The following is a 115,343-nucleotide window of genomic DNA, read 5'->3' on the forward strand; positions in this document are numbered from 1 at the left end:
CCGGGCGCGAGGTCCCGACCTCGACCAGCAACGAATACAACGAGACCGCCGGCAGCAGGGGCGGCAGGCCCACGGCGGCCGCGTCCACCCGACCGGGAAAGCGGACGCCCGGCGGATCCAGGTCACCGAAGTACCGCAGCTCGACGGGAGGGTCGGTCGCCAGGGAACGCAGCACGCCGGGAAGCCGGTTGCCGCCACCGAGGACGACGGCCCCGACCGGTCCCGGTGCCGCGCGCAGACGCCGGACGAGACTGTGGAAGGTCGCGACGTTCTCGACGAGCAGGGTGACGGGGCCGTCGCCGACCCGCTCGGGGCCCAACGGGCTGGACACCGGTGAGGCGCGCAGCAGGTCCTCGGTGAGGATCCCCTCGCTGAACAGGCGGGTCGTCCGGGCCTGGTCCAGGTACTTCTCGTCCCCGGTCAGCTCCAGCGACCGTTCGGCGAAGGGCACCACCGGCCGCTCCTCGACCGGGACCGGTGCAGCTCCTGACCGTCGCGCGGGGCAGCACGATCTCCCCGGCCGAGGCCAACTCCTGCAGAGCCTCGAGGAGACGTCGGCGGGCGTCCGGTGCGACCTCGAGGCTCGCGTCCGCAGCCACCGCGACCAGGCGCAAGGCTTCGACCTCCACGGTTCGCGCGGGCGTCCGGGCCACCGCTTCCGCGAGGACGGCCGCGAGCCGGGACCGGATCACAGCAGGGTGAGCACCGGGTCGTCCCGGTGGATCCGGGTGCTGTCGATCGCGCCCGACGGGTCCTCGTCGGCGAGGGTCCGCTCCGCGACCCGGACGTACTCCCGGCCCCGGTTCGCCGCGTTGCGCAGCCGGATGATGTTGGGGAAGCGGCCGACCGCCTTCATGTCGCCGACGCCGGTCAGGAAGATCAGTTGGACGCCGTTGGCGTTCGCGACCTTCCGCTGCAGGTCCAGGAACACGACGTAGTTGGCCTTGCCGAGCGGGTTGTCCAGCGGCAGCGCCCCGAGGCCGGGGACGTCCCGGCCCCGGCTCGTGGCCCGCAGCTTGGCGACCATGCAGAACAGCAGCAGCGAGATGGTGACCTTCTCGCCGCCGGACCACTTGCGCATCCGCTCGACCGACACCCGTTCCAGGGCGAGTGCCGTGGACGGCTTGAGCACCCGGGCGCGCCAGTTCCCGTCCCCGACGACGGCGTTCGTCGCTTGCCAGAGCAGCTCCAGGCCGCGCGGGACCTCCGCCCCGCGCGCGGTGAGCACATCCACCAGGCGGGCGCAGCGGTCCCGGACCACCGCGTCGGCCGTCTCCACCGCCGACCGTGGCCCGACGTCCAGGAACCGGTGTCCGGCCCACGGGCCGAGGTTCTCCGGGAGCTCGGAGAGCGTCTGCGCACGGGCGAGGGACTTCAACGCCTGCCGGACCATCCCCGTCATCGCGGTGACGACGACGGACTTGTGGTCCTCCAGCTCGTCCAGCCTGCCCTGCAGGTTGACGGCGTACTTGTCCAGGTCCTCGGCCAGCGCACCCACGCCGTCGCCGAGTTCGGCGGCGACGTCCGCCACCCGGAACCGATCGCGCACAGCGGATTTGACCTCGGCGAACCGGTCGGCCGAGGCCCATACCGTGATCTCCTTCGCGGCCTTGTCGACGGCCGCGCGGCCCTTCCGGACCGCCGCCGCGGTGGCCTCCAGCGTGCCCCGGATCGCGGTGACCTCGGCGCCGGCCTCCTCGACCGTGATCCGCCCCTCGGGAACACCCTCGACGCCCAGCAGCTCTCCCAGGTGCACGAGCTCGCGCCCGCGCTCGCGCGCCTCGGCTCGCAGGCCGCCGACACGTTCGCGCTCCAGCCGGGCCCGCTCGGTCGCCTCGCGGGCGGCGGCATGCTCCGCCTCCGCCCGCGCGGCCGCCTCCACCGCACTCGCGATCGTGGTCGGCGCCGGCTCCGGGACGTCCGTCGGTTCCGGGAAGCCCACGGCCTCGGCCCGGGCGGACTCCACCCGGGTACGCGCGGCACCCACCGCCTCGTCCGCGGCCTCCGCCGCGGCCTCCGCGCGGGCCGACGCCGCCCCGCGGGACTCCGCGTCGCCGCCCTCGGGACCGTCGGCGAGTGCCGTCGCGGCCCCCCGCACGTCTGCGGGCAGGGCGCTGACCTGCTCGGTCGGCCCCGCGAGCCCGCGTCGGGCCTCGTCCAGAGCGGCGGCGAGCGCGGAGTCCGACACCTCTCGCCGGTACGCCGCCAGGGCGCTCTCCCACGCCCGCTGTGCCTCCGCGGGCGCGACCGGCTCCACCGCCTCCAACGCCGACGCGGGCACGTTCAGCGTGGAGCGAACCTCCTGCTGGGCCATGGTTGCGCGGCGCACGGCGTTGAGCTGTTCCTCGGCCTCCCGGACGACGCGGCGGGCCGACTCCTCCGCTGCCTCCTCGCGGGTGATCTCCGCGCGCACGGCCTCGATCTCCGGGGGGAGCGCCGCGGCGCGGGCGCGGCTGTCCTCCGCCGCCACGAGCCGGGTGGCGAGGTCGCCGATCACGGCGCCGGCGACGTCCGCGGCCCGCCGGGCGACCTCCGCGATCTCCCGCAGCCCTTCGATCGTCTGCTCCCGCTCGGAGAGCTCATGGAGGTCCACGGCGACGCGCTCGAGATCGGAGTCCACGCGGGCCAGGTCCTCCCGGGCCGCGGCGACCGCTCCCTCGAGCTCCTCGAGAGTCCCGGGCGGGCAGTCGCGGCGCAGCGTCCGGACGCGGCGGCGGAGATCGTCGTCCCGGTCGCGGACCGCGGTCAGCTCCCGGTCCGCGTCCACCCGGTCGGCCCGGGCCCGTTCCCGGGCCGCCGTCTCGGCGCCACCGGCCGCGGGGTCGGTGAGCGCGGCCGCGGGCGGGACCAGCTCGAACTCCTCCCCGATCAGCTCGGTCCGCTCACCCCGGACCACTGCGTCGAGGTCCGTCGTCGTGGCCAGCACCAGTGCGGTCGTCGGACGGAGCCCCGCCTCGACGAGCGCCGCCCGGGCCGCGGGGAGGTCCTCGGCCGCGTGCACGAGCAGACCCGACGCCAGCGCGGGCGCCGCGCGCAGGACGGCGGCGTGGGAGCGCTGCGGCACCGCGTCCGCCAGGTACTGCCAGCCCGTGGCGACCGCGATCCCGGCCTTCTCGACGACGGCGCGGGCCCGCCCCAGGTCCAGGGTGGGCGGGAGGAGCCCGGTCGCGGCGAGCGCCTCCAGTGCCCGCTCGTCCTCGGCCCCTTCGACCGCCAGCTCGGTCCGGCGCCGCTCGGTCCGCGCGATCGCCGTGGTGAGCAGTTCCTCGAGGTCGCCCGCCTCGGCGACCGGATCGACCGCGTCCCCACCGCTCAGCGCCTGCAGCCGGTCCTCGCCGGCCAGCTCGGCGACCCGTTCCCGCAGGTCCGCGGCTCGCTGCTCGGCCGAGCGCAGGCGCTCGAGAACGGTGCGCCGCTCGGTCGCCAGGCCCTCCTCGGTGGCCCGCAGTTCCTCACGACGCTCGCGTGCCGCGGCCCGTTCCTCGGCGATCCGTGCCAGGTCCGCCGCCGCCCCGGCGGCGGCCGCGCGGTGCCGCTCCAGGGCTGCGGGGACCTCCTCCGCGGGCTCCACGTGTCCCGCTGTACGTGCCGCCGCGACCGCCCGGTCCAGGTCGGCGAGCCGCTCCCGCACGTTCTCCTGCTCGGCGGTCAGCCGGCCCTCGAACGTCCGAGCCACCCCCGCGCGATCCCGCGCGGCCTCGGCCTCCGTCTGTCCGGTGCTGCGTCGTTCCTGCAGCACAGCGGTCCGATCGGCCTGCTCGGCGAGCGCCTCGTCGAGCGCCCGGGCGTACCGCGCTGCGGCCTCGTCCGCGGCGCGGCGCAGCGGCTCGGCGCCCAGCTCCGCGGCGCCCTGCTGTTCCTCGAGGGACCGGACGCGGGCCTGCGCCTCGCGCCACCGGAGCAGCGGCTCCACCGCCCGCCACGCGGACCGCACGCTCCGAGCGCCCCGCCGGGCCTCCTGCGCAGCCGCCAGCTCCGCCCGGGCCTCGGCGAGCCGGAACCGCGCAGCGAGCCCGTGCAGGGCCGCGACCCGTGCCTCCGCCGTGGCCGCGGCCGAGTGCAGCGCGGTGACCTCGGCGGACAGCTCCTCCTGCCGGTCCGCGTGGGCTGCTTCGTCGCGTCGGGCCCCGGCCGCCGCGGCCGCGATCCGCCCGGCCAGCACGACCGCTCGCTCCTGCGCCGACTCCGCCGCCCCGGTGGCCTCGGCGAGCGCGCCCTGGCAGTCGGCCAGGGTCCGCAGCAACGGCACGGCCTCGATGGCGAACGTCCGGTCGGCGAGCAGCTGGGGCCGCTCGGCGAGCCCGGAGCGGACCTTCTCGAGGATCTGCGAGACCTGCGCGGACACGTCCGGATCGACGATCAGCTCCAGGAGGTACCGCACGAACTGGTCCGCGTTGCGGAACTGGAACTGGCCCTCGATGCCACCCTCGGTGGCGTTCATCTGCAGCAGCGCGGTGAAGATCGCCGGATCCAGCCCGTGGTCGTCCAGCGCCTGGGCCCACCGGTCCTGCCGCTCGGTGACGACGAGTCCGGCGCCGGGCACGGCGTCCCACTCCCGCAGCGCCGCGACGTACTCCTTCTGTGTGAGCCGCTGCCCGATCGGCAGGGCGTCGAACCCGGCTCGCCCGTCCGGGGACTCGCCGCAGAGGTACCAACGGGCGCCCAGCCGGTCGTGGTCCCGGTTCGGGTCCGCGGGCTGCGCCCGGTCCGCCCACTCGTAGACGGCACCGGTGACCAGCCGCCTTCCCGGCCCGGACCACTCGATGACGACGTGCCCGGTGTCGTCGCCCAGCACGTAGTCCTCGAGATGCTTGCCCGTGGCCTGGGTGGCGAGGAAGTCCCGGCGCGCGGGGCGGATCAGGGCGCAGATCAGCGACAGGACGGTGGACTTGCCGCCGCCGTTGCGCAGCCAGAGGATCGAGTCCAGCGGCAGGTCCTTCGCGTCCCGGAAGTCCAGCGTGACGTCCAGGAACCGGGCGGCCGTGGGCCCCATCCGGTCGATCCGGACGCGGCTGATCTTCCACATCACCGGCGCGCTCACTGCGCTCTCCCGCCGCGCGGACTCGGCGCCTCGCCCGGGCGCCGCGGGGTCGATGATCCGCTCACACGCTCGCTCATGACGCCACCCGCAGCGCGCGCAGCGCGTCCAGCGCCGCCCCGCCCGCCGAGTCCGCGACGAGCAGCCGGAACCGATCGGTGAGGTGGTAGACGTCCGGCCCCAGCGAGGTGGCCTCGCGGGCGGCGCCCTGGTCCACCAGCCAGCCGAGGGCGTCCTCGATCACCTTGAGGGTGCAACCGCGACCGCGGCGCCCGGTCTGTGTGGTGATCAGCTGGGGCATGTCGTTGTAGACCTCGGCCGCAGCCCGGGCCCGCTCCTCCGGGGTGCCCTCGTCACCCTCCTGGGCCGTGAGGGTGTCGATGGCCGAGCGCAGGAACTCGTCCACCTTCACCAGGTCCACCAGTTTGGTGTCCGGATCATCGAAGTCCACGTCCTGCGGGTAGGCGTAGGCGGCGACACCGATCAGGACCAGCCCGAACACCAGGCGCTCGGCCTGGTCCATGGTGCGGAAGTCGGTGAGCCTGGTGGCGAACGGGCCACCGGGCTCGGGGGCGAGCACGATTCCGGAGCGTGGGGTGCCCAGCGCCTCCAGACCGAGGCCCTCGGCCATCGTGTCCACGACGTCCCGGAACCGCAGCTCGGTGCGGTACCGGTCCAGCAGGGCGCGGTAGTCACTGCCCTCCACGGGCCGCGCCTTGCGCTGCAGGCCGAACGCCAGCAGCTCCGCGGCGGCGCGCACCTCGGTGAGGTCCGCGGCGACGGCCTCACTCACCGGCGGTCTCCAGTTCGTCCACGATCGACGCTTCCTCGTCGACAGCCGGGTGCAGGGGCCGTACCCGCAGGTCCCGCCCCCGGGCCAGCCGATGGTTCAGTTCGACGCCCTCGTCCAGCGCCTCCAGACCCCCGGCCAGCTCGACCGAGCCGTCCGGGTCCTCCTCGTCCGCCGCGGGGTCCGGGGCGAACGCCCACAGCGCCGTGAGCAGCACCAGCTCGGCGACCTCGTCGTCCTCGCTCGCGTCGAGCAGCTCGGACAGGGCCACCCCCTCCTCGGTCACCCGGGCCGCGGACAGCACCCCTCGCGCCCCCTCGACGACGGCGGCCGGGTACCGCTGCACGTCCTCCGCCTCGTCCTCCGCCGGGGCCGCCTCCTCGTCCGCCGGCTCGACGGTCTCCCGCTGCCGCGGCGGCGCCCAGAGCTGGTCCAGCAGGTCGTCGAAGCGGACGAGCCGGGGCACGCTCACCCCGAGCGCGCGGTCGGCGATGGCCGTGCCGACCGCGACGGCCTGCTCGCGCGGCAGGTCCAGGACGGGGAGCAGCACGTCCTCCCCGAGCGCCAGCATGCGCAGCCGACGGCGGCGCGCCAACCGTTGCCGGACCTGCGCGGCCAGGAACACCTCGCGGGCGCCGACCAGCCGGCGCTCGAGGTCCAGGTGCACCTGCCGGACGCGGTGCAGCAGGTCGACGATCCGGCCCGAGGTGGCCCGGACGTCTGCGGACGTCTCGGTGTCCAGCCCGCCCTGCACGTGCTCGAGGAAGCGGTCGTCCTCCGCGATCCGCTCCTCGACGTGCCTCCTCGCCGTGGCGAGCCGATCGGGGACGTCGACCAGCCAGTCGTGCGAGCCGACGTCCCGGCGGGTCGCGTCCAGCAGCTCGGACAGGGTGGCGGCGATGCCGACCGAGGTGCGCTCGGCCTGCGCGGCCGTGCGGGCCGCCGCGTCGAACCGGCGGTCGTCGAGCTGGCGCTGCAGGACGTGGGCCAGTGCGCGGTCCGCGTCCTCCAGGTCGACGTCGAGCCCGTGGAGGAAGAGCGTGATGGCCTGGTCGGACGCCACCAGCACCGGCCCGTACTCCGCGTCGCGCAACGAGAGCAGCCGGAAGCTGTAGGGCTCGCGCGCCACCCGCTCCCCGGACAGATCGGCGAACCAGTAGGTGAACCGCCGGTGCTCGTGCGCCTCGTTGAGCAGGCCCTTCAGCACCACCTGCGCGACGTCTCGCGCCTGGTGCGCGCGGTCCGGCCGCATCCGGGCGGCCAGCGCGGTCAGGTCGTCGGCGACCTCCTCGAGGGTGGCCTCGCGCGCGAATCCCATCGACCCGACGACGAGGTCGACGGCGGCCAGGGCGAGCTGACGGAGGTCGAACAGCTCGTCGTCGATCCCGGCGTGCGCCGCGTTGCGCACCAGCCGCGAGATCGGGTCCGTGAGCGCGAGCGCACGCCACCGCGCCCGGGCGGTCGCATCCGCCGCGGGCGACACCACGGGAGCGGCGGCCGTCATGGTCAAGACCATAGAAGGGCCTACCGACAGAAAACTCTCAGGCCCCTCTCACCTGCGATCGGGACACTCGCCGGTGGAACCGGAAAGGAGACCGCCGTGATCGCCTCCCTCCTCGGGCTGCTGCTGGTGCTGTTCCAGCTGGTCCTGCTCGCGCGGGTGGTCGTCGACTGGATCGGGGTCCTCTCCCCCGGCAGCGGCGGCTCCGCCCTCTACCAGGCCCGCCGCGTGACGCACGGGATCACCGAGCCCGTGATCGCGCCGGTCCGCCGGGTGGTGAGGCCGGTCAACCTGGGCGGCATCAGCCTGGACCTGGCCTTCATCATCGTCTTCGTCGGCGTGCTGATCCTGCGCACCGCGATCGTCCCGCTGATCCCGTTCTGATCGGGCGGGACGCCCCGCATACCCCACCCCGACCCGGGTAGTCGCGGGCATGACCGACCAGAACCCCGAGCACAGCAGGGCCGAGGACGAGCCCGCCCTGCCCGACGACCCCGTGGACCAGGACGCCGAGCCGACGATGACGGCGCCGGCGGAGGATCGCCCCGACGCGGGCACGCAGAATCCCCGCGGCGACAGCCCGGACGTGGCCGACGCCGACGGCGAGGGCTGAGCCAGAACTCAGCCGGTCTGCGGCGAGTCCTCCCCCGGCAGCAGCACCCGGGCCAGCCGGCGGATGCGCTCAGGGGTGACCCGGCCCTGCACGGAGTCCCGCACGACCCGGAAGCGGGCCGCGCGGACCTGGCGCGCGGTCACCTCGGTGACCACGGGTTCGTCAGCCTGGTCGCTCATCGTCGTCCTCCGTGTCGAGCACGAACTCCTCGCGGGCCGCACCGGTGGGTTCCGGCGGCGCGAAGGCCCGGTCGAGCTCGTCCAGGATAGCGTCGACCCGCTTCGCGTACCGCCGGTTGAAGGCGTACCAGTGCCCCGCGATCCGCCGCTCCTCCAGCATGTGCCGGGCGGCCTCCGGGGCGACCTTCCCCTCGACGACCCAGTCGTAGACCTGGCTGCACCAGCCGAGCAGGGCGGTGTCCTCCTCCCGGCGCCGCTTGCCCTCGCCGACCAGCAGGTTGGCCACGGCGCCGAGCAGCGCGCCGAGGAGCCCGCCCAGGAAGCTCGCCCACGTCGCACCCATCGACGCGGACCGTAGCGGGCCCCACCGACGAAACCGGCGAACCCGGCGGCGCGCCGCCGCCGCCGGCGCGACCCGGCCGAGGCGCGCCCGGCGTGCTTCGCCGCGGCCCCAGCCGGCGCGAAACCCGGGAGGCCCGGCCTACCCGTGCCGTTTCAACTCGTGGAAGAACCCGTCGACGACCTGCAGCTCCCCCGCCTCCACGACCCGGTCGTACACGTACTTCCCGACGGCCAGGTCCAGCACCCCCAGCCCGAACGGCGAGAAGATCACCGTGCCCTCGGCCGGCACCGACGCACGCCCGGAGAGGACGTCGTCGAGCGTCCCGGCCAGGAAGTCCCGGTTCCCGAGCCGCTGCTCGACCAGGTGCGGCGACGTGTCCGCCTTGAGGCAGTGCTCGACGTCGTCGACGAAGTTGGTCGCCTCGAGCAGGATCTCGGGCGCGAGGTCGCGCAGCGACACGTGCAGGACCAGCGGGCCGTGGTCGAACCAGGAGACCTCGGTGACGTGCGGCGTGCCGGCGATCGTCGCGAAGACCACCAGGTCGCTGCTCCGGATGAGCTCCTCGGGGGTGTCGTACAGGGTGATCCGGCCCGGGGTGCCCGAGCGCTCCAGGTGCCCGCGGAAGCCTGCCGCGCTGTCCGCGGACAGGTCGAACACGCCGATCTCCTCGAACTCCCAGCCGGTGCCGGCGAGGAAGGTCTGGATGTAGCGCGCGATCAGGCCCGTGCCGAAGAACCCGACGCGGGTCGGCCGCTTGCGGCCCTCGCTCAGCCGGTCCGCCGCCAGCGCCGCCGACGACGCCGTCCGGGTCGCGCTGATGATCGAGCTCTCCATGCAGGCGAACGGGTAGCCGGTGTCGTGGTCGTTGAGGATCAGCACGGCGGAGGCGCGCGGGATCCCGGCCTGGACGTTGCCCGGGAAGCTGGAGATCCACTTCAGCCCGTCGACCGGCGTCTGCCCGCCGAGGGAGGCCGGCAGCGCGATGATCCGCGAGGTCGGCCGGTCCGGGAACCGCAGGAAGTACGACGGCGGGTTGACCGTGTCCCCCGACCCGTGCAGCCGGTAGGTGGCCTCGACCAGGTCGGTGATCTCCCGCTCCCGTCCTGCCAGCGCCCCCTGGACCTGCGATCCGGAGACGACGGCGAACGGCGGCACGGTGAGCCCGGTGCCGGCGGGTGCTGTGGTGGGCTCGGCGGCGGGGTCGACGGCGGTCACTGCGCACCCCCGGTGGGGGCGCAGTCGGCGAGCTTCACCGAGTCGGCCAGCCCGACGAGCACCTGCCGGTCGCCCTGGTAGGCCTCGCGGCTGTGCGCGCACCGGACGTTGTCGACGAGCAGCAGGTCACCGGCCTGCCACGGCTCGCGCAGCGTGTGGGCGGTGTAGACGTCGTTGATCAGCGCGATCACCTCGGGGCCGATGGGCTCGCCGTTGCCGAACCGCGTGGTGAACGGCAGGCCGTCCGGTCCGTACGTGTCCACCAGGAACTCGCGGACGTCCGGGTCGAGCGTGAACTCGTTGAGGAAGGCGATCTGGTTGAACCAGCAGCGCGCCCCGCTCACGGGGTGCCGCACGACGGCGAGCCGGCGCTGCCGGGTCTTGAGGCCGCCGTCGGCGGTCCACTCGAACTCGATCGCGTTGGCGCGGCAGTAGGCCTCGACGGCGGCGCGGTCGTCCGTGCCGAAGGCGTCGGGCCACGAGGCGCCGATCTCGTCGTTGTAGGTCCGGGTGAGCATCCAGCCCTCGCGCTCGAAGCGGGCGACGAGGTCGGCGGGCAGCGCCTCCAGCACCGCGGCGGCGTCGGACACCGTGGTGGCGCCGCCGGCGGCCGGCGGGTTGAGGCAGGCGAACAGCATCAGGCCGGGGAACTCGAGCGTGTAGCTGAGCTCGTGGTGCATGCACATCTGCTGGTTGGCGGGCCACGAGGTCGACGAGTGCACACCGTCGCCGAAGTGCTGCCGCGGGGCGAACGCCTCGCGCTCGCCGAGCAGCGTGGTGGTGAGCCCGCGGAACACGGCCGAGGTGGCCGCCCAGTCCTGCAGGCCGAGGCCCCGGACGAACAGGTGCCCGTACTGCGTCACCAGGTTGCGGACGGCGTCGCGGTTCGCGGTGGCCCAGGCGGCGGGCCCCTGGGGCGCGGTGGTGGTCAGGACGACGGGCCCGCCAGGACGTTGCGTGAGGTCCAGTGCGGGTGCGGGCTGGGTCATGACGGTTCCTTCCGAGGGTGTGGTCGTCCGTTCAGGAAGAGGCGGCGCGGGCCGCGTCGAGTACGACGGCGGCCGCCTCGTCGGGTCGGCTCCGGAGGAAGTGGTGCCCACCCCCGTCGAGCTCTCGGGTCCGGATCTCCCCGGCCAGGAGCTCCCAGTCCCGGCGGCGGGTCTCGTCGGCCGTGCTCGGGTCGTCCGCGGCCCGGACGACGACGACCGGCGCGGTGACCTTGATCCCGGAGGTGGCGGCGTCGGCCAGGTACCGGTGCGCCTCGATGCAGTCGTGGCGGTACGCCGCCGCGACCCGCTGGGCGCCCTCCGCGTCGAGCTGGTCGAGCTCCGGGTACAGGCCGGTGTCGCGCAGCCGGTCGACCAGCGCGGCGTCCGACCGCCCGGACAGCTCGACGATCCCGTTCCGGCGGGTCGTCGGGTCGCCGAGCTGCTGCGACGAGAGCACGACCAGCTCGACGTGCACCCCCCGCTCGTCCAGCGCCCGCGCGGTGGCGACGGCGTACGCGGTGCCCGAGGAGTGCCCCCACAGCAGCACGCGGGTGAGCTTCCGGGCCGTGATCTCGGCGGTGACGCGCTCGACGATCTCGGCCAGCGGTACGAACTTCTCCGCGGCGGAGGGGTCGTGGCCGGGCGGCTCGACGCCGAACACGGTCATCCCGGTGAGGCGGCCCGCCACCGGCCGGAAGTTGACGGCGTTGCCGCCGGCCGGCGGGAAGCAGACCAGCGCCCGGCCCGGGTCGGCGCCGGTGGCGAGGGGCTGCAGCAGCTCCGCCGCCGCCGCGGGCGCGGCGGGGTCGGCGGCCGCCGCGGGCGCGTCGAGCAGCGTGGCCAGGTCGGAGAGCACCGGGTTGCGGGTGATGTCCTTGAGCGACACCGCCCGGTCCAGCGCCACCGCGAGCTTCACCGCGGACAACGACGAGCCGCCCCGGTCGAAGAAGTGGTCGTGCCGGCTGATCTCCGCCTCCGGCACCCCGAGGATCTGCGCGAACGCGGCGGCCAGCCGCTGCTCGGCGGGGGTCGCGGGAGCCTCGTGGTCCGCGGCGGCCGCGGGTTCCTGCCCCAGCTCGGCGGCGAGCGCCGTCAGCACCTTCGTGTCGATCTTGCCGTTCGCGGTGAGCGGCAACGGCTCCCGGCGGTGGAACGCCGCGGGGACCATGTACACCGGCAGCGTGCGGGCCAGGCCGCCCCGCAGGAGGTCGACGGGCAGGTCCTGAGCGGCGGCGTAGAAGGCGACCAGCTGCGCACCGGCGCCGGGACGCTCGGCCACGACGACGGCGCCGCTACGAACCCCGGGGATGCCCGACAGCGCGTTCTCGATCTCGCCGATCTCGATGCGGAACCCGCGGATCTTGACCTGGCTGTCCCGGCGGCCGAGGAACTCGAGCTTGCCCTCGGGCGTCCAGCGGCCGTAGTCGCCGCCGCGGTAGAGCCGCTCCCCCGGCACGTGCGGGTCGGTCAGGTAGACCGCGCGGGTGCGCTCCGGGTCGTTGACGTACCCGCGGCCCACGCAGACGCCGGCGAAGCAGATCAGGCCGGGGGCGCCGAGCGGGACCGGCTCGAGGTTCTCGTCGGTGACGTAGACGCGCACGTTGCGCACCGCCGGGCCGAGCACGACCTTGGCGGGCGCGGACCGCATGACCTCGTGGTTGGTGTCGTCCGAGGTCTCGGTCAGGCCGTAGGCGTTGACCAGCGCGACGCCCTGCAGCTGCCCGAAGAACCGCTGCGCGAGCTCGGTCTTGAGCGCCTCACCGGTCGCCGAGACGCACCGCAGGTCGGGCAGCTCCCGACCGGTGCGCTCCAGGTAGGACAGCACGACCTCGAGGTAGGACGGGACGAGCTGCACCACCGCGACCTGCTCTTCGACGATCGTGTCGACGAACCGTTCGACGTCGAGGATCGAGTCCTGCGGCACGACGACCGTCCGGCCGCCGACCAGGAGCGCCGAGACCAGCTGCCAGAGCGAGATGTCGAAGCACTGCGGAGCGGTCTGCGCGACGACCGCACCCTCGGCGATCTCCAGGTCCTCGATCTTGGCGAGCAGGTGGTTGAGCATCCCGGCGTGCTCGCACATCGCGCCCTTGGGCTCGCCGGTGGAACCGGAGGTGAAGTAGACGTACGCAGCCTGGTCCGGGCCGACGGCCACGCCGAGGTCGCTCCCGTCGGCCTCCTCCGCCAGCGCGCCGGCGAGGGTGAGCACGCGGACCTCGGGCATCGCGTCGAGGGCCCGGTCGAGGGTCTCGGTGCTGCCCGGCTCGGTGACGACGAGCGCCGCCTCCGCCCTCGTCAGGGTCTTCAGGATCCGCTCGGCCGGGAAGTGCGGCTCGATCGGCAGGTACACCCCGCCCGCCTTGAACACCGCGAGCACGGCGGCCATCCAGTCGAGGTTCCGCTCCGTCACCACGCCGACGACGCCCTCGCGCTCCAGGCCCTGGTCCTGCAGCGCGCGGGCGAGGCGGTTGGCGCGGTCGTTCAGCTCGGCGTAGGTCCAGCGCACGTCGCCCTGGACCGCGGCGATCGCGTCGGGGTGCCGGCGGACGCGCTCCTCGACCAGCTCGTGGAAGCGGCGGTCGGGCAGCGGGCGGATCGGCCCGGCCAGGCCCTCGAGCTGGTAGGCGCGTTCCTCGTCGGACAGCAGGGTCGACGCCGTGTGGTCGGTGCCGGGGGCGTCGGTGAGCTGCGCGAGCGCCGCGAGGTGGTAGCCCGCGATCCGGGATCCCGCGGCGGCGTCGAGTACGTCCGTGCGGTGCCGCAGCTGCAGCAGGCCGTCCCGGACGCCGACGGTGAGGACGACCTCCCCGGCCGGCTCCGGCGCGGGCCCGGCCGGGTCGACCTCGGTCTCGAACACCGGGCCGGCCACGCCGAGCTCGGCGCGCAGCGCCTCGACCGGGAAGTCCTGGTGGGTCCGCAGCTCGGCGGCGGCCAGCTGGGCCGAGTCGAGCAGGGCGCGCCACGAACCGGGTTCCACGGGCAGCCGCAACGGCAGCGGGCCGGCCGGGGTCACCAGCCCGACGACGGTCTCGGGCTCGCCGGACACCGCGGCCAGCACCTTGGCGTGCGCGGCGACCAGCACGGCCTCGGACAGGGCCTCGGACAGGGGTCCCGGCAGCGGCACCTCGACCGTGGCGACGCCGGGGGCCGGCTCGAGGGTCCAGCGCGGCACCGTCGTGCGTCCGCCGGCGGTCAGCACCGTGGTCCACCAGACGCGGGCCGGACTGCCGGGGGCGCAGGTCGGGGCGGCGGTCGGCGAGGTCATCAGGGTCTCCGGAGTGAGGGTGGCCGGGGTGAACTGCGGGATCGGCGCGGACGGGCCGGGCGGTGTGGGCAGGCCGGTCGGCGTGGGCGGTGAGGGCGGGGTCGTCATCGGACTGGCTCCTCGCGGGCCGTGAGCAGGGCGGCGGTCCAGTCGGACGCGCCCGGGTCGGTCGGGGACGGAAGGGTCGGCGCAGTCGGCGCAGTCGGTGCAGTCGGTGCAGTCGGTGCGGACGACAAGGGCGGCACGGGCGGGGCGGCCATCTCCCGGGCCGGGTTTCCGCCCCACCGCTCGCCTGCCGGGACCTCCTCGCCCTTCATCACGAAGGCGTCGGGGGCGATCTCCACGCCGTCGCCGACGGTGACGCCGTAGTGCACGAACGAGGCGACACCGAGGGTCACACCCGCCCCGAGCGTGATGCGGTCGGACTTGAAGGCGCCGTCCTCCTGCGAGTGGCACTGCATGGTCGTGCCGAAGTTGAGCGTGCAGTCGTCGCCGATGGCGGTCAGGGTCCGCTCGGTGAGGCTGACTCCGTCGTCGAACACCCGGCGGCCGAGCCGGACCCCGAGCGTGCGCGTGACCAGGTTCTTGAACGGCGTGCCGCCGAGCTGCCGCTCCATCGGCGGGATCACGAGCTTCCAGAAGCGCTCGTGCCGCCAGAAGCGGATGTCGTAGATCGAGCAGGACTTCGGGCGGATCCGGCGGAAGCCGATGATCGCCCGCTCCCAGAACACGAACCAGAGGACGGTGAACACCAGGCTCGCGACCATCTCCAGGCCGAAGGCGACGGCACCGAACTGCTGGAAGTGGTCCAGCGCCACCAGGCCGAGCAGCAGCAGCCCGAGGACGTATCCCCAGCGCACCATCAGGGCGAGCCCCATGGTGATCAGGTTGTGGACGTTCTTGCGGCGCAGCCGGCTGCGGCGCTCCCGCGCGTCGATCTCCAGGACACGGTCGCGCTGGACCGTGCGCGGGATCTCGAAGGCGGGCGAGCCGAGCAGCCCTACGCCCTGGCGGACGGGCCCGTCGATCGGCACCGCGACCTTGGTGGCCAGCAGGCAGTCGTCGCCGGTGCGGCCGCCGATCGGGAGGGCGACCTGGTTGCCCACGAAGTTGTCGGCGCCGATGACGATCCGCTCGGTGCGGAACGACGAGTTGGAGAAGTCCGCGTTGTTCACCGAGAGCCCGTCGGCGACGACCGTGCCGCGACCGACGGACGTCAGGTAGGGCGTCTCGTGCGCGACGGCCGAGCCGAAGTTCGACCCGGTCTGCACGACCTTGCCGAGGTCGTAGCCCAGCAGGTAGAGATAGCCCACGATGAACGAGCTGTCCCCGAACAGGTAGGTGAGGGTCTTCACGTTCGTCAGCCGGGTCACGGTGCGGTGCAACGAGTACCGCCAGCCGTGGATCGGGTGGACGCGGCCCGGCGGCACGAACAGCGCCACCAGCCGGGGCAGGGTGATGACGACCAGCATCCCGAGGACCAGGCCGCCGAACACGATGAGCGCCGAGTCGGCCACTGCCTCCAGGTAGAAGGCCGAGTCGGTGTAGCCGACCGTCGCGGGGTCCAGCAGCTTCTTGAACTGCGGAACCGCGTTGACCACGAGGAACAGACCGCCGAAGCCGAACGGCAGGTAGATGGCGAACAGCTTGACCAGCTGGCTCGTCACGTAGCTGACCTTGCGCAGCGCGCGGATCCGCACGGCCGGGACGGCGCGGAAGTCGGTACCGGCCTCGGTCGGGACCGCGGGCGAGCCGTGCCAGCTCTGGCCGGCCGGGATGCTCTGTCCGCGGTGGAGCGAGGAGGCGTGGCCCAGCTGGGCGCCGTCCCCCATGGCCGTGTCGATGTCCAGCACGGTCTTCTCGCTGACGACGACGTCCCGGCCGAGCGTGACCCGACCGGTCTGGATCGTCCCGGCGTGCGCGCGGTAGCCGAAGAGGATCGCGTCCTTGCGGATGACGGTGCCCGAGCCGATCGTGATCAGGTCGCTGCACACCGGCAGGTTGCGGGTCAGGATCACGACGTTCTTCCCGACCTTGGCCCCGAGGGCGCGCAGGTAGAGCGTGTAGAGCGGCGAGCCGACCATCAGCAGGGCGATCGGGTTGGCTCGCACGAGCGTCCGCACCAGCCAGAACCGGAAGTAGCGCAGGCTCCAGACCGGGAACTCCGTCTCCTTCCAGCGTCCGATCAGCAGCCACTTCGCCACGACGGGCAGCAGACACAGCACCAGGAACGCGGCCGCGCCGGCCTCGACCGAGCGCTGGTAGGTCTGCAGCAGCGTGGTGCTCGCGGAGATCCAGTTGTAGGCCCGGTCCATGACCACGCCGGCGATGCTCGCGTACGCCAGGAAGGTCAGCAGCTGCAGGAACCCGGTGAGGTAGTAGCCGAAGGTGCTCATGCGCACCGGCGTGACGGCCGCGGGTGCAGGCTGCTCCGGAGCGCCGGCCGGCCCGTCCGGCGCGGCCGCGGCGGCCATCCCGGCGATCGTCGGGTTGGCGTAGACGTCGCGGATCGAGATCGACGGCAGGTCCTCCCGCTTGCGCAGCCGGGCGCAGAAGCGGGTCATCACCATCGAGTCGGCGCCGAGGTCGTCGAACACATTGCGGTCGGTCGGCACCTGCTCGACGCCCAGGACCTCGGCCAGCACCTGCGCGAGCCCCTGGACGACGTCGTCACCGGCCGCCCCCACCGGGACGACCGGGGCGGCGACGGGCATCGACGGGGCGAACGCGGTGGCGAGCCCGGCGATCGTCGGGTGGGCGTAGACGTCCTTGATCGAGATCGACGGCAGGTCCGCCCGCTTGCGCAGCCGGGCGCAGAAGCGGGTCATCACCATCGAGTCCGCGCCGAGGTCCTCGAACACGTGGCGGTCGGTCGGGACGTGCTCCACGGCCAGCACCTCGGCCAGCACACCCGCCAGCGCCGACGCGAGACCGGCGGTGGAGCCCGCGGCGGCCGGGGCGGCTGGAGCCGCAGGAGCCGGGGCAGCCGGAGCCACAGGAACCGGAGCCACAGGAGCAGGAGCCGGGCGCGCCGGAGCGGTCGGCGGTGTCAGCGTGCTCGGGGTGACCGGCATCGGAGCCGGCCGGGTCGGAGCCGCGGTCGTGATCCGAGGGAAGGGCGTGGGTGTCAGCGGTGCGGAGCGCGGGAACGGCGTCGGCCGGTCCGGCGACCGCGGCGACCGGGTCGGCGCCGGTGCGATCCGGGACACCGACGACACGGGCGGCACCGGCGGTACGGGCGCCGCCGATGCGGTGGGCGGCACGGGCGACACAGCCGACGCGGGCGGCGCCGATGCACTGGGATGCGCGGGCGGCGCCGGGCGCGGGGCGGGCGAGGGCGCGGAGGCCGGCCGTGGGTACGGCGTGGGCCGGGCCGGCGCGGACGTCCGCGGGTACGGCGTCGGGCGGCGGGCCTCCGGCGCCTTCGGCGGGACCGGGCCGGCCGCAGGGGCGGCAGGAGCCGCCGGCGGCGCGGCCGTCGAGCCGATGATCTGGTCGAACGTCAGCACGTCCGGCTGCGGCTCGGGCCGTGGAGCCGGAGTCCCGGCCGGAGCGGCCGGAGCGGCCGTCGACCCCATGATCTGGTCGAACGTCAGGACGTCCGGCTGCGGCTCGGACTCGGCGGCCGGCGCCGGCGTGGGCGTCGGGGTCGGGGTCGGGGTCGGGACCGCGGAAGGGAACGCAGGCAGGGCCGCTTCCGGCGAGGCGGAGGTGGACCCCATGATCTGCTCGAACGTGAGGATCCCCGGCGCGGCGGGTGGGGCCGACGCGATCGGCGCCTTCGGCGTCGGTGACTCGACCGGCGTCGGAGGCTCGTCCGGCGTCGAGAGGTCGGCCGGCCAGGCGGGCGTAACGGTGGGCGCGACCGACGGGGCCGGCTCAACCGACGGGGCGGGCTCGGCCACCGTGGCGGGCTCGGCCGGCGTGGCGGGCTCGGCCGGCGTGGCGGGCTCGGCCGGCGTGGCGGGCTCGGCCGCCGCCGCGGGCTCGGTGGGCTCGGCCGGCTCGGCAGCCGTCGCGGGCTCGACGGCAGGGACCGCGTCCACCGGCGTCACCGGCGGCCGCAGCTGCTCCAACTGCTCCTGCAGCCGCGCGTTCTCCGCACGCAGCCGGGTCATCTCCCCGTCGCCCTGCGGCAGGGCCGCCCGGTCCACCCGCCCGTCGGCGGTGAGCGGCAGCGAGTCGAGCCGCTCCAGGCGGGCCGGTACGTGGGCGGACGCCAGCCGCTCACGCAGCCACGACCCGATCGCGCGCTCGGTGACCGCCGGGCTGTCGGCGCGCTGCGTGTAGAAGCCCACCAGCTCGGTGACACCGGGTGCCGGCTGGTGCGGCGCCACCGCCGCCGAGGCCACTCCCGGCACCGCCAGCATCACCGACTCGATCGCGGTGAGGTCGACGCGCTCGCCGTTGACCAGCACCTGCAGCGTCGTCCGGCCGCGGTACTCGATCTCGCCGGCGTCGTCGACCCGGCCGAGGTCGCCGGTCCGGTAGATCCGGCCGGACGGGTTGCCGGGGATGCCGAGGAAGTCGTCGACGAAGGCGTCGCCCGAGGGGTCGGGGAAGCCGCAGGCGAGGCCGAGCCCGGCCAGGCCGATCTCGCCGGTCTCGCCGTGCGGCAACGCCCGCTGCGGGACGTCGAGATCGAGGACGACGGTGGCGAAGGTCGGCAGCGGCACACCGATCGTCATCGGCTTGTCCGGGTGCGCCACCGTCCAGGTCGCCGCGACGGTCGCACCGGGCGGCACGTACGCGACCAGGAACCGGCGGTCCGGCCGGTGCCAGCGCGCGACGAGGCTCTGCGGGCAGGCCTCCCCCGAGACCAGCAGGAAGCGCAGCTGGGGCAGGTCCGCCTCCAGCGTCGCCAGCACGGCCGGGGTGGTGCACAGCGCGGTGACCCGACGCTCGGCCAGGACGGCGTGCAGGACGTCGCCGGTGAGGCGCGGGCCATCAGGCGCGGGCACCAGCGTGGCGCCTGCCGCCCAGGCCATCCAGACCTCCTCGATGCCGCCCCCGGAGAACAGGGCCCGGCCCTGGTAGAGGCGGTGCCCCCGGACACCGAAGGTCTCGGACGAGACCCGCACGGCGTTGCACATGCTGCGGTGGTCGATCTCCACGCGCTCGGACCAGCCGGCGTGACCGGGCACGTGCACGACGTACGCGGGCCGGTCGACGAGCTCGCCGCGCTCGGCCGGCTGCAGCCGTCGCGCGCTCATCTCCGCGATCAGGGCGGCGGCGTCGTCGACGGCCAGCACCTCGGTGCCGGCCGGCAGCGACCCGACGACGGCCACGCGTCCGCGCAGGTCCGCGCGGGTGAGCACGAGCCGGGCCTCGGCGTCGGCCACGAGGTAGCCGAGCCGGTCGGCCGGGGCGTCCGGGTCGAGCGGCACGCAGGTGGCACCGATCTTGAGCACCGCGAGCAGAGCGACGTAGGTCTCGACCCGGACGTCGAACAGCAGGGCGATGCGGTCGCCGGGTCGGGCGCCGCGCAGGCGCAGGTACCGGGCGAGCCTGTTGGCACGGGCGTCGAGCTCGTCGTAGGTCAGCGAGACGCCGGGGCCGTCGACGGCGAGCTGCCCGGCGCGGCCGTACTCGCGGATCCAGTCGCACCGTTCCTCGAACACCGAGTCCAGGCGCTCGTGACGGCGGACCCGCCAGCCCTGCGCCTCGTGCCGGTCGACCAGGACCAGCTCCGAGAGCATGGCCGGCGGGCCCGCAGGGGCCTCCGCCGGGGAGTGCCCCGGGGTGGGCGGCAACAGTGCCATCGTCTCAGGCCACCAGGCTCTCGTTCGCCGGCTCGGCGGCGAGCACCTCGTCGCCGAAGTTGTCCCGGACCCAGTCGGCCCGGTACAGGGTCTCCAGATAGCGTTCGCCCAGATCGGGGGCGAGCGTTACCGACGTGAGGTGCCCGGCCGAGTTCTGGTCCAGCCAGGCCTTCGCGCCGCTGACCACCGTGCCGGTAGATCCGCCGAAGAGAAAGCCCTTTCTCGCGATCCGGTGACACATGGCGATCGCGTCGGGCTCCTCGACGAACACGACGTCGTCGATGTAGGACCGGTCGAAGATGTCCGGCACGACGCTCGTGCCGAGGCCGGGGATCATCCGGCGCCCGGCCGGCTGGCCGAAGGTCACCGAGCCGACGGCGTCGACGGCCACGATGTGCACGTCCGGCCGGTACTGGCGGAACCAGCGGGCGCAGCCCATCAGCGTGCCGGTGGTGCCCGCGCCGACGAACAGGACGTCGAGCTGCGGGAACTCCTCGGCGATGGCCGGCGCGGTGGTGCGGAAGTGCGCCTTCCAGCTGTTCGGGTTGCTGTACTGGTTGAGGCAGTGGGCGTTCGGGTCGGCCGCGAGCACGGCCCGCACGTAGGCCTGGCGCGCGCCGAGGAAGCCCTCGGGGCCGGCCTCGCGGATCACGCGGACGTCGGTGCCCATGGCCTCCATCAGCGCGATGGTGGCGGCGTTGCAGCGGATGTCGGTGACGCAGATGAAGCGGTAGCCCTTGTTGGCGGCGATGATGCTCAGCGCGACGCCGAGGTTGCCGGACGACGACTCGACGAGCGTCGAGCCGGGCCCGATCTCCCCCGCCAGCTCGGCGGCCTCGACCATGGAGGCCGCGGCCTTGAGCTTCACGGAGCCGGCGAAGTTGAAGCCCTCGCACTTCAGGTACAGCTCGTGTCCGACGATGGCGCCGAGGTCGACGAAGAGGCGCTCCTCGGTGAACTCCTGCGGACCGGTCACGATCGGCATTGCTGTCTCCCCCCATCGAGCAGCTCGGCGCTGCGTTCCCCCGGTTCGTCGGCCGCGGTCGGTGCGGTTCGACGGGAACGACAATGCTCTGGGGAGAGCAGTCGGACATTGGGGCAGATACCCGAGGTCCCGGAGCGGTCCCCCTGACCCGACCGGGGGTTGACCCCCGGTCCTCCGGGGGCGGGCTCCCTCGTCGCCCGCGCCGCGGTCCGGAGACCCTTCTCGGCACGCCCGCCGCAGCGGGAAGCCGCAGTGCCCGCACCGGGCGCGCCGCTCCAGGGAGGTCACCGTGTCCGAGGGCGACGTCGCAGGGACGACGAGGCCGCCGAGCCGCCTGCAGCTCGGCCTGGCCACCGGGGTGCCGTTCGGCCTCTTCTGGGGTGTGCTCGTGGCCCTGCAGGGCGGCCCGGGCGAGACCGCCGGGCCCGCCGGCTATGGGATCCTGGCGGTGGCCTCGATCCTGGCCGGCGTCCTGTTCGGGCTGGTCATGGCCCTGGTCCTGGGGCACCTGCAGGACCGGGCGGCGCGCCGCACCGGGGTCGCGGGCGTGCTCGCCCGGCGGGACGTGCGCGCGGCGGTGTCCGCGGCGGAGGTGCTCGCCCGTGCCGGGGAGGCCGCGGCCCTGCTGCCCGGCGGGCGCCTGACGGCCGTCGACGCCGACCGAGCCCTGCTGCGCACCGGCGTGACCTGGCGCAGCTGGGGCGAACGGGTCGAGATCGAGGTGCGGCCGCAGGGCCCCGCCGCCCTGGTCGCGCTGCGCAGCCGCCCGTTGGTCCCGTTCACCCTCGTCGACCAGGGCCGCAACGCCGAGAACGTCGCGGTCCTCGCCGACTGGGTGGCGGGCCTGCCCTGATCCGCCACCGGGAGGCCACCCGTTTCACCCCGGAGGGCCTCCGGGTGCGGCGCCGGGGACCCGCCACCGAATGCTTGTTCGTCCGCCCGCGGGGCGACGCGCTCAGGCAGGCGGGATGATCCCCTCGGAGACCATCCGGACGACCTCGCCCGGCAGGGAGCCGGACCCGGGCCGCCCGGGCCGGTACCACTCGATGATCGAGTTGACGGTGCCGGAGAGCAGGCGGGCGGCGAGCGAGGGCTCCACCCCGGCCCGGACCTCGCCGTCGGCCACGGCCTCCGCGACCAGGGAGGCGATCGAGGCGTCGAACGCGCGGCGCCGGGCCAGGGCCCAGCGCTCGGTCTCGGTGTTGCCGCGCACCCGCAGCAGCAGCGTGACGTAGGGCAGCTCGGAGCTGAGCACCTCGACCTGGCGGAAGATGATGTGCCGCAGGCGTTCCAGGGCCGTACCCTGCTGCGCGGCGCGCTCCTCGAGGATCCCGAACAGGCCGTCGAGCGCCCGGCTCAGCGCGGCCCGCAGCAGCTCCTCCTTGCCGCTCACGTGGTGGTAGAAGGAGGACTTCGTGATGCCCGCGGCGCGCGAGAGGTCCTCCATCGAGGTCGCGTCGTAGCCGCGGGCGTTGAACTCCTGCACGGCCACCGCGAGCAGCGACGACGCGTCGTACACCGGCCGGCGCGCACCGGCGGCCCCCCGCGCGCGGCGGGTTCGCGGCGACGGGCCCGACGGGAGGGGCGGCTCGGACGGCGCGGCGGTCATCGGCCCTCGAAGGCGGGCCTGCGCTTCTCCAGGAACGCCTCCACGGCCTCGCGGTGGTCCCGGGTCACGCCGAGCCGCGCCTGCCCCTCGCCCTCGTTGGCCAGCACGGTGTCGAGCGAGGACACCGCACCGATCGCCACCGCCTTCTTGATCTCGGCGTAGGCGAGGGTGGGTCCGGCCGCGAGCCGGCGTGCCAGGTCGAGCCCTGCGCCGAGCACCTCCTCGGCCGGGACGACCGTCCTGACCAGGCCCGACGCGAGCGCCTGCTGGGCGTCGAACGACTCGCCGAGCAGCAGCAGCTCGGTCGCCCGGGCGGCGCCCAGTGAGTGCACCAGGCTCGCGGAGAGCCCGGAGTCCGCGGTGAGGCCGATCGCGGAGAAGGCGGTCGCGAAGGTGGCGGTGTCGGCGGCGACGCGCAGATCGCAGGCGAGCGCGAAGCCGAGCCCCGCGCCGACCGCGCCGCCGTTGAGCGCGCACACGACCGGCTTCGGCATTGTCGCGATCGCCCGAACGATCGGGTTGTAGTGCTTCTCGACCGTGTCGAAGGAGGTCGCCGCGTTGCCGCGCAGGGACTCGACGTGCTCGCCGAGGTCCTGCCCCACGCAGAACGACTTGCCGGTCCCGGTCAGCAGCACCGCGCGGACCGACGCGTCGGACCCCACCCGCTGCAGCGCCTCGAGGAGCGCCTCCTTGACCTCGACGGTCAGCGCGTTCCGCTTCGCCGGCCGGTTCAGCGTGACGATCGCGACGGCCGGGTCCTTCTCGTCCGCGGTGACGAGGACCGCCGAGCCGTCGGTGTCGGCCGCACCACTGTTCGTCTGCACGCGCTCATGCTAGCGCCCCGGGGAACCGAACGGTCGGTCGACGCGGAACCGCGAGGCGTTCGCGCAAGGGCGCTGCGACCTGCGGGGCGCAGCCGGTGCGCCCGTCAGGGACCCAGGAGGGACCGCGTCTCCGCGCCGGTCGCGGGGCGGGTGCCGAGCCGGTCCACGAGCACGAGCAGCTCCTCCACCAGCTCGGTGTTCGACGGCCGGCGCGGCCCGGCGTGGTCCTCCAGGCCCACCCGGACGTGCCCGCCCCGGCGGATCGCGAGCTCCGCCAGGCCGGACCCCACGACGTCGCCGCCGAGGACCGCGACCGACCAGGCCAGCCCGGTGGGCGCCAGCAGCTCCAGGTAGGCCTCGAGGGCGGTCGGCGTCGGCGGGAGGCCGAACTGCAGGTCGCCGCCGAAGTACAGCTTCACGATCCCGCCCGCCGGCAGCCGCCCGGCCCGCTGCAGCGTGGCCACGGTCCGCAGGAAGCCCGGCTCGAAGATCGAGAAGCTGGGGAGCGCGCCCAGCTCCCGGGTCCGCGCGCACATGTACTCGGTGTCCGCGATCGAGTTCTGGTAGGGCTCGGCGGCCGCGGGGCCCGGACAGCAGCCCGCGGCCGTCAGGCCCACGTTGACCGAGCCCGGGTCGATGAGCGTCATCCCGCCGAGCCCGGCCAGCTCGGCGACGTGGGCCCACCGCCTCTCGACCGGGATGCCCCGCGCGCCCGCGGCCATCGTCGGGTAGAGCAACAGGTCCGGGTACCGCTCCCGCACCGGCCCCCAGGCCGCGCGGTACGGGCCGGCCGCGTGCACGCCGTCGGCGGTGAACATCGGCTCGTCGTTGTGGTTGTGCACGATCGCGGCGCCGAGCCGCGCGCAGGCCAGGGCGTCGGCGGTGATCTCGGCCGGGGTGCGCGGCACGCGCGGGTTGACGCTGCGCGGCGTGGCCCCGTTCACGGCGACCTCGACGATCACGGGTGGGCGGTCCATGGTCCGTACCCTCGCCGCCCGCACGCGCCCGGACAACCGGTGTGATTCCCTACCGCGCGGTAACCCCTGCCTCCGGCAGGGGTGCACACTCGAACCCAGCAGCAGCCCTCCAGCGAAGGAGACACCCGTGCCCGAGGCAGTGATCGTCGCGGCGGCCCGCTCCCCCATCGGCCGCGCCCGCAAGGGCTCCCTGAAGGACATGCGCCCGGACGACCTGGCCGTCCAGATGGTCCGCGCCGCGCTGGACCAGGTGCCGGCGCTCGACCCGACCGAGATCGACGACCTGATGCTCGGCTGCGGTCTGCCCGGCGGCGAGCAGGGCAACAACCTGGGCCGGATCGTCTCCGTGCTGCTCGGCCTGGACACCGTGCCCGGCACCACGATCACCCGGTACTGCTCCTCGTCGGTGCAGACCACCCGGATGGCCCTCCACGCGATCAAGGCCGGCGAGGGGGACGTGTTCGTCTCCGCCGGCGTCGAGGCCGTCTCCCGGTTCGAGAAGGGCAGCTCGGACTCCTGGCCGGGCACCCACAACCCGGCCTTCGCCGACGCCGAGGCCCGCACCGTCGCCACCGCCGAGTCCGGCACCGACACCTGGACCGACCCCCGGCTCGACGGGAACCTGCCCGACGTCTACATCGCCATGGGCCAGACCGCCGAGAACCTCGCCCGCGCCAAGGGCGTGACCCGCGAGGACATGGACCGCTTCGGCGTCCGCTCGCAGAACCTCGCCGAGGAGTCGATCAGGAACGGCTTCTTCGCGAACGAGATCGCCCCCGTCACCCTGCCCGACGGCACGGTCGTCGACACCGACGACGGCCCGCGCGCCGGGGTGACCTACGAGGCGGTCTCGCAGCTCAAGCCGGTGTTCCGGCCCGACGGGGTCGTCACCGCGGGCAACTGCTGCCCGCTCAACGACGGCGCCGCCGCCCTGATCGTCATGTCCGACACGAAGGCCCGGGACCTCGGGATCACCCCGCTGGCCCGGATCGTCTCGACCGGTGTCACCGGGCTCTCCCCCGAGATCATGGGGCTGGGCCCGGTCGAGGCGTCGAAGCAGGCCCTGGCCCGCGCCGGCATGACCATCGACGACGTCGATCTCGTCGAGATCAACGAGGCCTTCGCCGCCCAGGTCATCCCCTCGGCCCGCGACCTCGGCATCGACCCCTTCGGCGACAAGCTCAACGTCCACGGCGGCGCCATCGCCGTCGGCCACCCGTTCGGCATGACCGGCGCCCGCATCACCGCCACGCTGCTCAACGGCCTGCGCGCCGAGGACAAGAGCATCGGCCTGGAGACGATGTGCGTCGGCGGCGGGCAGGGCATGGCCGTCGTCTACGAGCGGCTCAGCTGACCGGGAGCTGAACAGTCGTTAAGCTGCCCGGCATGGGCAGCATGGACGGCAGGGTCGCCGTCGTCAGCGGCGGTGCAACGGGCCTGGGCGCGGCGGTCAGCCGCCGCCTGGCCGGGCGCGGCGCCCGGGTCGCGATCACCTACTCCCGCAGCGCGGACGAGGCCGAGGCCACCGCCGAGTCCTGTCGCGCGCTCGGCGTCGACGCCGTCGCGCTGTGCGGCGACGTCGGCGACGATGCGGCCTGCCGCCGGGTCGCGGCCGAGGTCGCCCAGCGGTGGGGGCGGATCGACGTCCTGGTCAACAACGCGGGCCGCACCCGGATCGTCCCGCACGCGGACCTCGACGGGCTCACGGCCGAGGACTTCGAGGCGATCTACCGCACCAACGTGATCGGCGCCTACCAGATGACCCGGGCGGTCGTCCCGCACATGCGGGAGCGCGGGTACGGGGCCGTGGTCAACGTGTCGTCGACCAGCAGCCTCGACGGCGAGGGCTCGTCGATCGCGTACGCGGCGTCGAAGGGCGCCCTCAACACGCTCACCGTGTCGCTGTCCCGGGCGCTCGCGCCCGAGATCCGCGTCAACGCCGTGGTGCCCGGCTTCATCGGCACCCGCTGGTTCTCCGGGCCGCTCGGCGACGAGGCCTACCAGCAGCTGGTCGGACGGGTGCAGCAGACCACGCCGCTGCGCCGTGCGGGGACACCCGAGGACATCGCCGTCGCCGTGGTGTTCCTGTGCGACGAGGGCGCGGAGCACATCACCGGCACCACGCTGGTCTCCGACGCCGGGGCGAGCCTGAAGCCCCGCGGCTAGACGGGCCAGAAGTAGGCACTACCGGGCCGGTCGTCGGGGAAGAGCGGGGCGTAGTGCTCCGGCAGCTTCCCGAGCAGGACCTCCCGATGGCTGCGGTGCAGCCGGTCGTCGCCGAGCCAGGCCGGCAGCAGGCCCGCCGCCGCGAGCTCGGCCTGGCTGCGGGGCGGCGGCAGCCCCGCGGCCTCGAGGTCGGCGCGCACCGACCCCGCCACCGTGTCGGCCCTGCCCTTGGCGGTCCACTCGGCGCAGATCGCGAGCGCGTACGCCGCCACGCCCTCCGGGTGCCCCCGCCACATCCGCACCGCCGGATGGTGCTGCCAGCCGTACCCCTCGCGCACCTGTGCGCGCAGGATCTGCAACGCCTCGACGCGCTGCTTGCCCAGCCGCCGGTCGTCGAGCGCCCGGGCGCTGGCGGCGAAGTCGGGGAACGGGAGGAAGGTCTGCACCATCGGCGGGGGCGTACCCGCCCGGAACGCTCACCCCACCTCGCGGGCCCGCAGCACCGTCCGGAGGATCTTGCCGGAGGCCGACTTGGGGATCGCGTCGACGAACTCGACCCGCCGGACCTTCTTGTGCGGCGCGATCCGCTCGGCCACGAAGCTCGTCACGTCGTCCGCGGAGAGCCCGGACGCGACGACGAACGCCTTCGGGATCTCCTCGCCCTCGACGTCGCGGACCCCGACGACCGCCGCGTCCTCGATCGCGGGATGGGTCAGGCAGCGCCTCCAGCTCGGCGGACGGCACCTGGTAGCCCTTGTACTTGATCAGCTCCTTGACCCGGTCGACGATCGTGAACACGCCGTGGAGGGTCGCGGTCGCGACGTCGCCGGTGTGCAGCCATCCCTCGGCGTCGAGCGTCGCGGCGTCCACGGAGGTCCGGACCGGCGCCGGGGCCGGGCCGGGCGGCAGCCGGTCCAGCCCGGCAGCGGACTGCGGATGATCATCAGACCGGCAGCCGGTCGCGGCCGGTCTCGCGCAGCGTCAGCACGGTGATCACGCCGACCACGGACACGCCGATGACCCAGAAGGCCGGCGACATCGGGTTGCCGGTGCTCTGCACCAGCTGGGCGGCGACGTAGGGCGCCGTCCCGCCGGCGATGATCGTGCCGATGTTGAAGCCCAGTGCCACGCCGGTGTAGCGGATCCGGCGCGGGAACAGCTCGGTGAACTGCGGGAACGCCGGGACCTGGGCCAGCCCGTTGAGCGCCATGTAGACGACGTAGACGACCGTGACCACCACGATGCTGGAGGTCGAGCCGAGCAGCGCGAACGCCGGCCAGGCCAGGATCAGGTACAGCACGTAGGAGGAGAGCAGGACCGGCCGGCGACCGAACCGGTCGGTGAGCATGCCCGCGAGCGGGTAGGTGGCACAGGCCAGGGCGATGCCGATGGCCGACGCCCAGTACACGGCCTGCTTGTCGAAGCCCTGCGTCTGGATCAGGTAGGTGGAGAAGTAGGTCAGGCCGACGTAGCCGGTGCCGTTCATGGCGACCGCGATGCCGATCACCCGCAGCACGGAGCCCGGCTTCTCCTTGACGACCTGCAGCAGCGGGCTGCGCTCGACCTCGCGCTTCTCGGCCATGGCCTCGAACTCGGCGGTGTCCTCGAGCCGCACCCGGACCCACAGGCAGAGCGCGGCGAGCGGCAGCGAGAGCAGGAACGGCACGCGCCAGCCCCATGAGGACATCTGCTCGGGCGTGGTGAGCGCCGTCATCAGCCCGACGACGGCCGCGGCGACCGAGAACCCGAGCGTCGAGCCGACCGGGGTGAGCGAGCCGAAGAGGCCGCGGCGCTTCGGCGGGGCGGACTCGGCCACGTAGGTGGCCGCACCGCCGATCTCGCCGCCGGCGGAGAAGCCCTGCGCCAACCGGACGATCACCAGCAGCACGGGCGCGATCACGCCCGCCCCCGGGTAGGTGGGCAGGATCCCGAGGATCCCGGAGAAGAGCCCCATCGTCACGACGGTCACGACGAGGGCGTGCCGGCGGCCGCGGCGGTCGCCGAGCCGGCCGAAGTACCAGCCGCCGAGCGGGCGCATCACGTACGCCGAGCCGAACACGGCGAGCGTGAGCAGCACCGACACCGCGGGCCGGTCGCTGGGGAAGAACAGCGGGCCGAGGGTGACGGCGAGGAAGGCGTAGACGCTGAAGTCGTAGTACTCGATCAGCGTTCCCACACCGCCGGCCAGGGCGGCCCTGCGGGCGGTCGTCGTGGTGGTGGCCGGAGGCGCGGCCGAGGTCGTCTCGGTCATGGTGGTTCCGTTCGTCCTTGAGCGGGCTGAGCGGGCTGAGCGGGGGTCAGACGCGGGAGTGCTCGGCGAGCAGCAGCTTGAGCGAGCCGCCCGCCTCGATCACCCGGACCACACGGTCGCTGGGTGGAGTTCCGTGCAGCGGGGAGCCGTCGGCGAGGGTGACGGCGGCCGTGCGCCAGTCCACGGACACGGCGTCGCCGGTGGTCACGGCGGTGCTGATGCCGGGGACGGCGAGCAGCGGCATGCCGTTGTAGGTCTCGCCGCGCCAGAAGCCGGGCGAGAAGGACTCGGCGAGCACCGCGGCGATGCCGAGGTCGCGAAGCGCGACCATGGGCGGGTAGTGCGGGTGGCCGTAGCCGAAGTTCCGGCCGCCGACGATGACGTCGCCGGGCCGGACCCGGTCGGCGAAGGTCGGGTCGTAGGCCTGCATCACCTTGCCGCGCAGGAACTCCGCGTCGTAGGACTTGATGTTCTCGACGCCGATGACCAGGTCGATGTCGAAGTCGTCGCCGAAGACCCAGGCGACACGGCCGGAGATCAGGTCCGGCGGCGGCGGGTAGTCGCGGGCGGCGCTCACGAGCGGGACACCTCCTCGGCGGCCGTGATGGTGCCCGCCACCGCGCTCGCGGCGACGGTGAAGGCCGAGCCCATGTAGATGTTGGCCTCGGTGCTGCCCATCCGGCCGGAGATGTTCAGCACCCCGGTGGAGATGCAGTTCTCGTCGGGCTGCAGCGGCTTCTGGTAGCCGAAGCAGAAGTCGCAGCTGGACCGGGCGATCTGCGCCCCGGCCCGGCGCAGCACGTCGAGCAGGCCCTCGTCCTCGGCCTGGCGGTGCACGGCGTCGGAGGTGGGGACGACGTTGAGCTCGACGCCCGGGGCGACCGTGCGCCCGTCGAGCACCAGCGCCGCGGCCCGGATGTCCTCGATCCGGCCGGACGCGCAGGACCCGATGAACGCCTTCGTCACCGGGGTGCCGTTCAGGTCCGCGGCGGCCCGGGTGTTGGCGCTGCGCGCGGAGCCCGGCAGCACGACCTGCGGCGTGATGGTCGACAGGTCGTAGTGGTGGACGGCGGCGTACTCGGCGTCGGCGTCCGGGAGCAGCGGCGTGAACTCCTTCCGCGCGACCTTCCGCGCGTAGGCCAGGGCCGTGTCGTCCGGCTCGAAGACGGCGGAGACGGCGCCGGTGAACATCGCCATGCCGCACAGGCCCTGGCGCCGGTCGATGCTCATCGCCCGGGCGCCCGGCCCGGCGTACTCCATGACCTGGTGGGCGCAGCCGTCGGCGCCGTGGTCGGCGATGATCCGGTGGATCAGGTCGCGGCTGTCGACCCCGGGGGCGAACTCCCCGTCCAGCTCGAACCGGGTGGTGGCGGGGACGTCGAGGAAGATCTGGCCGCTCACCCAGGCCTCGAGGAGGTCCCGGCGTACGCCCCAGCCCAGCGCGCCGAACGCCCCGGCGCCGGAGATGTGGCCGTCGAAGTGGATGAGGAAGGTGCCCGGCAGGGCGTAGCCCAGCTCGGCCATGACCTGGTGGCCGATGCCGCGGGCCTCGTGGAGCTCGATGCCGTAGAACTCGCACCAGTCCCGGGTGACCTGGTGGACCTCCTGCTCCTTCTCGTTCCCCTTGGTGAGCATGTGGTCGATGAAGATCACGTAGCGCTCGGGGTCGCTGAGCGTGCGGATCCCGAAGTCGTCGTGCATCTGCCGGAACATGACGTCCGTGTAGCCCGGGAAGTCGTACGCGATCATGTGGTCGGGCCGGGCGGGGAGGTTGTCCCCGGCCTTCACGGTGTCCTCGCCCGCGGCGCGGGCGAGGATCTTCTCGGTGATCGTGGAGCCCATCAGGCCGCCCCGCCGGTCGACGCGGGCAGGTACGCGTGCTGCTGCCGCTCGATCTCGGCCATCCCGATCAGGCCGACGAAGTCGTGGTGCGGCAGGCCGTCCTCGCTGACCACCGCCGGGGGCTCGCCCGCCGCGAGGCGGGTCAGGCAGCGCTGCGCGGCGCCCGTGACGGCCATGAGGATCTGCGTCGGCAGCAGCGCCAGCCGGACGCCGATCTGCTCCATGACCTCGGTGGTGAACTCCCGCTCGGTCCACGCCGATGCCGTCAGGGTCGCCATCAGCGGCACCCCGACGAGCTCGTGGCACTTCGCCCACTCCTCCACGGTGGAGAAGGTCTTGGTCACCGGCATGATCATGTCGGCCCCGGCAGCCACGTAGGCCTCGGCACGGCGCAGGGCCTCGTCACCCTTGGCGTCCGTGCGGGCGATGACGATCATCTCGCCCGCGTTCTCCTTGACCGCCTTCACCTTCCCGACGGCCTCCGCCAGATCGGTCAGGTCCACCTCGGCGCCGGGGATCAGCGGGCACCGCTTGGGCGAGCGCTGGTCCTCCATGAACACCGCCGCGACGCCGGCGTCCGCGAACCGCCGCGCGGTGCGGGCGGCGTTGACGGCGTTGCCGTATCCGGTGTCGATGTCCGCGATCACCGGCAGGCCGCTGGCCTCCCGGATCGTGCGGACGGCCTGCAGGTTCTCCGACATGGTGTACAGCTCGGCGTCCGGGTAGCCGAGCGCGGCCGAGATCGCGAAGCCCGACGCGCACAGGGCGTCGAAGCCGGCCTGTTCGGCCAGGCGTGCGGTCAGCCCGTCCCAGACGCCCGGGGCGTACACCAGCCGGCCCTCGTCCGATCCCATGATCATCTCGCGCAGTCCCACTGCTCACCTCTCTGTGTATCGTTATGCGATACGCGTTCCGAAACTGTGCGCGAAGGAGGTGGGACGTGTCAAGACACCCGCATCGAACGTCGGTCACTAACCTGGGCGGTCGAGGGACGGGGGTGGCGGTGGCGAGACCGGTGGACGAGGCCGCGGGCGCGCGGGAGACCGTCGGCTCGGTGCTGCGGGCCTGCCAGCTGTTGGGCCACTTCGGCACCGACCGCCCGGTGATCACCCTCGCCGAGCTCACCGCGTTGTCCGGGCTCAACAAGCCGACGGTGCACCGGCTGATGACGACGTTCGTCGAGGCCGGCTGGGTGCACCGGGACCACGCCGGTGCCTACCGGGTCCGTATGCCGCTCTTCGCGATCGGGGCCGCGGCGCTCGCCGAGTTCGACCTGCGCGCCGAGGCGCGCCCCGTGCTCGAGGAGCTGGCGGCACGGTTCGGCGACACCGCGTTCCTCATGGTCCCGGCCGACGCCGGTGCGGTCTGCATCGACCGCGTCGAGGGCGGGAAACCGCTGGTCGTGGCGGGGATCGGGATCGGGTCGGTGCTCCCGTACAACGCGGCGGCCGCCCCGGTGGCGATCGCGGCGTTCGACCCGGAGATCCGCGCGCGGGTGCTGGCGGAGCCGCTGCCGGCCTTCACCGACCACACGCACATCGACCCGGCGGAGTTCGCCGCGTACCTCGACCAGGTGCGCGCCGAGGGGGTGGCGGTGAGCCGCGACGACTACCTCGGCGGCGTCTCCGCCGTCGCCGCCCCGATCCTCGGGCGGGCCGGAACCCTGGTGGCCACGCTCAGCCTGGGCGGGCGCAGCGAGGACTTCGCGGGAGCGGAGGGCGAGGCCCGCTCCGCCGCGGTCCGCGACGCCGCCGCCCGCCTCGGCGTCACGGTCGCCGCGGCGCAGATGTAGGGCCCGCACACACCTCCGGCCCGCCGCACAGGATCTACGGCATCTGTGCGAGGCGCCGGAGCCCGGTGCGAGGGCCGGGTGGGCGAGGACCGGCGAGTGCGGTCAGCTCCCGTCGGCGACGAGCGTGATGATGCGGACCAGGGAGGGGGCGATGGGCGTGGAGCCGAAGCCGAAGCGCACCGGCGGGCGGACCGGCCGCAGCGGACCCTGGTCCGCCCCCTCCCACCGGACGACGGCGGCGGTGAGGCGGTGCAGGTCGAGGGCGCCGTAGTACTCGGTGCGGCCGCCGCCCGCACTGCCGACGGTGCGCACGCCGGGCAGGACGCGGCGGGCGACGGCGTCGATCGTCGCGATCCAGCGGGGCGCGGTCGCGAGCCCGCGGGGCACCGCGCGGAGCAGCAGTCCGAGCGGTGCCCGCCCACCCACGCGGAACGCGCACTCCAGCGGTCCGGCGCGGACCTGCCGGCGGTCACCGCGGATCTCGTGGTCGACCGGGCCGATCCGCGCCTCGTCGAACGTGTACGTGGCGGACACGAAGTCGGCCACGGCGGAGGACGGCGCGAGCAGCAGCCGGTGCCCGTCCGGCCGCTCGACCATGACGTCGGTGAAGGAGCCCAGCGGGGAGCGCGGCCAGTGCCCCACCACGACGCGCAGCCCGGACCCCGTGCCCAGGCCGGCGATCCAGCCGTCGAACCGACAGATCACCCCACCTGCATACCCACGGCCGCACACGGGATGCTGGACGGGTGCTGGAGCTCGACCACCTCATCGCCTTTCTCCCCGGTCCCCCGGACCCGCCGGACGGGCTGCTGCTCGACGCCGGCACGCGGCACGTCGGGCAGGGCACCCGCAACCGGCGGATCGTCTTCCCGCGGCACTACGTGGAGCTGCTCTGGATCGACGAGCCGGAGGCCGAGCGGGCGTCCGGGCCGGGGTTCGCGGCACGGTGCGCCCGCACCGCGTACCCGTTCGGGATCGTGCTGCGCGGCACGGTGCCCGGCCACTCCCCCGCACCCGAGCGGGGCGAGCGGCATCGTCGCGACCCGGATGACGGGGGCGGTCCCGCCGGGACCGGTCCTCCCGGGCCTCTCGCTCACCCCGGACGGCGCGCCGTCGCTGCGGCTGCTGCTCGACTCGGGTTCGCCGCTGGTCCTGACCTGATCCCCGGTCAGTAGCTGCGGGGCAGCCCCAGGACCTGTGTGCCGATGTGGGCCAGGACCAGCTCCTCGGCCACCGGGATGTTGCGGGCGATGCGGGAGTCGCGGAACAGCCGCTCCACCGGGTACTCCTTCGAGTACGCCATGCCGCCGAAGGTCTGGAAGGCCTGGTTGGCCGCCTCCCAGCCGACCTGCGCCCCGGTGAGTTTGGCGATGCTGGTCTCGGCGTGGCAGGGCAGGCCGTGGTCGAACAGCCACGCCGCCTTGTAGGTCATCAGCCTGCCGAGCTCGGCCTTCGCCTTGATCTGCGCGAGCGGGAACTGGATGCCCTGGTTGGCACCGATCGGACGGCCGAACACCTGCCGCTCCTTCGCGTACCGCACGGCGACGTCGAGCGCGGCGTCGGCCGTGCCCACGCCCCCGGCGGCGGCCAGGATGCGCTCGGGGTTGAGGACGTCCCACAGCACGGAGAATCCGCCGTCGACCTCCCCGAGGACGTTCTCGGCCGGCACCCGCACGTCGTCGAGGAAGACCTGGCTCGAGGTGACGACGTTGCTGCCCAGCTTGGGGATCGGGGTGTACCGCAGCGTCCCGGCGGCGACCGCCTCCTTGACGTCGACCAGGAACAGCGTGAACCCGCTGGTCCGCGGCTTCGCCTCCGCGGCGGGCACGGTGCGGGTGATCGCGATCATCCAGTCGGCGTTCTCCAGCCCGGAGATCCAGATCTTCTGGCCGTTGATCACGAAATCGCCGCCGTCGCGGACGGCGTGGGTTCGGATGCGCAGGGCGTCGCTGCCCGCGTCCGGCTCGGTGAGGGCCATGCAGAACTGGGTGTCACCCGAGGCGAGGCCGGGCAGCAGGCGCTTCTTCTGCTCCTCGTTCCCGTGCCGGGCGAGCGTGGTCGCACCGAAGCCGGGGGTGAGGACGTAGAGGAAGATCCCGCCCGTGCCGCCCGACGCGGCCAGGGTCTCGCACGCCACGGCCAGCTCGAGCATGCCCTGCCCGCCGCCGCCGTACTCCTCCGGCACCGTCAGCCCGATCCAGCCGCCGTCGGCCAGGTCCTTCCACACCTCCCAGGGGAAGCGGTGCTCCTCCTCCATCCGCGACCAGTAGGCGTGGTCGTAGCGGGCGCCGATCGCGCGCACGCCCTCCTGCACGGCGAGGGCGGTCTCGGGGAGGGTGAAGTCCACGGCGGTCCTTCCGGTCGGCGACGGTGCGGGGTGATTCCACCATCGCCGCCGCCGGCGGGGCACCCGATCCCCCGCTCACCCCCGGACGCACCCCCACTCGGCGCAATGGGGCACGGCCGGTTCGCCCGGAGTGGCCGACGTCGCCCGGCCGGGTTAGAACTGTGCTCCGCTCGTCACGCACCGGAGGACATGTGCACATCTGGCCCGGCTCGCCCTACCCGCTGGGTTCGACCTTCGACGGCGGGGGCACCAACTTCGCGATCTTCTCCGAGGTCGCCGACCGCATCGAGCTGTGCCTCGTGCACGACGACGGCACCGAGGACCGCGTGGTCCTGCCCGAGCGCAACGGCCTGATCTGGCACGGCTACCTGCCGCGGGTCGGGCCGGGGCAGCGCTACGGCTACCGCGTGCACGGTCCGTACGACCCGGGCGCCGGGCTGCGTTGCAACCCGTCGAAGCTGCTGCTCGACCCGTACGCCAAGGCGATCGACGGCGAGTACCGCTGGAACGAGGCCCTGTTCTCCTACCACTTCGGCGACCCGGACTCCTACAACGACCTGGACTCCGGCCCGTACGCGATGACGTCGGTCGTGATCAGCCCCTTCTTCGACTGGCAGGGCGACCGGCCGCTGCGCATCCCGTACAACGAGACCGTCGTCTACGAGGCGCACGTGCGCGGCATGACCATGCGCCACCCCGACATCCCCAAGGACGTGCGCGGCACCTACGCGGGGCTGTCGCACCCGGTGATGATCGACCACTTCCGCCAGCTCGGGGTCACCGCCGTCGAGCTCATGCCGGTGCACCAGTTCGTGAACGACTCCACGCTCGACGACAAGGGCCTGCGCAACTACTGGGGCTACAACACGATCGGCTTCTTCGCCCCGCACAACGGCTACGCCTGCTTCGGGACCCGCGGCGAGCAGGTCGCCGAGTTCAAGGCGATGGTCCGCGCGCTGCACCGGGCGGGCATCGAGGTGATCCTCGACGTCGTCTACAACCACACCGCCGAGGGCAACCACCTGGGCCCGACGCTCTCCTTCCGCGGCATCGACAACCACGCCTACTACCGGCTCGTCGACGGCGACCCGATGTACTACTTCGACACCACGGGCACCGGGAACAGCCTCAACGTCCGCCACCACGAGTCGCTGCGGCTGCTCATGGACTCGCTGCGGTACTGGGTCACCGAGATGCACGTCGACGGCTTCCGGTTCGACCTCGCCTCCTCGCTGGCCCGGGAGTTCCACGCCGTCGACCGGCTGTCCGCCTTCTTCGACCTGGTCAACCAGGACCCGGTCGTGAGCCAGGTGAAGCTGATCGCCGAGCCGTGGGACGTCGGTGACGGCGGCTACCAGGTCGGCGGCTTCCCGCCGCTGTGGACGGAGTGGAACGGCCGCTACCGCGACACGGTGCGCGACTTCTGGCGCGGCGAGCCGGCCAGCCTCGGGGAGTTCGCGGCCCGGTTCACCGGCTCGTCGGACCTGTACGAGGCGGACAACCGGCGGCCCATCGCGTCGATCAACTTCGTGACCGCGCACGACGGCTTCACCCTCGAGGACCTCGTCTCCTACAACGAGAAGCACAACGAGGCCAACGGCGAGGACAACCGGGACGGGGAGAGCCACAACCGCTCGTGGAACCACGGCGCCGAGGGCCCGACCGAGGACGTGCAGGTCCACGCGCTGCGGGAGCGGCAGAAGCGCAACATCCTCACCACGCTGCTGCTCTCCCAGGGCGTGCCGATGATCGCGCACGGCGACGAGCTGGGTCGCACCCAGCAGGGCAACAACAACGTCTACTGCCAGGACAACGAGCTGTCCTGGGTCGACTGGGACCGCTCCCGCGAGCACGAGGTGCTCACCGAGTTCGTCGCGCGGCTGACCGCGCTGCGGGCGAAGCACCCGATCTTCCGCCGGCAGCGGTTCTTCCAGGGCCGGGCCATCCAGGGCTCGGACATGGCCGACATCGCCTGGCTGCGGCCCGACGGCGCGTACATGACGGACGAGGACTGGCAGCGCGCGCAGACCAAGTCGGTCGCGATCTACCTCAACGGACAGGGCATCCCGGACCGCGACCACCTGGGCGTGCAGATCGAGGACGACTCGTTCCTGCTCCTGATCAACGCCCACCACCAGCAGGTCCAGTTCACGCTGCCCGGCGAGGAGTACGGCCGGATCTGGGAGACGGTCGTCGACACCTCGGACCCCCTGCTGGCGAACACCCGGCGGCGTAACCAGAAGGCCGCGGCGCGGGTCCGGCTGCAGGCCCGTTCGATGCTCGTCCTGAGGTGCGCCGTCCCGCCGTCCTGACCTGACATGTCGAGCTTGACATGTCGAACCTGACCGGAGCAGACTCGGGGCCTCCGACGGGGGTGGTGGGCGATGACCGAGCAGGGCGGGACCGGGATCCGCATCGGCGACGACGAGCGGGAGCGGGGGGCGACCCGGCTCGCCGCGGAGGTGGGGGCCGGGCGGCTCGACCTCGTCGAGTACGAGGAGCGGGTCGGGCGGGTCTACGCGGCTCGGACCCGCGCGGAGCTCGATGCGGTCTTCGCGGACCTGCCTGCGTCGCGCGAGGCGGGCCGGACGACGGCCCGGGCCCGGCGCGTCCCGCCGGTGCCGCCGCGCGTCCCACGAGGCCTCCCGATGGCCGCCGCCTGGGTGCCGTGGATCGCGGTCACCGCGATCTGCCTGGTCGTGTGGATGGCGACCTCGCTCGGCGCCGGGCACCCGTTGCCCTTCTGGCCGATCTGGGTCGCGGGCCCGTGGGGCGTGATGCTGCTCCTCGGCACCGTCTCCGGGCGCCGGGCCTGCGGACGGCGCCCTGTCCCGTAGGACCTCCGGGCGCGGCGCCGCAGGGGGGTGGGTGCCGCGCCCGGAACCGGCTCCGTGTCGGCTCGGTACCGGATCGGGACCGGCGCAGGACCGACTCGGTCCTGCTCGAGACCTGCTCAGTGGGTGGCGGCCTCGAGGATCGACCGCAGGTGGCCGATCTCGGCCTCGTTCCGCGGCGGGTAGAGCAGCACGTAGCCCTCGGGCAGGCCCAGCATCACGCCGGCGAGCGGGTGGAACTCGCCCCACCGGCGGGCGACGACCACCCGGGCGTCGAGCGGCGACAGCGCGACGTGCATCGACCCGTCGGCGGGGTGGACGTGGCCGACCTCGGTCCCGCCGACCCGCCACAGCGCCGGATGGTGCTTCTCCCATCCGCTCGTGCGCATCTCCAGTCCCTCGCGCCCGGCGAACTCCTCGACGACGTCCTGCAGGGCCGCGACCTGCGCCTGGTCCGCGTGCTGGGTCAGGACCCGGTGCGGCACGGGGTGCGGCCCGACCTCCGGCCGCTCCCCCGCGCGCGACGGCAGGGTCAGCAGCGCGCGGTCGACGTCGCCGCTGCCCGCCTCGCGCCACGCGTACGGGTCGCGGGCGCGCAGCCGCATGCCACTGACCGCCAGCCAGCCGACCGGGTTCGCCGGCACCCCGCCCGGCCCCAGGGCCTTCCACCGCCGGTAGTCGCGCGCGGCCCAGCCGATCCCGGCGGCGGCCGCACCGACCACGGCCCCCGCGACACCGGTCCGCCTCGTCGTGCTCACCCCGTCCAGGGTGCCAGAGGTCGCTACCGGTGCTCGCTCCGCAAGCTCCGCTCAGAAACGATGTTCGCTCCGCACGCTCCGCTCAGAACCGATGTTCGCTCCGCGAGCTCCGCTCAGAAGATCGTGTAGCCGCCGTCCACCCGGACCTCGTCCCCGGTGTGGAAGGTCAGCGACGGGTCGGCCAGGTAGGCGCCGACCTCCTCGAACTCCGCGGGGTCGGCCCAGCGCCGCACGGGGGTGCGCTGCGTGGTCGCGGTACGGAAGCGGTCGTCGGCGTAGCCGCCCGAGCTCAGCCCCGTCACGGTCCACCCCGGGATCAGCGCGTTCACCCGCACCCGGTGCCGGGCCAGCTCGACGGCCAGCGTCCGGCTCAGGCCGAGCAGTCCCGTCTTGCTCGCCGCGTAGGCGGACTGTCCCACGCCGCCGAAGGCCGCGATCATCGAGCTCACGACGACGATCGAGCCGCCGGTGCCCTGGTCCACGAACCGGCGGGCGGCCTCCCGGCAGGTCAGGAACGCGCCGTCGAGGTTGACGCTCATGATCCGCCGCCAGTCCTCGAGCGAGCTCTCGACGACCGTGTGCCGACCCGAGGTCCCCGAGTTCGCGACCATGCACCCCAGCGGGCCGAGCTCGGCGACCGTACGGTCCATGGCCTCGGCGACCTGGGCCTCGTCGGCGACGTCGCAGGTCAGGGCCAGCGCACGCACGCCGAGCTTCTCCAGCCCCTCGACCGCCTCGGCACTCTTCGCCTCGTTCCGCGCCCAGATCGCGATGTTCGCCCCGGCCTTCGCCATGCCGGTCGCCATCCCCAGCCCGATGCCGCCGTTGCCACCGGTGACCACCGCGTTGAGGCCCGTCAGGTCCGCCACGTCCGCTCCCGTCCGTCGTCGCACGCCGTCCTGATCGATCGTTCAGGACGGTTCCGATCGTGCCATCCGCACCGGGCCCGAGGGAACGGCCAGCGGGAACCGCACCGAGGGACCGGACAAGCGGGGGGAACGGCGTGGGCGGGTCGCCCCGGTCCCGCGCTCGGGGACGCGCGGGGCCCGGGGCGGAACCGGACCACCGCCCGGACCGGCGGCGCGCGAGATCGCCGAGCCCGCGCCGCAGGAGGGCCGGCTCGAGCGGGCGATCGCGGTGCAGGTCCGGCGGCTCCGGCAGGCCGCCGGGCTGACGCTGGCCGACAGGGCGGTGCGGACCGGCATCTCGAAGCCGATGCTGTCCAAGATCGAGAACGCTCGGACCTCGTGCAGCCTGACCACCCTCGCCCGCCTCGCCGACGCCCTCGACGTGCCGGTCACCTCGCTGTTCCGCGGCGCCGACACCCCGCGCGAGGCGGTCTTCACCCCGGCCGGGTCCGGCGCCCGGATCGTCGCACGGGGCACCCGCGTCGGACACGACTACACCCTGCTCGGCGCCCTGCGCGGACCGCACAAGCGCATGGAGGCCCACCTCGTCACGCTCACCGAGCGCAGCGAGGAGTTCCCGCTGTTCCAGCACCCCGGCACCGAACTGCTCTACGTGCTCGAAGGCGAGATGGTCTACGGCCACGGCGAGTCCAGCTACCCGCTGCGCCCCGGCGACGCACCGCAGCTCGGGGGCGAGGGCGTGCACGGCCCGCGCGAGCTGGTCGCCCTGCCGATCCGGTTCCTCTCCGTCGTCGCCTACGGGGAGCTGCACGAGGGCTGACCGGTGCGTCGAAGTGAGACGGGCCCGGCCCGTCTCCCGTCCTACCGTCGCCGGATGACGGTCGGCGCGCGCTCCACCGGTCCCGGCGACGAACCGATGGTGGCGCGCTGGGGGTCGCCGCACCCGGCGGCGCCGCTGGTCGTGGTGCTGCACGGCAACGGCACCAGCGAGCACTCCATGATCGAGATCTCGCCGTGGCTGCCGCACGGCCCGGTCGCCTACGTGGCCGTCCGGGCACCGCTGGCCGTCGAGCGGGGGTTCGCGTGGTACGCCGAGACCGACGGGCGGCCCGATCCCGCGGGGCTGGCCGAGGTCGGGGACTGGCTGCTGCGCTGGCTGGGCACCGAGGGCCACCCCGACCGGTCCGTGCTGCTGCTGGCCTTCCGCAGCGGCGTCGCCCTCGCCGGGTCTCTCGTGCTGCGTGCGCCCGAGCGGTTCTCGGGCGCGATCCTGCTGCACGGCGCCCTGCCCCTCGGCGTCCCGCTCCTCGACGCGCCACCCCAAAACCCGTCCCTCGACACCGCCCCCCCTCGGCACCCCCCTCCACGCGGTCGCGGCAGAGCCCGCCCGCGGGGCCCTGCGCGGCCTGCCCGTGTTCCTCGCCCACGCCGACTCGGACCCGCGCACCCCCGCACCGCTGCTCGACGCGACGTGGGACTGGCTGCGGCGCCGGTCGGGCGCGCCGGTCCGGGTGGCGCGCACCCCCGACGCCGGCACGCTGGCGGGCTCGGTCGTCGCGGCGGCCGGGAGCTGGCTCGGCGACCGGCTCGACTTCCTGCGCGCCCACGGCGAGAACCCCCTCCCTGACGGCGACGAGCCCGTCTGGCCCGGCCTGGGCCGGCTCCCGGAGCGGACCGGCGAGCCGCCCGACACCACGATCGACCTGCCCCAGCTGCCCGTCGGGCCGCCCGGCACGCGTCAGGACGCGCTGTGGGAGCGGATCCGCGGGCTCGGCCGGGAGGCACCGGCCGCGATCGGCCCGGAGGGCACCCGCTCGCTGCTCCTGGACGCCCCCGCCGACCCCGCGACCCTCGTCCACCCGGCCGGGAACGAGCTGGCTCACCTGCACCCGGACGGCAGCCTGCACCTCGCCCTGCCCGACGCGCTGCTCTACGACGCCCTCGGCAAGGGCTGGGCGGTCGCCCACCCGCTCGCCGGCGTCCGGCTCGCCGCCGGGCTGGTGCTGGTCCCTGCGCCGCGTGACGACGCCGAGGTGGAGGTCGCCGCCGCCCTGGTCGCCGCGGCCCACCGTGCCGCGACCGGCGGGTGACCCGCCCCGCGCCTAGGCTGACCGCCATGCCGGAGCCGGACGAGGAGACCATCGCCTTCGCCCACCGCCTGTTCGACCTGGCTCGCAACGGGGACACGGCGACGCTCGCGGCCTACGTGGACGCCGGGGTGCCGCCGGACCTGACCAACGACAAGGGCGACACCCTGCTCATCCTCGCCGCCTACCACGACCACCCGGACACGGTGACGGCGTTGCTCGCGCGCGGTGCCGACCCGGACCGGGCCAACGACCACGGGCAGACGGCGTTGTCCGCCGCGACGTTCCGGCAGTCGGCCGAGTCCGTGCGGGCCCTGCTGGCGGCGGGTGGCGACCCGGACCTGGGCGGCCAGTCGGCGCTGGCGACCGCCGAGTTCTTCGGGCTGCCGGAGATGCAGGAGATCCTCCGCGCGCACCGACCGGCCTGACCCGGCGCCGGCGCCGAAGGCCGCTCGGGCTCACCTCACCCGCGCGGCGCACCAGGTCAGGCGCCGGCCTCCAGGCCCGCGAGGGCCGCGGCCACCGTCGGGAAGGAGCGGAACCGCGCGAGCGCCTGCCGGTCCAGCGTGCCCAGCCGGGCGGCGAGCGCACCCGCGCCGACGACGTCGAGGGTGAGCCCGGACCGGCCGGCGGCGTGCTCGGCGTGGGTGAGCGCGGGGAGCGCCCCGGGTCCGATCGAGTCGACCTCGGTGACGTCGATCAGGACGTGCCGCGTGTCGGCGTGCCCGTGGCGGGCGAGCTGGAGCCGCGCGTCGACCAGCCTGAGCAGCCGCGCTCCGGTCAGGCGGTCGAGGTGACCGCGGAGACGGATGGTGTACACGCCCGGCCCGGGGACGTCGATGGCCATGGGAGCGGGATGGGCGAGCGTCATCGGCCGCCTCCTCTCGTCGAGGGACGGGCGGCCTGCTTCACCCGTGGAGGGACCGTACCGCGTGGTGATCGGTTGCGCGGGTCGAACGGCGCACGAATCCCGATCACCCGTGCGCGTCGGCAACCGCTGGCGCCCCCTGCGCCTGCGCAGCTCCAGGACCGCGTTCACCCGCTCCTCGTGGTGACGGCCTCGGCGGCGTACCGGCGCCCCGCGATCGCCCCCAGCAGGTCGCGAGTGTAGTCCTCACGGGAATCCGTGAAGAGCTCCTCGGTGGGCCGCAGCTCCAGCAGCCGGCCCTCGCGCATCACACCGACGCGGTGGGCGATGCGCCGCACCACGGCGAGGTCGTGCGAGATGAACAGGTAGGCCAGCCCCTGGTCGGTCTGCAGCTCCTCGAGCAGCGCGAGGACCTGTGCCTGGACCGAGACGTCCAGCGCGGAGACCGGCTCGTCGCACACCACCAGGTCCGGCGACAGCGCCAGCGCCCGGGCGATCGCGATCCGCTGCCGTTGCCCGCCGGAGAGCTCCGCCGGCCGGCGCGCGAGCACCGACGCCGGCAGGGCGACACGCTCCACCAGCCCCGCCGCGCGGGTCCGCCGCTCCGCCGGGTCGCCCACGCCGAACGCCCGCAGCGGCTCGGTGACGACCTCCTCGACCGAGAACCGCGGGTCGAGCGAGGCGTACGGGTTCTGGTAGACGAGCTGGGCGCGCCGGCGCAGCTCCCGCCAGCCGCGGCCCTTCACCCGGGTGATGTCGGTGCCGTCGAAGCGGATCTCCCCGGCGGTCGGGTCGGCCAGCCGCAGCACCAGCCGCGCGGTCGTCGACTTGCCGGAACCGGACTCCCCCACCAGCGCGAGCGTCTCGCCACGGGCGATGTCGAAGGAGACGTCGTCGACCGCGCGCAGCACCCCGCGGCGGCCCCGCACCCGGGGCAGCGGGAAGTCCTTGGTCAGGCCGGTGACCTGCACGATCGGACGACCGCGCGGCGCCGGCGGGATCCGCGGCGCGGGCGGTGCCGAGAGCCCGGGCGCGGCGGCCACCAGGGTGCGGGTGTAGGGGTCGGCCGGGTCGGCGAGGATCCGGTCGACCGGCCCCTCCTCCACGATCCGCCCGCCGGACAGGACGACGACCCGGTCGGCCCGGTCCGCCGCCACCCCGAGGTCGTGCGTGATCAGCAGCATCGCCGTGCCGGTCTCGGCGCGCAGCGCGTCGAGGTGGTCGAGGATCCGCCGCTGCACCGTGGCGTCGAGGGCACTCGTCGGCTCGTCCGCGATGATCAGCCCCGGCCGCGCGGCGATCGCGATCGCGATCAGCACCCGCTGTCGCATACCGCCGGAGAGCTCGTGCGGGTACTGCCCCGCGCGGACCTCCGGATCGGGGAGCCCGGCCTTGGCCAGCAGCTCCACGGCGCGCAGCCGGGCGGTCCGCTTGTCGGCGAGCCCGTGCACCCGCAGCACCTCACCGACCTGCACTCCGATGCGCTGCACCGGGTTGAGCGAGACCGTGGGGTCCTGGGGAACCAGGCCGATGCGGCGGCCGCGCACGGAGCGGAAGGCCTTCTCGGAGAGCCCCGTGAGCTCGTCCCCGCCCAGCCGGACGCGGCCGCCCTCGATCGCCCCGTTGCCGGGCAGCAGCCCGATCACCGCCTGGGCCAGCGTGGACTTGCCGGAGCCGGACCCACCGACGACGGCGACGACCTCACCCTCCCCCACCGTCAGCGAGGCCCCGCGGACGGCGTGGACGTGCCCGCCCGCGATCCGGTACCCGACGTCGAGGTCGGTGACCTCCAGGATCGTGCCGCTCGTACCACTCACCGGGCCCGGCTCCATTCCCCGTCGAGCGCCCGGGAGATCCGGTTCACCGACAGCACGGTCGCGGCGATCGTGAGGCCCGGCATGGCGCAGAGCCACCACGAGGTCGCCAGGTAGTTGCGGCCCTCGGCGATCAGCGAGCCCCATTCGGGGGCCGGCGGCGGAGCGCCGTAACCGAGGAAGGACAGCGAGGACACGGCCAGGACGGCGAGGCCGAACTCCAGCACCGCGAGCACGAGGACCGGGCCGGCGGCGTTGGGCAGCACGTGCCGCCACAGCGTCACGTACCAGCGGGTGCCGACGGAGCGGGCCGCCTCGACGTAGGTCGACCGGCGGATCCGCATCGTCTCGGCGCGCATGACGCGGGCGAAGTTCGCCACGCTCGCCACACCGACGGCGATCGCCACCTTGATCGTGCCGTAGCCCAGCGCCGTGATCAGGGCCAGGGACAGCAGGATCGCGGGGATCGACAGCAGCACGTCGACCACCCGCATCAGCGCCTCGTCGACCCAGCGGCCGACGAACCCGGCGAGCAGGCCCAGCAGCCCGCCGACGACGAGCGCCACCGCCACGGCGACCACGGTGGCCTGCAGGGACAGCGACGCCCCGTGCACCACCCGGGTGTAGACGTCGCGGCCCAGGTAGTCCGTGCCGAACCAGTGCGCGCCGCTCGGCGCCCGCAGCTTGTCGGCGACCACGCCGACGTTCGGGTCCCCGGGGGCCAGCACGGCCGGCGCGAACGCCGCCACCAGCACGAGCAGCACCACGAGGGAGGCGACGACGAGGCCGGGCCGGTGCGCGAGGAAGCGCAGCAGCCGCTGCCGGCGCTCCCGCCCGGTCGGCGGGGTGGGCAGCGCGACGGAGGAACCGGGCGCGGTGCCGGACGAGTCGGGAGTCCCCTCCCGGATCAGCAGTTCTGTCACGATGTCGCGGGCACCCCCTCGGCGATCCTCGGGTCGAGGACCGGGTAGATCAGGTCGACCACCAGGTTCACGCCGACGAACACCAGCGCGGCGAAGAGCACGATGCCCTGCACCAGCGGGATGTCCTGCACGCCGACGGCCTGCACGGTGAGCCGGCCGAGGCCGGGCCGGGTGAACACCGTCTCGACGACCACGGTGCCGGCCAGCAGGTTCCCGGCGACGTAGCCGAGGACCGTCAGCGCCGGGATGGCCGCGTTCTGCAGCGCGTGCCGCAGATGGATCGCCGCCCGCCCGACGCCCTTGGCGCGGGCGGTCTGGACGTACGGCTCGTCGAGCACGGTGGTGAGGCTCTTGGCCAGCACCTGCGCGATCAGCGCCCCCATCGGCAGCCCGAGGGTGATCGACGGCAGCACCAGCGCCGAGAAGCCGGACGCCCCCACCGACGGCAGCCAGTGCAGGCCGAACGCGAAGATCTGCACCAGCATCAGGCCCACCCAGAACACCGGCAGCGACACCGCGAGCGACGGCAGCGCCATCAGCAGCTGCCGCAGCCAGCGCAGCGAGGTGTACGTGGCGGCGAGCGCGAGGCCGCCGCCGAGCACGATCGCGACCAGCAGCCCGCCGAGCGCGATCTGCACGGTCGGCGGGAGTGCCTCCAGGATGGCCGCCCGGACGTCCTGCCCGTTCTGGATGGACGTCCCGAGGTCACCCGACAGCGCCTCGCCCAGCCGGTGCGCGTACTGGACGACGAGCGGCTGGTCGAGGCCGTACCGCACCTTGAGGGCCTCGATCGCCGCCGGGGTGAGCGGTTCCCCGTCCAGTCCGCCGCCGGCCATGGTGGTGATCGGGTCCCCGGGCAGCAGGTAGAGCACGACGAACGTCACGGTGTACGCGGCCCAGAGGACCGCGACGGCGGTGGCGACCCGGCGGGCGAGGTAGCGGATCACGGCCGGATCACCTCGCGTCGGTCTTCCACGCGTCGTGCAGCTGGATGCGCGAGGAGGCGTCGAAGGCGACACCGTGGACCCCGGCGCCCACGCCGAGCACCGTGGTCAGCTCGACGATCGGCACGAAGACGCCCTCCGAGAGCACCGTCTGCTGCGCCTGCTCGACGATCGCGGTGCGCTTGGCCGGGTCCGGCTCGGCGGCCTGGGCGGTCAGCTGCGCCTGCAGCGGGCTGTCCGGGAGCCGGAACAGGTTCGCCCCGCCGGTGGAGAACTGGCCGCGCAGGATGTCCGGGTCGGCCCGGGTGACGTTGTACCAGAGCGCCGTGAAGTCACCGGAGGCCTGCAGCTGCGCGGCCTGGGCGATCGGCACCTCCTGGACCTGCAGGTCGATCCCCACGGCCTTGGCCTGCTGCTGCAGGAGCTCGAGGGCGGGCTTGTTGGTGGCCGCCACCGGCGAGTAGGTCACCGGGACCGTCAGCCGCTGCCCGTTCTTGACGCGGATCCCGTCCGGCCCGGCCGTCCAGCCGGCCGCGTCCAGGGTGGCCGCGGACTTCGCCGGGTCGAAGGTGAGCCCCTGGTCCGCGTACGACGGCGTGGTGGAGGCCAGCACGCTGGTGGCGGCCTTCGTCTGCGACGGGAAGACACCGCCCACGATCTCGTCGCGGTTCACCGCGGTGAGCAACGCCTGGCGCACCGCCGGGTCGGAGACGATCGGCTTGCTCTGGTTGAACGCGATGCCGAAGACGACGCCGGGGTTGGACCGGGCCAGCAGCTGCGCGCCCGCGCCGGACAGCGGGGCCTCGTCCTGCTGCCCGATGCTGCCGATGGCGTCCACCTCACCGGACTGCAGCGAGCCCGTGCGCACCCCGGACTCGGGCACGATCCGGAACTCGACGGTGTCCAGGTACGCCTCGCCCTGGTGCGCGAACAGCGACGAGCCCCAGGCGTACCCGGGCCGTTTGGCGAGCGTGATCGAGGCGTTCTTCACGTAGTTCTGCAGCGTGAACGGGCCGGAGCCGATCACCCCGGCGCAGCGGTCGTCGTCCGACTTCGCGACCGAGGCCGGCGACAGGATGCCCAGGCTGTGGGTCGAGGTCGCCTGCAGGAACTGCGCGTTCGGCTGCTGGAAGGAGACGGTGAACTGCGTCGGCGAGGCGACGGTGGTACCGGCGTAGCCCGCGAGGTACCCCTTCGGCAGGGTGCCGCGGGCGCCGAGCTGCGGGATCCGGTCGAAGTTCGCCTTGACCGCGTTCGCGTCCAGCGGTGTGCCGTCGGAGAACGTGACGCCCTCGCGCAGGGTGAAGGTGTAGCTCTTCGCGTCCGGCGAGGTCTGCCACGACGTGGCGAGCCAGGGCTGGAGCTCCCCGGTCTGCGGGTCCTGGTCGGTCAGCGAGTCGACGAGCTGGCGCACCGAGTAGATCGTGTCGTTGCTGCCGACCTGCTGCGGGTCGACGCACCCCGCGTCACTGCCCACGGCGAAGCGCAGGGTGCCGCCGGGCTGCGGCGGGCCCGCGTCGCCGCCGGCGGTGCTGCCCGCGGAGCCGCCGCAGGCGGCCAGCGCGACGGCGGAGGCGGTGAGCAGGGCCGCGAGGAGCGACCTGCCTGGTCTGACGGTCATCGGGGTCCTTGAGGTGGATGAGGGTGCCGAACGAACCGGCGGGGTGCCGGTCCTCGGGTGCGTGGGAGCGGAGGGTCAGGAAGCGGTGCGGGTGCCCGCGGTGTGCGGTTCGCCGAGGCCCGCGGGCGGGCACAGGCCGAGGTTCTCGCGCAGGGTGGGACCGGTGTAGCGGTCGCGCAGGACACCGCGGTCGCGTAGGTGCGGGACCACCTTCTCGACGACCTCGTCGAGACCCGCGGGGCTGACGTAGGAGCCGAGGATGAAGCCGTCGACCGCGTCCTCCTGCACGTACCGGTCGATCTCGGCGGCGACCTGTGCCGGCGTGCCGACGAACACGGCCCGGTCGAACACGTGCGTGACGACCTCGCGCAGCGACCAGCCGCGCTCCCGGCCGAGCGCCCGCCAGGCCTCGGCCGTGGCGTGGGCGTCCTGGGTCAGCGGGGCGCGCCCGCGGATCCACTTCGGCGCCTCCGGCGTGGGCTCGAGGTCGGGCACCGGCCCGTCCGGGTCGACCTGGGAGAGGTCGCGGTTCCACACCATCTCGGCCAGCACGATCGCGGTGAAGGGGTCGACCTGCCGGCTGCGGACGTCCCGGTGCCGGTCGCGGGCCTCGGCCTCGGTGTCGCCCAGGATCACCGACGCCGACGGCAGGATCTTGACCTGGCCGGGATGCCGGCCGAACTTCGCGACCCGCGCCCTGACGTCGGTGTAGAAGGCCTGCGCCTCCTCGAACTTCGAGTAGCGGGAGAAGATCGCGTCGGACCGGGAGGCGGCGAAGTCCCGCCCGGCCGGCGACTCCCCCGCCTGCAGCACCACCGGGTGGCCCTGCGGGCTGCGCGGAGTGCCGAACGCCCGGCGATGTCGAACTGGGCACCGCGGAAGGCGAAGTCGCCGACGTGCCCGTCGCGGAGGAACCGCCCGCTCGCCGGGTCGGCGACCACGGCGTCGGATCCCCAGGAGTCCCCCAGCGCCCGGACGGCGTCGAGGGTCTCGCCGGCCCGCTCGTAGCGCTGGGAGTGCTGCAGGAACCCGCCGCGGCGGAAGTTCTCGCCGGTGTCGGCGTCGGAGATGGTAACGACGTTCCACGCGGCCCGCCCGCCGGACAGGACGTCCAGCGTCGCGAACGTGCGGGCGAGCTCGTAGGGCTCGTTGAAGGTGGCGTTGATCGTGCTGGCGAGCCCGATGTGCTCGGTCACCGCGGCCAGCGAGGCGAGGACCGTGAAGGTGTCCGGCCGCCCGACGACGTCCTGGTCGAAGACCTGCCCGCCCCGGGTGCGCAGCCGCAGCCCCTCGGCGAGGAACAACAGGTCGAACGTGCCGCGCTCGGCCGTGCGGGCCCAGTGCTCGAAGGACGCGAAGTCGATGTGGCTGCCCGACGCGGGCTCGCTCCACACGGTGTCGTGGTTGACCCCCGGGCAGTAGGCCCCGAGGATCACCTGCTTCTTCGCCGCGCGCCGTGCCGATGGTTCGCTCGCTGTGTCCACCCACCCCGCCGGCTCCGCAAGCTCCGCCGGCTGCCGTCCCCCGAGCTCGCTCACGCCGCCACCCCCGCGTACCGGCCGGCCGGACGTTCGAGACCGAAGCGTTCGCGTAGGGTCCCCGGCTCGTAGGCGGTGCGGAACAGGCCGCGCCGCTGCAGCTCCGGGACCAGCCCGTCGACGATCGCGTCGAGGTCGGTGGGCAGCACCGCGGGCCGCAGCCGGAACCCGTCGACCCCTTCCGCCTGCCAGGACTCCAACAGGTCGGCCAGCGCGGTCGGGGTGCCGGCCAGGACCGCGGCGTCCGAGCGCAGGCCGCGGGGTGCCAGCCGGCGCCGTCGAGCGCGACGGCCAGGTGGATGGGGGCCATGGGGCAGACCTCTCCTGCGGGAGAAGGGACGGGGTTCGGGTCCTCGTCAGCCCCGACAGCCCGCGCCGGCCGTGCGCAGGAGATCCACGTGGCGCCGCCGCACCCCGAGAAACATGACTCCTCCATCGCTCCCGGCTTGAGCACCCGCACCCGTCGACGGGGGGTTGCTGCGGCGTCGTCGAGCCAGGTCTCTCGGCCGCTCTGGATGGTGTGACCCCGCGGGGCCGGTCCTCACTCTACGGATCAGGAGGGCGTCCTCGTCAATCCTCCGGGTGACGAGTGTGATCGAGGCCGCGCCCGATTGTCCGGACAGGACGAAATCGCTGTCCAGCAGGGAGAACGAGACGCCGCAACGGGGCTCGAACGTCCGGACGATCGACCTGTCGTCCCGGCTCAGACGGTCGCGATGCCGGTCACGGCGACCTCGCGCAGGGTCATTTCGCCTCCTCCGACTCGGCACCCGCCGGCCAGCCCGGCAGGTCCGCCTCCTTCTGCACACCGGTCGCGTTGAGGAACCCGGCCGCCATCCGGTAGAAGCCGACCAGCACGACCAGCTCCACGAGCTGGGTCTCGGTGAAGCGACCGGCCAGCTCGGCCCAGGTCGCGTCGGACAGGTCGGTGTGGTCGAGCACCTCGTCGGCGGCCCGCAGCAGCGCGGCGTCCGCCGCCGACCACGGCGCGCCGGGCTCGGCGACCCGGGCGATCTCGGCGTCGGTGAGCCCGGCCCGGCGTCCGATCAGGACGTGCTGGGCCCACTCGTACTCGCAGCCGCTGCGCCAGGCCACCCGGAGCACGACGAGCTCGCGCTCGCGCGCGGGCAGCTCGCCGCGGGTCAGGAAGAACCCGCCGAGCACGTTGAACCGCTTCATCATCCGCGGGTGCCTGGCCATCGTCCGGAAGATCACCAGCGGCACGCCCCGGTCGTCGCCGAGGGTCTTGGCCAGCATGTCGGCGACGTCCGGCGCGGGATCCTCGACGGGGGCGACGCGCGGGTCGGCGGCGTGGGGGAACGGCATCAGCCGACCACCTTCGCCTCGCGCAGCGCCGCGATGGCCGCGTCGTCGAGCCCGAGCCGGGTGCGCAGCACGTCGTCGGTGTGCTCGCCGAGCCCGGGCAACGTCGCGGGCACCTGCCCGACGAGCGAGCTCGCCACCTTGATCGGGTTGCCGACCGTGCGGATGGTGCCCAGCTCCCGGTTCGCGGTCTCCTGGCGCATCTGCCGGGCGGCGACCTGCGGGTCGTCGAGCAGGTCGTCCGTCGTGTTGACCGGCGCGGAGGGGACCCGGTGCCCCTGCAGGGCCGCCACCGCCTCGGCCCTGGTCCGGGCCCGGGTCCACTCCTCCACCGCCGGGCGGACGAGCCGCTCGTGCGCCTTCGACCGCTGGTGCCCGGTGGTGAGCTCGGGGTGGTCGGCGAGGTCGGGCCGGTCGATGCAGTCGCAGAGCGCCGCCCACTCGCGGCCGTTGAGCACGGCGATGATCACGTAGCCGTCGCTCGTCTCGAACGGGCCCCACGGGGACTGCAGGGCGTACTGCCCGCGCCCCATCGTCTCGCCGACGTGCTCCTGGTAGGCGAGCGGCAGGTCGTTCATCAGCAGCGACGCGTCGAACATGCCGATGTCGACGCGGGTGCCCTCGCCGGTGCGGTCGCGGTCCCGCAGCGCGACGAGCGTGCCGGCGAAGGCGCAGGTGCCGGAGAAGATGTCCGACATCGCGAAGCCCATCCAGGCCGGCGGGCGGTCCTTCTCCCCCGCCAGATGGGTCAGGCCGGCCATCGCCTCGGCGATGATCGCGTAGGCCGGGAGGTCGCGGTACGGGCTGGGCAGGACGTCGTCGTGCCCGAAGCCGCTGATCGAGGTGTAGACCAGCCGCGGGTTCAGCGCGTGCAGCCGCTCCCAGCCGAAGCCCAGGCGCTCGAGCACGCCGGGCCGGAAGTTCTCGACGAGCACGTCCGCCTGCTCGACGAGGTCGGCGAGGATCTGCGCACCGCGCTCGGACTTCAGGTCCAGTTCGATGCTCTTCTTGCCGCGGGAGAACCGCAGGATGTTGAGGTTGGTCGAGCCACCGGGGCCGTGCAGCTCGTAGCCCGCCTTGCGGTAGGTCTCGCCGCCCACCGGCTCGATCTTGATCACGTCGGCGCCGAAGTCGGCCAGCATCATGCTGGTCACCGCCCCGCTCACGATCTGCGTCAGGTCGACGACGGTCACGCCGTCCAGTGCGCGAGGCGCCACCTGGTCTCCCGTCCGCCCTCACGCTCATGCAGTGAGAGCTACTCTTGCTGGTTGGCACAACCGTAGGAACGCCGCCGGAGCGCGTCAAGCCCGCGGGGCCAGTAGGCTCACGCCGTCAGGAGGGAGTCCCGGTGCGGTCGATGCAACGCGTGGTCGCGATCCTCGAGGGCGTCGCCACCGCCCGCGGACCGGCCACCGCGGCCCGGGTCGGCACCGGGACCGGGCTGTCGCTGTCCACGGTCTCGCGGATCATGCGCGAGCTGGCCGAGGAGCAGATGCTCGACCGCCTCGACGACGGCTCCTACGTCCTGGGCTCGCGGGTGTTCCGGCTGGTCCGGGACGCGCGGGCGGGGGGCGACCCGATGGCCACCATCCATCGCGTGCTCGCCGAGCTGCGTGACCGCACCGGCGAGACGGCGTCGCTCAACGTGCGGCGGGACGACACCCGCGTCTGCATCGCGTCCGTGGACAGCCGCCACGAGCTACGGCGGGTCGTGCCCGTCGGGGACGCGATGGCGATGGTCGGCACGGCCACCGGCGACGTGCTGATGGCCGAGCTGGGGGCCGCGGAGCAGACCGCGCTGATCGAGCGGGCCCGCGACGCGGCCGGCTCCCGGGTGGAGCTGCTGGCGCGGCTGCGCGAGACCGCGGAACGCGGCTGGGCGGTCCAGGCGGACGGGCTGATCTCCGGCGTCACCGGCGTCGCGGTCCCGGTGCGCGCCGGAGGGGCGGTCGTCGCGGCCGTCACGCTGTCCGGCCCGACCACCCGGATGTCGCCGGAGGTCGTGGAGAAGTGCCTGCCGGACCTCGAGGACGCGGCCCGCCGGATCGCGCCCTGGGTGCGCGAGCCGGGCTGATCCGACGACCGGGCCGCGGCACCGGGCCGATCCGGCTACCGGGCTGATCCTGCCACCGGGCCGATCCGGCTACCGGGCTGATCCTGCTACCGGGCTGATCCGACTACCGGGCTGGTCCGGCTACCGGGCCGCGAGTTCCCGCGCGGCGGCCAGGGCCTGCCCGGCCCCCTCCGCGGTCCGAGCGGCGGCCTCCTCGAGGGACCGGGCATTGTGCTCGCGGGACAGGGCCTCCACGGCGATCGGCACGTCGATCCCGAGTCCCGCCAGCCCGGCGAGCCACCCCGGCAGGTCGATCGCCCCCTCGCCCGGGACCAACCGGAACTCGAGCGCGTCCTCCGCCGGGTCCGGCCGCGGCTCCGCCAGCATGTCGTTGAGCTGCAGCGACACCACAAGGTCGGCCACCGCGGCGATGTCCGGGAGGGACACCCCGGCACGGTGGACGTGGTAGGCGTCGAGCACGATCCCGGCGTTCGCCGCGCCGGACGCCCGGACGAGCGCGGCCGCCTGCGCCGGGGTGGACACCGGGGAGTTCGCGCGGGCCTCGAACCCCACGGTCAGCCCGTGCTCCGCGGCCCGTGCGCACAGTCCGGCGAACCGCTCGGCGAGCAGGTCCGCCGGCACCGCGGTGGCCCCGGCGTCGACCGCCGCGTCGACCACTTGGATCGTGGTGACCTGCCGGGAGCCGAACGCCGCGGCCAGCGCGAAGACCGCCTCCTCGTCGCCGCGGCCGCCCGAGTCCCAGCCCCGCAGCGGCTCGAGCTCGGGGACCGCGAGGCCGGCCACCGCCGCGCGCACCTCCGGAATCCCCTGCGCCGCTTCGGCCGGGGCGAGCGCGAGCCCGGTGAAGCCCGCGGCCGCGGCGGCCTCCGCCCGCGCGGCGAGCGCGTGACGGGGCGGCCGGCTCAGGTGCGCCCCGGTGAGCGTGTAGTAGCTCGCGACGAGGTCGGTGCGGTCGAGGAGCCCCACCTCAGCCCTCCCGCCGGGCGGGGACCAGGCACATGCCGTGCGACCCGCCGAACGCCGGGCCGATGTTGTTGTCCAGCGTCGCGGTGACCTCGTAGGTGTCGAGGTCGATCACGCTCACCGACCCGGTCTTGAGGTTTGCCGTGAACGCGGTACGGCCGTCAGCGGAGAAGCGGGTGGTGAAGGGCAGCTCGTCGACCTCGACCGAGGCCAGCACCTCGAGCCGCTCCGGCTCGACGACGTGCACCCGGCCGCGGACCGGGCCGCCTGGCGCGGCCCCCGGCTCCGGGAAGCGGAACTCAGTGACCAGGACCCGTCCGTCGGGCGCGACCCGCAGGGCGGACAGGTACTCGTCGAACTCCAACCTGCCGACCACCTCGTCCGACGCGACGTCGATCTTCACCAGACCCGGGGCCGGCGTGCCGGGCGGCGGCACCGCCTTGTTCAGCTGCCCCTGCGCGACGTTGATGACCAGGCTCATCATCGGCGTCGCGGCGAACACGTACCGGCCGTCCGGCGAGCAGTCGATCTCCTCCGCGCCGGCCGGGGCGGGGATCGTGCCGATCTGCCGGCGCGCCCGCAGGTCGACGACCGAGAGCACCGGCGCCTCCTTGTGGGCCACGTAGGCCTTGGCGCCGCCCGGCGTCAGGCACATCCAGTGCGCGTTGGGCGCCTCGAGCGGGACGTTCCCGACGACCTGCCGGGTGGCCGCGTCGATCACCACGATCCCGTTGCGACCGTCGCCCGCCTCGACGCCGGTGTAGATCAGGTCGGCCGCCGGGTCGTACTCCACGTCGTGCGGCGCCTCGTACGGGCTGACGTCGATGACGTCCACGACCTTGCGGGCATCGGCGTCGATCACGCTGATCTCGTGGGCCTTCGGCTTGCCCTCGCCGTACGCCCCCGCACGGTAGGTGTGCGCGAGGTAGGCGAGCCGGCGCCCCTCGTCCCACGCCATCTCGTGCGGCTGGGCGATCAGGTCCGGCACGGTGTCGAGCTTCTCCAGCGTGGTCGCGTCGAAGAAGTCAAGCTTCTGCCCGAACTGGCTGGCCACGAGCAGGACGTCGCCGGCGGTCATCGCACCGCCCCGGTCGGGAGGTGGGCGGTCGGCGGGCACACGAACATGGCGGTCGTCCTCGATCCGTCGGGGCGGCGGTGCGCGCCCGATCATTCACCCGTGGCCCGCCGGACGTCCAGACCTGGACCACCTTCAGATCTCACGTGATGGTTGTTACGCTCATACAGCGGTCCATGATCGAGGACGAACACCCAGGCCGGTACCGAGGACGGCCTCGAGGAGGAACAGGCGTGCCCGGAAGCCAGCCCAAGCAGATCCGCTTCAACGCCCTGGAACAGGGCAACCCGAGCTTCCAGTCCTTCGGGCTGTGGGCGCATCCGCGGGACAAGGCCGTGGACTACACCTCGATCCGCTACTGGGCGGAGTACGCGCAGCTGCTCGAGCGCGGCCTGTTCGACAACCTCTTCATCGCCGACGTCTACGGCATGCCGGACGTCTACGAGGGCAGCAAGGACGGCGCCCTGCGCAACGGCTGCCAGTCCCCCAGCGTCGACCCGGCGGTCCTGCTGCCCGCGATGGCCGCGGTGACCGAGAACCTCTGCTTCACCATGACCGGCAGCTGTACCTACGAGCAGCCGTACCAGTTCGCCCGCCGCATCTCGACCCTGGACCACCTGCTCGAGGGCAGGCTCGGCTGGAACATCGTCACCAGCTACCTGGCCAGCGGCGCCCGCGCGATGGGCCTGGACGGGTTGATCGCGCACGACCGGCGCTACGACATGGCGGACGAGTTCTGCGAGGCCGTCTACCGGCTGTGGGAGCAGAGCTGGGCGGACGGGTCGCTGGTCAAGGACAAGGCGACCCGGGTCTACGCGGACCCGTCGAAGGTCGAGGAGATCGTCTTCGAGGGCGAGTTCCACCGCTTCCGTGCCGTGCACGCCGTGGAGCCCTCCCCGCAGCGCACACCCGTGCTGTTCCAGGCGGGCGGTTCCGAGCGCGGCCGCCGGTTCGCCGGCACCCACGCCGAGGGCATCTACCTCAACGGCACCACCACCGACATCGTCCGGGACAAGATCGCGACGATGACCAAGGAGCTGGAGGCCGTCGGCCGCTCCCGGGAGTCGGCGAAGTTCTTCGCCGGGGTGTCGATCTTCGTCGACGAGACCGAGGAGCTCGCCCGGGCTCGTTATGCCGACTACTTGCGGTACACGAGCTTCGAGGGCCTGATCGCCACGATGTCCGGAATCATGGGCATCGACCTGTCGAACTACCCCGTCGACGAGCCGATCGAGTACGAGGAGAACGACGCCAACCGCTCCGCCCTGGAGATGTTCACCCGGGGCAACAGGTGGACGCTGCGCCAGGTGCTGGAGGAGAAGGCGCTCTGCGGCACCAACATGGCGATGGTCGGCAGCCCGGAACAGATCGCGGACGAGCTCGTCCGCTGGATGGACGAGACGGACCTCGACGGCTTCAACGTGGCCAGGATCGTGGCGCACGAGACGTTCGAGAACGTCATCGACATGGTGATCCCGATCCTGCAGGAGCGCGGCCGCTACAAGACGGAGTACGCCCCCGGTACCTTCCGCGAGAAGCTGTTCGCCACCGACCGGATCCCGGAGACGCACCTGGCCGGCACGTTCCGGCGCTGAGCCCCGTAAGCGGCTGACGCTGTGAAGCGCACCACGGGCTGATCCACCGCGCGGCCGTCGGGACGCAGACTGGACGCAGATCAGGATCGGCGCGCCGGAGCCCGACGTCCCACGGGGACCGGCGCGCCCGCACGCGTCAGGAGGTCCCGTGCTGCACCTCGCCGCCCCGTCCGCCCCGCCGGTGGGCCGACGATGACGGACCTGGACACCGTCGATACCGCGACCGCGCCGGTCGCCGTCGAGTCCCTCCTGGGTGTGGAACCGGCCGGCGCGCAGGTCTTCGAGGCACCCGGCCAGGGCGGGTCGCTCGAGCGCGGGTTCGGCGGCGTCGTGGTCGGCCGGTCGCTGCGGGCGGCCGGGCTGACCGTCGACCCGGGCCGCCCGGTCCATTCGCTGCACGGCCACTTCCTGCGCCCCGCCGACGCCGGCGCCCCGACCCGGTTCCACGTCACGCCCGTCCGCGACGGCGCCACGATCAGCACCCGGCAGGTCGTCGCCGAGCAGCACGGCAAGGAGGTCTTCCTGCTCACGGCCTCGTTCCACGTGCCGGAGGAGAGCTGGGCGCACCAGCTGCCCCTGCTCGGTGCCAGGACGGTCGACCCGGACTCCCTCCCCACCCCGCTGGAGTGCGTCGCCGGGGCCGACGAGACGGTGCGCGCCTGGTGGAGCCGGTTGGCCGGGCTGCACCCCGTGGACCTGCGGTTCGAGGGCGAGCTGCCGCGCTCGGCCGCACACCGGGGCGAGGCCGCGCCACCGCGCCACCGGTTCTGGGTGCGGACCCGCGACCCCCTGCCCGACGACGCCCTGCTGCACCGGTCGGTGGTGGCCTACGTGTCGGACATGATGCTGCTGTCCACCGCCCTCGCCCCGCACGCCACGATGTTCGGCGCCCCGGACGTGAGCGCGGCGAGCCTGGATCACGCCGTCTGGTTCCACGGGCCGCTCCGCGCGGACGGCTGGCTCTGCTACGAGCAGGAGAGCAGCTGGGCGGACGGCGGCCGGGCGCTCTGCCACGGCCGGCTGTTCACCGCCTCTGGGCGGCTCGTCGCGACGGTGGCGCAGGAGGCGATGATCCGCCGCCGCGCGTAGCGGCTCTTCGCCAGGGCGCTCCCGACACTGCCCGACTGACCGAGTCCCGCGGGCAGGGCAGGATGCGCGCATGACCGACCGCCCGGCACCCGCCCCTGGCATGCGGCACCGCAGCATGCGGGACCACAACCTGGGCGTCGTGCTGGGCGAGGTCGCGCGGCGGGGCACGATCAGCCGCGCCGGACTGGCGGTGGCGACCGGGCTGACCAAGTCGACGGTGTCCTCGTTGGTCGGCGAGCTCGTCGAGGCGCGGCTGCTGGTGGCGGAGGGTCGCACCGGTGAGGGTGAGCGGGGCCGGCCGGGCATCGGGCTGGGGCTCGACGGCGGACACGTCGCCGGTCTCGGCTGCGAGATCGGGGCGCGTCGGCTGGCGGTGCGGGTCGTCGACCTCCGCCGGCGCACCCGGGTCCGGCTCGAGCGGGTCGGGTCGAACCGCCGCTCCCCCGATGCCGTGTTCGCCGAGCTCGGCGCTCTCGCCGTGGAGGCCGAGCAACGGGCCCACGCGCAGGGGCTCACCCTCGTGGGCGCGGGGCTCGCCGTCCCGGGCCTGCTCGACCACGACCAGCGGCGGCTCGTCGCGGCGCCGAACCTGGGCTGGCGTGACGTCCCGCTCGACCCGCACCTGGCCGGACTCCCGCCCCGGGCGGGCCTGCCGGTCACGGTCGACAACGAGGCCAACCTGGCGGCGCTGGGCGAGCTGCGGCTCGGCGTCGGGACGGGCCGGCCGTCGTTCCTCGTGGTCACCGGCGAGGTGGGCATCGGCGCGGGGCTGGTGGTCGGGTCCGGGCTGTACTCCGGCGCCGACGGGTTCGCCGGCGAGCTGGGGCACGTCGTGGTCGTGCCCGGCGGGGCCCCCTGCGCCTGCGGCGGGCGCGGCTGCCTGGAGACGGTCGCGGGCCTGCCCGCCCTGCTTCGCGCCGCCGGTCTCGACCCCGAGGGCGGCCTCGCGCCGCTGCTCACGGCCCTCGACCGGCCTGCGGGCGACGCGGCGGGCGACGCCGCCCGCACGGCCGTCGACGGGGCCGCCGCCGCACTCGCCCTGGCTCTGACGGCTGCGGTGCACCTGCTCGCCCCCGGGCTGATCGTGCTCGGTGGCACCCTCGCCGCCCTCGGCCGGGTGCTGATCCCCCGGCTCGACGTGGCCCTCGCCGCGCAGGTCGGGGCGCTGCGGGGCAGCGCTCCGCCGGTCACCACCTCCGCCCTCGGCGCCGACGCCGCGGTCCTCGGCGCCGCGCTGGGTGTGCTCGACGCGGTCGTCGCCGACCCGGTGCGGATCCTGCCCTCCTGATCCGCGACGGCGACTGGCGGAAGCCCACAGCGCGACTCGCAGACGTCCGGGCTCTCGCCGCGCCCATGCCGGCCCGGCTACGGTCCCGGTTTAGTTCGCGATCTGGACTAAACAAGGAGCGCCCGATGACCGCACCGACGCCGTCGCAGGCCGACCGCTTCTCCTTCGGCCTCTGGACGGTCGGGTGGCAGGGCCGGGACCCGTTCGGCGAGGCCACCCGCCCCGCGCTCGACGTCGTCGAGGCCGTGGAGCGGCTGGCCGCGCTCGGCGCCTGGGGCCTGACCTTCCACGACGACGACCTCTTCGGCTTCGGCCCCGACGCGGACACCCGGGACAAGCAGGTCACGCGCCTGCGCGAGGCGCTCGACGCCACCGGCATGACCGTCCCGATGGTCACGACGAACCTGTTCACCCACCCCGTGTTCAAGGACGGCGGGTTCACCAGCAACGACCGGTCGGTGCGCCGGTTCGCGCTGCGCAAGGTGCTGCGCAACGTCGAGCTCGCCGTCGAGCTGGGCGCGCGGACCTTCGTGCTGTGGGGCGGCCGCGAAGGTTCGGAGTACGACTCGGCGAAGGACGTCGCGGCGGCGCTCGACCGCTATCGCGAGGCGATGGACCTGCTGTGCGACGTCGTCGTCGACCGCGGCTACGACCTCCGGTTCGCCCTCGAGCCCAAGCCCAACGAGCCCCGCGGCGACATCCTGCTGCCGACGGTCGGGCACGCGCTCGCCTTCATCGAGAAGCTCGCCCGTCCCGAGCTGGTCGGCGTGAACCCCGAGGTCGGACACGAGCAGATGGCCGGGCTGAACTACGTGCACGGCATCGCGCAGGCGCTGTGGGCGGGCAAGCTCTTCCACCTCGACCTCAACGGCCAGCGCGGGATCAAGTACGACCAGGACCTCGTGTTCGGCCACGGTGACCTGCTCAACGCGTTCGCGCTGGTCGACCTGCTCGAGCACGGCGGCCCCGGCGGCGGCCCGGCCTACGACGGCCCGCGGCACTTCGACTACAAGCCCTCGCGCACCGAGAGCTACACCGGCGTCTGGGACTCGGCCGCCGCCACCATGCGGATGTACCTGCTGCTCAAGGAGCGTGCCGCCGCCTTCCGCGCCGATCCCGAGGTGCAGGATGCCCTCGCCACCGCCGGCGTCCCCGAGCTGTCGACCCCGACCCTCGCACCCGGCGAGGGCCACGCCGAGCTCCTGGCGGACCGCTCGTCGTTCGAGGACTTCGACGCCGACCGGGCCGGGCGGCGCGGGTACGGGTTCGTCCGGCTGCACCAGCTCGCCGTCGAACACCTCATGGGCGCCCGCTGATCAGCGCCGGAACGAGCCGATCAGGCCCGGTCAGGACCGATCAGCCGACGGCCCGCAGCCCGCGCCCGCCGCACCGCGTCGGCGGCGCGGGCGGTGACCTCGTCCCACCGCCCGGCGGCGAGCAGCCCCGGGTCGACCATCCAGCTGCCGCTGACGGCCGGGACGCACGGCAGGGCGAGGTAGTCCGCCATGTTCTCCGGCTTCACGCCGCCGGACGGCAGGAAGGACATCGCGGGGAAGGGCGCGGACAACGCGCGGATCCCGGCCACTCCGCCGAGCAGGTTCGCCGGGAAGAACTTCACCTCCGTGAGCCCGCGCTCGGCGGCGACCATCAGGTCCGACGCGCCGGAGACCCCGGGCAGCGCCGGGACGTCGCGCTCGGCCGCCCGGTCCAGCACGGACGCGGAGAGCCCGGGGCTCACCACGAACCGGGCCCCGGCGTCGACGACCTCGTCGACGTGCTGCGGGACCAGCACCGAGCCCGCCCCGACGTGCAGCGTGGGCAGCGCGGACAGGGCCCGGATGCCGGCCAGGCCCGCGGCGGTGCGCAGGGTGATCTCGACGACGTCGACGCCCCCGGCGAGCAGGGCCTCGCCGAGGGGCAGGGCCTGGGCCGGGTCGTCGAGGACGACGACCGGGAGGACCGGGCAGCGGGCGAGCAGGGACACGGGCACTCCTCGGTGGAAGATCGGCGGGGCGGGATCAGCGCAGGACGTCCGTGGGCGGGTCGGCCTGCAGGGCCGCGAGCTCGGCGCGGGTGGGCAGCCCCTCCCAGTCCCCGTGGACCAGGCAGACCGCGCCGCCCGCGGCGTTGCCGAGCGCGAGGGAGGCCTCGACGGGCCGGTCCTCGACGAGCTCGGCGAGATAGCCGGCGACGAACGCGTCGCCGGCGCCGACTGCGTCGACCACCTCGACCGGCCGGGTCGGGGCGTGGACGGAGGTGCCGCCGGCGTGCGCGACGGCGCCGAGCGGTCCGAGCTTCACCACCGCGGTGGCGGACCCCAGCTTGGCCAGCCGCGCGGCGAGGTCGGCGCCCCCCTCGGCGTCGACCGGCGCGGCGTCCGGCGCGGCGTCCACGCCCAGGACCAGGGCTGCCTCCTCGGGTCCGGCGAACACGAGGTCGCAGGCGGGGACGAGCTCGCCCAGGACCGCGCGGGCCTCGGCGTCGGACCAGAGCGTGCGGCGATGGTTCACGTCGAGCGACACGAGCACCCCCGCCTCCCGCGCGATCCCCACCGCGCGGGCGACCGCGGCACGCGGACCGGGGCCGAGCGCCGGGGTGATCCCGGTCAGGTGCAGCACCCGGGCGGCGCCGATCTCGGGCGCGACGGCGTCGACGTGCGCGGGCGCGAGCCGCGAGGCGGCGCTGCCGGCGCGGTAGTAGCGCACCCGGTGCGTACGCCCGCCCCGCAGCTCCTTGAGCATCATCCCGGTCGGGGCGGCCGGGTCCGGGTCGGCGAGCACCCGCACCCCCTCGGCACGGATCTCGCGGACCACGGCGCGGCCCAGGTCGTCGTCGCCGACCCGGGAGACCCACGTGACGTCGACGCCCAGCCGGGCCAGCCCGATCGCCACGTTGGACTCCGCCCCGCCGATGCCGACGGCAAGGGCCGAGCCCGCCGCCAGCCGTCCCTGTGGGGTCAGCAGACCCATGGTCTCGCCGAGGGTCAGCACCGCGCTCACGACAACTCCAGCATGACCTTGCTGCTCCCGGGCGCCGCGGCGACCGCGAGGGCGTCGGCGGCGGCGTCGATCGGGAACCGGTGGCTGATCACCGGGGTGACGTCCAGGCCCGCCGCCATCGCCGCGAGAGCGTCGGAGATCTCCTCGACGAACCGGTACGAGCCGATCCAGGTGATCTCACGGGTGACCAGGTCGCCGAGCGCGGCGGACACCGCGGCCCCGGGCAGGTTCCCGACCTGCACGAGCGTACCGCCGCGGGCGGTCGCGCGGAGCACCGAGCCGAGGGCGGCGGGCGCGCCGGAGGCCTCGAAGACGAGCTCGACGTCCTCGGGCAGCGACCCCGTCGAGACGTCGACGGTCTCGTCGGCCCCCATCGCGCGGGCCACCTCGAGGGACGCCTCGGCGATGTCCGAGGCGACCACGGCGGCCGCCCCGGCGTGCTTCGCCGCGGCCACGACCAGCGAGCCGATCGGGCCGGCCCCGTTGACCAGCACGGTGCGTCCGCGCAGGTCACCGGCCCGGGACACGGCGTGCATCGCCACGGCCAACGGCTCGGCGAGAGCGCCGGACAGGGTGTCGACGCCCGTGGGCAGCACCCGCAGCTGCTCGGCGCGGACCGCGCGCAGGCCGCTGAAACCGCCGTCCGTGTGCGGGTCGAAGGCCGCCGACCCGAAGTACCGCACGTGCGGGTACAGGTTGGTGCGGCCGGCGATCCGCTCGGGCAGGTGCCCGTCGCCGACCAGCTCGGCCGGGTGGACGGTCACGGCGGTGCCGGTCTCGAGGCCGGTCACGCCCGGCCCCAGCGCGGCGACCCGGCCGGCCACCTCGTGCCCGAGCACCAGGGGGTGCTTCAGCGAGGCCGTGCCGGAGGCGCCGTTCTTCCAGTAGGCCACGTCGGAGCCGCAGATCCCGCCCCACTCCATGGCGACCAGGACCTCGCCCGGCCCGGCGACGGGGTCGGGTCGCTCGTCGACCCGCAGGTCGCCGGCTCCGTGTACGACTGCGGTCTTCACGCCGCGTCCTCCAGCGCCACCAGGTCACGCCCGCGGGTCTCCGGCGCGAGCAGGGTCGAGACGAGGGTGATCGCCGAGTAGACGACGAGCATCGCGGCGATCGGCCACCAGCTGCCGGTCAGCGCGGTCAGCGAGGCCGCGACGACCGGGCCGATCGCGGTGGCGAGGATGCCGCCGATCTCCTTGGCCAGCGCGAGCTGGGTGAACCGGGTGCGGGCGCCGAACAGCTCCGCCATCGTGACGCTCTCCATCGAGAACAGCCCCAGCACGCCGATGTTGAGCGCGAGGATCATGCCGAGCGTGATCGCCACGGTGCTGCCGCTCGTGATCAGCAGCATCGCCGGGAAGGCGACGACGATCGTCGCGGCGGTGAGGCCGAGGTACACCGGGCGGCGGCCGACCTTGTCGCCGAGCAGGCCGATCAGCGGCACCGTCGCGAAGCCGATCAGCGAGCCCCAGACGATCGCGTCGGTCGGGACCGACCGGTCGACGAGCAGCGTGGTGGCGAGGTAGCCGACCAGGAAGGTCTGCACGAGCCCGGAGTTGCCGGCCTGGCCGAACCGCAGGCCCAGGGCCAGGAAGAACGCCTTCCCCTTGCGCTGCTTCAGGCCGGCCTCCAGCACGCCCTCGCGCGAGGCCTCGGTGCGGGACAGGGCCACGCCGTCGACGACGTCGGGCCGCTCCTCGAAGACCGGGCTCTCCTTGAGGTTCCGCCGCAGCCAGACGGCGAAGATCATCAGCACGAAGCTGAGCAGGAACGGGATCCGCCAGCCCCAGGCCAGCAGCTGCTCGTCGCTGAGCACCGCGAGCAGGATCGCCCACAGCCCGGAGGCGGCGAGCGTGCCCGAGTTGGTGCCGAGCGAGGTCAGCGAGGCGATGATCCCGCGGCGCCGGACCGGCGCGTACTCGGCGAGCATCACGGTGGCGCCCGCGATCTCGGCGCCGGCGCCGAAGCCCTGGATCAGGCGCAGCGCGACGAGCAGGATCGGGGCGAGGATGCCGATCGTGCCGTAGGTGGGCACGGCACCGATCAGCGTCGTGGAGACGCCCATCAGCAGGATGGTCAGGAAGAGGACCTTCTTGCGGCCGATCCGGTCGCCCATCCGCCCGAAGTAGATCGCGCCGGCGAGCCGGGCGACGTAGCCGACGCCGTAGGTCGCCATGGCGGCGATCAGGCCGATCGCCGGGCTGACGTCCGGGAAGAAGACCTTGTTGAAGACGATGGCGGCCGCCAGCGAGTAGAGCTGGAAGTCCATGAACTCCATCGCGGTGCCCAGCCATCCGGACACGGCGGCCCTCGTGAGGTCGCGCGTCGTGCGGCTGACCACGCCGGGGGGCTCCGTCCTGGTGCTGTCCGTCGTGCTGTCCGTCATCGTGAACTCCGTTGCTCAGTGACCGCTGGGTGGGGTGGTGTCGTCTCGCGGGGTCGGCAGGGCTCTGTTCAGAGCTCGACGCGGCCCGCGGCGAGGGCGGGCAGGTGGGCGGCGACGGCGGTGACCAGGCCGTCCGTCGCCGCCAGGTCGGGGGCGCCGATCGTGTCGAGCAGTCCCCGGACGGCCGCTGTGTCGGGTCCGCCACGCCAGCAGGCGGCGAGGGCCCCGGCGGCCGGGTCGGTGGTGCCGAAGAGCTGCCCGTCCGGGCCCGGACGGGTGGCGTGCACCCAGCCGGCGAGGGCGAGCTCCAGCACGGGGGCGCGGCGCTCGCGCAGCACCGGGAGCCAGCGCTCCGGCACCTTCAGCGAGCCGTCCGAGCCGATCTGCCGCAGCAGGTGCCGGATCCCCGGGTTGCGGAAGCGCTCGACCAGGTCCCCGGCGTACGCGGCCGGATCCGGCCCGTCGACGGGCAGGGTCGGCGCGACCTCGGCGGCGAGGCTCCGGACCAGCGTCTCGCCCCATCCGGTCGCCATGGCGTCGGCGATCGCCGTGGCCCCGGCCGCCAGGCCGAGGTAGGCCAGCGCGGAGTGGGCGCCGTTGAGCAACCGCAGCTTGGTGAGCTGGTAGGGCGCGACGTCCGGCACGACCAGCGCGCCGTCGCGCTCCCAGGCCGGGCGCGGAGCGGCGAACCGGTCCTCGAGCACCCACTGCCGGTACGGCTCCCCCACGACCGGCAGTGCGTCGACGACGCCGAGCGCCGCGGCGGCCGCGTCGCGGTCGGCGTCGGTCGTGGCCGGCACGATCCGGTCGACGATCGTCGAGGGGAAGGTGACGGCCGCGGCCATCCGGTCGAGCACGGCGTCGCGGTCCGCCCAGGTCGACGCCTCGACGAAGCCCCGCACGACCGCCGCCAGCGCGGTGCCGTTGGCGGACATGTTGTCGCAGCACACCACGCTGATCGGCGCGGCACCGGCCCGCATCCGGGCGGCGAGGCCTGCGGCCAGCCGGCCGACGACGGTGCGGGCGCCGTCCGGGCCCGCGGCGAGGTCGGCGGCGATCGCCGGGTCGGCGGTGTCGAGCGTGCCGTCGGAGCGCCGGTGGTGCCCCTTCTCGGTGATCGTCAGGGTGACGACGGAGACGTCCGGGTCGGTGAGCAGGGTGTCGACCCGTGCGGCGTCGGGGCCGAGGGCGAGCGCCTCGACCACCGAGCCGACGACGGAGGTCCGGCTCCCGTCGGCGCCCCGCTCGGTCACCGAGTACAGGCAGTCCTGCGCGCGCAGCGCCGCCGCGGTGGCGGCGGACCGGGGCGCGACGACCGCGATCCCCCACGGCTCGCCGGTCGCGGCCGCCACCCGCTCGGTGTAGACGGCCTGGTGGGCGCGGTGGAAGGCACCCAGGCCCAGGTGCAGGACCCGGGGCCGCAGCGCACCGGGCTCGACGAGCGGGCGGGCGTCGGCGGGGATCCGGGCCAGGGTGTCGCGGCCCAGGCCGGCGTGGACCAGCGTGCTCACCAGTCGTGCACCGAGCCGTCGAGCCGGCGGGCGACCGGCAGGTAGCGGGCCTCGTACGGGAAGCGCTCGGCGGCCTTCTCGTCGTACTCGACGCCGAGACCGGGCACCTCGCTCGGGTGCAGCATGCCGTTGGCGAGGGTGGGCCCGCCGCGGAAGACCTCCAGGGTCTCGTCGGCGTGGCCCATGTACTCCTGGATGCCGAAGTTCGGCACGGCGACGTCGAGGTGCACCGCGGCGGCCATGCTCACCGGGGAGAGGTCGGTGGCCCCGTGCGATCCGGTCCGCACGCCGTACAGCGCGGCGAGGTCGAAGATCCGGCGCAGGTGCGTGAGGCCGCCCGCGTGCACGACGGTCGTGCGGACGTAGTCGATCAGCTGCTCGGTGATCAGAGACTGCACGTCCCAGATCGAGTTCAGCACCTCGCCGGTGGCGATCGGCGTGGTCGTGTGCTGGCGGATGAGCCGGAACGCCTCCTGGTTCTCCGCCGGCGTCGGGTCCTCCATCCAGAACAGCCGGCACGCCTCGACGGACTTGCCGAACCGGGCCGCCTCCAGCGGGGTGAGCCGGTGGTGCACGTCGTGCAGCAGGTGGAAACCGAAGCCGAACCGCTCGCGAACCGCCTCGAGATAGGTGGGCGCGAAGTTCAGGTAGGCCTCGGTGTCCCACGGCTGCTCGTCGGGCAGCGCGGTCGCCGCGGGCTCGTAGAGCTTGCCCTTGCGCACCCCGTAGGTGCCGCCGACGTCGGGCACCGCGGCCTGGGCCCGCACGGCCTTGTAGCCCAGGGACAGGAACCGCTCGACGTCGTCGAGCAGCTCGGCGGTGTCCTGGCCGCTGGCGTGCGAGTAGACCAGCACGCCGTCCCGGGAACGACCGCCCAGCAGCTGGTAGACGGGCAGCCCCGCGACCTTGCCCTTGATGTCCCACAGCGCGGTGTCGACGGCGGCGATCGCGGTCATCGTGACCGGGCCGCGGCGCCAGTACGCCCCCTTGTAGAGGTACTGCCACATGTCCTCGATGCGCGCCGGGTCCTTGCCGATCAGCAGCGGGACGAGGTGGTCGCGCAGGTAGCTCGCGACGGCGAGCTCGCGGCCGTTGAGGGTGGCGTCGCCGAGGCCGACGACCCCGTCCGTCGTCGTGATCCGCAGGGTCACGAACGTCCGGCCCGGGGAGGCGACGAACACCTCGGCCCGCTCGATCTTGCTCACCAGGTCCCACTCCTTCGGACGATCCGGTCCGCGCGCCCCGGGACTCGCCAGCAGTCGGTCCGGCTGGTCGCGCAGTACTTGTATACAAGCATCCGTCGCGAAGGGGTGCAAGACCGGACCGGACGAGCGATCAGTGACGCCCCACACCCGATATCGTGGGCTCGTGACCCGGACGAACAGCCGGCGGACCAGCCGTCGCGCCGTCTACGAGACGTTGCGCCGCAAGGTCCTCACCCTGGAGCTGCCGCCCGGTGCCGCGCTGTCGGAGAACGAGCTGGCGGCCTCGCTCGGCGTGAGCCGCACCCCGGTGCGGGAGAGCCTGATCCTGCTGGTGGAGGAGGGCCTGGTACAGGTCTTCCCGCAGGTCGGGTCGTTCGTCTCGCGGGTCGACCCGGGCCGGGTCGCCGACGCCCAGTTCCTGCGCGAGGCCGTGGAGCTCGCGTCGCTGGAGGACCTGCCCGCCGAGCTCGACGCCGAGCTCGTCGCGGAGCTGCGCCGCAACCTCGACGAGCAGCGCCGCCCCGGGCTCACGGTCGAGGACTTCTTCGCCCTCGACGAGGACTTCCACCACGGCCTGCTGCGGCTCGCCGGGCACGGCCGCGCATGGGCGACGGTGGTCTCCGCCAAGGGCCACCTGGACCGGGCGCGCCGGCTCGGCCTGCAGGAGACGCCACCCGCCGGGTTCGCCGACCAGCACGTCGAGATCCTCGAGGCGGTGCTGGCCGGCGACGTCGCCCGCGCCCGCGCCGCCATGCGCACCCACCTGCGAGCGGTGTTCGACGACGTCGAGGCCATCCGCGAGCGCTCCCCCGAGCTGTTCGCGTCGGCGTCGGGTACGGTCCCGGTGCGCCGCAACGTCGTCGTCTGGGAGTAGCGGTGCAGGTCCGGACGGTTCGGGGTCAGGTCTCTGCTGTCGCGGCCACGAGGCCGGCCAGCACCTGACGCGCGGCGACCGGGCCGGCATTGAGGTACCAGACGTCGTCGTCGACGGCGGTCGCGCGCCCCTCGGCCACCGCGGGCACGCTGCGCCACAGCGGCCCGCCGAGCAGCTCGGGCGCCGCGCCCTCGCCGCCCTGGACGCCGTAGAACACGTGCCCGCCGTCGGCGCGGGCCAGCTGCTCGGTGCTGATGTCCTCCGAGGTCTTCGCAAAGGTCTGGGAGGGCGGGCGCGGCAGGCCGGCGTCCTCGGCGACGGAGCCGGTGAAGGAGGCCACCCCGAACACGCGGATCCGGTCGGCGGTGACGCGCAGCAGCGAGACGGTGGGGCGTGACGCGACCCCGCCGTCGACCCTGCCGTCGACCCCGCCGCCGAGACCGCCGTCGAGACCGTCGCCGAGCGCGGCGGCGTCCGCGTGGTACGCGTCGAGCCAGCGTTGCGCCTGCTCCGCGCGGCCGAGGCCGTGGGCCAGGATCAGCAGGTCCTGCTTCCAGTTCACGCCCGTGCCCTCGGTCAGCACCGTCGGGGCGATCCGGGACAGCTGCGGGTAGAGCTCCTCCGCCCCCGCCTCGTTCGCGAGGATCAGGTCCGGCCTGGCGTTCGCGACGCTCTCCAGGTTCGGTTCCAGCCGCAGGCCCAGGTCGGCCATCGCGGCGAGCGCGGCGGCCCGCTCGGGGAACGCCTCGGCGAGGTACGCGGGCACGAGGTCGGCGGCGTCGCCGCGGGTGCCGCCGACGGGAGTCACGCCGAGGGCGAGCAGGGCGTCGAGCTGTCCCGTGGCCAGCACCACCACACGCTGCGGCGCCGCCGGGATCTCGGTGGTGCCGCCGAAGTGCGCGACGGTCCGGGGGAACACGCCGTCGGGCTCGGAGCTACCCATCCCGGGGGGGCCCGCGCGCGGCGCGGTCCACCGCTGCGGCGCGTCCGACGGTCCCGCTGACCCGGACGGAGCCGACCCGGACGGGGTGGCCGGTGCCGTCTGTCCGGCGCACGCCGCCAGCGCCAGGACCGCCGCGACCAGCAGCACGGGCAGGCGTCGGACGATATAGGTGAGGCTCACCTATCCATCCCACCTCAGCGTCGCGCTCGGCACCAGGCCCACGGGCGAGCTGTGATCGACTCGGCGTCGACACCGGTTCGGGGCGGGTCTGGTCGAGCCGGGCCGGGTCAGGACGCCGGGTCCGCCGCCGCGCGCTCCCCCAGCGACAGCACCTCGGCCAGCCGGAACAGGCCCGGCACGGCGGCCCGCACCGCCGCGGCCTCCTCCGCGGGCAGGGCGGCGAGCGCGCCCGCCACCGGCCGTTCGTCCTGCAGGACACGCTGGGCTGTCCACCGGGCAGTACGCGCTGGCCTTCGGGGCCAACGCGGCCGGCCTCACCGTCTCCAGCCTGGTCGGCGGCCGGCTGGCCGGGCGGGTCGCGCCGAAGCGGCCCCTCGGCGCCGTCGTCTCCCCGCTGGTCGGGTCCAGCCCGCTGGCGATGGCTGTCGTGATGGTGGTGGCCTCGGGCCTCGGCGTCCTCGCGCTCGCCTCGCTCACGCGAGGGGACGCCGCTCAGCCCACCGACCGGGCGAACCCCAGCACGTCCCGCACCGCCTCGGCGTAGACGTCGGGCATCGCGGCCCGGAACATCAGCTCGCCGACGTGACAGAGGCCGAGGTTGACCTTCCCGACGGACGGGACCTCCGCGGCGAGCAGGGCCCGGTGGTAGGCGATCCCCTCGTCCCGCAGCGGGTCCAGCTCGTTGCACGAGATCACGTGCGGGGGCAGGCCCCGGAGGTCGTCGGCCGTCGCGTGGTACGGCCAGCAGGTCGCGTCGGTCGCGTTGCCGGCTCCCGGGTCGTACACCTCGGCGAGCAGCGGGAACAGCTCGCGATTGAGCCAGTACCGGTCGTTCTCGACCAGCGACGGCAGCGACGCCTCGGTCCAGTCGCCGAGGATGTACGGGCACTGGGCGTAGACGCCGGCGATCGCGTCCACCCAGCCCTCCCGCTTCGCCTTGATCGGCAGGGCGAGGGCGAGGTTGCCGCCGCCGGAGTCGCCGGTGACCACGATGTGCGTCCCGCCCAGCTCGCCGAGGTGCTCGGCCACCCAGCGCAGCCCGGTCGCACAGTCCTCCAGGCCCGCCGGGAACGGGTGCGGGCCGAGCGCGCCGCCGCCGTTGCGGTACTCCACCCCGACGACGAGGGCCCCGGCCGCCGCGAGCTCGTCCCGCCAGCGCGTGTAGAGCGCCCCCTTCGCGGCCAGCATGACCATTCCGCCGCCGTGCACCTGGTAGATCACCGGGAGCGGGCCCTCGACCCCCTCGGGCCGGTGGATGTGCAGGCCGATCTCGTGCCCGCCCTCACCGGTGATCGTGCGCAGCTCCGTCGTGACGCCGTGGATCGGTGGCAGGCCCTCGGCGAGGGTGGCGAAGAGCCCCTCGAACCCCTCCTCGACGGCGTCGACGAACTGCAGCAGCGCGTCCCGGCCCGCGTCGGGTCCCAGCGGGGCGCCGTCGGCGTGGTCGAGGAGCCCGAGCGCGCCCAGCACTGCGACCATCCGCGGATCGGCCCGCGGGTCCGTGCCGATCGTCAGGGCCGGGTCCCCGAGCCGGCCGGGCGGGGTGTGCGGCGTCGACACGTCGGTCGTCATGGGCGTTCTCCTCGTCGAGATCCTGCGGGTCGCGGTGGCCCGACCGACGCGGCAGCGCGACGCGTCGAGCAGGTGATCGCACTATGGTCCACATCACACGGGAGCGTCAAAGTACCCGTGGGCGCCCCGGCGGGCAGTCCGGCGTAACAGTGGACGTGATCGGGACGAGCGCGATCACGCCGGTGGTCCGGCGCAGAGGGAGGAGCGGTGTGGCCTATCCCGACGACTATCCCCCGATCGCCGAGCACGGGCTGATCGGCGACCTGCAGACCGCGGCCCTGGTGACCACGGACGGCAGCATCGACTGGTTCTGCTGCCCGCGGTTCGACTCACCGAGCGTCTTCGGCGCGCTGCTGGACCGCCGGCGCGGCGGGTTCTTCCGGATCGCGCCGGACACGGACGGCGAGGTCACCCGCCGCCAGTGGTACTTCCACGACACCGCCGTGCTGATGACCCGCTTCATGACGGCCGACGGCGTGGGCGCGCTCTACGACTTCATGCCCGTCCGCAACGGGCCCGCCACCGACCGGCACGAGATCGTCCGGGTGCTGCGGGTGGTCCGCGGCACCATGCGCTTCACCGTGGAGTGCCGGCCGCGCTTCGACTACGGCCGCGCCGGGCACACGACCGAGGTCGAGGCCGACGGCGTCGTGTTCCACGGCCCGGACATGGACGTCTGCCTGCACACCGTCGTGGACGGCGGCGGTGCGCCCGAGTGGGAGCGTGACGGGACCGACGTCCGCGCCACGGTCACGCTCACGGCGGGGCAGGCGGTCGGCACGGTGCTGGAGTCCGGATCCGGGCTGCGGCCCCGGCGGATCCCGATGGGCGAGGCCGACGACCGGTTCGACGCCACCGTCGAGTTCTGGCGGACCTGGCTGGAGCGCTCGACCTACGTCGGGCGCTGGCGCGAGACGGTGCACCGCTCGGCGATGTCGCTCAAGCTGATGACCTACGCCCCCACCGGCGCGCTCGTCGCCGCCCCCACCGCCGGGCTGCCCGAGCAGGTCGGCGGCGAGCGGAACTGGGACTACCGCTACACCTGGATCCGCGACGCGTCGTTCTCGGTGCACGCCCTGCTCAGCCTGGGCTACACCGACGAGGCGGCGGCGTTCGGGCGGTGGCTGGCCGACCGCGTCGGCGAGCACGACGGGCCCGAGGGCAGGCCGCTGCGGATCATGTACCGGGTCGACGGCAGCGCCGACCTCACCGAGGAGACCCTCGGTCACCTCGAGGGCTACCGCGGCTCGCGGCCCGTCCGGATCGGCAACGGGGCCGCCGACCAGCTGCAGCTCGACATCGTCGGCGAGGCGCTGGACTCGCTGCACCTGGCCGACCGGCACGCCGTGCGGCTCGACCACCACGGCTGGCAGGCCGTGCGGGACATGCTGTCGTGGCTCTGCGAGAACTGGGACCAGGTCGACGAGGGCATCTGGGAGACCCGCGGCGGGGCGAAGGACTTCGTCTACGGCCGGCTGATGTCGTGGGTGGCCTTCGACCGGGCGACCCGGATGGCCCGGGAACGCGCGCTCCCGGGCGACGTGCCCGGGTGGACGGCCCGCCGCGACGCGATCTACGACCAGGTGATGACCAAGGGCTTCGACGCCGGCCGGCAGGCGTTCGTGCAGTACCTGGGCGGCGACGTCCTCGACGCGGCGGTGCTGATGATGCCGCGGGCCGGGTTCGTGGTGCCGAGCGACCCGCTGTGGCACTCCACCCTGGAGGCGATCGACCGGACCCTGGTGTCCGACGGGCTGGTGTTCCGCTACGACCCGGCGGCCTCCCCCGACGGGCTCACCGGCACCGAGGGCACGTTCTCGCTCTGCAGCTTCTGGTACGTCGACGCCCTGGCCCGCTCCGGCCGGCTCGGCGACGCCCGCACCGCCTTCGAGAAGATGCTGACCTACGCCAACCACCTCGGCCTCTTCTCCGAGGAGATCGGGGCGACGGGCGAGCAGCTCGGCAACTTCCCGCAGGCCTTCAGCCACCTCGCGCTGATCAGCGCCGCGGTGGACCTCGACCACCAGCTCGACCACGGGCCGGGGCGGGTCGCGCCTGCCTCCCAACGGCACCGAATCATCTGACGCACGGCTCGTCTGACGCACGGCTCATCTGACGCACGGGAGGACCACGGGATGCAGATCGCGATGATCGGGCTCGGCCGGATGGGCGCCAACATGGTGCGGAGGCTGCTGCGCGCCGGGCACGAGTGCCACGTCTACGACGTCTCCCCCGACGCCGTCGCCGGCCTGGTGGCCGAGGGCGCGCGGGGCGCGGGTTCGGTCACCGAGCTCGTCGGCGGGCTGAACGCCCCGCGGTCGGTGTGGCTCATGCTGCCCGCCGCGATCACCGGCGACACGGTGACCACGCTGCTCGACGCGCTGGAGTCCGGGGACGCCGTCGTCGACGGCGGCAACTCGTCCTACCGCGACGACATCGACCGGGCCGAGCAGGCCGCCGCGAGCGGGATCGACTACGTCGACTGCGGCACGAGCGGCGGGGTGTGGGGGCTCGAGCGCGGCTACTGCCTGATGATCGGCGGTCCGGACCGGGCGGTCTCCCGGCTCCGGCCGGTGTTCTCCTCGCTCGCCCCGGGTGTCGCGGCCGCCCCGCGCACACCGGGCCGTACCGGGGACCCGAGCCCGGCCGAGCAGGGCTGGTTGCACTGCGGCGCATCGGGCGCCGGGCACTTCGTGAAGATGGTGCACAACGGCATCGAGTACGCCCTGATGGCCGCCTACGCCGAGGGCCTCAACGTCATCCGCAACGCCGGCGCGGGCGTCCGGCCGGCGGAGGCCGACGCGGAGACCGCCCCGTTGCGCGACCCGAAGTACTACCCCTACGACGGGATCGACCTGGCCGAGGTCGCGGAGGTGTGGCGGCGCGGCAGCGTGGTCGGGTCGTGGCTGCTCGACCTCACCGCCGAGGCGCTGGCGAAGGACCCGGCCCTCGAGCAGTTCGCGGGCCGGGTCTCCGACTCGGGCGAGGGCCGCTGGACGTCGATCGCCGCGATCGAGGAGGGCGTGTCCGCGCCGCTGCTCACCGCCGCGCTCTACAGCCGCTTCGCCTCCCGCGGCAGCGAGCTGTTCGCCGACAAGGTCGAGTCCGCCCAACGGCTGGAGTTCGGCGGGCACCTGGAGAAGGGACCCGCGTGACCGCTCCCGCCGGCGACGTCCTGGTGCTGTTCGGCATCACCGGCGACCTCGCCAAGAAGATGATCATCCCGGCGCTGTACCAGCTGGTCCGCCGCGGCGAGCTGACCGTGCCGGTCCTCGGCGTCGCGCGCTCCGACTGGGACGACGACCAGCTGCGCGCTCACATCGCCGATTGTGTCCGCGCCGCGGTCGACCAGGAGGTCGACGAGGCCGCGCTGGAGCGGCTGCAGCGCTCGACGCACCTGGTGTCGGGCGACTACGCCGACCCGGCCGTGTTCACCAAGCTCGCCGACGCGATCACCGCCGAGGCCGGGCCCTCGGCATTCGCGGTGCACTACCTGGCCGTGCCACCCTCGCTGTTCGGCACGGTCGCCGACGGCCTGGCGGGGGTCGGCCTGCACACCCGGTCCCGGCTCGTGGTCGAGAAACCCTTCGGGCGCGACCTCGCCTCGGCCCGGGCGCTGCAGGCCCTGCTGGCGAAGCACTACCCGGAGGACCGGATCTTCCGGGTGGACCACTTCCTCGGCAAGGAGCCCGTGGAGGACCTGCTGGTGCTGCGGTTCGCCAACACGCTGCTGGAGCCGCTGTGGAGCCGGCAGTGGATCGACCGGTTCGAGATCACGATGGCCGAGGACTTCGACGTCGCCGACCGTGGCTCCTTCTACGACGCCGTGGGCACGGTCCGCGACGTCGTCCAGAACCACCTGCTGCAGGTCATGGCCTACCTGCTGATGGACGCCCCGCTCTCCGACGCCGCCGACGACCAGCGCGACGCCAAGTTCCGGCTGCTGCGGTCCGTGCGGCGGCTCGACCCCGCCGACGTGGTCCGCGGGCGGTACGACGGCTACCTCGAGACCCCCGGCGTCGCGCCGGACTCGACCACGGAGACCTTCGTCGCCGCCACGTTCCGCGTCGACGACTGGCGATGGGCCGGGGTGCCGGTGCACGTGCGGGCCGGGAAGGCGCTGCCGGACACCCTGCTCGACCTCGTCGCCGTGCTGCGGCCCCCGCCGCGCGCCCTGTTCGCGGGCGGCCTCGGTGCCATGCGGCCGGACCGGATCCGGTTGCGCGTGCAGCCCCGGGCCGGGATCGCCATCACCCTGCTCGCCAAGCAGCCGGGGCAGGGCGATGTGCCCACCGAGATCCCGCTGACCGTGGACTTCCGCGAGGTGCTCGGGCCGGTCCACGCCCCCTACGAGCGGATCTTCGCCGACGCGCTGGCCGGCGACCCCGCGCACTTCGCCCGGATGGACACCATCGAGCAGGCCTGGCGGATCGTCGAGCCGATCCTCGACCCGGCGACCCCGCCGGCGCGCTACGGCCGGGGGACGTGGGGTCCGGAGGCGGCCGAGCGGCTGCCCGGCCCCGAGGGCTGGGTGCCGCTCCCGCCCACGGCACCCTCGACGTCGTCGGCGACCCCGTCCCCGGGGGCCGCACCGGAGGGAGCCCTCGCCCGGTGAAGCCGTCCGTCGGGCCCGCCCTGCGTCGGTCGGTCCGGGTGTCGGTGCCGGCGCTCGTCGGCTTCTACAGCGGCCTGTACGGGCTGGGCGACTCCGTCGTCGCGCTCTACGCGCTGTTCACGGTGATCGCGCTCGGCGCGCTGTCCGAGGTCACCGGCCCGCCCGACCGCCGGGTGCGGACGTTCCTGGCCGCCGTCGCCGCCGGCGCCGTGCTGGTGACCCTCGGCACCCTGCTCGCGGTCTCGACCTGGGCCGCCGCGGGCGGGATGCTCGTCGTCGGGTTCGTGGTGGCCTACGCCGGGACGGGCGGGCCGCGGGTGGTCGGCGTCGCCACCGGGCTGCAGCTGCTCTACGTGCTCCCCTGCTTCCCGCCCTTCCGGCCGGACACCCTCGACCAGCGGCTGCTCGGTCTGGTGCTCGGCGGTGCCCTGCTGATCGCCGCCGACCGGTGGCTGCTGCCCCGATCGGTGCCGACGCCGGTGCCGGACCATATGGCCGTGCTCGCCGACGAGGTCGCCCGGTTCACCGGCGCGCTGGCCGACTCCCTCCGGATTCCCGCGGCGACCAGGCCGCAGGTCGCTCGGCACCGCGACATCCTGGAGTCGGCGGAGGACCTGCGGGTCACCCGGCTCCCCCGGGAGGAACGGCCGCTCGGGCCCGGGCGCCGGGACCGCAGCCTGCTCGCGACGGCCGCGGCGATCCGGGCGTCGGCCGATCGCTCGGTCGCGCTGGCCGAGCTGATGTCGGGGCCGGGCGAACCTCCGCACCCGCGGACCGCCGACCTCGTCGCGGAGTCCGGACGGGTCCTCGCCGGAGTGGCCCGGACCCTGCGGGCCGGGCAGGCCGTGCCGGTCGACGCGTCCGGGCTCGACGCCGCACTCGCCGCGCACAGCGCCGCCCGCATCCCCGGACCGGCCACGACGCTGCGGGCCGGGCTCGCCGCCGTCGCCCTCGCCGAGGACGCCCGGCTGGCCGCGCTCGCCGTCTCCGGCTGGTCCGGGGCGCCCCGCCCGCCGCCCGCACAGACGCCGCCGATGTTGTGGTTCCTGCACGTCGGGCCCGCGGAGCTGTGGTGGCGGCGGCTGCGGTCGCACCTCACCCCGCGCTCGGTCTACCTGCAGAACGCCGTGCGGCTCGCGCTCGGCCTCGCCGTCGCCCGGGTCGTGGCCGGGGTCCTCGACCTGCAGCACGGCTTCTGGGTACTGCTCGCCACGCTCAGCCTGATGCGCACCTCGGCGTCGGCCGACCGGTCGGTGCTCGTCCGGGCGTTGGCCGGCACGCTCGTCGGCGCCGTCCTCGCCGCGGGGGTGCTGGTCCTCGCCGGCGACGACCGCTCCGTCTACGTCTGGCTGCTGCCGGTCGTCATGGTGGCGACGTTCGCGGCGGGTCCGCTGCTGGGGCTCGCCGCGGCCCAGGCCGGGTTCACGGTGCTGGTCGCGGCGCTGTTCGCCCAGCTCTCCCCGGCGACCTGGCACCTCGCCGAGGTCCGGCTCGTCGACGTCCTGGTCGGCGGGCTGGTCGGGGCGCTCATCGGCGCGGCGGTGTGGCCGCGCGGGGGCGGCGCGGAGGTCCGGCACGTGGCCGCGGACGCGTTGCGCGCGGTGGCCGACGACGCCGAGGAGGTCGCCGCGGTCCTGGCCAGGGCTCCCGTCATTGTCGCGGTGGCCGACGACCCCGGCCGGCTGCACATCACAGCGGTCCTGCTCGAGCACGCGTACGTCCAGTACCGCACGGAGCCGATGCCGCGGGGCGCCGCAGGTCCGGACTGGCTGACCGTCGTGCTGGTGGTGCACCGGCTCGACGCCTACGACGGCGCCCTCCGCGACCGCCATCCCGCGCTGCTCACCGCGGGCGCGGGCCCCGCCGATCCCGACTCGGACGCCCTGCGGGCGGCCGCCGCCGAGGTCGCCCGGGCCTACCGGCGCACCGCCGAGGCCGTCGACGCCGGCCGCGTGCCGGAGGCCCTCGCCGAGGAGTGCCGGGAACGGTTCACGCCGCTCCCGCCGGAGGGCGACTCCCGGCTGCTCGACGGCTGGGGGTGGCTGCACGCCCTGTGCGACAACCTCGCCCGCGTCCGCCGCGCCCTCGCGGGCGACGCCGGCCCGCCGGTCACCGGCGACCGTCCCCGGTCCACGCCGGACCGCTCCCCCTCCTCGCCCTCGGACGGATGATCACGGTTTCGTATCGGAACCTCGCATCGCGGTTAGCGGGACCGTCCACTGCCGATTCCCGACGGGGGGCGACACTGTGGAGGAAACGGAACACCATGATCATTCTCGGTCTGATCCTGCTCGTGGTGGGATTCCTGCTGAAGATATCCCTGCTGTGGATCATCGGCGTCATCCTGCTGGTCATCGGCGCCGTCCTGGCGATCCTCGGCGCAGCCGGCCGTGCAGTCGGCGGACGTAAGCACTATTTCTAGGAGGCCCGTCCTCCCGACGTGGTTCACCCGCGGCCGTGCCGACACCCCGTTGTCGGCACGGCCGCTCTCGTGTGCGCCCCGCCGCACCACCGACCACGGACTCACCGTCACCACCGCCCTCCCCCGGGTGCAGGATGGGAGGCACCGAAGGACCGGGGAAGGAGCGGGCGGTGAACCTCGCGGTCGGTGCGATCACGTTCGTGTGGCTGGGCATGGTGCTGGCCATCTCGTTCCTGGAGGCGCCCGTCAAGTTTCGCGCCCCCGGGATCACGGTGCCGTTGGGGCTGGGCATCGGGCGGCTCGTGTTCCGTGCCCTGAACGTGGTCGAGGTCGTGCTGCTCGTGGGCATCGGCGTGGCGCTGCTCCTCGGCCCCCGGTCGGCGACGGTCGGGTGGACCACGGCCGCGGTCGCGCTCGTGCTCGTCCTGCAGCTCGCGGCCGTCCGGCCCGCTCTCAACGCCCGCACCCGGCGCGTCCTCGCCGGCGACCCGCACACCGGCTCGCGGGCCCACCTCGTCTACATCGCGCTGGAGCTGCTCAAGATCGCCGGGCTCGTCGTGCTCGGCCTCGCCGCGTACGCGGTCGTCTGAATCGCGGAGGCCTCACCCCTCCCAGTCCGGCCCCCGCCGCAGCAGCGCGTGCGCCGCGATCCCGACGCCCGCGAGCAGCACGAGGATCAGGGCGAACGCAGGGACGTCGCCGACGGTGCGCACCACGACCCCGCCCACGATCGCACCGGCGAGCAGGCTGAGCACCGCCGACACCCGCCGCAGCACCGTCTCCCGCGTCGAGTGCGTGCGGTCCGCGACGAGCCCCGTCATCGACATCCCGATGACGCTGGTGGTGAGGTCCGGGACCGCGATCCGGCGCCCCACCGCGTTCTGCAGGCCCATGGCCACGGCCGCGATCACGGCCACCGCCAGGGTCGGGGCGGAGTCGACCACCGGCGGGTGGACGGCCACCACGACGAGGCAGACCGCCAGCAGCACCCACTCGACCAGCACCGTGACCCGAAGCAGCCCGCCCCGCCCGTCGATCCGGTCGATGAGGAACCCCGCCGCCGTCGCGCCGGTCAGGAACCCCACCAGGGCGGACAGTGAGGTGCGGAGGGAGAACCCGGGCGCACCCGAGATCGCGAAGCCGGTGATCACGACGTTGCCGGTCATGTTGGCCACGAAGACCCGGCCGAGCGTGAGCAGGCTGATCGCGTCCATCACGCCGGTGACCATGGTGAGGACGAGCAGCAGCACCGGGAGGGACCCGTGGCGTTCGCCGGCGAGGAGCAACCGCGGGCCGCCCGTCATACGGGGAGTGAATCAGGCCCGGGCCGTGCGGGGAAGGGTCAGCGCCGCGGACCCCGCCGCGCCAGGGAGCCGATCAACGGCACCAGCACCAGCACCCGGGCGAGCGCCCCGCCCGCCGGGCGCGGCCCGCACCGGGGGCCGCTCAGGTCCTTCAGTATCCGCGCCACCGGCGCCACCGCCTCCCGACGTCTCGACCGTCGAAGCGTCGAGGCGGCGCCGGTGGGCCGCAACTCGATCTTGCCCCCGGCTGCGTGCGCCGCCACCCTGGACGCGGGCTCTCCGAACAGTGGCGCGGACCGGCCCGGCGCAGTCCGGGACCGGATCAGCGGGCGGCGCGTCCGGCCCCGGGGCGGGCGTGGGCCCCGTCGTGCCCGCCATCCGGCACCTCCTCGGCGCCGGGCGGGCAGGCCGTCGAGCGCTCGTAGCGGTCGAGGAAGAGGTGGAGGGCGTCGTCGACCTGACGCAGCTCGGCGGCCTGCAGGTCGAGGAAGGCCTCGCCCTCCCCGGTCAGGCGGTAGGTGCGGCGGGCCGGCCCGGCCTTCGGGATGGACCACTGCGAGCGCACCAGGCCGCGCCGCTCCAGGCCGCGGAGCGCGCGGTAGACCCCCCCGGAGTCCCCCTCCCCGTCGTGCAGGGGGCCGAGCCGGGAGACGAGCTCGTAGCCGTGGTCGGCCTGCTCGCGCAGCAGCAGGAGCAGGCAGGGTTGCAGGAAGTTGCGCGGTTCGAGCACGGCCATGCGGGCTCCCGGGACGTCGGCGGTGGTGAACGCCTTCGACAAGCGATACTGGCCGCCTGTGACCTGCAGCACAAGTGCCGGAGCGATCAGAGGAGCGCGGGCGTCCCGTCCCGCCGGACCGGGGCACGCCCGGTCGTCAGCGCATGCAACGCCGCCAGGCAGACGGCCAGCCACGCGCCCCCGAGGCACCACCCGGCCAGCACGTCCGTGAACCAGTGGACGCCCAGGTAGAGCCGGGAGACCCCGATGAGGACGATCGTCGCGGCGGCCGCGCCGAGCGCCGCCACGCGCACGAGGACCCGGCGCACGAGCCGGGCCGCGACGATCGCGACCACCCCGACGATCACGATCGACCCCAGCGCGTGCCCGGACGGCAGCGACGGGTCGAACTGGGGCACCAGCTGCGTGGCCAGCGGCGGCCGCTGCCGGGCGTAGAAGTCCTTGAAGGCGGGCACGAGCACGGCGACCCCGGCGCTCGCGACGGTGACCGTGGCGGCCTCCCACCAGTGCCGCCGCCACACGAGCAGCGCCACGGCGACGAGGGCCAGCACCATCGTGCCGAGGGTGCCGCCGTAGCGGCTGGCGGACTCCATGACCACGGTCCAGTCGGGCACCCGGTGCGCGATGAGCCAGGACAGCACCGGCCGGTCGGCGGCGGCCAGCCCGTCGTGGTCCGCGACCGAGTCGACGACCGTCGCCTGCGCCGTGAACAGCGCCGACGCGACACCGGTCCCCCACACCGCCGGCCGGTGCAGCACCCTGCGGGCCGGGGCGGCCATCGCCCCGAGGGCGGGCAGCCCGGGCAGCGGGGCGTCCCCGGTGCCGGTCGTGCCCCGCAGTCCCACGCGGTGGGCGCACAGCGCGACCGCGACCAGCAGCCAGCACACCCAGACCAGCGCCCCGGCGCCCTGCTGGAGATCGGCGAACCGCACGGTGTGCTCCCTCGTCCTCGCGATGTCCCCGCCGGCGGGCGGGATCCGATGCCGAGGAGTGTGCGCCGCCGATGCTGTAGCGCCGCTGAGGATGCTGTAGCTCCGCTGAGAGACCGGCCGGAAGCCCGCCAGGCGACCGACGCCGGTGCACGGATCGCGGGTCGTGCGGATTATTGCGTGCTGGGCCCGGGGTGCCCCTCCGTCCGGGCCCAGCACGCGGGGCAGGCATCGTCGGCTCCCCAGCGACGATGCCGTGGTCTGCGCCGGTTCGGGGTGGGTACCGCACCGGCCTGGTGTCAGTGGTAGTCACCGGAGGGCGGGCCTGTCCACGGAGTAGTAGATTCCCGGCCCGCGCCGTCCAGGTTCGGGCCGGAAGGCCCTGGGTACGCCGAAGGTCCGCGAGGAGGGTGACCGAGGTGGACGGCAACGTCGGCGGCGGGGCGTGTCCCGGCCCCGCAGGCGTGTCCATAGGGACGGCGGCGGACTACGTGGGGGTCTCGGTCGAGACCCTGCGCGCCTGGCAGCGGCGCTACGGCGTCGGCGCCAGCGCGGTGACCCCGGGCGGCCATCGCCGCTACACCTTCGACGACCTGGTCCGGCTGCGGACGGTGCACGACCTGGTCGAGGCGGGTGAGTCCACCGCCACGGCCGTGCGGGCCGTGCAGGGCCCGCGGCAGCCGCAGGTCGCGCCCGATCCCGACGTGTCGGCGGCGCGGCGGCTGGCGGGCGCCTGCATGGAGCTCGACGGGTACGCCGCCCGCCAGCTCGTCGGCATCGCCCTGGCCGCCGACGGGGTGGTCCGGACCTGGGAGGCCCTGATCCGGCCGGCCTTCACCACATTGGAACGCCTGCCGCTGCCCCCGGCCCGCACGGTCGGGGCCGAGCACCTGCTCTCGCACGTCGTGCTGGGGACGCTGGGCGCGCGGGTGGGCCGCGAGCCGCGGGACCGCTCCGCCGTCGTGCTGGCCTGCGCCCCCGCGGAGCAGCACGAGCTGCCGATGGCGGTGCTCGCGGCCGCTCTCGCGGAGCGCGCGATGCGGGCGACCCTGCTCGGCAGCCGCACGCCGGCGGCCACCGTGGCCGCCGCCGCCGTCATGCCCACTTCCGTGCGGGTCGTCCTCTATGCACACCTGCAGCTCGACGACCCGGGCGGGGTGATCCACTCGTTGCCCGATCCCACCGCTGTGGTCGCGGCCGGCCCCGCCTGGGACGGCGTACCGCTCGACCCGGCCGTCCGGGTCTGCAACGACCTGTCGGACTGCCTCTCCATGCTGAGGCCCGGGTGACCGAGGGGCGCCGCCCCCCGCGCCCTGCGCAGCCACCGGCCGGGGCCGCACCGCGTGTGGCGAACGCCGTTAGCATCGCCGGATGGCCTCGGTGCTGGTGGTGGAGGACGACGGCACGATCGGCGACGTCGTGGCCTCCAGCCTGCGGTCCCACGGCTACGCGGTGGAGCTGGCGCGCACGGGTGCGGCGGCCCTCGAGGCGGCCCGCGGCCGGGGGTTCGACCTCGTCCTGCTCGACCTCGGGCTGCCCGACCTCGACGGTGTGGAGGTCTGCCGCCGGCTGCGACAGCACCTGCCCGCCGCGGTGATCGTGATGCTGACGGCGCGGCGGGCCGAGATGGACGTCGTCGTCGGCCTCGACGCGGGTGCCGACGACTACCTGACCAAGCCCGTCCGGTTGCACGAGCTGCTCGCCCGCATCCGCGCCCACCTGCGCCGCGCCGGGCCCCCCGCGGCGCCCTCGGTGGTGCAGCTGGGCGACCTGAGCCTCGACGTCGGCGGCCGGCGGGTGCTGGTGCAGGGCCGGGAGCTGGCATTGCGCAGCAAGGAGTTCGACCTCCTCGCGCGGCTGGCCCGCGAGCCCGACACCGCCGTGAGCCGGGAGACGCTGATGGCCGACGTCTGGGACGAGCACTGGCACGGCCCCACCCGCACGCTCGATGTGCACGTCGCGTCGCTGCGCCGGCGCATCGCCTCCTGCGGCGGGGCGCGGGTCCCCCGGATCACCACGCTGCGCGGGCACGGCTACCGGCTGGAGCACCCCGACCGCACGCCGGGCGACGCCGCAGCGGAGGGCCGGTCCGGTGCGCCGGGCTGACCGCGGACGGCCCGGCCCGGTGCGCCGGCGGCTGGTCGTCCTCACGCTCGTCACGGCGGCGATCGCCGTGGGGCTCTTCGGGATCCCGCTCGCCGTCGGGCTGGTGCAGTACAGCCTGGAGGACCAGGAGTCGGTGCTGCAGCGGACCGCCAGCCTCACCGCACGGTCCGTGCAGAGCGAGCTGGCCCACGGCGACGCGCCGACAGTGCTGCCCGACCTCCCGGCCGACGTCGTCCTCGGGGTCTACGACGGCGACCGCGACCTCGTCCTCGGTGACGGCCCCGAGCCCGCCGGCGACGAGATCGGCCGGGCGCTCGACGGCCGGGGCTCGCACGCCACCGTCGACGGGACCATCGTCGTCACGGTCCCGGTGACCGGGCGGCACGGCCCGGACGGCGCCGTCCGGGCCGCGATGCCGGTCTCGGCGGTCTATGCCGGGCTCGTCCCCGTCTGGCTCGCGATGGCCGGGCTGGCGGCGGCGGTGCTGGTCACGGTGTGGCGGCTCGCCCGGCGCCAGGCCCGCCGGCTCGCCACGCCGCTGGAGGACCTCGCCGGCGCCGCGCGCCGGCTCGGCGAGGGCGACTTCAGCGTCCGCACCGGCCGGGCGGGCGTCGCGGAGATCGACGAGGTGGGCGGGGCGCTGGACAGCACCGCCGAGCGGCTCGACGCGCTGCTGGCCCGCGAGCGCGCGTTCTCCCAGGACGCCTCCCACCAGCTGCGCACCCCGCTCACCGGGCTGCGCCTGCGCCTGGAGGCCGCACTCGACCGGCCCGACGCCGACCTGAAGGCGGCCCTGGTGGCCGGGATCGCCGAGGCCGACCGACTCGAGCGCACGATCGACGAGCTGCTCCAGCTCGCCCGGGAACGCACCGGGCGCAGCGGGCCGACGGACGTGGGCGCGCTGGTCCGGGAGCTCGAACCGGCACGGGCGGAACGGCTGGCGGCCTCCGGGCGCGGGCTGGTCCTCGACGTGGCCGCGGCGCTCCCGCCGGCGGCCGCCTCGGGGGCGGCGATCCGGCAGATCCTGGGCGTGCTGCTGGACAACGCCGAGGTCCACGGGTCCGGCACCGTGCGGATCGTGGTGCGCGAGTCCGGCGAGGCGCTGGCCGTCGACGTCACCGACGAGGGCGCCGGCCCCGGCCCCGACCCGTTCGCCGCCCCGCCGGAGCGGCGGGCGGCCGGGCACGGGATCGGGCTCCCGCTGGCCCGCCGGCTCGCCGAGGCGGAGGGCGGGCGGCTGGTGCTGAGCCGCGCGGTGCCGCCGGTGTTCACGCTGTTCGTAGCGGCGACCTGGCCGGACCCTGCGGTCGAGGACGGGCCCGACACAGCGACCGGGTCCGAGCCGCTCGACGAGCTCTCCCTCGGCCGGTGACCGCTCTCGACCCCCTGCCGCCCGGGACCGGGGTCAGCCGCCCGAGGGGTGCTCGAGCGCTCTCTTGAGGCGATCCTGCTGGTCCGTGGTGAGCCCTTCGGCGAACTGCAGGAGGACCAGGTCGGCGTCCCCGCCGCGCACCATCGCCTCGCGCATCAGCCGGGCCGCGTACTCGGCGCGCGTCGTCACCGCGTGATAGCGGTGCGCCCTGCCCTCGGACGTCCTCGTGAGGTACCCCTTGTCGACCAGGTTGCCCATCGTCGACAGGATCGTGGTGTAGGCGAGATCGCGCTGGTCGCGCAGCCGGTCCACCATCTCCCGGACCGTCCCCGAGCCGCCGGCCGCCCACAGCTCGTTCATCACCACGCCTTCGAGAACGCCGAGCTGTCGCACCAGTCCCTCCGGTTCACTGCGGCCGACGAGTCGGCGGAGCGACGACCTGCCGGAGCAGGATAGCGCCGCCCAGAGGTGACTTCAGGGGACAACCACCACCTCCGTCGGGAGTAGCGGCCACCGGGGCGAGGCTCACATGCAGAACATGAGGGCGAGGGCGGCGAGGGTGCCGGCTCCCGCCACGAGGGGGACGAGCGCACCCGCGGCGACGAAGCACGCCTTCTCCCCGACCCGGGCCGGCCGTGCCGACCTGCGCAGCGGACGACCGAGGCGGGCCAGCCGCAGCTCCGTGGCGGCGGCCGTCGCACCCAGGGCCGCGGGAGGAAGCCCGATCCTGCCGCGGGCGGCCACCCTGACCAGCGCCTGGCGCACGACATCGGCTCCGACGCTCCGGGCGGCCTTCTCGTCGGCGGCCAGCTCGATCAACCGCCGGACCGCGAGCGGCGCCTGCCGGAACAGCGGCAGCTTCGGGAACGCCGCGCCCAGGGTCTCGGCGAGGAGCACCTGCAGGTGGTGCCGACCGGACAGGTGGGCCCGCTCGTGAGCGAGGACCGCGTCGGTCTCGGCGGCGCTGAGTCGTTCGCGCAGTCCGGTGGTGGCCACGATCGCGTTCGTCCGGCCGCCGATGGTGAAGACGAGCGGCTCCCGGTGCTCGAGCCAGAGGACACCGTGGTCCCAGTCGCCGGCCGGTTCGAGCATCCACATCGTGGTCTCGGCCTTGTCCCGGGCCGCACGGCGGCTGCGCCGGACGCGTCTGACGACCCGGAGGAGACAGACCACGAGCACGGTGGCGATCACGGCACCGACGACGACGTGGAGGTGCAGCCTGGTCGACGCCAGCGCCGTCCAGCACCCGTTCACGATCCGGTGGGCCGGCGTCGACCCGTCGTCGCGGTCGGGCACCAGGACGGCCGCGAGCGCGACGACGGCGCTCAGCCCGACGCCCGCGACCACCGACCACCAGACGTACAGCAGCCCGGCCGGGCTCGCGGACGTCCGTTCGAGCTCGCGGAGCCCGCGAGGCGCCAGGAGGCAGGTCAGTAGGGCACCGATGATCAGGACGCACGCAAGGACCATTTGGGATCCCCCCCAGATCCGACACCCGTCCGCACGGCGGAACCGGCTGACAGGTGCAGCCGCCGGGAGGCTATCGACCCGCCCCACGACGTCACCGGGCCGGAGGTCCGCATCCGTGGGGGCCGTAAGCACTGCGGCCCTTGGCTCGGCGGAGCTCCCCCCGGGGCCCGTCGAGGCTCATCGCCCCCGCGCCCCCTGCCCGGACCCGCCGCCACGAGCTGCCACGGACGGCCTAGTCGCACCCCGGAAATACTATCGAGCTCAGTACGTCACTCCAACGTACTATGCAACTCCGTAGTTCAGCGTGCAACATTCGGGTGCCACACGTCGCAGCCGGGTGGACCGGCTCCCGGGCCGCAACAACCCGCTCGTCGTCCGCGCTCCCTCGCCGTGGCAGCGGGTCCTGCCTCCGTGACCTCACGACCGAGCGGCGGAGGACGGTCGGCTGGCGCCCGGGACGTGCACCGCGCTTCCCGGTCAGGTCCGCAAGGATGAGGGGTTTTGTCATGGGCGGTTGGGGAGACCACGACCACGGCCACGGCTGGTGGGGCGGCGGTTGGAACAGCTGGGGCTGGGGCTGGGGCTGGGGCGGCTGGAAGCACGGTTGGGGCTGGTAGAAGCACCGACCGCTAGCCATCTCACCCCGGTGTGAGGATCGGTGGCCTCGCCGCCCGGGCGCGGGGGCGAGGCCACTGCCGGGCCGGTGCCGGGCACTGCTGCAACCCCCGTGAAGGCGAGGTCGATGACCGGTGTGGAGCCGCATCCGAACGCTGTTCTTCCCTCCCGTCGTGGCCGATGGGTTCATCGAGGCCGCACCGGCTGGCGGCTTCGGCCGGATCTTCCGCAGGTTCTGGCCGGACGTCCGACCCTTCCGGGGCTGGTTGAGTCTCAGCCTCGTGTTCGTGCTGGTGTCCCCCCTGCTCCAAGCCGCCCAGATCTGGATGTACAAGCTCCTGGTCGACGACGTGCTCACCCCACTGAACTTCAGCGCGTTCTGGTGGGTGGCGGGGGTCTACGCGGCTCTGACCCTCGTGGGCGGCGCCGTCACCTTCTGCGACCAGTACCTCGCCGCGTGGATCGGCGAGAACTTCCTGCAGCGGATGCGCAGTCGCGTGTTCGCCCATCTGCAGTCGCTCTCGGTCAGCTTCTTCGACCGCCGCCCGCTCGGTGATCTCCTGAGCCGGCTCACCGGCGACGTGGCCGCCATCGAGAGCCTGGTGCTCGCCGGGGTCGCGCAGTCCGTCTCCGCACTGGTCACGATCGGCCTGTTCCTCGGCATCATGTTCTACCTCAACTGGATCCTGGCCCTGGTCACGCTGATCGCCGTGCCGTTCTTCTGGTCGATGGCGCGCTTCTTCGGCCGCAGGATCAAGGTGGCGGCGCGGGAGGTCCGCCAACGTACCGGGTCGATCAACGCGGTCGCCGAGGAGAGCCTCGGCAACGCGGTGCTGGTCCAGGCCTACGGGCGTGAGCAGGCGGAGGAGGCCCGGTTCACCGCCCAGGCCAAGGGCAGCGTGCGCGCGGCGCTCGCCGCCACCCGGCTCGCGGCCCTGTTCCCCCCGCTGACCGACGTCTTCCAGGTCGTGACCGTGATGACGATCATCGGCGCCGGGGTGTGGCAGATGACCCTCGGCCGGATCACCCTCGGTGGCCTGCTCGTGTTCCTCGTCTACATCGCTCAGCTCTACGGGCCGGTGCGGACCCTCGGGCAGCTCTCCAACACCGTCTTCACCGCCGCGGCCGGGGCCGAACGCATCATCGAGCTGCTCGACCAGGAGCCCGACGTGCGCGCACCCGCCGACCCCGTGCGCCTCTACCGGTCGGTCCCCTCGCCCGGACCGCGCGTGTCGGGGGTGATCGGCCTCGAGCACGTGTCGTTCCGCTACCCCGACACGTCCCACGACGTCCTGCAGGACATCGGCTTCACCGCTCGCCCCGGGCGGATCACCGCGATCGTCGGGGCGAGCGGGGCGGGCAAGACGACCCTGCTCAAACTTCTCCTGCGCTTCTACGACCCGACCGCCGGACGGATCACGCTCGACGGCCACGACCTGCGCCGGCTCGACCCCGTGCAGCTGCGCAGCACGATCGCGATCGTGCTCCAGGAGACCCTGCTCCTCGACGGCACGGTCGAGGAGAACATCCTCGCGGGCCGTCCCGGTGCGACCCACGCCGACCTCGTCGCCGCGGCACGAGCCGCCGACGCGGACGAGTTCATCGAGGGCCTCCCCGAGGGCTACCGGACGCGGGTCGGCCAACGGGGGCGCCTGCTGTCCGGCGGGCAGCGCCAACGTCTCGCGATCGCCCGGGCCATGATCCGCAACGCGCCCGTGCTCCTGCTCGACGAACCGACGACCGGCCTGGACGCGGCCGCGGGCGCGCGGATCCTCACTCCCCTGCGCCGGCTGATGACCGGACGCACCACCATCGTGATCTCGCACAACCTGCTCACGGTCACGGACGCGGACCAGATCCTCTACATCGACCAGGGACGGGTGACCGAGATCGGTACGCACCGCGAGCTGCTGGCCAACAACGACCGTTACGCCCATCTCTACCAGCTGCACCAACGCACGGAGGAACGGACAGAGGGACGGACAGGACATCGGCGGCCGCTTCCGGCGCCGGAACCGCAGCGAGTCTCGGAGGGGATCGTCTCATGAAGATCGTCGTGATCGGCGGCGGGCCGGGCGCCCTGTACTTCGCCATCTCGGCCAAGGTGCGCGACGCGGGCCATGACATCACCGTCATCGAACGCGACCCGCCCGGGGCCACCTACGGCTGGGGCGTCGTCTACTGGGACGACCTGCTCGACGCCCTCTACGGCAACGACGCCGAGAGTGCCCGCGAGCTGCGCGGGGCGTCGGTGCTCTGGCAGCAGCAGGAGGTCCGGCTCCGCGGGGAGACCGCGTTCTACCCCGGGTTCGGCTACAGCGTGGGCCGGGCGGCCCTGCTCGAGATCCTCGGCCGCCGCGCGGCGAACCTGGGGGTCCGCATCCGCTACGAGGAGAACGTCGACGATCTCTCCGGCTTCCGCGACGCGGACCTGATCGTCGCCGCGGACGGGGCCGGCAGTCGTTTCCGGCAGCAGGACGAGCACTTCGGCACGAAGCTGACGAACGGCTCGAACCCCTACATCTGGCTCGGCACCGACAGGGTCTTCGCCAAGTTCCTCTTCGACTTCCGGGAGACCCCGGCGGGATGGGTGTGGTGCCACGCCTATCCCTCCAGCTCGGGAACCAGCACCTTCATCGTCGAATGCCAGGAGCGGACCTGGAACGCGCTCGGGTTCGGTGCCATGTGCCGCGACGACAGCACGAGCGTGCTGGAGGAGATCTTCTCCGACGTCCTGAAGGGCCGCCCTCTGATCAGCGAGTCACGCGGCCAACCGGCCCGGTGGCTGCGCTTCACCGAGGTGTTCAACGAGAGGTGGTACCACGACAACGTGGTCCTGCTCGGCGACGCCGCCCACACGACCCACTTCACCATCGGGTCCGGCACCCGGCTGGCGATCCTCGACGGGATCGCCCTCGCCCACAGCATCTTCGAACGCGCCGACAGCCTGCCCCATGCGCTGGACCTGTACGAGAGGCGGCAGCGCAAGCCCATGTACCAGACCCAGGCCGTGGCCCGCAGCAGCATGGCGTGGTACGAGCACGTCGACCTGTACACCGACCGGGACGAGGTCGCCTTCGCGGCGGCGATGGCCGCACGGCAGGGCCCTCTGCCCCCGTGGTGCCACCAGCTCCACCTCCTCGAGCAGCTGGCGCCCGTCCGGGCCGCGCACCGCTGCTACGAGACCGGCCGACGCTTCTACCTCGCGCGGAGACGGGGCGAACCTGTCCGGTACAGCTCCTTCCCGGGCCCGCGCCCATCGGGCGCGCCGGCCGGCACGAGGCCGGGGGCACGTCCGCGGACGGGAGACCTGCCGGCACCCGAGGCGCGATCCGTCGCGGTGTGAGGCGGGGTGGAGCGTGACCGTGCCCGGTCTAGCCGGTGATCGTCTGGGGGTCGCCCCAGGGGTTCACCGTGAACGGCGTCGCCAGGTCGAGGTTGCCGGCATCGAGCAGGGAGCCGAGGGCGTCGACCCGGCCGACGGACTCGCTCCACACCTCGCTGGTGTCCGAGGAGCTGGGGTTCTCCAGGGTGCTGCGGCGGATGTCGAGGAAGTCCCGCAGCCACTCGGTCTCGTCGACGCCGTCGGCGGGCGAGCCGCCCATGTCGGCGTCGGTCTTCTGCACCAGCGAGGGCAGGCCGTCCGGGCCGTCCTGCGTGCCGTGCTCCACGGCGGTGTCGACGAGGATCGCGAGGCCGAGCGCCGAGCGCACCCCGTTGGCGTCGGCGAGCTTCCGCGCGGGGGCGATGTAGAGCGCGTCGGTGACCTGGTCCTGCACCTGGCGGAACACCGGGTCGTCGGCGGCGCTCCGCCACGCGTCCCGGAAGCCGTCGAGGCCCCGGGTGGAGTCGTCGTACGCCGCGGCGAGCCCGGTCAGGGTCGGGACGTACCCGGCGAGCGGGTTGTCCGGAACCCGCGTGGTGTAGTTCTTCACCACGGTGAGCAGGTCGCCGCACGCGGTGCAGAAGCCGGCACGGCCCGCGGTGTAGCCGCGGCCGTCGTCGAGGTCCTCGACGTAGGCGTACTGGATCGTCGGCGTGCCGTTCTCGAACACGCTGACCAGCTGCGCGATCACCTGGTCGACGTCGCGTTCGCTCGCGGCGCCGCCGCCCGAGGTCCTGCCCGGGGAACCACTCGTGCCTGTGGTCCCCGGGCTTCCCGCGCCGCCGAGGAGCAGGACGAGGGCGGCCGTGAGGAGCACCGCACCGGCGACGACGGCACCGAGCACGGCGAGGAACCGGGTGCGCGTCGGGGCCGGGCGCCGGGGAGGCCCGCCGGCCCGGCCGGCCTCCCGGGAGAGGAACAGGGTCCGCTGCATCACTGTCCATGGTCGTGGGGGCGGGGCCGGACGGGCCGGCCGGGTCGTCCACGACCCTAGGAAGGAGCCTGCCAACGGTTCGGCAGATCCGTGTAAGGGGAACCTCAAATCGAGGCGCGGATCTCAGTCCTCCAGACCCGCGCGGCGGGCGGCGCGGCCGATCTCCGCGTCGGAGCCCGACGGGGTGTAGCGGCGGACCTCCTGCGTGGACCGGAGCAGCCCGCGCAGCGCGGGCAGCCCGCCGGTCACTACGCCGGCGGCGCGGGCCTGGACCAGGGCGTTGCCGAGGGCGGCGGCCTCGACCGGCCCGGCGAGCACGGGCAGGCCGCAGGCGTCGGCGGTCAGCTGGCACAGCAGCTCGTTGCGGGCCCCGCCGCCGACCAGGTGCACGACCCCGATCTCGCGGCCGGACAGCTCGGCCGCGCGGCGCACGGTGCGCCGGTAGGCCAGGGCGAGGCTGTCGAGGATGCAACGCACGACCGTCGCCCGGTTCCGCGAGGGCTCCTGGCCGGTCTCGGCGCACACCTCCGCGATCCGGGCGGGCATGTCGCCGGGCGGCAGGAACCGCGGGTCGTCCGGGTCGACGACGGTGGTGAACGCGGGCACGTCGGCCGCGGCGGCCAGCAGCGCGCCGAGGTCCGGGCTCCCCCAGCTTCGCAGCGACTCCTGCAGCAGCCAGAGCCCCATGACGTTGCGCAGGTAGCGGACGGTGCCGTCGACGCCGAGCTCGTTGGTGAACCCGGCCGTGCGACCGGCCTCGCCGAACACCGGCTTCTCCAGCTCGACACCGACCAGCGACCAGGTGCCGCAGGAGAGGTAGGCGAAGCGGTCGTCGGCCGCGGGCGCGCCGACCACGGCCGACGCGGTGTCGTGCGAGCCGACGGCGGTCAGCGGGACCGGGCCGGGCAGCCCGGTCTCTCCGAGCACCTCCGCGGTCAGCTCACCGAGCCGCTCCCCCGGCTTGCGCAGCGGCGGCAGCAGCCCGCGCGGGATGCCCAGCCGGTCGGCGAGCTCGCCCGCCCACTGCCGCGAGGTCGCGTCGAGCAGGCCGGTGGTGGAGGCGTTGGTGATCTCGGCGCCGACCGTGCCGGTGAGCCAGTGCGCCAGCAGGTCCGGGATCAGCAGCATCCGCCGGGCGGCCGCGAACCGGACCGTGCCGCGCGCCGCGGCCAGCTGGAACACGGTGTTGAACGGCAGGTGCTGCAGCCCGTTGACCGCGTACAGCTCCTCCGGACCCACCTCGGCGTGCACCGCCGCCACCCCGGCCTCGTGCGCGCCGTCGCGGTAGTGGACCGGGTTGCCGAGCAGGGCGCCGTCGGCGTCGAGCAGCCCGACGTCGACGGCCCAGCTCGACGACCTGCTCGAACGCCCCGCCCGCGACCGGCCGACCGCGCTGTTCTGCGCCAACGACCTGCTCGCGATCGGCGTGCTCAACGCCTGCATGCGGCGGCGGATCGCCGTGCCGGACGAGCTGTCCGTGGTCGGTTACGACGACATCGACTTCGCCGAGACGGCCAGCGTCGCCCTGACGACCGTCGGCCAGCCGGGACGCCGGCTCGGCCAGGAGGCCGTCCAGCTGCTGCTCGCCGAGGTGGGCGGGGCGGAGGGCGCGGAGGGCGCGGACGGCACAGCCCCCGGGTCCCCGCGCAACCTCGTCTTCCGGCCCGAGCTGGTGGTGCGCTCCTCCACCCGGGCCGCCGACGTCCGGCTCACCGCGGGCCCGTCCGCCTCCTGAGGGGCGCCCACGGCACGGGCCCGGCCGGCCTCGCCGCCTCGACGCCCGCCCGGGAGACCGGGACCCTCGGCGCCGGACCGGGCACCATGAGGACATGCCGAGCCGTGTGCTGGTCGCCGACGACGACCGGGCGATCCGGGAATCCCTCGCGCGCGCCCTCGAGCTGGAGGGCTATGCGGTGGTCCCGGCCGTCGACGGGGTGGAGGCGCTGTCGCTCGTCCGCCGGGAGTCGTTCGACGCGCTGGTCGTGGACGTGATGATGCCGGGCGTCGACGGCCTGGCCGTGTGCCGCGTGCTGCGCGGCGACGGCGACCAGACGCCGATCCTCATGCTCACCGCGCGGATCGAGACCCCGGACCGGGTGGCCGGGCTCGACGCCGGCGCCGACGACTACCTGCCCAAGCCCTTCGAGCTCGACGAGCTGCTCGCCCGGCTGCGGGCCCTGCTGCGCCGGGCCGCGGTCCACGGCGACACCCAGCGCGCGGCCGAGACCCTGTGGACGGGGGCGCTGCGGATCGTCCCCGCGGCCCGGCGGGTGTGGTGGGACGAGGTCGAGGTGCAGCTGTCGAAGACCGAGTTCGACCTGCTGGAGCTGCTGGTCCGCAACGAGGGCATCGTCCTCGACCACGCCACGATCTACGAGCGGATCTGGGGCTACGACTTCGGCGCCGACTCCAAGAACCTCGCGGTCTACATCGGCTACCTGCGCCGCAAGCTCGCCGCGGCCGGCGCTCCCCCGCTGATCCACACCGTCCGCGGCGTCGGCTACACGGTGCGTGCGGCATGAGCCTCCGGACCCGGTTCGCCCTCGCCTTCGCGCTGGTCGCGGTCGTCGTGGCCGGGCTGGTCGGCTTCCTCAGCTACCGAGCCGCGTCGGATCGCACCACCGACGAGATCGACCGGTCCCTGCGCGCGACGTCCGCGGCCGTCGCGGCGGGGCAGACCGAGGTGCTCGAGCCCGTCGTGGTGCCGCGGGGGCGCGGGCACGGCGGCGGGTACGGCGGCGGGTACGACACCGGCGACGCCGGGGACGGGGAGCACGGCCACGACGACGACCAGCCGTTGGTCGGCCAGCTCGTGCACCCCGACGGGACCGTCCGGTTCCTCGGTGGCCGCGAGGAGACGCTGCCGGTGTCCGCGACCGACCGCTCGCTGGCCGCGTCGGGGAGCGCGGGGGCGACGGCGAGTCGCGACGTCCACGTCGACGGCGCGGACTACCGCATGCTGACGACCGCGCTCGGCGACGGGCAGGGCGCGCTGCAGGTGGCGACCGACGCCGACGAGAGCGAACGCGTCCTGGCCGGGACGGCGATCAGCATCCTCTGGGTCACCGCCGTGGTGGTGCTCGTGGCCGCCGCGGCGGGGTGGCTGCTCGCCCGGCGGATCACCCGGCGGCTGGTGCGGCTGGCCGGGATCGCCGAGGAGGTCAGCGCGAGCGGGGTGGTCGAGCGGGAGGTCCCGGTGCACGGGCGGGACGAGGTGGGACGGCTGTCGGCCTCGTTCACCACGATGCTCGCCCGGCTCGCGGCGGCCCGCGAGTCCCAGGACCGCCTGGTCCAGGACGCCGCGCACGAGCTGCGCACCCCGCTGACCAGCCTGCGGACCAACGCCCGGGTGCTCCGGCGGCTCGACGAGCTGTCCCCCGAGGCACGGGCCCGGCTGATCGACGACGTCGAGGGCGAGACCCGCGAGCTCAGCAAGCTGGTCGAGGAGCTGGTCGAGCTGGCCCTGTCGCGGCAGGGGAACGAGGTCGACGAGCCCGTCGACCTGGCCGCCGTCGCGGAGCGGGCCGCCGAGCGGGTCCGGCGCCGGACCGGCCGGCGGATCGAGGTGCTGGTCGAGGACGGGGTCGTGCCGGTCCGGGGACGACCGCGGGCGCTGGACCGGGCCGTGACCAACCTGCTGGAGAACGCGGCGAAGTTCGACGAGGGCCGCAGCGAGCACCTCGAGGTGCGCGTGGGCGGGGGCCGGGTCGCCGTGGCCGACCGCGGCCCGGGCATCGCGCCGCGGGACGCCGAGCGGGTGTTCGACCGCTTCTACCGCGCCGTGGCCGCCCGCGGGCTGCCCGGCTCGGGGCTCGGGCTGGCGATCGTGCGTGACGTGGCAGAACGCCACGACGGCGTAGTGTTCGCGGAGGCGCGCGAGGGTGGCGGCGCGTGCGTGGGCTTCACCGTGGGCGCGGGCCGGTTCTTACCCGGCTCCGAACCTGCCCACACCGAGGACTCACCGACGGCCCCCAGCATGGGCGGCACCGCAACGACGACCCCGGGAGTCCCATGACCTCCCCCGCCGGTCCGGCGCCGGACCACTCCGAGGCGGCCACCGCGGCCACGCCCATCGCCTTCCCCGGCGTCACGTCCGGCGGGGCCACCACCGGAGACACCACCGCAGACATCACCGCAGCCATCGACGGCGCCCGCACGCGGGCGTCCGACGCCGAGCGCGAGCGCGTCGTCAAGCGCCTGCACGACGCGGTCGGCGAGGGCCGGCTCGACCTCTCCGAAGCCGAGGAGCGGACCGCCGCCGCGTACGCCGCCCGCTTCCGTGACGAGCTCGACCCGCTGCTCACCGACCTGCCCGGCGGAGCCGCCGGTGTCGAGCCGTGGTCGGCGATCTGGGAGTCCGTGGTCTGGCGCGGTCACCGGCTCGTGTGGGGCCCCGAGGCCGCCCGGCCGACCGCGCAGCACTGCCGCGCCGCCGTCGCGGTGCTGGTCGGGGCCGTGGTGTGGGTCCTGCTCTGCGCGGTCGTCGGCGCAGTGGTGGTGGCGGCGTGAGCGCCGCCCGGGCGGCCCGGCCCGTGATCGTGCTGACCGCCGCCGTGCTCGGGCTGGGTGCGGCCGGTGGGCTCACCGGAATGGCACTCGGCGGCATCGGCGCGGCGGTGACGCACCGGGTCTCCGACGCCTCGACCGACTCCTCGCCGGGCCCCGGGATCCACTACTGGCACCACCACGACCGGTTCGACGACGACTGATCCCACCGTCCCCGTAACCCCCCGGCCCCGTCGAGCGAGCCCCGGCCCGTGGAGATCAGGAAGGGACAGGACCCCGTCAGCCCGCCCGTGCTCGACGAGGACCAGGCGCTCGAACTGCTCGCCTACCTCGTCACCGCCGCCCGCACGCAGATCGACGAGGCCGCGGAGTACGGGCCGCTGCGGCTGCTGACCGCCGCGCGCCGGCTGGGCGCGGCGATCGCGCCGCGGGCGTCGGCCGCGACCGCGGAGTTCGTGGCCGGGCCGCTGGCCGCCGTGCCGGAGCTGGCGGTGCCGCGCGACGGCCGGGAGGAGTACACCGCCGGGCTCGACGAGCTGTGCCGGGCCCTCGCCGGCCACCTCACCTCTCACTTCGCCCCGGACACCCCGTGACCGGCACGCCGGAGGGGAAGGCCGTGCTCGACGCGATCCGCAGCCGCCGCGTGGTGCGGGCCGTGACCGACGAGCCGGTCGCGCGGGAGGACCTGGAGACCGTGCTCGACGCCGGGCGCTGGGCCCCGACGGCGGGCAACCGGCACCTGCAGCGCTTCGTCGCCACGGACGACCCGACCACGCTGCGCGTGCTGCGGATGGTCTCGCCCGGGATGCTGCAGCACCCGACGGCCGCGATCACGATCTGCACCGACCGGCCGCGGGCCGCCGCCTTCGGCTTTCCGCCCGACGCCACGGGTCTGCACGTCGACGTCGGCACGGCCGCTGCCACGCTGCTGCTCGCGGCGCACGCGATCGGCCTCGGCGCGGGGCCCGTCACGTCGTTCAGCCGTGCCGCGGTCGGCGTGGTGCTGCGGCTGCCGGCGGGCTGGGTGCCGGAGATGATCGTGTGCCTCGGGCATCCCGCCCCCGTCACCCCGGCGCCGATGCGCGCCCGCCCGCGGCTGACCTGGCGGGACCTCACGACCTGGGTGCCCTGATCCTCAGCCGGCCGGGACCCGGGCATAAGGTTGAGCCCTCAATCGTTTCCGGTACCGTCGGCGACGAGATCGGGAGGGGCCACATGGACAGGGTGGAACTGGGACTGGACACGTTCGGCGACGTGACGGTCGACGGGCAGGGCGACCGCAAGCCCTACGCCCAGGTGATCCGGGACGTCGTGGAGCAGGCCGTGCTCGCCGACCGGGTCGGGGTCGACGCGTTCGGCGTGGGCGAGCACCACCGGGACGACTACGCGATCTCCGCGCCCGAGGTCGTGCTCGCGGCGATCGCGGGGCGCACCGAGCGGATCAAGCTCGGCACCGCGGTGACCGTCCTGAGCTCGGACGACCCGGTGCGGGTCTACGAGCGCTTCGCCACCCTCGACGCCGTGTCGGACGGGCGCGCGGAGATCACGCTGGGGCGCGGCTCCTTCACCGAGTCCTTCCCGCTGTTCGGCTACGACCTGGCCGACTACGAGACCCTCTTCGAGGAGAAGCTCGACCTGATGGCCCACCTCCTCGAGGAGGGCCCGGTGACGTGGGAGGGCACGGTCCGCGCCGCGCTGCGCGACCAGCAGGTCTACCCGAAGACCGAGTCCGGCCGGATCACGGCGTGGGTCGGCGTGGGCGGGAGCCCGCAGTCCGTGGTCCGCGCCGCGAGGTACGGCTTCCCGCTGGTCCTCGCGGTGATCGGCGGCGACCCGGCGCGCTTCGCCCCCTACGCCGAGCTGTACCGCCGCAGCCTGGAGCAGCTGGGCCGCGAGCCACTGCCGATCGCGGTGCACGCGCCCGGCTTCGTCGCCGAGACCGACCAGGAGGCCGTCGACACGCTCTTCCCGCACGCGAAGATCGCGCTCGACCGGATCGGCCGCGAGCGCGGCTGGCCGCCGCTGACCCGCGCCCGGTTCGAGGCCGACGTCCGGGAGGGCGCCCAGCACGTCGGGTCGCCGGAGACCGTGGCCCGCAAGATCGCCCGCACCGTGCGCGCGTTGGGTCTGCAGCGCTTCGACCTCAAGTACACGACCGGCCCGCTGCCGCACGCCGAGCTGATGAAGTCGATCGAGCTCTACGGCACTGTCGTCGCGCCACGGGTGCGCGAGCTGCTCGCCGCGGACGAGGACGAGCAGCCCGACGGCATCGCGGTCTGACCACCGGTGACTCGGGCCTGGCCACCAGGCCCGGTCACCAGGCCCGGTCCCGGGGCGCTCACCACGCGACGGGCAGCGCCTCCAGGCCGTAGATCGCCTTGTGCACGGCGAAGGGGACCTCGTCGTCGGCGCACGCGATATGCAGGCCGGGGAACCGGCGCAGCAGCGCCGGGAAGGCGATCCGCATCTCCAGCCGGGCCAGCGGGGCGCCGAGGCAGTGATGGACGCCGTGCCCGAAGCCGACGTGCGTGCCGGCCTTCCGAGTGACGTCGAGGCGCTCGGGGTCGTCGGTCAGCGCGGGGTCCCGGTTGGCCGCGGGCAGGTTGAACGACACGAGGTCGCCCCGGCGGATCAGCGTGCCGTCGATCTCGACGTCCCGTGTCGCCAGGCGCGGCGAGCCGGAGTTCACCACGCTCAGCCAGCGCAGCAGCTCTTCCACCGCGCCGGGCACGGCGTCGGGGTCGTCGCGCACCAGGGCGAGCTGGTCCGGGTGCCGCAGCAGGGCGAGGGTGCCCAGCCCGAGCATGTTCGACGTCGTCTCGTGCCCGGCGACGAGCAGCAGGTTCGCGATCCCGACGAGCTCGGCGGTGGTGAGGTCCTCGTCGTGGTCGCGGATGAGCATGCCGAGCATGTCCTCACCCGGGTCGCGGCGGGCCCGCGCGACCAGGTCCTGCATGTACGCCAGGGAGTCGGCGGCGAGGCGCGTGCGCTCGTCGTCGGACAGCCCGGTGTCGAGCTGGCGACCGGTGCGCGCCTGGAACTCGTCCTGGTCCGCGGGCGGTACCCCGAGCAGCTCGCAGATGACCAGCGACGGGATGGGCAGGGCGTACTGCGCGACCAGGTCCGCGGGCGGGCCGTGGCGTTCCAGGGCGTCGAGGTGCTGATCGACGATCTCGACGATCCGCGGCTCGAGCCGGCGCATCCGCCGCACCGTGAACTCGGGTGTCAGCATGCGGCGCAGCCGGGTGTGGTCCGGCGGGTCGAGGGCCAGCAGGTTGCCACTGCGGTCGCCGGTGAGCTGGCGCGGGTCGCGGGTGGCGCCCGCTCCGTCGTCGAGGTCGGCCGGGGTCCAGCCGTTGGCGAAGGAGTCGGCGTCGCCCAGCATCCGCCGCACGTCGGCGTGCCGGGTGAGCAGCCAGGCGGGCGGCCCGAACGGCGTCGGGACCTGGATCAGTCCCTCCTGCGCCCGCACGGCCGCGAGGTCGGGGGCGGGTCCGAACCCGTCCCGGCGCAGGGTGAGCGGGCGGTCGGACGGGCGTGCGGAAGGCCGTGCTGAGGTCACTGCGGGGGTCCTCCAGATGGTGGGAGCGTTCGGGCGGGATCCGCGGGCCGCACCGCGTCGGGCGGCGTGCAGGGGGCCAGCCAGATTCCGGTGATCGCGTCGACCAGGCCGGTCGCCGCGTCCCGCCAGGTCGCGCGCGGGGTGGCCGTGCCGTCGGCGAGCGCGCGCTCCCGCTCGGCGGTCACGTGCACCATGAGCTGGCGCACCATGTCGCCCCGCTCGGCGCGCACCTCGAGGGGCAGCGCCGGCAGACAGGCGTTGAGGCCGTCGAGGGCCTGCAGCAGCGAGGGCGAGGTCAGCGACTCGTCCACCAGGATCTCGCGCAGCGCGGGGTCGGTGGCGAGCTGCGCGCCGAAGCGGGCGAACCAGGTGGGGCTGCCGAGGGCCTCGAGGTGCTCCGTCGTCGGGTGCACCAGGCAGGCGACCCAGTCCCGGACCTCCGTCGACCCGGCGACCTCCGCGACCATCGCCGCGCGGATCCGTTCGACGTCCGCGGCGTGCCGGCGCACGATCGTGCGCACCAGGTCCTGCTTGCCGCCGAAGTGGTAGCCGACGACGGCGGTGTTGCCCTGCCCCGCGGCCTCGCCGATCTGCCGGTTCGACACGGCGTACACGCCGTGCGCGGCGAACAGGCGCTCGGCGGTGGCGAGGAGCAGCTCCCGGGTGGCGGCGGCCCGGCCGCCGGTCTCGCGCGTCACGGTGTCCTCCCGGTCCTCCCCGTCGTCCGTATCCCCGACTCCTCCAGTGAACCGCTCGCCGCACGACTGAGTCAACCGAGTGATTTAAACGCCGCCGTGCTGGTGGCGGAGCGCACTCCCGTGTCGCGCTCCTGCTCAAACACGTGATTGAAAGACCGGGGAGCCCCGTGACCGTCCACCAGCCGGACCGTGCCCGCCCGGGCGCGCTCGTGCCCGTCCTGGCCTTCTCCGGGATCGTCGTCGCCCTCATGCAGACGGTGATCATCCCGCTCGTCCCCCGCCTGCCCGCCCTCCTCGGCGCGACGTCGGCCGACGCGGCCTGGGTGGTCACCGCCACCCTGCTCGCCGCCGCGGTCGCCACACCGACGGTCGGCCGCCTCGGCGACATGTACGGCAAGCGCCGGATGCTCCTGCTGAGCCTGGCCGTGCTGGTGGTGGGCTCGGTCGTGGTCGCCCTGAGCGACTCGCTCGTTCCGGCGATCGTCGGTCGGGCCCTGCAGGGCTTCGCCGCCGGCGTGATCCCGCTGGGCATCAGCATCATGCGCGACGAGCTGCCCGCGGAGCGCCTCGGCTCGGCCACCGCGATGATGAGCGCCTCGCTCGGCGTCGGCGGCGCGCTCGGGCTGCCGGCCGCGGCGTTCCTGGCCGAGGAGACGGACTGGCACGTCCTGTTCTGTCTCCGGCGGGCTGGGCGCGGTCGCGGCGGTCCTGGTGCTCGTGCTCGTCGCGGAGTCGTCGGTGCGGGGTGGCGGCCGGTTCGACGCGCTCGGCGCGCTCGGGATCTCCGTGGCGCTCTTCTGCCTGCTCCTCGGCATCTCGAAGGGCGCCGACTGGGGCTGGACGAGCGGGAGCACGCTCGGCCTGTTCGCGGGCGCGGTCGCCGTGCTCGGCGTGTGGGGGGATGCGGGTCCGCGCGAGGACCCGCGGGCCGGCGCGGTCGGGAGTGAGCTCCGATGACCGGGCCCGACGGGACGATCTCGGCGCAGGTCGCCGGCCGGGTCCGCACGGCCGCGCGCCCGGTGTCCGACGCGACCCTCACCCTCACCGACGGCGCAGGCATCCAGGTCGCCCGCACCCGCAGCGCGGCCGACGGCGGCTTCGTGTTCACCGGCCTGCGTCCCGGCCGGTACGTCCTGGTCGCGAACCGCACCGGGCACCGACCGCAGGCCACCGCCGTGGAGGCGCCGGCCCGGACCGGGCTCGACCTGGTGCTACGCCGTCCGGCACCTGACCCTCGCCCCCCGCTGAGGAGCCGCCTCCTGCAGTGACGGATGGTGATCGCCGTGGCCACGGGGGGTGAACCATCCGCCGGAAGGGATGACCGCGGCCCGCTCACCTGGTCTGCTCGGCACGTGCCGGTTCTGCGCGACGTCCACCCGTGGGGCGCCGTGCGGGCCGCCCTGCCCCGCGAGGGCCCGTCGATCGTGCGGATCGTGGTCGCCGCCGCGGTCAGCTGGGAGGTCTGCGTGTGGCTCGGCGCGACGCAGCCCCCGGTCTACGCGGTGATCGTCCCGCTGGTGGCCATCCGGGACGCGCCGGGCTCCGCCCTCAACGTGTCGCTGGCGCGGCTGGTGGGCGTGGTGGCCGGGCTCGCCCTCGGTATCGGGGTGCTGGCCTGGCTGCGGCCCTCCGCACTCACGGTGGCACTGGTACTCGCCGTGGCCCTGGTCATCGGGATGGTGCTGCGCATCGGCGATGCGCTGAACACCCAGGTCGCGGTCTCCGCGCTGCTCGTCTTCGCCAACGCCGATCCCGCGTCGTACGCCGTGGCGCGGCTGTGGGAGACGGCGGTCGGGGCCGCGGTGACCGTCGTCCTCGCGCCGCTGCTACTGCCGACGAACCCGGCGCGCTCCTTCGTCGCCGCGCTCCACGAGGTGGCCGACGGCGCGGCCGCGGACCTGCTCCTGGCCGCGGATCTGCCGACCGATCCGGCGGACCCGGCGCGCGACGAGCTGGCGGCCCGCCTGACCGCCCGGACCCACCGGAGCGACGACGCCGCCCGCAGGCTCCCCGACCAGCTCGCCACCGCCCGGCGCGCGGTCCGCCTGCACCCGCTCTGGCGCCGGCGCCACACCGCCGAGCTGGCCGCGCTGGTGGAGCCGGCCGCCGCCGCAGCGGAGGTCACCGTGCTGGTGCGGGTCCACGTCGCCGACGTCGTCGAGCTCGGCCGGCGCCCGGACACCTGCGAGTGGTGGGCCGCCTCGGCCCCGCGGACCCGGGCCGTCGTGACGCCGCTCGCCGCCGCGGTCGCAGCCGGGTTGCGAGGAACCCCCGACCGCGATGCGCTCACGCAGGCCGCGACGGCCGTGGCGGCGCACTCGGCGGCGGACCACTCAGCGTTGGGCGGCCTCGTCCGGCGCCCGCTGCGCCGCATCGTCAGGCTGCTCACCGAACTAGCCGGAAAGTGACGGCCGGAGGGTGAGGGGCCTGGGCTGATCGAGCCGGGCGCTGCGGGATGACGCCGGCACCCTCCGGCGCCATCCCGCCGACCCCCTCCTGCCCCCCACCTGTGGTCTACATCACCGGGCGGGGTGGTTCAAGGCAAGGCCCGGTTGCGCCTTCGCGGCAGCCGAGCCGGGTCACCGGCGGCGGCAGACGATCCGGAGGAAGGCCAGCACCATGCAGAGGAACGCGGCCCCCACCCCGAGCGCCAGCACCGGACCGCCCACGAACCCGGCCTCGGCGGTCAGGCCGCAGAGGATCAGCAGGCCGACCACCGCCGCCACCCGGTCCGCCCGGTGCATCGCGGCCTCGCGGACGAGGTCCGGGTTCCGAACGGGCTCGGGGCTCCTGACGGGCTCGGGGCTCTGGGCGGGGCCGGCGCCTCCCGTCAGGCTCTCCTCGAGGCGGGCGAGAATCCGCCGCTCGCCCGAGGTCAGCGGGCGGACGCCCCGGTCGTCGAGGGTCATCGTCGCCTCCCCGACACTGTGAGTGCGTCGGCTCCGGGGTATCGGGGCCGCCGTCCTGGTCGTCTGTCTCGTGCTGGTCCCCGGTCGTCCTGGTCCCCGGTCGTCCCGGTCGGTCGCCCTGGTCGGGTCGATCGGGGTGGTCAGCGCGAGCGCGGGTCCTCGTTCGGCTGCTGCTCGCGCCCCACCCGCTGCGCGGCGTGCTCGGAGGGTGCCGCGTGTCCCCCGCTGTGCGCCTCTTCCCGCATCCGCTCCACCAGGTGCGGGTAGTGGAGCTCGAACGCCGGGCGCTCGGAGCGGATGCGCGGCAATTCGGTGAAGTTGTGTCGCGGCGGCGGGCAGGATGTGGCCCACTCCAGCGAGTTGCCGTGCCCCCACGGGTCGTCGACGGTGACCACGCGCCCGTAGCGGTAGCTGTGGAAGACGTTCCAGATGAAGGGCAACACCGAGAACCCCAGCACGAACGCGCCGATCGACGAGATCATGTTGAGCGTGGTGAAGCCGTCGGTGGGCAGATAGTCGACGTAGCGCCGGGGCATGCCCTCGTTGCCGAGCCAGTGCTGCACCAGGAACGTGGTGTGGAAGCCGATGAAGGTCAGCCAGAAATGGAACTTGCCCATCGTCTCGTCGAGCATCCGGCCGGTCATCTTCGGGAACCAGAAGTAGATCCCGCCGTAGGTCGCGAACACGATCGTCCCGAACAGGACGTAGTGGAAGTGCGCCACCACGAAGTAGGTGTCCGAGACCATGAAGTCGATCGGTGGCGACGCGAGCAGCACGCCCGTCAGGCCGCCGAAGAGGAAGGTCACGAGGAAGCCGAGCGCGAACAGCATCGGCGTCTCGAAGGTGAGCTTGCCCCGCCACATCGTGCCGATCCAGTTGACGAACTTGATGCCCGTCGGGATCGCGATGAGGAAGGTCGTGAAGGAGAAGAAGGCCAGCAGCACGGCGCCCGTGGCGTACATGTGGTGCGCCCACACCGCCGCCGAGAGGAAGCCGATGGCGATCGTGGCGAACACCAGCGTCTTGTACCCGAAGAGCGGCTTGCGGCTGAACACCGGGAAGATCTCCGTGACGATCCCGAAGAACGGCAGCGCCACGATGTAGACCTCGGGATGGCCGAAGAACCAGAACAGGTGCTGCCAGAGGATCGCCCCGCCGTTGGCCGGGTCGAACACGTGCGCGTCGAGGTGCCGGTCCATCAGCAGCCCGAACAACGCCGACGTGAGGATGGGGAAGGCGATCAGGACCAGCAACGCCGTCACGAAGATGTTCCACGTGAAGATCGGCATCCGGAACATGGTCATCCCGGGCGCGCGCAGGCAGATGATCGTCGTGATGAAGTTGACGCCGCCGAGGATCGTCCCGAGCCCCGCCACGATCAGGCCCGCGATCCACAGGTCGCCACCGGCACCGGGCGAGTGGATCGCGTCGGACAGCGGGGTGTAGGCGAACCAGCCGAAGTCCGCGGCGCCGCCCGGGGTGAGGAACCCGGACAGCACGATCAGCCCGCCGAACAGGAACAGCCAGTAGGAGAAGGCGTTCAGCCGCGGGAACGCGACGTCGGGCGCGCCGATCTGCAGCGGGACGATGTAGTTCGCGAAACCGAAGAGGATCGGCGTCGCGTAGAGCAGCAGCATGATCGTGCCGTGCATGGTGAACAGCTGGTTGTACTGCTCGCTCGACAGGAACTGCTGCCCGGGCCGGGCCAGCTCCGCACGGATCAGCAGCGCCATCGCGCCACCGGCCATGAAGAAGGCGAACGAGGTGACCATGTACAGGATCGCGATGTCCTTGGGGTCCGTCGTCTTGATCATCTTGAGGACGGTCGACCCCTTGCCCGTGCGGCGCGCGGGATAGGGCCGGGTCTCGATCGGACGCGGCGCAACTGCGGTCATCGATCCCCCTCGGCGGCGGGGCCGGTTCGGTGGAGGTCAACGTACTGCTGGCCGGACCTGCCGGGATAGGGCCGATCGGCGAGCGACCCGCTGAAATCCCCTCCGTAAGGAGATCGAATGATTACCTTGTTGCGGTTGACAGAGGTCGACACTCCCACACTGGACGCCTGGGCCGGCGGCGACGCCGCCTTCCGTTCACTGATCGACGCATGAGCCTCGCCGCCGACGACGCCGGCCTCACCGCGGAGTCCGGCTCGGCGGTCACAGCTCGGCGCGGCGGCGTTCGAGGAAGCGGCGTTCCCGGTCGGTGGTCGTCAGCTCGATGGCCCGGTCGTACGCGGCCCGGGCCGCGCCGTGGTCGCCGAGCCTGCGCAGCAGCTCGGCGCGGGTGGAGTGCAGATAGCGGTAGTTCCCGAGATCCAGGCCGTCGACGATCGCGAGCCCGGCGGCCGGCCCCTCGGTCTCGGCCACGGCGACGGCCCGGTTCAAGGCGACCACGGCCGACCCGGTCGCGTCGAGCAGGGTGTCGTAGAGGCGGCGGACCTCGCCCCAGTCGATCGGGTCCGCGGTCTGCAGCTCCGCGATCGCGGCCTGCAGCGCGTACGGCCCGCGGGCGCCCCGGGCCAGCGCCTGGTCGAGCAGGTCGCGGCCGGCCGCGATCTGGCCGGTGTCCCACAGGGCGCGGTCCTGCTCAGCCAGCGGCACGATCACCTGGTCGCGGATCCGGGCCGCGCGCCGTGAGTCGTGCAGCAGCATCAGGGCGCGGAGCGCGGTGACCTGCGGCTGCGCCGGCAACAGCTCGTCGAGGAGACCGGCGAGCCGGATCGCCTCGGCGGCGAGATCCGTCCGACCGTCGCCCCAGCCCTGGTTGAAGATCAGGTAGAGGACGGCGAGGACGGTGTCGAGCCGTTCCGGCAACACCGCCTCGTCCGGCACGCGGAACGGGATGCCCGCGTCGCGGACCTTGGAGCGGGCGCGGGTGAGCCGGCGTTTCATGGTCTCCTCGGTGACCAGGAACGCCCGCGCGATCTCCGCGGTGTCCAGCCCGCCGACCGCGCGCAGGGTCAGCGCCACCCGCGCCTCCGGCGCCAGCGCCGGATGGCAGCACAGGAACACCAGCTCCAGGCGCTCGTCGTCGACCAGCGTCGGCTCGTCCACGGCCGCCTCCTCCTCGAGGACCTGGTCCGGCGGATCGAGCGTCCGCAGCTTCTCGGTGTGCCGCTGCTCGCGGCGCAGCATGTCGACGGCCCGGTTGCGGGCCGTGGTGACCAGCCACGCGCGCGGCACGTCCGGCACCCCGTCGACGGGCCAGCGCCGGGCCGCGATCGCGAACGCCTCCTGCGCCGCGTCCTCGGCGACGTGCAGGTCCCCGCAGAAGCCGACGAGCGTGGCGACGATCCGCGACCACTCCGCGCGGAAGATCTCTTCGATCACCGGGCCGGCTCGGCCAGCGGCCGGACCTCGACCGATCCGCCGAGGCGGACGGCCGGGACCCGCCCGGCCAGCTCGAGCGCCGAGTCGAGATCGGGTGCCTCGACGAGGAAGAACCCGCCGAACACTTCCTTGGTGTCGGCGAACGGGCCGTCGGTGAGCAGGCCCCCGGCGCGCACGGTGGTCGCCGTCGAGACGGGCTGTAGCCGTTCCCCGGACAGCACCCGCTCGTCGTCGCGCAACGCGGTGTACTCGGCGGTGATCGCCGTCCGCTGCGCGTCGTCGAACCCGTCGTACGCGCCGGGCAGTTCGTGGATCAGGAGTGCGTAGCGCACCGGGTCCCCCTCCGCTGGTAGACCTGACGCAGCACACCAGATCCGGCGTCCTCGCTGGAGACGAGGTCCAGGTCGAGGTGCGCGCCGTCGAACAGCCGCCGACCCTTGCCCACCACGGTGGGAAAGACCAGCAGCCGGAACTCGTCGACGAGGTCGTGCGCGATCAGCTGCTCGACGATGCTCGCGCTGCCGGTGACGACGACGTCCTGGCGGCGGACCCGGTCGCGGACCGTCGCGGACAGATCGCCGTCGAGCAGGGTCGAGTTCGCCCAACGGCCGACGTCGGTCAGGGTGGTCGAGACCACGAGCTTCTCCATGGCGTTGAGGCGCCGGGAGAACTCGTCGTCCCGGGTCGGGAAGATCCGCGCGAACAACTCCCAGGTGGTGCGCCCGAGCAGCTTGACCCCCGTGTCGAGCACCGCGCCCAGATGGAACTTGTCACCGGAGACGGGGCCGGGTCCGTACCGGAACGCCCAGCCGCCGTGCGGGGTGCCGCCCGAGCCGTCCGGGTCCTCGACGATGCCGTCGAGCGTGACGAACTGGGCGACGATGACCTTGTGCATGATGTCTCCTCGGTGGGTCGGTCACCAGGGAGACGAGCGCCGTCTCGCGAGGGGACAGCCCACTAAAGTGATCTGCATCACACTCGCCTCGTGGCCTTCGCGCCGTCCCGGCCCGACTACCGCGTCTCCGACCACCGCCGGCGAGGTGATCCGGACCGTCCCCGCGCCTTCTCCGGGGAACGAGTCATTGCCGCGCGAGCCCGGACTCGCGACGCCGGGCTGACGCGTCTCGCCATAGTCCTGCCGGCTCCGACCCGGGACCGAGACCTTTACGTCCTCCAGGCGAAGAGAACGCCAGGCGGCCTGGCGGATCCGCGCGCTGCAGGCCGAGGCCGACGAGCACGCGATCCGGCGATCGTGCGCATGTTGCGACCGGACCCGCTCGCAGCTGCCGGGGTCGAGCCCATCGTGGCCACGGTCGCGCTCGCGGCGTGCTCGCATGCCAGGCGCTGTCGTGCCGACGCCGCCGGGTACACCATGCTCGCCGGCACCACCCCGATCCCAGCCTCCGAGCGCTAGGCCGTGCCCTACCGGCGTGACCGCGACGGGGATCGCCGGCTTCCGCACCGTGGGTCGTCCCGGCTGCGCTACGACCCGGCCACCCGCGGCAATGCCGGCCGCCGCGGCGCCGGGGGCAAGACCGACCGCGAGATCAGACGCTGCCTCAGCGCTACATCGCCCGACAGCTCTACCAGCAGCTCGAAACTCCCCCATCGGGCTTGCCTGTCATAGGACCGTCGATGTTCACTCGCCTTGATCTTCGCAGCTCACAACGCTATAATCGAACACATGTTCGCACCTGGCGTCGAGATCCCCGAGGGCCACGTCCCGGCCTTCGTTCGGGCCTGGGCGCAGGAGGCACCCGGCGTACTCACCCCCAATCCCGCACTGCTGTGGGGCGCCTATACCGACCCCGATCCGGTCACCGAGCTCGCCGACACCGAACCCTCCGGCGACCTGGCCTGCGAGATCGACAACCTCTGCGCCGCCCTGCGCAGAACCCGCGAGACCACCGGGACCCTGTCCGCGTCGCGAGCCGTCGTCGACGACGCCGAGCTCGTCGACGCCCTCGTCGGGGCCGAGCACCTGCTGCGCTGGGCCGGGGCGCTGCGCACCGAGCTGGTCGCCGAACTCGACCGCCGCCGCCCCGGCGACGAACCCACCTACGTCTCCGGCGACGCGCCGCACGTGGGCTCGCGCTGGGCTCCCGACGAGCTCGGCCTCGCGTTGGGAGCCACCCGGCTGACCGCGAAGACCCTCCTCGCCCGCGCCGAACGGCTCACCCGGCTCTTCCCCACCACCCTGGCCGCGTGGCGGGAAGGGCGGCTCGACGAAGCCCGCGTCCTCGACCTGCTCGACATCACGGCCGTCCTGCCCGACGACCTGTCGGTCGTGGTCGAGGCCCGCGCGCTGGAACGCGCCGACGGAAAGACCCGACCGCAATGGCGCGCCGCGCTTCGGCGGATCATCGCCCGGCTCGACCCCGACGGCGAACACCGCCGCCACACCGCCGCACGGGCCACCCGCGAAGTCGGCTACCGCGCCCTGCCCGACGGCATGGGCTCGATCTGGGCCCGACTGTCGGCCACCGACACCGAGGCCGTCTGGCAAACCCTCTGCCGACTCGCCAAGACGCTGGGCCCCGATGACCCCCGCACCATGGATCAACGCCGCGCCGACCTGTTGGTCGACCTCTGCACCGGCCGCCTCACCCTCACCGACACCGAACACGTCAGCGGGCAGGTCACCGCCGTACTGGCACACCTCCGCGACTCCTGGAACGCCGACACCCGGAACCCCAGCGGCGGCAGCGCGGGCAGTAACGGCAGCGACGAGATCACTGCGCACAGCACAACCGAAGCGCGATCGAACAGCGCCGCCGATGGCGCGACGAGCCGCATCGATCGCTGCGGCACCGCCGACTCTGCGCGGGGCAGCATCGTCGACGCCGCCGCTTCGGCCACGAACACGGCAAGCGGGTCCGATGCCGAGAGCACTACGGAAGCCGATGGCAGCGCGACCGAGAGCCCTCCCTCCGAGCGGCGACCGACAGGGAGGGGCGGTAATCCGCTCGGGGAGGCAGCGCTCGCGTGGAACGAGGCCCGACTCGCGGCCGCGGTCGAAGCAGTGCTCGCCCGGCGTCCCGATCCTCGTTCGGTCGGTGCGGGAAAGCCGTTGATCCAGGTCGTGGTCGGCTACGACACCCTCACCGGGACCTCCGACGCGCCCGCCGAACTCGTCGGCTACGGCCCCATCCCCGCCGGGCTCGCCCGCGAGGCCGCTGCCGACGGCGTCTGGAAACGCCTCGTCGCCGACCCGCTGTCCGGCGCCCTCCTCGACCACGGACGCACCACCTACCGCCCGCCCGCCGCCCTGCGCGACTTCGTCACCGCCCGCGACCAGACCTGCCGCTTCCCCACCTGCAACCGCCGCGCCATCGACGGCGATCTCGATCATCACCAGCGTGCGGCCGACTGTGGGACTACGTGCGAGCAGAACCTGCACGGGCTGTGCCGGCACCACCACACCCTCAAGGAGCACGAGGACTGGCAGGTCCTCGCTCATCCGGACGGCGCCCTGACCTGGATCACCCCGACCGGACACCGCTACACCAGCCGGCCCTACGACTACCGGCCCTTCACCGGCACCGCGGCCAGGGCCGACAGCGCGGACACCGACGCGACCGTGCCCGACCCGACAGCTCCCGACCCGGAGGCGGCGGCCGAGTTCGCCGCCCGAGCCCGGCAGGACGCCGAGGCCGAGGGCGGCGCCGACGACAACGGACCCGTGACCCCGCGAGGCGTCTGGACCCTCGCGAGCGTGCGCGGCGAGATCATCCCCGCCGACCTCGACGACGAGCCACCGTTCTGAGTCGACCCGCGGCCTCGCCCGTCACCGTCGACCATCACTCGGGCGAAGGTCGATCTCGCGACCTGGGAAGCGACCGCAATCCCGACGTCCGGGCGCCACTCGGCACGAACACGACGCGGCATCGGAAGCTGGACAAACCTTGCCGAACGTACGTTAAGGTCACGCGGTCAACTGTGCCCCATGTCACCTCGACGACGACGTCAGGAGACCCCCGTGACACCTCAAACCCGCTCCCGCTGGGTGATCGCCCTGCTCATGCTGTTCGTGGCGATCAACTTCGCCGACAAGTCGATCATCGGCCTCGCCGCGGCCCCGATGATGAAGGAGCTCGGGCTCAGCGCCACCCAGTACGGCACCATCGCGAGCTCCTTCTACCTGCTGTTCAGCATCTCGGCCGTCGTGTTCGGCTTCCTCGGCAACCGGTTCTCCGCCAAGTGGATGATGGTGGCGCTCGCGGTGATCTGGTCCGCCGCGCAGCTGCCGATCCTGGTGCCCGCGGCGGGCTTCGCGGTCCTGCTCATCACCCGCGTCCTTCTGGGCGCGGGCGAGGGCCCTGGAGTCCCGCTCGGCATGCACGTCGCGTTCACCTGGGTCGAGGAGCGCAAGCGCGGGTTCACCGCGGCGCTGCTGACCGTCGGCTCCGGCCTCGGCGTGATCATCGGTGCGCCGCTGCTCAACGCGGCCATCGCCGAGTGGGGCTGGCGCTCCGCGTTCGGCATCCTCGGCGGCATCGGGCTGCTCTGGGCGATCGCGTGGGTGATCGTCGGCGGCGACGGCCCCTATTCCACCACCGCGTCCTCCGCCACCACCGCTCCCCCCACCACCACCAGCGCCAGGAAGTCCGCGCCGATCGCGCCGGCCGTCGTCGACGAACCGCGCGTGCCCTACCGCCGGCTGCTCACCTCGGGCACCTGGCTGGGGACGATGTTCTCCGGGTTCACCGTCTACTGGGGTCTCGCGCTGGCCATCGCGTTCCTGCCCCTCTACCTGGGCCAGGCCGGTTTCAGCGGCACCGCGCTCGGGTTCGTCGTCACGGTCCCGGCCTACGTCTCCATCGTGTTCATGCTGCTCGGCGGCTGGCTGTCGCAGCGGCTGCTGCGCCGCGGGCTCTCCCGGCACCTGGCCCAGGGCGTGCTCGGCGGGGCGTTCACGCTCGTCGCCGGCATCAGCATGCTGCTGATCACGCGGGTCGACGCGCCGATCCTGCTGCTCCCGTTCGTCGCGCTGGCCTTCGGCATCGGCAACTCGCAGACCCCGCTGTCCCAGGCGGCCGTCGCGGACGTGACGCCGACCCGGCAGCGGGGCGCCACGCTGGGCATCTGGTACGCGATCGTCGCCGTGGCGAGCGTCGTGTCCCCCCTGCTCACCGGCGTGCTGGTCGACGCCGCGCCCACCCCTGTCGTCGGCTACGCGCGGGCCTTCGACATCGCGGGCGTGCTGATGGTGCTGGGTGGTCTCACCGCGATGCTCGTCGTGCGACCGGACCGGGACGCCGCGCGGCACGGTCTGCGCCGCGCCGTCGCCCGCCCCGTGACGCCCGTCGGCTGACGACGGGGCGGGCGTGTGGATGGACCCTAAGGGCTACCAGGGCTGATCCCGGGACCTCAGCTGACCCAGCCGCGGTCGGCGGTGAACCCCACCGACATCGACGGCGGCGGGTCGAGGTCCCGCAGCCGGCGGTCCAGCTCGGCCCGCACGCCGTCGAGGTCCTCGACCGTGCGGGCCGTCGAGCCGGCGTCGACCACGAAGTCGACCTCCAGGTCGAGCCGGCCGCCGACCTTGCCGGCCCGGACGAACGACTCGGCGAAGCCGTGCTTCTCCTCGACCGCGCGGACCTCGGCCCGGATGCGGTCGAGGACCTCCGCGGGCGGCGCCATCGTGAGGATCTCGCGGCCGCTGCGCAGGATCAGCCGCGCCGGGACCGGAAGGAACGCCGCGGAGGCGAGCACGACCATGACCGGGTCGACGTAGGCGGCCGCGGCGGCCCGCCCACTCGCCTCCAGGGCCCAGGCGACGCCGAACCCGACGATCACCCCGACGCTCAGCAGCGTGTCCCCCGCCCACTCCGCCGCCTCCGCGCGCGCCAGGTCGGACCCGTGGGCGGACATCCGCCGCAGCAGGACCGTCACCACCACGCTGGCGACCGTCGACACCACGCCGTAGAGCAGGGCGGCGCGCACGGCGATCCCCGTGGGCCCCTCGATCAGCTCGAGAACCGCGCCGACCAGGGCGTAGACGCACAGCCCGGCCATCGCCGCCGCCTTGAGGACGACGGCGAGCGGCTCCCACGCCTCCCGCCCCCAGGGGTACCGCTCGTCCGCCCCGCGGCGCGCGGTGCGCAGGGCCAGGACCGCGAGCAGGGTGAGCCCGACGCTCGCGAAGGAGTAGAGGCCGTCGAACACGATCAGCCGGGAACCGGTCAGCGCGCCCCACACCAGTGCGAGCACCGCGAACCCGGCCGAGACCCAGAGCGAGATCGCCAGGACACGGTCGTCGCGGGTGGTGGGCACGGCCGAGCGTACAAACAGGATCGACCCGGCGGGAAGGGCCGACTCCGCGGGTAGCGTGGAGAACGCCCGTTTCCCGCGTACGAGGACCGCCATGCCGCCCTTCGACACCGAGGCCGCCCGCACCCGCCTGCTCGACGCCGCGGAGGAGCTGTTCTACGCCCGCGGCATCCGGTCCGTCGGCATGGACGACATCCGCACCGGCGCCGGGCTGCCGCTCAAACGGGTGTACGCGCTGTACCCGGCCAAGGAGAACCTGGTCGAGGCCTACCTGGAGCGCCGCGACGTCCGGTGGCGGGCCCGTCTGGCCGCCGCCGTCGATGCGGTGGACGAGCCGCGGGAGCGGATCCTCGCCGTGTTCGACTGGCTGGGCGCGTGGTTCCGCGAGCCCGGCTTCCGCGGCTGCGCGTGGATCAACGGGTTCGGCGAGCTCGGCAGCGTCTCCCCGGCGATGGCCCGCCTGGCGCGCGCGCACAAGCAGGCCTTCGCCGACTACCTCGACGGCCTGGTCGCCGCGGCCGGCCTGCGCGCCGACGTCGGGCCGCAGCTGCTGCTCCTCGCCGAGGGCGCGATGGTGACGGCCGGGATCTTCGGCACGGACGCCCCGGCCGTCCAGGCCCGCGCCGCCGCGGCGGCCCTGCTCCGGCCCGCCTGACCCGACACGTCGCCCGGCCGTCGACGCCGGGTGACACCCCGTGACCAGCATTGATCGGAAGGTGGGGTTTCCCTAGTCTCCGGCGAGAACGAACGTTCTCAACGTCAGGAGACGCCGTGGCCGACCGACCGCCCCTGCCCCCGTTCACCCTCGAGACCGCCCGGAAGAAGGTCCAGGCCGCCGAGGACGCCTGGAACACCCGCGACCCGGAGAAGGTGGCGTCCGCCTACAGCGAGGACTCCGTGTGGCGCAACCGCGACCGTTTCCTGCGCGGCCGCGCGGAGATCGTCGCCTTCCTCACCGAGAAGTGGGAGCGCGAGCTCGACTACGCGCTGCGCAAGGCGCTGTGGACCTTCGCCGGCAACCGCATCGCGGTGCGCTTCCAGTACGAGTGCCACGACGCCGCCGGGACCTGGTACCGCAGCTACGGCAACGAGAACTGGGAGTTCGACGAGCACGGGCTGATGGTCCGGCGCGAGGCCAGCATCAACGACCTCGTGATCGACGAGTCCGAGCGGCGGATCTTCGGCCCGCGGGGCGAGGCCGACCGCGACCTGGAGATCCCCTTGCAGTAGCGGGCCCCCATTGGGACGTGGGCTCAGCAGCCGTCGATCGCCGCGATCTCCTCGGCGACCTGGCAGGCGGAGGCGCCGTCCTGCCCGGTCCCGGTGGCGAGCCGGCGCAGGAGCTCCCGCAACGTGTCGCGCTCCGCGGGCTCGAGCGGGGCGAGGAGCCGCTCCTCGGCCTCGCGGAGCCTGCGGTCGAGGTCGCAGAGCCGCTCGCGCCCGGCGGCGGTGAGGACGATCCGGCGGGCGCGCCGGTCGGCCGGATCGGGCCGACGCTCGACGAGCCCGGCGCCCTCCAGCTCGTCGAGCAGGTAGGTCATCACCGTCCGGTCGACGCCCAGCATGCGGGCGATCGCGAGCTGGGTGCTCACCTCGCCGTCGTTCGCGGCGGCCAGCACCTGGTAGCCCCGCGGGCCGCCGGGCAGGCCGGCCACCACCTCCTGCGCCGTGTGCAGGTGTGCGCGGGTGACCCTGCCCAGCGCCCAGCCGAGGTCGGCGTCGACGCGCTGCGGAGTGGTCACGACCACGATCGTACCGGCCACGGGTCGCTCTGTTGACAAGATAGTCTGTGAGGCAGAACATCTTGCCGACCGCACTTCCCTGGAGGATCCCGTGACCCTGTTCCGCCTCGACAGCAGCATCCGCACCGAGGGCTCGGTGAGCCGCGAGGTCGCCGACACCCTCGAGCGCGCCTACCTCGACCAGCACCCCGGCGGCACGGTCGTGCGTCGCGACCTGGTCGCCGACCCGATCCCGCTCGACGCCTGGCCCACCGCCGCGCTCGCCGGGTTCACCCCCGAGGACCAGCGCACCGACGCCCAGCGGGCCGCGCTCGGCCTCGCCGCACGGCTGGCCGACGAGGTCCTGGCGGCCGACGCGCTCGTCCTCGCCACGCCGCTCTACAACTTCGGGGTGTCCCAGCACCTCAAGGGCTGGATCGACCTGCTCATCACCGACCCGCGCTTCGCCCCCGGCACCTCGCCGCTCGCCGGGCGGCCGGTCGCCCTCGTCGTCGCGCGCGGCGGTGGCTACGGCGCGGGCACGCCCCGCGAGGGCTGGGACCACGCCACCGGCTGGATCGTCCGGATCCTGGCCGACGTCTGGGGCGCCGACGTCACGCTCATCGAGGCCGAGCTGACCCTGGCCGACGTCCAGCCCGCGATGGCCGACCTCCGCCCGCTCGCCGCGCAGGTCCGGGCGCAGGCGCACGAGCAGGCCGAGACCGTCGGCAAGGACTTCGGCAGGACCGCCGCCTGACCGTTCCGTCCCCCGTGGAAACCTGACGCCCGTGGTGCGGGTGGAGCGGGTCCACAAGCGGTACCGGAACGGGCCACCGGTGCTCGCGGGGGTCGATCTCGCCCTCACGCCCGGCGCCCCGGCGGTGCTCGCCGGTGGCAACGGGTCCGGCAAGTCCACGCTGCTGCGGATCGTGGCCGGGTGCGCGCTGCCCACGGTGGGCCGGGTGACCGGGCGGCCCCCGGTCGTCGGGTACCTGCCGGACCGCTTCCCGGCCCAGCTGCGGCTGCCGGCCGACGCCTACCTGCGCCACCTCGCGCGGATCCGTGGCACGCCTCCGGACCCGGGCCTGCTCGAGCGGTTCGGCTTCACCGGGCCGCGCCGCGAGCCGATGGCCCGGCTGTCCAAGGGCAACGCGCAGAAGGTCGGGCTGGCGCAGGCACTGGGCGCCGGCGTGGGCCTGGTCGTGCTCGACGAGCCGTGGGCCGGCCTCGACGTGGCGGCCGCGGACACCCTCGCCGACCTGCTCGACGAGGTCGCGGCGGAGGCGACCGTGCTGGTCACCGACCACACGGGCCGCGCGGCGCGGCTCCCGGGCGCGCGGCACCTGCGGTTGCGCGACGGACGGGTCGAGGACGCGCCCGCACCGGCCGCGGCGGAGCCGACAGTCGCGATCGTGCTGCGCTGCCCTGAGCCCGAGCAGGTACGGCACCGGCTCGGGGTGCCCGGCCTCGTCGACGGCGGGAGGCTGCACCTGCGCGCCGCCCCCACCGAGTCCGATCCGCTGCTGTTCGCGGCGTTGAGGCTGGGGTGCTCGGTCGAGTCGGTGGGGCCGGCGTGACCGCGGTCGCCGTGGCCCGCTACCTGCTGGCCGACGCCGTGCGCTCGCAGCGCGTGGTGCTCCCGGTCGTACTGCAGGTGGCGGTGCTCGCCGTGCTGTTCGGCGGCGACCCCGGCCGGCTGCCGGCGCCGTGGGGCGCGTCGGTGCTCACGCTCTACCCGGTCGCGGCGTGGCTCGCGCTCACGATCGCCCACACCGAGGACCCCGTGCAGCGCGACGTCACGGTCGCGGCGGCGGGCGGGGTCGGCCCGGTCGCCGCCGGGACGCTGCTGGTCGCGCTGGCCGGCGACCTCGGGCTGGCCGTGCTGAGCGTGCTGTGGCCGGTGGTCGTCACGCCCTATCCCGCGTCGCCGTCGATCATCCTGACCGGACTGCTGGCGCACCTCGCGGCCGGGGCGACCGGCACGGCGGTCGGGCTCCTGTGCGCGCGGCCGTGGATCCGGCGGGTGGGGCGGTCCCTGCTGGTCGGCGCGGTCGTCGTGATCGCGACGGCGGTGCAGCCCTGGCTGCCGCCCGTCGGCAGCACGGTGCAGGCGCTCGCCGACGGGGCGGGCCCCGGCGCCGTCGTCCTCCCTGCCGCCCTGGCGCTCCTGCTCGCGGTACTGGTCACCTGGGCGAGCTCCGTGCGTGCCCGCCGCGACTGAGGGCCCGCTCCAACTCCGCTCCAGCCGCGCGTTCCCCGTGGGACGGCCGTCGGTGCGGCCATTGGAGTCCGTTTACAGGCGCACGGGCGAGCCTGGGCGTGCCTGGTCACCGTAGCGCCGCGAGACCCGGGACCGAGCACGACACCGGAACCCCGAGCACGGAGGAGAACCCGCGTGCACGCCTTCTACAAGGACGCCCAGTTCCAGTTCGCCGTCGAGAACCTGCTCGGTGACGCCTTCCACGGTGCCACCGACGTCGGCGAGGTGCTGTCCACGATCGACCGTATCCCTAACGGCGACGCCGCGGCCTGGGTTACGCAGCGGACCGCCACCGCGGACCGGGTCGTCGAGCAGGCCCGCGCCGCGGAGGCAGCCGGACACGCCCGCTCCGCCGCGGGCCGCTACCTGCGGGCCG

General features: G+C 74.1%; 107 protein-coding genes, 2 pseudogenes and 1 riboswitch (2 of these 110 cut by a window edge). Of the genes and pseudogenes, 48 read left to right on the forward strand and 61 right to left on the reverse strand.

Annotated features, from left to right (window positions below):
• The 4 genes from LWC33_RS05700 to LWC33_RS05715 form a co-directional block, all read right to left on the reverse strand.
• On the reverse strand, positions 1-454 hold the 5' portion of the coding sequence (locus tag LWC33_RS05700; protein WP_233303161.1) for a hypothetical protein. The gene continues 164 nt to the left of window position 1, outside the view; the window shows 454 of its 618 coding nt (coding positions 1-454); the start codon lies at positions 452-454; its stop codon lies off the left edge, out of view.
• Positions 455-688: 234 nt separating this feature from the next.
• The gene (locus tag LWC33_RS35595; RefSeq protein ID WP_305080847.1) at positions 689-5,041 is read right to left on the reverse strand and encodes a coiled-coil domain-containing protein; all 4,353 of its coding nucleotides are present in this window, start codon (positions 5,039-5,041) and stop codon (positions 689-691) included.
• 73 nt (positions 5,042-5,114) lie between these two features.
• A complete protein-coding gene (locus LWC33_RS05710; protein WP_233303162.1) occupies positions 5,115-5,831 on the reverse strand; it encodes a hypothetical protein in 717 nt (238 codons plus the stop codon).
• Positions 5,824-7,332, reverse strand: coding sequence for a hypothetical protein (locus LWC33_RS05715; protein ID WP_233303163.1), 1,509 nt, complete (start codon positions 7,330-7,332; stop codon positions 5,824-5,826). The genes LWC33_RS05710 and LWC33_RS05715 overlap by 8 nt, the downstream gene beginning before the upstream one ends.
• 96 nt (positions 7,333-7,428) lie before the next feature.
• Here LWC33_RS05715 and LWC33_RS05720 point away from each other — a divergent pair, with 96 nt between their 5' ends.
• Together LWC33_RS05720 and LWC33_RS05725 are read left to right on the forward strand one after the other, a co-directional pair.
• Positions 7,429-7,713, forward strand: a complete 285-nt coding sequence (locus LWC33_RS05720; protein WP_037054048.1) for a YggT family protein — start codon at positions 7,429-7,431, stop codon at positions 7,711-7,713.
• A gap of 49 nt (positions 7,714-7,762) precedes the next feature.
• Complete coding sequence (locus LWC33_RS05725; protein WP_233303164.1) at positions 7,763-7,942, forward strand: hypothetical protein; 180 nt, start codon at positions 7,763-7,765, stop codon at positions 7,940-7,942.
• Between the two features lie 8 nt (positions 7,943-7,950).
• Here LWC33_RS05725 and LWC33_RS05730 read toward each other — a convergent pair whose 3' ends face one another.
• From LWC33_RS05730 to sbnA, 7 genes are all read right to left on the reverse strand, one after another.
• Positions 7,951-8,121 carry a hypothetical protein gene (locus LWC33_RS05730; protein ID WP_232872008.1) on the reverse strand — a complete coding sequence of 57 codons (171 nt, stop codon included), beginning with the start codon at positions 8,119-8,121 and terminating at the stop codon, positions 7,951-7,953.
• A complete protein-coding gene (locus LWC33_RS05735; RefSeq protein ID WP_233303165.1) occupies positions 8,105-8,464 on the reverse strand; it encodes a hypothetical protein in 360 nt (119 codons plus the stop codon). The genes LWC33_RS05730 and LWC33_RS05735 overlap by 17 nt, the downstream gene beginning before the upstream one ends.
• 138 nt (positions 8,465-8,602) lie before the next feature.
• Positions 8,603-9,679 carry a 2,3-diaminopropionate biosynthesis protein SbnB gene (gene sbnB / locus LWC33_RS05740; RefSeq protein ID WP_233303166.1) on the reverse strand — a complete coding sequence of 359 codons (1,077 nt, stop codon included), beginning with the start codon at positions 9,677-9,679 and terminating at the stop codon, positions 8,603-8,605.
• Positions 9,676-10,668, reverse strand: a complete 993-nt coding sequence (locus LWC33_RS05745; RefSeq protein WP_233303167.1) for a TauD/TfdA family dioxygenase — start codon at positions 10,666-10,668, stop codon at positions 9,676-9,678. The genes sbnB and LWC33_RS05745 overlap by 4 nt, the downstream gene beginning before the upstream one ends.
• Before the next feature lie 31 nt (positions 10,669-10,699).
• Positions 10,700-14,041: a non-ribosomal peptide synthetase gene (locus LWC33_RS05750; protein WP_233303168.1), complete on the reverse strand. Its 3,342-nt coding sequence runs from the start codon at positions 14,039-14,041 to the stop codon at positions 10,700-10,702.
• Entirely contained in the window at positions 14,038-19,695 is a 5,658-nt protein-coding gene (locus tag LWC33_RS05755; protein ID WP_233303169.1) for a Pls/PosA family non-ribosomal peptide synthetase, read from the reverse strand. Before LWC33_RS05755 ends, LWC33_RS05750 begins: the two co-directional genes overlap by 4 nt.
• Before the next feature lie 4 nt (positions 19,696-19,699).
• Positions 19,700-20,680 (reverse strand): 2,3-diaminopropionate biosynthesis protein SbnA, encoded by a 981-nt coding sequence (gene sbnA / locus LWC33_RS05760; RefSeq protein ID WP_233303170.1) that lies wholly within the window; start codon positions 20,678-20,680, stop codon positions 19,700-19,702.
• 289 nt (positions 20,681-20,969) lie between these two features.
• On the opposite strand from sbnA, the gene LWC33_RS05765 reads away from it, so the two are divergent.
• Positions 20,970-21,533, forward strand: coding sequence for a hypothetical protein (locus LWC33_RS05765; protein WP_233303171.1), 564 nt, complete (start codon positions 20,970-20,972; stop codon positions 21,531-21,533).
• A gap of 102 nt (positions 21,534-21,635) precedes the next feature.
• Here the strand turns inward: LWC33_RS05765 and LWC33_RS05770 are convergent, their stop codons facing one another.
• From LWC33_RS05770 to LWC33_RS05780, 3 genes are all read right to left on the reverse strand, one after another.
• Complete coding sequence (locus LWC33_RS05770; protein WP_233303172.1) at positions 21,636-22,199, reverse strand: TetR/AcrR family transcriptional regulator; 564 nt, start codon at positions 22,197-22,199, stop codon at positions 21,636-21,638.
• A gap of 86 nt (positions 22,200-22,285) precedes the next feature.
• Positions 22,286-23,113 carry an enoyl-CoA hydratase/isomerase family protein gene (locus LWC33_RS05775; protein ID WP_233303173.1) on the reverse strand — a complete coding sequence of 276 codons (828 nt, stop codon included), beginning with the start codon at positions 23,111-23,113 and terminating at the stop codon, positions 22,286-22,288.
• A 104-nt stretch (positions 23,114-23,217) separates the two neighbouring features.
• Positions 23,218-24,090, reverse strand: a complete 873-nt coding sequence (locus tag LWC33_RS05780; protein ID WP_233303174.1) for a beta-keto acid cleavage family enzyme — start codon at positions 24,088-24,090, stop codon at positions 23,218-23,220.
• A 127-nt stretch (positions 24,091-24,217) separates the two neighbouring features.
• Here LWC33_RS05780 and LWC33_RS05785 point away from each other — a divergent pair, with 127 nt between their 5' ends.
• Together LWC33_RS05785 and LWC33_RS05790 are read left to right on the forward strand one after the other, a co-directional pair.
• On the forward strand, positions 24,218-25,444 hold the full coding sequence (locus LWC33_RS05785) for an acetyl-CoA C-acetyltransferase (RefSeq protein WP_233303175.1): 1,227 nt from the start codon (positions 24,218-24,220) through the stop codon (positions 25,442-25,444).
• Positions 25,445-25,476: 32 nt separating this feature from the next.
• Complete coding sequence (locus tag LWC33_RS05790; protein ID WP_233303176.1) at positions 25,477-26,256, forward strand: SDR family NAD(P)-dependent oxidoreductase; 780 nt, start codon at positions 25,477-25,479, stop codon at positions 26,254-26,256.
• Here the strand turns inward: LWC33_RS05790 and LWC33_RS05795 are convergent.
• From LWC33_RS05795 to LWC33_RS05820, 6 genes are all read right to left on the reverse strand, one after another.
• Positions 26,253-26,705 (reverse strand): MSMEG_6728 family protein, encoded by a 453-nt coding sequence (locus LWC33_RS05795; protein ID WP_255691005.1) that lies wholly within the window; start codon positions 26,703-26,705, stop codon positions 26,253-26,255. The two genes, LWC33_RS05790 and LWC33_RS05795, sit on opposite strands and share 4 nt — an antisense overlap.
• Before the next feature lie 27 nt (positions 26,706-26,732).
• Positions 26,733-26,972 (reverse strand): AMP-binding enzyme, encoded by a 240-nt coding sequence (locus LWC33_RS36440; RefSeq protein ID WP_372476558.1) that lies wholly within the window; start codon positions 26,970-26,972, stop codon positions 26,733-26,735.
• 227 nt (positions 26,973-27,199) lie between these two features.
• A complete protein-coding gene (locus LWC33_RS05805; RefSeq protein ID WP_233303177.1) occupies positions 27,200-28,507 on the reverse strand; it encodes an MFS transporter in 1,308 nt (435 codons plus the stop codon).
• 46 nt (positions 28,508-28,553) lie between these two features.
• A complete protein-coding gene (locus tag LWC33_RS05810; protein WP_233303178.1) occupies positions 28,554-29,084 on the reverse strand; it encodes a 3-isopropylmalate dehydratase small subunit in 531 nt (176 codons plus the stop codon).
• Positions 29,081-30,349, reverse strand: a complete 1,269-nt coding sequence (locus LWC33_RS05815) for a 3-isopropylmalate dehydratase large subunit (protein WP_233303179.1) — start codon at positions 30,347-30,349, stop codon at positions 29,081-29,083. Before LWC33_RS05815 ends, LWC33_RS05810 begins: the two co-directional genes overlap by 4 nt.
• Complete coding sequence (locus LWC33_RS05820) at positions 30,349-31,224, reverse strand: isocitrate lyase/PEP mutase family protein (RefSeq protein WP_233303180.1); 876 nt, start codon at positions 31,222-31,224, stop codon at positions 30,349-30,351. The genes LWC33_RS05815 and LWC33_RS05820 overlap by 1 nt, the downstream gene beginning before the upstream one ends.
• A 128-nt stretch (positions 31,225-31,352) precedes the next feature.
• On the opposite strand from LWC33_RS05820, the gene LWC33_RS05825 reads away from it, so the two are divergent.
• The gene (locus LWC33_RS05825; protein ID WP_233303181.1) at positions 31,353-32,141 is read left to right on the forward strand and encodes an IclR family transcriptional regulator; all 789 of its coding nucleotides are present in this window, start codon (positions 31,353-31,355) and stop codon (positions 32,139-32,141) included.
• 102 nt (positions 32,142-32,243) lie between these two features.
• On the opposite strand, the gene LWC33_RS05830 is transcribed toward LWC33_RS05825, so the two are convergent.
• Positions 32,244-32,846, reverse strand: coding sequence for a hypothetical protein (locus tag LWC33_RS05830; protein ID WP_233303182.1), 603 nt, complete (start codon positions 32,844-32,846; stop codon positions 32,244-32,246).
• 41 nt (positions 32,847-32,887) lie between these two features.
• Here LWC33_RS05830 and LWC33_RS05835 point away from each other — a divergent pair, with 41 nt between their 5' ends.
• Positions 32,888-33,316 carry a VOC family protein gene (locus tag LWC33_RS05835; protein ID WP_233303183.1) on the forward strand — a complete coding sequence of 143 codons (429 nt, stop codon included), beginning with the start codon at positions 32,888-32,890 and terminating at the stop codon, positions 33,314-33,316.
• Here the strand turns inward: LWC33_RS05835 and LWC33_RS05840 are convergent.
• On the reverse strand, positions 33,310-34,488 hold the full coding sequence (locus tag LWC33_RS05840) for an acyl-CoA dehydrogenase family protein (RefSeq protein WP_233303184.1): 1,179 nt from the start codon (positions 34,486-34,488) through the stop codon (positions 33,310-33,312). The two genes, LWC33_RS05835 and LWC33_RS05840, sit on opposite strands and share 7 nt — an antisense overlap.
• 191 nt (positions 34,489-34,679) lie before the next feature.
• Between LWC33_RS05840 and glgX the strand changes: the two genes are divergently transcribed.
• Both glgX and LWC33_RS05850 read left to right on the forward strand, forming a co-directional pair.
• Positions 34,680-36,800, forward strand: a complete 2,121-nt coding sequence (glgX, locus tag LWC33_RS05845; protein WP_233303185.1) for a glycogen debranching protein GlgX — start codon at positions 34,680-34,682, stop codon at positions 36,798-36,800.
• Between the two features lie 72 nt (positions 36,801-36,872).
• Positions 36,873-37,325, forward strand: coding sequence for a DUF1707 SHOCT-like domain-containing protein (locus LWC33_RS05850; RefSeq protein WP_233303186.1), 453 nt, complete (start codon positions 36,873-36,875; stop codon positions 37,323-37,325).
• Positions 37,326-37,441: 116 nt separating this feature from the next.
• On the opposite strand, the gene LWC33_RS05855 is transcribed toward LWC33_RS05850, so the two are convergent.
• Both LWC33_RS05855 and LWC33_RS05860 read right to left on the reverse strand, forming a co-directional pair.
• Positions 37,442-38,080, reverse strand: a complete 639-nt coding sequence (locus tag LWC33_RS05855) for a luciferase domain-containing protein (RefSeq protein WP_233303187.1) — start codon at positions 38,078-38,080, stop codon at positions 37,442-37,444.
• A 113-nt stretch (positions 38,081-38,193) separates the two neighbouring features.
• Entirely contained in the window at positions 38,194-38,949 is a 756-nt protein-coding gene (locus LWC33_RS05860) for an SDR family NAD(P)-dependent oxidoreductase (RefSeq protein WP_233303188.1), read from the reverse strand.
• Positions 38,950-39,217: 268 nt separating this feature from the next.
• On the opposite strand from LWC33_RS05860, the gene LWC33_RS35800 reads away from it, so the two are divergent.
• The 3 genes from LWC33_RS35800 (at position 39,218) to LWC33_RS05875 (ending at position 41,464) form a co-directional block, all read left to right on the forward strand.
• A complete protein-coding gene (locus LWC33_RS35800; protein WP_233303189.1) occupies positions 39,218-39,769 on the forward strand; it encodes a helix-turn-helix domain-containing protein in 552 nt (183 codons plus the stop codon).
• 592 nt (positions 39,770-40,361) lie between these two features.
• Positions 40,362-41,039, forward strand: a complete 678-nt coding sequence (locus LWC33_RS35805) for a luciferase domain-containing protein (RefSeq protein ID WP_233303190.1) — start codon at positions 40,362-40,364, stop codon at positions 41,037-41,039.
• Positions 41,040-41,065: 26 nt separating this feature from the next.
• Positions 41,066-41,464 (forward strand): ankyrin repeat domain-containing protein, encoded by a 399-nt coding sequence (locus tag LWC33_RS05875; RefSeq protein ID WP_233303191.1) that lies wholly within the window; start codon positions 41,066-41,068, stop codon positions 41,462-41,464.
• Positions 41,465-41,520: 56 nt separating this feature from the next.
• Here the strand turns inward: LWC33_RS05875 and LWC33_RS05880 are convergent, their stop codons facing one another.
• The 9 genes and pseudogenes from LWC33_RS05880 to LWC33_RS05920 all read right to left on the reverse strand — a co-directional run bounded on the left by LWC33_RS05880 (position 41,521) and on the right by LWC33_RS05920 (position 51,284).
• Complete coding sequence (locus LWC33_RS05880; protein ID WP_233303192.1) at positions 41,521-41,907, reverse strand: STAS domain-containing protein; 387 nt, start codon at positions 41,905-41,907, stop codon at positions 41,521-41,523.
• A 164-nt stretch (positions 41,908-42,071) separates the two neighbouring features.
• Entirely contained in the window at positions 42,072-43,736 is a 1,665-nt protein-coding gene (locus LWC33_RS05885) for a dipeptide ABC transporter ATP-binding protein (protein WP_233303193.1), read from the reverse strand.
• The gene (locus tag LWC33_RS05890) at positions 43,718-44,641 is read right to left on the reverse strand and encodes an ABC transporter permease (protein ID WP_233303194.1); all 924 of its coding nucleotides are present in this window, start codon (positions 44,639-44,641) and stop codon (positions 43,718-43,720) included. Before LWC33_RS05890 ends, LWC33_RS05885 begins: the two co-directional genes overlap by 19 nt.
• Positions 44,638-45,588 (reverse strand): ABC transporter permease, encoded by a 951-nt coding sequence (locus tag LWC33_RS05895; protein WP_233303195.1) that lies wholly within the window; start codon positions 45,586-45,588, stop codon positions 44,638-44,640. Before LWC33_RS05895 ends, LWC33_RS05890 begins: the two co-directional genes overlap by 4 nt.
• Before the next feature lie 7 nt (positions 45,589-45,595).
• Positions 45,596-47,206: an ABC transporter substrate-binding protein gene (locus LWC33_RS05900; protein WP_233303196.1), complete on the reverse strand. Its 1,611-nt coding sequence runs from the start codon at positions 47,204-47,206 to the stop codon at positions 45,596-45,598.
• Positions 47,207-47,281: 75 nt separating this feature from the next.
• Positions 47,282-48,690 (reverse strand): annotated as a pseudogene (locus LWC33_RS05905) (NtaA/DmoA family FMN-dependent monooxygenase).
• Positions 48,691-48,740: 50 nt separating this feature from the next.
• A complete protein-coding gene (locus LWC33_RS05910) occupies positions 48,741-48,944 on the reverse strand; it encodes a hypothetical protein (RefSeq protein WP_372476553.1) in 204 nt (67 codons plus the stop codon).
• 229 nt (positions 48,945-49,173) lie between these two features.
• A riboswitch (SAM riboswitch) is annotated at positions 49,174-49,266 on the reverse strand.
• Between the two features lie 222 nt (positions 49,267-49,488).
• A complete protein-coding gene (locus LWC33_RS05915) occupies positions 49,489-50,070 on the reverse strand; it encodes a carboxymuconolactone decarboxylase family protein (RefSeq protein ID WP_233303197.1) in 582 nt (193 codons plus the stop codon).
• Complete coding sequence (locus LWC33_RS05920) at positions 50,070-51,284, reverse strand: CaiB/BaiF CoA transferase family protein (protein ID WP_233303198.1); 1,215 nt, start codon at positions 51,282-51,284, stop codon at positions 50,070-50,072. Before LWC33_RS05920 ends, LWC33_RS05915 begins: the two co-directional genes overlap by 1 nt.
• A gap of 140 nt (positions 51,285-51,424) precedes the next feature.
• Between LWC33_RS05920 and LWC33_RS05925 the strand changes: the two genes are divergently transcribed.
• On the forward strand, positions 51,425-52,141 hold the full coding sequence (locus LWC33_RS05925) for an IclR family transcriptional regulator (protein ID WP_233303199.1): 717 nt from the start codon (positions 51,425-51,427) through the stop codon (positions 52,139-52,141).
• 120 nt (positions 52,142-52,261) lie between these two features.
• On the opposite strand, the gene LWC33_RS05930 is transcribed toward LWC33_RS05925, so the two are convergent.
• Complete coding sequence (locus LWC33_RS05930) at positions 52,262-53,107, reverse strand: sugar phosphate isomerase/epimerase family protein (RefSeq protein ID WP_233303200.1); 846 nt, start codon at positions 53,105-53,107, stop codon at positions 52,262-52,264.
• 1 nt (position 53,108) lies between these two features.
• Positions 53,109-54,182, reverse strand: a complete 1,074-nt coding sequence (locus LWC33_RS05935) for a YncE family protein (RefSeq protein ID WP_233303201.1) — start codon at positions 54,180-54,182, stop codon at positions 53,109-53,111.
• A 230-nt stretch (positions 54,183-54,412) separates the two neighbouring features.
• On the opposite strand from LWC33_RS05935, the gene LWC33_RS05940 reads away from it, so the two are divergent.
• The 4 genes from LWC33_RS05940 to xylA all read left to right on the forward strand — a co-directional run bounded on the left by LWC33_RS05940 (position 54,413) and on the right by xylA (position 59,467).
• Positions 54,413-55,774, forward strand: coding sequence for an LLM class flavin-dependent oxidoreductase (locus tag LWC33_RS05940; RefSeq protein ID WP_233303202.1), 1,362 nt, complete (start codon positions 54,413-54,415; stop codon positions 55,772-55,774).
• Positions 55,775-55,966: 192 nt separating this feature from the next.
• Positions 55,967-56,863, forward strand: a complete 897-nt coding sequence (locus LWC33_RS05945) for an acyl-CoA thioesterase (protein ID WP_233303203.1) — start codon at positions 55,967-55,969, stop codon at positions 56,861-56,863.
• Positions 56,864-56,933: 70 nt separating this feature from the next.
• On the forward strand, positions 56,934-58,151 hold the full coding sequence (locus LWC33_RS05950; RefSeq protein ID WP_233303204.1) for an ROK family transcriptional regulator: 1,218 nt from the start codon (positions 56,934-56,936) through the stop codon (positions 58,149-58,151).
• A gap of 125 nt (positions 58,152-58,276) precedes the next feature.
• Positions 58,277-59,467, forward strand: coding sequence for a xylose isomerase (gene xylA, locus LWC33_RS05955; RefSeq protein WP_233303205.1), 1,191 nt, complete (start codon positions 58,277-58,279; stop codon positions 59,465-59,467).
• A gap of 20 nt (positions 59,468-59,487) precedes the next feature.
• On the opposite strand, the gene eda is transcribed toward xylA, so the two are convergent.
• The 6 genes from eda to manD form a co-directional block, all read right to left on the reverse strand.
• On the reverse strand, positions 59,488-60,135 hold the full coding sequence (gene eda / locus LWC33_RS05960) for a bifunctional 4-hydroxy-2-oxoglutarate aldolase/2-dehydro-3-deoxy-phosphogluconate aldolase (RefSeq protein WP_233303206.1): 648 nt from the start codon (positions 60,133-60,135) through the stop codon (positions 59,488-59,490).
• 34 nt (positions 60,136-60,169) lie between these two features.
• Positions 60,170-61,150, reverse strand: coding sequence for a sugar kinase (locus tag LWC33_RS05965; RefSeq protein WP_233303207.1), 981 nt, complete (start codon positions 61,148-61,150; stop codon positions 60,170-60,172).
• Complete coding sequence (locus tag LWC33_RS05970; protein ID WP_233303208.1) at positions 61,147-62,163, reverse strand: L-idonate 5-dehydrogenase; 1,017 nt, start codon at positions 62,161-62,163, stop codon at positions 61,147-61,149. Before LWC33_RS05970 ends, LWC33_RS05965 begins: the two co-directional genes overlap by 4 nt.
• Positions 62,160-63,536 carry an MFS transporter gene (locus LWC33_RS05975; RefSeq protein WP_233303209.1) on the reverse strand — a complete coding sequence of 459 codons (1,377 nt, stop codon included), beginning with the start codon at positions 63,534-63,536 and terminating at the stop codon, positions 62,160-62,162. The genes LWC33_RS05970 and LWC33_RS05975 overlap by 4 nt, the downstream gene beginning before the upstream one ends.
• 68 nt (positions 63,537-63,604) lie before the next feature.
• Positions 63,605-65,047 carry a mannitol dehydrogenase family protein gene (locus LWC33_RS05980; RefSeq protein WP_233303210.1) on the reverse strand — a complete coding sequence of 481 codons (1,443 nt, stop codon included), beginning with the start codon at positions 65,045-65,047 and terminating at the stop codon, positions 63,605-63,607.
• Entirely contained in the window at positions 65,044-66,252 is a 1,209-nt protein-coding gene (manD, locus tag LWC33_RS05985) for a D-mannonate dehydratase ManD (protein WP_233303211.1), read from the reverse strand. The genes LWC33_RS05980 and manD overlap by 4 nt, the downstream gene beginning before the upstream one ends.
• 163 nt (positions 66,253-66,415) lie before the next feature.
• Between manD and LWC33_RS05990 the strand changes: the two genes are divergently transcribed.
• On the forward strand, positions 66,416-67,126 hold the full coding sequence (locus LWC33_RS05990) for a GntR family transcriptional regulator (RefSeq protein ID WP_233303212.1): 711 nt from the start codon (positions 66,416-66,418) through the stop codon (positions 67,124-67,126).
• Positions 67,127-67,151: 25 nt separating this feature from the next.
• Here the strand turns inward: LWC33_RS05990 and LWC33_RS05995 are convergent, their stop codons facing one another.
• The 3 genes from LWC33_RS05995 to LWC33_RS06000 all read right to left on the reverse strand — a co-directional run bounded on the left by LWC33_RS05995 (position 67,152) and on the right by LWC33_RS06000 (position 69,821).
• Positions 67,152-68,249 (reverse strand): ABC transporter substrate-binding protein, encoded by a 1,098-nt coding sequence (locus LWC33_RS05995; RefSeq protein WP_233303213.1) that lies wholly within the window; start codon positions 68,247-68,249, stop codon positions 67,152-67,154.
• Between the two features lie 107 nt (positions 68,250-68,356).
• Positions 68,357-68,485 carry a hypothetical protein gene (locus tag LWC33_RS34860; protein WP_255691008.1) on the reverse strand — a complete coding sequence of 43 codons (129 nt, stop codon included), beginning with the start codon at positions 68,483-68,485 and terminating at the stop codon, positions 68,357-68,359.
• Positions 68,486-68,741: 256 nt separating this feature from the next.
• Entirely contained in the window at positions 68,742-69,821 is a 1,080-nt protein-coding gene (locus LWC33_RS06000; protein WP_233303214.1) for an alpha/beta hydrolase, read from the reverse strand.
• A gap of 209 nt (positions 69,822-70,030) precedes the next feature.
• On the opposite strand from LWC33_RS06000, the gene LWC33_RS06005 reads away from it, so the two are divergent.
• From LWC33_RS06005 to LWC33_RS06030, 6 genes are all read left to right on the forward strand, one after another.
• Positions 70,031-71,905: a glycoside hydrolase family 15 protein gene (locus LWC33_RS06005; protein WP_233303215.1), complete on the forward strand. Its 1,875-nt coding sequence runs from the start codon at positions 70,031-70,033 to the stop codon at positions 71,903-71,905.
• 51 nt (positions 71,906-71,956) lie between these two features.
• Positions 71,957-72,976, forward strand: coding sequence for a phosphogluconate dehydrogenase (NAD(+)-dependent, decarboxylating) (gene gnd, locus LWC33_RS06010; RefSeq protein WP_233303216.1), 1,020 nt, complete (start codon positions 71,957-71,959; stop codon positions 72,974-72,976).
• Positions 72,973-74,436: a glucose-6-phosphate dehydrogenase gene (gene zwf / locus LWC33_RS06015; protein WP_233303217.1), complete on the forward strand. Its 1,464-nt coding sequence runs from the start codon at positions 72,973-72,975 to the stop codon at positions 74,434-74,436. The genes gnd and zwf overlap by 4 nt, the downstream gene beginning before the upstream one ends.
• Complete coding sequence (locus LWC33_RS35810; protein WP_233303218.1) at positions 74,433-76,607, forward strand: FUSC family protein; 2,175 nt, start codon at positions 74,433-74,435, stop codon at positions 76,605-76,607. Before zwf ends, LWC33_RS35810 begins: the two co-directional genes overlap by 4 nt.
• A 95-nt stretch (positions 76,608-76,702) precedes the next feature.
• Complete coding sequence (locus tag LWC33_RS06025) at positions 76,703-76,858, forward strand: DUF6131 family protein (protein WP_233303219.1); 156 nt, start codon at positions 76,703-76,705, stop codon at positions 76,856-76,858.
• Positions 76,859-76,992: 134 nt separating this feature from the next.
• Positions 76,993-77,448 (forward strand): hypothetical protein, encoded by a 456-nt coding sequence (locus LWC33_RS06030; protein WP_372476554.1) that lies wholly within the window; start codon positions 76,993-76,995, stop codon positions 77,446-77,448.
• A 12-nt stretch (positions 77,449-77,460) separates the two neighbouring features.
• Here the strand turns inward: LWC33_RS06030 and LWC33_RS06035 are convergent, their stop codons facing one another.
• The 4 genes from LWC33_RS06035 to LWC33_RS35815 form a co-directional block, all read right to left on the reverse strand.
• Positions 77,461-78,162: a YoaK family protein gene (locus LWC33_RS06035; protein WP_233303220.1), complete on the reverse strand. Its 702-nt coding sequence runs from the start codon at positions 78,160-78,162 to the stop codon at positions 77,461-77,463.
• Positions 78,163-78,200: 38 nt separating this feature from the next.
• Positions 78,201-78,329: a hypothetical protein gene (locus LWC33_RS34870; RefSeq protein WP_255691009.1), complete on the reverse strand. Its 129-nt coding sequence runs from the start codon at positions 78,327-78,329 to the stop codon at positions 78,201-78,203.
• Positions 78,330-78,484: 155 nt separating this feature from the next.
• Entirely contained in the window at positions 78,485-78,898 is a 414-nt protein-coding gene (locus LWC33_RS06040) for a helix-turn-helix transcriptional regulator (protein WP_233303221.1), read from the reverse strand.
• An 86-nt stretch (positions 78,899-78,984) separates the two neighbouring features.
• Positions 78,985-79,830: a phosphatase PAP2 family protein gene (locus LWC33_RS35815; RefSeq protein ID WP_233303222.1), complete on the reverse strand. Its 846-nt coding sequence runs from the start codon at positions 79,828-79,830 to the stop codon at positions 78,985-78,987.
• Between the two features lie 407 nt (positions 79,831-80,237).
• Between LWC33_RS35815 and LWC33_RS06050 the strand changes: the two genes are divergently transcribed.
• The 3 genes from LWC33_RS06050 to LWC33_RS06060 all read left to right on the forward strand — a co-directional run bounded on the left by LWC33_RS06050 (position 80,238) and on the right by LWC33_RS06060 (position 83,305).
• Positions 80,238-81,116, forward strand: coding sequence for a MerR family transcriptional regulator (locus LWC33_RS06050; RefSeq protein ID WP_233303223.1), 879 nt, complete (start codon positions 80,238-80,240; stop codon positions 81,114-81,116).
• 82 nt (positions 81,117-81,198) lie between these two features.
• The gene (locus LWC33_RS06055; protein WP_233303224.1) at positions 81,199-81,933 is read left to right on the forward strand and encodes a response regulator transcription factor; all 735 of its coding nucleotides are present in this window, start codon (positions 81,199-81,201) and stop codon (positions 81,931-81,933) included.
• Positions 81,920-83,305: a sensor histidine kinase gene (locus LWC33_RS06060; RefSeq protein ID WP_233303225.1), complete on the forward strand. Its 1,386-nt coding sequence runs from the start codon at positions 81,920-81,922 to the stop codon at positions 83,303-83,305. Before LWC33_RS06055 ends, LWC33_RS06060 begins: the two co-directional genes overlap by 14 nt.
• A 33-nt stretch (positions 83,306-83,338) precedes the next feature.
• Here the strand turns inward: LWC33_RS06060 and LWC33_RS06065 are convergent, their stop codons facing one another.
• On the reverse strand, positions 83,339-83,698 hold the full coding sequence (locus tag LWC33_RS06065) for a BlaI/MecI/CopY family transcriptional regulator (RefSeq protein WP_308190910.1): 360 nt from the start codon (positions 83,696-83,698) through the stop codon (positions 83,339-83,341).
• A 132-nt stretch (positions 83,699-83,830) separates the two neighbouring features.
• Entirely contained in the window at positions 83,831-84,775 is a 945-nt protein-coding gene (locus LWC33_RS06070; protein WP_233303227.1) for a M56 family metallopeptidase, read from the reverse strand.
• A gap of 788 nt (positions 84,776-85,563) precedes the next feature.
• Here LWC33_RS06070 and LWC33_RS06075 point away from each other — a divergent pair.
• Both LWC33_RS06075 and LWC33_RS06080 read left to right on the forward strand, forming a co-directional pair.
• Positions 85,564-87,438, forward strand: a complete 1,875-nt coding sequence (locus LWC33_RS06075) for an ABC transporter ATP-binding protein (protein ID WP_233303228.1) — start codon at positions 85,564-85,566, stop codon at positions 87,436-87,438.
• Positions 87,435-88,736, forward strand: coding sequence for an FAD-dependent monooxygenase (locus LWC33_RS06080; RefSeq protein WP_233303229.1), 1,302 nt, complete (start codon positions 87,435-87,437; stop codon positions 88,734-88,736). Before LWC33_RS06075 ends, LWC33_RS06080 begins: the two co-directional genes overlap by 4 nt.
• Before the next feature lie 28 nt (positions 88,737-88,764).
• On the opposite strand, the gene LWC33_RS06085 is transcribed toward LWC33_RS06080, so the two are convergent.
• Together LWC33_RS06085 and LWC33_RS06090 are read right to left on the reverse strand one after the other, a co-directional pair.
• The gene (locus LWC33_RS06085; RefSeq protein ID WP_233303230.1) at positions 88,765-89,709 is read right to left on the reverse strand and encodes a chitosanase; all 945 of its coding nucleotides are present in this window, start codon (positions 89,707-89,709) and stop codon (positions 88,765-88,767) included.
• Between the two features lie 123 nt (positions 89,710-89,832).
• Positions 89,833-91,143 (reverse strand): rhamnulokinase, encoded by a 1,311-nt coding sequence (locus tag LWC33_RS06090; protein WP_372476555.1) that lies wholly within the window; start codon positions 91,141-91,143, stop codon positions 89,833-89,835.
• Here LWC33_RS06090 and LWC33_RS06095 point away from each other — a divergent pair.
• The 8 genes from LWC33_RS06095 to LWC33_RS06130 all read left to right on the forward strand — a co-directional run bounded on the left by LWC33_RS06095 (position 91,103) and on the right by LWC33_RS06130 (position 96,495).
• Positions 91,103-91,444, forward strand: a complete 342-nt coding sequence (locus LWC33_RS06095; protein WP_372476559.1) for a substrate-binding domain-containing protein — start codon at positions 91,103-91,105, stop codon at positions 91,442-91,444. The genes LWC33_RS06090 and LWC33_RS06095 overlap by 41 nt on opposite strands.
• Before the next feature lie 94 nt (positions 91,445-91,538).
• Positions 91,539-92,231 (forward strand): response regulator transcription factor, encoded by a 693-nt coding sequence (locus tag LWC33_RS06100; RefSeq protein WP_233303233.1) that lies wholly within the window; start codon positions 91,539-91,541, stop codon positions 92,229-92,231.
• Positions 92,228-93,724, forward strand: coding sequence for a sensor histidine kinase (locus tag LWC33_RS06105; protein WP_233303234.1), 1,497 nt, complete (start codon positions 92,228-92,230; stop codon positions 93,722-93,724). Before LWC33_RS06100 ends, LWC33_RS06105 begins: the two co-directional genes overlap by 4 nt.
• Entirely contained in the window at positions 93,721-94,218 is a 498-nt protein-coding gene (locus LWC33_RS06110) for a DUF1707 SHOCT-like domain-containing protein (RefSeq protein WP_233303235.1), read from the forward strand. The genes LWC33_RS06105 and LWC33_RS06110 overlap by 4 nt, the downstream gene beginning before the upstream one ends.
• The gene (locus LWC33_RS06115; RefSeq protein ID WP_233303236.1) at positions 94,215-94,418 is read left to right on the forward strand and encodes a hypothetical protein; all 204 of its coding nucleotides are present in this window, start codon (positions 94,215-94,217) and stop codon (positions 94,416-94,418) included. The genes LWC33_RS06110 and LWC33_RS06115 overlap by 4 nt, the downstream gene beginning before the upstream one ends.
• 48 nt (positions 94,419-94,466) lie before the next feature.
• A complete protein-coding gene (locus LWC33_RS06120; RefSeq protein WP_233303237.1) occupies positions 94,467-94,808 on the forward strand; it encodes a DUF6092 family protein in 342 nt (113 codons plus the stop codon).
• Positions 94,805-95,347 carry a nitroreductase family protein gene (locus tag LWC33_RS35820; protein WP_233303238.1) on the forward strand — a complete coding sequence of 181 codons (543 nt, stop codon included), beginning with the start codon at positions 94,805-94,807 and terminating at the stop codon, positions 95,345-95,347. The genes LWC33_RS06120 and LWC33_RS35820 overlap by 4 nt, the downstream gene beginning before the upstream one ends.
• Positions 95,348-95,430: 83 nt before the next feature.
• Positions 95,431-96,495 carry an LLM class flavin-dependent oxidoreductase gene (locus LWC33_RS06130; protein WP_233303239.1) on the forward strand — a complete coding sequence of 355 codons (1,065 nt, stop codon included), beginning with the start codon at positions 95,431-95,433 and terminating at the stop codon, positions 96,493-96,495.
• A gap of 58 nt (positions 96,496-96,553) precedes the next feature.
• On the opposite strand, the gene LWC33_RS06135 is transcribed toward LWC33_RS06130, so the two are convergent.
• Positions 96,554-97,777 (reverse strand): cytochrome P450, encoded by a 1,224-nt coding sequence (locus LWC33_RS06135; RefSeq protein ID WP_233303240.1) that lies wholly within the window; start codon positions 97,775-97,777, stop codon positions 96,554-96,556.
• Positions 97,774-98,475, reverse strand: coding sequence for a TetR/AcrR family transcriptional regulator (locus LWC33_RS06140; RefSeq protein WP_233303241.1), 702 nt, complete (start codon positions 98,473-98,475; stop codon positions 97,774-97,776). The genes LWC33_RS06135 and LWC33_RS06140 overlap by 4 nt, the downstream gene beginning before the upstream one ends.
• A gap of 248 nt (positions 98,476-98,723) precedes the next feature.
• Between LWC33_RS06140 and LWC33_RS06145 the strand changes: the two are divergent.
• The 3 genes and pseudogenes from LWC33_RS06145 to LWC33_RS06155 all read left to right on the forward strand — a co-directional run.
• Positions 98,724-99,375, forward strand: a pseudogene (locus tag LWC33_RS06145) (MFS transporter); the annotation flags it as partial.
• A gap of 53 nt (positions 99,376-99,428) precedes the next feature.
• Entirely contained in the window at positions 99,429-99,743 is a 315-nt protein-coding gene (locus LWC33_RS06150) for a carboxypeptidase-like regulatory domain-containing protein (protein WP_233303242.1), read from the forward strand.
• Positions 99,744-99,827: 84 nt separating this feature from the next.
• A complete protein-coding gene (locus tag LWC33_RS06155) occupies positions 99,828-100,883 on the forward strand; it encodes an FUSC family protein (protein WP_233303243.1) in 1,056 nt (351 codons plus the stop codon).
• A gap of 171 nt (positions 100,884-101,054) precedes the next feature.
• Here the strand turns inward: LWC33_RS06155 and LWC33_RS06160 are convergent, their stop codons facing one another.
• The 5 genes from LWC33_RS06160 to LWC33_RS06180 form a co-directional block, all read right to left on the reverse strand.
• Positions 101,055-101,384, reverse strand: a complete 330-nt coding sequence (locus LWC33_RS06160) for a hypothetical protein (protein ID WP_233303244.1) — start codon at positions 101,382-101,384, stop codon at positions 101,055-101,057.
• Positions 101,385-101,524: 140 nt separating this feature from the next.
• Complete coding sequence (gene ctaD, locus LWC33_RS06165; RefSeq protein ID WP_233303245.1) at positions 101,525-103,279, reverse strand: aa3-type cytochrome oxidase subunit I; 1,755 nt, start codon at positions 103,277-103,279, stop codon at positions 101,525-101,527.
• Positions 103,280-103,540: 261 nt separating this feature from the next.
• Positions 103,541-104,713, reverse strand: coding sequence for an RNA polymerase sigma factor (locus tag LWC33_RS06170; protein ID WP_233303246.1), 1,173 nt, complete (start codon positions 104,711-104,713; stop codon positions 103,541-103,543).
• Positions 104,710-105,045 (reverse strand): YciI family protein, encoded by a 336-nt coding sequence (locus LWC33_RS06175; protein ID WP_233303247.1) that lies wholly within the window; start codon positions 105,043-105,045, stop codon positions 104,710-104,712. The genes LWC33_RS06170 and LWC33_RS06175 overlap by 4 nt, the downstream gene beginning before the upstream one ends.
• Positions 105,027-105,608, reverse strand: coding sequence for a dihydrofolate reductase family protein (locus LWC33_RS06180; RefSeq protein ID WP_233303248.1), 582 nt, complete (start codon positions 105,606-105,608; stop codon positions 105,027-105,029). The genes LWC33_RS06175 and LWC33_RS06180 overlap by 19 nt, the downstream gene beginning before the upstream one ends.
• A gap of 753 nt (positions 105,609-106,361) precedes the next feature.
• On the opposite strand from LWC33_RS06180, the gene LWC33_RS06185 reads away from it, so the two are divergent.
• Positions 106,362-108,479 carry an HNH endonuclease gene (locus tag LWC33_RS06185; protein ID WP_233303249.1) on the forward strand — a complete coding sequence of 706 codons (2,118 nt, stop codon included), beginning with the start codon at positions 106,362-106,364 and terminating at the stop codon, positions 108,477-108,479.
• A 213-nt stretch (positions 108,480-108,692) separates the two neighbouring features.
• Positions 108,693-110,027 carry an MFS transporter gene (locus tag LWC33_RS06190; protein ID WP_233303250.1) on the forward strand — a complete coding sequence of 445 codons (1,335 nt, stop codon included), beginning with the start codon at positions 108,693-108,695 and terminating at the stop codon, positions 110,025-110,027.
• 56 nt (positions 110,028-110,083) lie between these two features.
• Here LWC33_RS06190 and LWC33_RS06195 read toward each other — a convergent pair whose 3' ends face one another.
• A complete protein-coding gene (locus LWC33_RS06195; protein WP_233303251.1) occupies positions 110,084-111,082 on the reverse strand; it encodes a cation diffusion facilitator family transporter in 999 nt (332 codons plus the stop codon).
• Here LWC33_RS06195 and LWC33_RS06200 point away from each other — a divergent pair.
• Positions 111,081-111,641 (forward strand): TetR/AcrR family transcriptional regulator, encoded by a 561-nt coding sequence (locus LWC33_RS06200; protein ID WP_233303252.1) that lies wholly within the window; start codon positions 111,081-111,083, stop codon positions 111,639-111,641. The genes LWC33_RS06195 and LWC33_RS06200 overlap by 2 nt on opposite strands.
• 116 nt (positions 111,642-111,757) lie before the next feature.
• The gene (locus tag LWC33_RS06205; RefSeq protein ID WP_233303253.1) at positions 111,758-112,216 is read left to right on the forward strand and encodes a nuclear transport factor 2 family protein; all 459 of its coding nucleotides are present in this window, start codon (positions 111,758-111,760) and stop codon (positions 112,214-112,216) included.
• Positions 112,217-112,239: 23 nt separating this feature from the next.
• Here LWC33_RS06205 and LWC33_RS06210 read toward each other — a convergent pair whose 3' ends face one another.
• Positions 112,240-112,728 carry a MarR family winged helix-turn-helix transcriptional regulator gene (locus tag LWC33_RS06210; RefSeq protein ID WP_233303254.1) on the reverse strand — a complete coding sequence of 163 codons (489 nt, stop codon included), beginning with the start codon at positions 112,726-112,728 and terminating at the stop codon, positions 112,240-112,242.
• A 91-nt stretch (positions 112,729-112,819) separates the two neighbouring features.
• Here LWC33_RS06210 and LWC33_RS06215 point away from each other — a divergent pair, with 91 nt between their 5' ends.
• The 4 genes from LWC33_RS06215 to LWC33_RS06230 all read left to right on the forward strand — a co-directional run.
• The gene (locus LWC33_RS06215; RefSeq protein WP_233303255.1) at positions 112,820-113,464 is read left to right on the forward strand and encodes an FMN-dependent NADH-azoreductase; all 645 of its coding nucleotides are present in this window, start codon (positions 112,820-112,822) and stop codon (positions 113,462-113,464) included.
• A gap of 31 nt (positions 113,465-113,495) precedes the next feature.
• Positions 113,496-114,284, forward strand: coding sequence for an ABC transporter ATP-binding protein (locus tag LWC33_RS06220; protein WP_233303256.1), 789 nt, complete (start codon positions 113,496-113,498; stop codon positions 114,282-114,284).
• Positions 114,281-114,928, forward strand: a complete 648-nt coding sequence (locus LWC33_RS06225) for a hypothetical protein (protein WP_233303257.1) — start codon at positions 114,281-114,283, stop codon at positions 114,926-114,928. Before LWC33_RS06220 ends, LWC33_RS06225 begins: the two co-directional genes overlap by 4 nt.
• A gap of 174 nt (positions 114,929-115,102) precedes the next feature.
• Positions 115,103-115,343, forward strand: partial view of a hypothetical protein gene (locus tag LWC33_RS06230; protein ID WP_233303258.1) — the beginning only. The gene runs 272 nt beyond the window's last position; the window shows 241 of its 513 coding nt (coding positions 1-241); it begins with the start codon at positions 115,103-115,105; its stop codon lies off the right edge, out of view.

This window comes from Pseudonocardia terrae (genome assembly GCF_021343995.1).
Taxonomy (GTDB): Bacteria; Actinomycetota; Actinomycetes; order Mycobacteriales; family Pseudonocardiaceae; genus Pseudonocardia; species Pseudonocardia terrae.

Coding starts and splice junctions, on each gene's coding strand:
- LWC33_RS05715 (WP_233303163.1), bottom strand. CDS start 7,332: ATGACGGCCGCCGCTCCCGTGGTGTCGCCCGCGGCGGATGCGACCGCC.
- LWC33_RS05725 (WP_233303164.1), top strand. CDS start 7,763: ATGACCGACCAGAACCCCGAGCACAGCAGGGCCGAGGACGAGCCCGCC.
- LWC33_RS05730 (WP_232872008.1), bottom strand. CDS start 8,121: ATGAGCGACCAGGCTGACGAACCCGTGGTCACCGAGGTGACCGCGCGC.
- LWC33_RS05735 (WP_233303165.1), bottom strand. CDS start 8,464: ATGGGTGCGACGTGGGCGAGCTTCCTGGGCGGGCTCCTCGGCGCGCTG.
- LWC33_RS05745 (WP_233303167.1), bottom strand. CDS start 10,668: ATGACCCAGCCCGCACCCGCACTGGACCTCACGCAACGTCCTGGCGGG.
- LWC33_RS05750 (WP_233303168.1), bottom strand. CDS start 14,041: ATGACGACCCCGCCCTCACCGCCCACGCCGACCGGCCTGCCCACACCG.
- LWC33_RS05755 (WP_233303169.1), bottom strand. CDS start 19,695: ATGGCACTGTTGCCGCCCACCCCGGGGCACTCCCCGGCGGAGGCCCCT.
- sbnA (WP_233303170.1), bottom strand. CDS start 20,680: ATGCCGATCGTGACCGGTCCGCAGGAGTTCACCGAGGAGCGCCTCTTC.
- LWC33_RS05780 (WP_233303174.1), bottom strand. CDS start 24,090: ATGGACCGCCCACCCGTGATCGTCGAGGTCGCCGTGAACGGGGCCACG.
- LWC33_RS05790 (WP_233303176.1), top strand. CDS start 25,477: ATGGGCAGCATGGACGGCAGGGTCGCCGTCGTCAGCGGCGGTGCAACG.
- LWC33_RS05795 (WP_255691005.1), bottom strand. CDS start 26,705: ATGGTGCAGACCTTCCTCCCGTTCCCCGACTTCGCCGCCAGCGCCCGG.
- LWC33_RS05805 (WP_233303177.1), bottom strand. CDS start 28,507: ATGACCGAGACGACCTCGGCCGCGCCTCCGGCCACCACCACGACGACC.
- LWC33_RS05815 (WP_233303179.1), bottom strand. CDS start 30,349: ATGGGCTCCACGATCACCGAGAAGATCCTCGCCCGCGCCGCGGGCGAG.
- LWC33_RS05850 (WP_233303186.1), top strand. CDS start 36,873: ATGACCGAGCAGGGCGGGACCGGGATCCGCATCGGCGACGACGAGCGG.
- LWC33_RS05875 (WP_233303191.1), top strand. CDS start 41,066: ATGCCGGAGCCGGACGAGGAGACCATCGCCTTCGCCCACCGCCTGTTC.
- LWC33_RS05880 (WP_233303192.1), bottom strand. CDS start 41,907: ATGACGCTCGCCCATCCCGCTCCCATGGCCATCGACGTCCCCGGGCCG.
- LWC33_RS05885 (WP_233303193.1), bottom strand. CDS start 43,736: ATGGAGCCGGGCCCGGTGAGTGGTACGAGCGGCACGATCCTGGAGGTC.
- LWC33_RS05900 (WP_233303196.1), bottom strand. CDS start 47,206: ATGACCGTCAGACCAGGCAGGTCGCTCCTCGCGGCCCTGCTCACCGCC.
- LWC33_RS05915 (WP_233303197.1), bottom strand. CDS start 50,070: ATGCCGTTCCCCCACGCCGCCGACCCGCGCGTCGCCCCCGTCGAGGAT.
- LWC33_RS05925 (WP_233303199.1), top strand. CDS start 51,425: ATGCAACGCGTGGTCGCGATCCTCGAGGGCGTCGCCACCGCCCGCGGA.
- LWC33_RS05935 (WP_233303201.1), bottom strand. CDS start 54,182: ATGACCGCCGGCGACGTCCTGCTCGTGGCCAGCCAGTTCGGGCAGAAG.
- LWC33_RS05945 (WP_233303203.1), top strand. CDS start 55,967: ATGACGGACCTGGACACCGTCGATACCGCGACCGCGCCGGTCGCCGTC.
- LWC33_RS05950 (WP_233303204.1), top strand. CDS start 56,934: ATGACCGACCGCCCGGCACCCGCCCCTGGCATGCGGCACCGCAGCATG.
- xylA (WP_233303205.1), top strand. CDS start 58,277: ATGACCGCACCGACGCCGTCGCAGGCCGACCGCTTCTCCTTCGGCCTC.
- LWC33_RS05975 (WP_233303209.1), bottom strand. CDS start 63,536: ATGACGGACAGCACGACGGACAGCACCAGGACGGAGCCCCCCGGCGTG.
- LWC33_RS06000 (WP_233303214.1), bottom strand. CDS start 69,821: ATGACGACCGACGTGTCGACGCCGCACACCCCGCCCGGCCGGCTCGGG.
- gnd (WP_233303216.1), top strand. CDS start 71,957: ATGCAGATCGCGATGATCGGGCTCGGCCGGATGGGCGCCAACATGGTG.
- LWC33_RS06025 (WP_233303219.1), top strand. CDS start 76,703: ATGATCATTCTCGGTCTGATCCTGCTCGTGGTGGGATTCCTGCTGAAG.
- LWC33_RS06030 (WP_372476554.1), top strand. CDS start 76,993: ATGGGAGGCACCGAAGGACCGGGGAAGGAGCGGGCGGTGAACCTCGCG.
- LWC33_RS06035 (WP_233303220.1), bottom strand. CDS start 78,162: ATGACGGGCGGCCCGCGGTTGCTCCTCGCCGGCGAACGCCACGGGTCC.
- LWC33_RS06040 (WP_233303221.1), bottom strand. CDS start 78,898: ATGGCCGTGCTCGAACCGCGCAACTTCCTGCAACCCTGCCTGCTCCTG.
- LWC33_RS06055 (WP_233303224.1), top strand. CDS start 81,199: ATGGCCTCGGTGCTGGTGGTGGAGGACGACGGCACGATCGGCGACGTC.
- LWC33_RS06070 (WP_233303227.1), bottom strand. CDS start 84,775: ATGGTCCTTGCGTGCGTCCTGATCATCGGTGCCCTACTGACCTGCCTC.
- LWC33_RS06080 (WP_233303229.1), top strand. CDS start 87,435: ATGAAGATCGTCGTGATCGGCGGCGGGCCGGGCGCCCTGTACTTCGCC.
- LWC33_RS06085 (WP_233303230.1), bottom strand. CDS start 89,709: ATGCAGCGGACCCTGTTCCTCTCCCGGGAGGCCGGCCGGGCCGGCGGG.
- LWC33_RS06100 (WP_233303233.1), top strand. CDS start 91,539: ATGCCGAGCCGTGTGCTGGTCGCCGACGACGACCGGGCGATCCGGGAA.
- LWC33_RS06105 (WP_233303234.1), top strand. CDS start 92,228: ATGAGCCTCCGGACCCGGTTCGCCCTCGCCTTCGCGCTGGTCGCGGTC.
- LWC33_RS06110 (WP_233303235.1), top strand. CDS start 93,721: ATGACCTCCCCCGCCGGTCCGGCGCCGGACCACTCCGAGGCGGCCACC.
- LWC33_RS06130 (WP_233303239.1), top strand. CDS start 95,431: ATGGACAGGGTGGAACTGGGACTGGACACGTTCGGCGACGTGACGGTC.
- LWC33_RS06150 (WP_233303242.1), top strand. CDS start 99,429: ATGACCGGGCCCGACGGGACGATCTCGGCGCAGGTCGCCGGCCGGGTC.
- LWC33_RS06160 (WP_233303244.1), bottom strand. CDS start 101,384: ATGACCCTCGACGACCGGGGCGTCCGCCCGCTGACCTCGGGCGAGCGG.
- ctaD (WP_233303245.1), bottom strand. CDS start 103,279: ATGACCGCAGTTGCGCCGCGTCCGATCGAGACCCGGCCCTATCCCGCG.
- LWC33_RS06180 (WP_233303248.1), bottom strand. CDS start 105,608: ATGCACAAGGTCATCGTCGCCCAGTTCGTCACGCTCGACGGCATCGTC.
- LWC33_RS06200 (WP_233303252.1), top strand. CDS start 111,081: ATGCCGCCCTTCGACACCGAGGCCGCCCGCACCCGCCTGCTCGACGCC.
- LWC33_RS06195 (WP_233303251.1), bottom strand. CDS start 111,082: ATGGCGGTCCTCGTACGCGGGAAACGGGCGTTCTCCACGCTACCCGCG.